This is a genomic window from Rhizobium tumorigenes (assembly GCF_003240565.2).
In the GTDB taxonomy this organism is placed as follows: domain Bacteria; phylum Pseudomonadota; class Alphaproteobacteria; order Rhizobiales; family Rhizobiaceae; genus Rhizobium; species Rhizobium tumorigenes.
Map to the genome: position 1 here is coordinate 288358 of NZ_CP117257.1, position 114550 is coordinate 402907.

A 114550-nucleotide genomic window follows, 5' to 3' on the forward strand; every position below is an offset into this window, starting at 1 on the left:
CCACTTGCTTTAGCCGTTCGGTAAGCCGTGAGGATGCGTTCTGTCTTGATGCTGGCGACACTCACCCGCCGGTGTGTACGTTCATGATGTGATTTGGGCGTGCTTATCATTAGCGTCCTCTTCCAAGGACACGGCAGCAGAAATCCGCTCGCCAAATGGCGCCGATGCTTGACAACAATAGGGTTTTTGGAGATGATCTCGTCATTCTTGCGGGTGATCAACCCCGTATCCAAGCATTGAGCTTTGACGGATCGACCTTGAAAGCGGCAACTTTCGAGGTCGTTTTCGTTTTGCCGTGCGCTATCCTTTCACCTGATTAATCGATTCGCCAAGGGACCGGCTGATCTCATAAATCGTTGATATTGAAGCCTTTCAATTTAAGCGGCTTAGGCAACCCGCTTAAATGAGCAATATAACAAACGATGCGGTGAATACAAGCGCGTGACGTCTCTCCCACAGTCGATGGGTAAGCACAGCGATCTTGAAAAATATTCTCAGGGAGGCGTGATGTCGTCGATCGCTTGTCCCGTCACCTCGACGTGAGCGGCGTGCAAGGCTTTAAGTGCGTCCTGACGGATACTGAAGATCTTCGCAGCCTTGCCTTTTCGAACCGACGAGGCACTCCTAACGTCAATGACGCCCCTCTCCTTCATCGTCTTCGCAAGTCCAGTAATCTGCGAGACGTGGTTATCCGAGCAATTGGCAATCGAACTGGCGGTAGGCTTTCGGCCGGCGGCAATCTCTGCCGCTACCGCTGCCAGGAAGCCGACCTGTCGCAAACGCGTAGATCCTGTATCACCAGGGAAACGCGATGCCAGCACGACATAAAATAGCTTGTGAAGATTGTCGGCTGAGACGGCCTCGACGCTGCTCACGGTTTCAGCAGACTCAGCCCGCGGTTGGTCGGAAACGGCGGGTTTGTCCTGCGCCCGTCCCTCAGACGCCGCAATCTGCGCGACAACCAGCTTCCCCAGGACGAGAGGCATTCGCTCCTCAACCTCCGCCGCGAAGCGCATAACCCATTCGTGGGCGTCCCGGGGAAGGAATACTCGAGATTCGGTCAGGTGTTCACCGAGCGATTTAGCCCACCAGGCCCGACGATAGGCGTTGTATTTTTCGCGTGATGTCATGCTGATCTTGAAGCCAGGAGCCAAGCCAATTGGAAGGGAGGGAGCGAATATTCGCTCCTCGAATCATATAGGTTGACCATGCGGGCCGCAAGACAACAGCTTTCGCGAGAAATCGCGGGGCCGAACCATGCCAACTGACCTGCTCAAGCCCATCTACCTAATCACCAGTATCTTTATCCATTGGACTGTAGAAGCTCGGGTCTATCGAATACGTCTTGGTTCTGCACGGAGCGGCGTGGCCCTATCTGTGTGGCTTTTCTACGGAAACCAACTCGAAAAGCTATTGCGAGCAGAACGATCCCGCATCCAAGTCCCAGAAGTACAGCAGCGAATGTTTCCACGACATTGCCCTTTGTCAGTTGGACGATGACTGATGCTGCACGTCAGCAAGTAGTTTCCGACGAGGCATGACCGCGCTGCTGAAAGCCCCTATCATCCTAAGTCGACGACTGCTTTAACACGGCGTCGCCACGTTCTCCACTGAGGTGGCTTTGAAGCGACGACTGAAAACGCGAAAGGTCCCCGTAAGTTACAGAAAACTCGGCGCTGAATTTATTCCGCTCTTGCTCAATCTGCATGGTTTCCCGTGCGGATGTAGCCAAGAGGACCTTCACACTCAACAATCCTCTCAGGCCAATCGGAACGATTTGGAGGCTGAGATGTACATGATCAATCGAGTCATCTTCGAAGAAGCCTCCCTCTAATAACGCTGGGGCGTCGCCTTGGCCTATTGGATATGCCCCAGGGGACATCTCGAATTTACGAAGTTCGGCAAGGCTAAACCATGCAGCGCTTTTTCCGGAGAAGTCTCCGCTTTGGACGACAGCGGTCAATTCACCATGATGATCGTCGTCTGGTTTGTATTGGACTGTGATCTTCTGCACGGCACCCCCAAAAACGGTCTATCACCTGAACGATAGACTTTTTGACACGACTGGCGGGCCGAGTGTCTATGGCCGCTTCGGCCCGAAATCGGACATAAGACTTTGACAACATCGCGCCAGAAGTGGTCATTGAGGTCAATATAATCGGAACGTCTCATTAAAACTATTCATGGAAGCGATGAAGCCAGAAGGCTGGATTTGGCCGCTTGGCAGCGATATCGTTGATCGGCTCAGCTTGTCCATCGCGCCGAGACCTCCCCGTTGCGCGGCAATCGGCCCTTCGAAAAGGTTCTCCATGTCGCTACTTGATGCGGACGCAATCCACCCAATCACTCTGCCTGACGGCAGAGTCTACTCAGACACGGTTTACCTGAGGAACGTCATTGACCACCCGCGTATTGAGGTCGGCAACTTCAGCTATTTCACGCATTCTGGAAAACCGGAAGAAACGGCACAGATACTGGCACCCTATCTCGGTCACGCATGTCGCGAGCGGCTGGTGATTGGCAAATTTGTGCAGATTGCTCGGGGCAGCTATTGCATAACCAGTTCGGCCAATCATCCAATGACTGGTTTCACGACATATCCATTTCGGGTCTTCAAGCCCGAGACATTTGGCTACAAGGACCTGCCTGTCAGAGATACGGTCGTCGGCCATGACGTATGGATTGGCCACGACGCAGCAATCATGCCCGGCGTGAGCATTGGTGCGGGCGCAATCGTGGCCGCAAGCTCGGTCGTTACTCGCGACGTGCCGCCGTATGCAATGGTCGGTGGCAATCCGGCCGCCGTCATTAAAATGCGTTATCCGGCGGACGTTATAAGCGACCTCCTCGAAATTGCCTGGTGGGATTGGCCGATCGAGAAGATTGAAGTGAATTTGACATCCTTGAGCAATGGTGACCTAGCCGCTCTCAAGATCGCTTAGCGCCGGGCCGCGTCCGCTTTGGGCTGACACCGCGCTTGGCAGAAGCGCCAAGAGCGGCCATTCAAAGTAGCCGAAGCTCTTCGTGAACCACGACTGGCGGGAATCGCACAAAATCCGCCAAATCGAACTCGACTGTGAACGCGAGCCTCCGGGTCTTTGCCCACTCAATAGCGGCCGGTTTGGCAGACAGCGGTACTTTGGTTGCGAGGGAGCAGTGGGGAACCCATTGGCCGACGCGATAGTGTTCGTGACAAGTAAGCGGGTCTAAATGGTCGTGCAACCTCTCGTGAAGGCGCGATAACACTTGGTCCGGGCGCGGTTTTGCCCATAGAACCATAGGGTCGTTATCGAAATATTTCACGGCGTCTAAGGTAATTGACAACTTTTCTTGCGTTGAAAACACCGCCGTCATGATCGTGCTTATATCGACAGGCCATTGAGTTAGAACTGCAAACGTCAGATGGGGCGGGTACCCTAATTCCTGCATGGTGCGTATTCCGATGATGCCGGCCATCTATTCCGACGCGAAGCCGGCCACCCATTCCGAATTCATTCCGGCCACGATTCCGGCGTGAAGCCGGTCATCTCAAGCTGAACTCTGGGTCTTTGCAATGAATGGATCCTGATTGTCGCGCCGTCATGCCTGGGTTGTTTCCGCGGCGGTAACGGAGCGTTGCTTTCGCATGCTCTCCCCGGACAACTCGATGCGGTATGCATTGTGCACGAGGCGGTCCAGGACGGCATCGGCGATGGTCGGATTGCCAATCATGTCGTACCAGTGTTCGACGGGGACTTGGCTGGTGACGATGGTGGAACGCTTCTCATATCTGTCCTCGACGATCTCCAAGAGGTCGCGCCTTTGCTCGTCATTGAGCTTCTCCGGCCCCCAGTCATCGAGTAATGTGTAGCACAACATTACTTGATTAACGTTCACTGCGCAGAGATGTGGAGTTGATACCGCATGAGCCCGCAACTGCGCACCATTCCAACGATACCACTCCACATAACTGAATCATCGTCCGCCTAGATTGACCGCTCCCCAAACCCAACAGGAGAGCGCCATGCTAAAGGTTTTATTCCCGAAGTCTTGCCATTACCAATATTCGCGCTTCGGCGCGGAGCTTGAATTGTTTGCCCGGTGGTTGCTCGCAGTAGGGTATCTCCCTGGTGCTGCGGCACGCCGTCATGTCCGCCGATTGAAGCGCATCCTCGAGGCCACAGCGGCCCTTGAGTGTGGCCAGTTTATACGCGAAGCCGAATTGGAAGAAGCGTTAGCCCTCGTTCCTGGCGCTCTGCGCGACGCTTCCACTGAGCGGGCATATCGCCGCTTCCTAGAGGCAGAAAGACGGCTTGAAGAAACAAAGCCGAAAGGGCCTCTGGAGCACTTGCTGCTACGATATCGAGAATATCTTCGAGACGTAAGGGGGTTAGCACCAGCGACGATTGGCCAGCATCTGGCAACGATCGAGGTTTTTCTGTCCTTGTCGGCTGGACCAGCACAGGACCTTTCCGCACTGACATCAGAGCACGTCGAAAACTTCATCCATACCTTGAGCCGCAGAGTGCTGCGCCAAACGCTCCAGCATAAAGTCGCCCATCTGCGCGCTTTTTTGCGCTTTTGCGGCGATCGTGGTGAGACTGCGCGAGGGCTTGAGCGCATCGATACGCCCAGAACCTATCGTGGAGAATTGCCGCCTCGTGCCCTTGGTTGGGAGGTGATCGAAAAATTGCTGGCCTCGGTCGCCAGGACTGATTATCTCGGCCGACGTGACCATGCGATCCTCCACCTCATGGCCTATTACGGTCTGCGGCCTTCTGAGATTGCAGCGCTGACGCTAGACGCGGTCAATTGGAAGGGACGTACTCTGCGCGTAGAACAGCGCAAGACTCGTTCCACCCTGGTTCTTCCTTTGGCTGACCAGACCCTTGAAATCCTCGACAGATATCTTGCCGAAGGGCGTCCCTGCGGTACGGTGACGGACGTCCTGTTCCCGAAAGCGCGTAGTCCTGTGGGAGCCCTGACGAGCTGGGGGATATGCGACATCTTCACTAAACGGGCACGGCAAAGCGGCCTACCGCTCGATGGTGTCTCATCATATGCATTGCGACATTCGTTTGCCATGCGATTGCTAGGCCGAGGCGTCGGGGTAAAAACGATCGGTGACCTGCTCGGGCACCACAGCCTTGAGAGCACTTGTGTTTATCTTCGCATCGAGACGGACATGCTGCGTACGGTGGCTCTGCCAGTACCTGGCACTGCTGCTCATTGAGGAGAATGGCAATGTTCACAACCATCTCTCCGACACCCCTCGATCAGCCGATTGTGGCATGGCTTGCCCATCAGCGTGCTCTTGGCCGCCGCTATTACCCGGAGGAAAGGGTTCTAGTGACCTTGCGTGAATTTATCAGCCGCACCCCGGGACAGGATCTTGACCGTGCAAGCTTTGATCGATGGTGTGCCGCATTCCCTCATCTGGCAAGCAATACCTTGCGTTATCGCCAACGCGTTGTCCGCATGTTCTGCCTTTATCGGCGGCGCAAGGAGCCGGGCTGCTTTGTCCCCGATCCCTTGTACTTCGCGCGGCCCCGGCCGTACCGGCGTCCCGTTATTGTGGAGCCCGGGCAAATAGCCAGAATGCTGACCGCCGCTAACAATATGCCCGTCGCTTCTGGATCGCCGCTGCGGCCTGCGGTTTATAGGATGGCCGTCATTCTGCTGTACACGACCGGGATGCGTCGCGGCGAATTGTTGCGCCTTACGCTGGCAGACTGTGAGCCTGAAAGTGGAGTGTTACGGGTTCGGGAGTCCAAGTTCCACAAATCAAGAATATTGCCGCTGTCGCCCGACGCACATACCGAATTGTGTAGCTACCTTCGAAAACGTCTCGCCCCGCCGTTCAGCAGGGATCCCGACACGCCACTTCTTATCAACACGGAAGGCGGTCTTCGTTCCTATACTGGCACTGGGATCAGTGGCGGAATCCATGCCCTGTTCAAGGCCGCAAATGTTGAGGATAGCGAGGGCCGACGGCCCCGCATTCACGATCTGCGTCACAGCTTTGCAGTCGGGGCGCTCATCCGTTGGTATCTGGACGGCGCCGATGTGCAATCGAATTTGCCGAAGCTGGCTCTCTACATGGGTCACGTTAGCATCGCGTCGACGGCATGTTATCTGCACTTCCTTCCGAAGCTGAGGGCGATCGCCAGCGACCGCTTTGAAGAGGCTTTCGGCGGTCTCGTCAGCGAGGTCGTGGCATGAAGAAGCATCAATCCACGGCATTGGGACGAAGCATGGCACGCTTCTTTCAAGAATATCTTCCCGCTCTCCGCGGCATGAGCCATCATACGATCCGGAGCTATCGCGACACGATGGTCCTGTTCCTGCGATTTGCAGCTGCAGAGACCAAGGGATCCGTCGAAAGCATCGACGTCTCCGACATCAATGCCGACAGGATCGGTAGCTTTCTCACGTCGCTTGAGGTCGAGCGTGGCAACAGCATTGCGACCCGCAATGCAAGGCTGGCGGCGATGCATACCTTTGCGCGGTTCCTGATCTCAGAGCATCCCGAACATATGGATAACCTGCAAATGGTGTTGACACTTCCCTTCAAAAGGGGCGCGCGGGTGGCACCTGTCGAATATCTCGAAGAGCCAGAAATCAAGAGCGTCCTGGCGTGTATCGACCGCCGCACGCCTTCAGGACGGCGGGATTACGCACTGTTCTCGCTGATGTTCAATACGGGTGCACGAGTTCAGGAAATTCTGAACCTTCGCATTTGTGACCTTCGTCTGGTATCGCCCTGCCAGGTGCGCCTGCATGGCAAAGGCAACAAGGTTCGCCTCTGCCCGATCTGGCGAAACACGGCCCAGCTTCTTCAGGAATTGATCAACACGCAGCATCCGCCCTCGGATAATCCCGCCGAGCAACGAGTCTTTCTCAACGACCGCGGCACACCGCTGACCCGGTTCGGTGTTCGATACTTGCTGCGCAAATATGTTGATATGGCCGCGCGGGAAGAGTCCACTCTGGCCGAAAAAAGCATCCATCCCCACTCGCTGCGGCACACAACGGCCATCCACCTTCTCAAGGCGGGCGTTGACATTGCCACCATCAGCCAGTGGCTCGGCCACTCGGGCCTGAACGTAACGATGCGCTACGCGCGAGCCGATATCGATATGAAGCGGCAAGCGCTCGAACAGGTCTTTCCGGACGTGATGTCATCTACAAAAAATCAGACGATCATTGCTTATGATGGCGGGATGTTAGGCTGGCTGCGCCGCTTATAGCAGCTCAGTTATGTGGAGTGGTATCGTCGGAAAGGTGCGCAGTTGCGGGCTCATGCGGTATCAACTCCACATCTCTGCGCAGTGCACATTAATCAAGAATGAGCAGGTCGGTTCTCGCCAAAGCCTTTAAAACCTTTGGATATCGGCCGTCAGCACGCGCCAAAGCCAGGGTCGCGAAGAGCCTCGGAAGCCTATGATAGGCGACAGCGAAGTCCTCGCGGCATGCCTTGTGCCCAAGAGCGCAAGACAACCAGCTCTTGCCGACGCCCGCAGGTCCGATCATCAGTATGCTATGGCGCTGCCGGATCCAGTCGCATCCGGCGAGCTTCAGGAAGAGATTGCGATCGAGGCCACGGGTGGCGCGAAAGTCGATGTTCTCAAGCTGGGCATCATGGCGGAGGTTTGCGGCCCGAGCCCTTGCCTCGAAGCGCTTCTGGCGGCGTGCGGTGGTCTCTCGCTCAAGAAGAAGCGCGAGCCACTCTCCGTGCTCGAGGTGCCTGACTTCCGGCTGCGTGTCGAGTTCTTGATAGGCGCTTGCCATGCCGGAAAGGCCGAGATCGCGCAGCATGTCGATGGTGGGATTGGTCAGCATGATGGAATGTCTCCTCAATGAAAGTAACCGGGACCGCGCAAATTGGCGTGTTCCATAACGGCGGCAGGTTCGGTGGAAGGCTTTTTGCCCTTGTAGGTGGCGATGAGTGAGGCGATGGTCTTGCTGTTCAAGCCGCCGATATCGACAGCGCGTGCTGAAACGGCCTCGGCGCGGTCATGACCGATATCGCGATAGAGGCGCAGAATCCCCAAGCATGTTCTAAAGCCCTGTTCCGGATGCGGACGGCTGGCGAGAATGGCGATGATAAGTCCTTCCGTCTGCGGCCCAATGGATGCGCCCCATCGTCGGAAGCGCTCCGGTGTCCATTCCGCATATCGGCGGTGCGAACTCGGCATATGCGCCGGGTCTGTTCCGTAGCGCGGACCACCATAGCGGCGCTGATGCACAGCGACGCGTTTGCCTCGGTGGAAGATCTCGATCATCCGTGCGGTGGCGCGGATATCGACTTGGCTCCGGATGAGGCCGTGCGGGACCGAATAGAAGTAGCTCTGGAACTCAACGTGATAATCCGTCGACACCCGCGCCAAGCGCCATTCTGCGAACTCGTAGTGCTCGGCAGGTAGACCAGCGAGTGCTGCCCGTTCGACCGTCTCAAAGAGGTTCCGACGACTGACGCCCAACCGGCGCATAACGTGATTGTTGATGCGCTCCAGCATCTGAGCAATCGCGGCATTGGCTTCAGTGAGCGAGAAGAATGTCTGTTTGCGAAGGCGGCCGAGAATACAACTCTGGGCGAACTTTACGCCATTCTCGACCTTGGCTTTGTCCTTCGGGCGTCGCGGACGTGCTGGCAGGACGCCAACACCATAATGAGCAGCCATCACCCCGTAGCTGCGGTTGATCTCCGGATCGTAGAAGCTGGCGCGGTTGACGCCGGACTTCAGATTATCGGGCACGATCAGCCGGGGCACACCGTCGAAGAAGGTGAACATGCGGACGTGTGACCCAATCCAGTCCGGCAGGGTCTGTGTCCATGTTGCCTCGGCGTAGGTGTAGCTCGACGCGCCGAGCACGCCGAGGAACAGTTCCGCCTCGCGGATCTCACCCGTCTTGCGATCAACGATCGGCACCTTCTTGCCGGAATAATCCACGAAGACTTTGTCGCCGGCAACGTGTTCCTGGCGCATCGTCGGTGAAAGGCACTTCTCAAAGCCACGGAACAGCTCGCAAAAACGGCTAATATGTTTCGCATAACATATTAGCCGTTATGTTGCGGCCAAATTTATGTAGTGGAAGGCCTCTCTTGCTCAAGCGCCTCGGTGTCGTGGGGGGCTTGACGCAACATAACTCGATGACTGGGTAGCAAGCTTTCCAATGGAGGTTTGCTATGGATCATACGACTGATGCCGGCCGCTCGGCGGCCCACTATCATGATGACGCGCCGTTTGCCGAAGAGCGGAACCGTTATCTTCGCCACTGCGCGGAACGCGGTGCCACTCACGCTTCTCTCAAAATCAAACGCAACGAGCTGTTGTGGATTGCCCCGCGCCTCGGTCCGAATGCTCCTTCGGAGGGCATCGACATCGAGGTCCTCCGACAGATTGCGATTGAGAGGCAACAGGCGCACGGAGCGCTCACGGCCGCCCGAAGAGTGGTCGATATCGGACGTCCTTGGCTTCGATTTCTTGGTTGGTGGCGAGAACCGAGTACCGGATTCGAGTATCAGGGGCAACTCGAAGAGTATGTGAGATGGATGCGCGATGAGCGCGGCTTCACACCATCGACGCTTGAGCAATGGATCCGTGTGATCGGCAGGTTCCTGCGCTGGTGCGATCAGACGAACCGGCAACTCGGAGATCTTCAGGCGGTCGACATCGACGCTTATTTTGTGTCCCAGGCAACGGGACGATGGTCCCGTGTGTCGGTCGCCACCACTGCTTCTGCTCTGCGGGTATTTCTGCGCTATGCCGGAAAGCGGGGATTATGCGCAAACAACCTGGCCGGATCGATCGATCGTCCCCGGCTTTACCGAGAGGAGTCGCTGCCGTACGCCCCGAACTGGTCAGACGTGCAGCGCATGTTGGCCGATGCCGACACCGACAAGCCGCGGGACATTCGCGATCGTGCAATCCTGCTGCTGCTTGCGGTCTATGGAATGCGGAGCGGCGAGATAGTTGCATTGCGCCTCGATCGGATCGACTGGGCCGGTGGGACCCTAGGGCTTTTCCGTCTGAAGCGCCGCCAGCCGCAGATCTATCCTCTCGTTTCGTCTGTTGCTGAGGCGCTTGCCCGCTACATCGACACGGTTCGGCCGTCGTCGTCGCACCCGGAAGTCTTCCTATGCATGCAAGCGCCCCGTCGGCCGTTGAAGGCGGGAAGCATCTATGATGTCGCGAACCGCAGATTTGTCGCGCTTGGAATCGAAGCGGCCCATCGCGGGGGGCACGCACTGCGGCATGCCTGCGCCTCTCGGCTTCTTGCCGAAGGTCTGTCGATAAAGGAGATCGGGGACCATCTGGGGCACCGCAGCGCGGCGACGACCAGTATCTACGCCAAGGTGAACTTGGCAGCCCTTCGCGAGGTTGGTGCATTCGACTTGGGAGCGCTGCAATGATGCTGTCCAATGTTGTCGACGCGTATCTGGCCAAGCAGCGGTCATTGGGCATGCGTTTCGAGTCCGCCGAGGTGCTGTTGCGCAGATTCTGCCGCGTGATGGGCAATCCCGAGATCAGCGAGATTACCCCGGAGGCGGTAGCCGCGTTTCTCCAAGGCAGCGGATCGCTCAGCGCCACCTGGATGCTGCGTTACAGGGTGTTGAGCGGTCTTTACCGCTTCGCCGTCAGCCGCGACTATCCGGCGTTCTCGCCACTGCCGACATCATTGCCGAAGCTGCCGCCGCAACAGACGCCGTACGTCTATTCGACGGAAGAGCTGCGCCGGCTGCTGGACGCGACCTCTATCCTGAAGCTTGGGCACAGTCCTCAGGTGCCGGCAATGTATCGCACCCTTCTCCTGCTGCTTTACGGTAGCGGTATGCGCATCGGCGAGGCGCTTCGCTTGGTCTTGCAAGACGTGGACCTGACCGAGCAGATCATCACTGTCCGCGACACGAAGTTCTTCAAAACGCGTCTCGTGCCGATCGGACCAAAGCTCAACTACGAGCTGTCTGCGCATATCGAACGCCGGCGCCTTCTCCCTTTGCCGCGTGGGGAACAATCACCGTTGTTCACTACGCGCGATGGCCGGCCGTGGCACTACGTGCGGGTTATTTCCTGGTTCCAGCATGTCCGTCGAGCCGCCGGAATCAGTTGCCCTATCGGGGAGCTTCGGCCGCCACGACTGCACGATATTCGTCACACCGCCGCCGTGCACCGGGTGGTCGCCTGGTATCGCTCCGGTCAAGACGTGCAAAGGTTGCTTCCGCAACTCGCAACCTACCTTGGCCATATCGATATACGTTCGACCCAGCGCTATTTGCACATGACGCCCGATCTCCTCGATGCAGCCAGCCAGCGCTTTGCGCAATATGCAATGGGGGCCGACCATGAAGGATGAGAACCTCCTTGGTCCGTGGATCCGTCGTTTCCTGTTGGAGCATCTGGTCGCCGAACGCAATCTTTCCCGCAACACCCAAGCCAGCTACCGCGACACACTTAAACTGCTGTTGCCGTTTGCGAGTGAGAAAGGAAGTTGCGCCATCGAACGTATGACAGTGGAGGAGTTGACGCCGGCAGTCGTCCGCAAATTCCTGGACCATCTAGAACGTGATCGCCGATGCAGCGAGGCAACCCGTAACCAACGGCTGGCGACCATTCATTCGCTGGCACGCTTCGTCGGCATGCGATCACCGGTTCATCTGGCGTGGTGTTCCGAGATAAGGGCAATACCATTCAAAAAGACAGCGAAGGCCGCAATCGGGTATCTCGAGAAGGCCGAGATGGATGCGCTTCTCGGTCAACCTGACAGGCGTACGCCTATCGGCGCGCGTGATCATGCTCTGTTGCTATTCCTGTACAACAGCGGTGCTCGCGCGGATGAGGCCGCAAAATTGACGATTGGCAATCTTCAGTTGGGCACGTCTCCGTCAGTCCGCCTTCACGGCAAAGGAAACAAGACACGAATTTGCCCATTGTGGCCAGCGACGGCGATATCGCTGGCTCGACTCATTGCCGATCGGGATAGGAGCGATGCGGTCTTTCTGGGTCGGACGAAGGAGCCTCTGACGAGGTTCGGAAATCACCGCGTCGTGACGCAATACGCTGCCACGGCGAGCAAAACCGTGCCGACATTGGCCACGAAGCGCATCAGCCCCCATACGATCCGGCACACGACAGCTGTCCATCTCCTGCGAGCAGGCGTCGATATCAACACGATCCGCGCTTGGCTGGGCCATGTGTCGTTGGATACCACGCACATCTACGCCGAGGTGGATCTCGAGATGAAGGCCAAGGCGTTGGAAAAGGTTGATATCAGCGGCTTGAGAAGCACCCCACGGCAGCGATCCCTGCCGTCATTGATGGCATTCCTGAAAGCATTGTAGGCAACTATCTTATGTGACGGCTTGGGCCAAGGAATCACCGAAATCCTTGGCTCATTCCCTGCTGCCGCAACATAAATTTGGCCGCAACATAACGGCTATATCCATACCCATCTGGATGAATGCTGCGGTATTCTTCCCAAAGGATAAGCAGCGTAACGCCTGGCTTCTTCAGCTCTATTGAAAGCGGGCCCCAATCGGGCTCTTGGCGCAATCGCTGGCCCTGCTTGACGCCGGGGTGGACGAAAAGCTTGGCCTCAAGGACATCGTCTGTCAGGTCGCTGGCGAGCGGCCAACTCAGCCCTGCCATCGCAGCCCGCTTCAAATTGTCCTGCACGGTGCTGCGAGCAATGCCAAGTATGACCGCGATCTCGCGGCTACTCGTCCCGCTACCCGCAAGCCGCAGCATTTATCGAATGTGTCGCACGGTCAGCTTTCTTTTTGCAGGCATTAAATCCCCTCGTGGATATCGAGGGGACACATGCCAAGGTTGCTGACCCAGGGGAACTTGAGTGCCGAAAACTGGCCGGTTATTGATTGGAATGGTGGCCGGCTTCAAATCAGAGTGGCGGCTGGTCAATGATTGGAATGGCGGCCGGCTTCAGAGCGGAATCCGCAGCTTCTGTCATGGTGACGCCGGCTGAAGGGTGTCCAGGCCATTCGATCTCTCCGTATTTGTCGCAAAATACAAAGAATCTGATTGTCGCCCTTCACTCAACCCCGAGCACGCACGCCATTCTTGAACAGACACTTAGGGTTGGGGTGTTGCTGCAAACAATCCAGGATTCATCTTCCATAACCTTCGCGCGAACGGGGTTCTAGCGCCCTCATATGCGGCTGTCTCCGACCATCCTTGTCACTCCAGTTCAAGGCAACTTCCATTGCGGGGTGTCCAGCCACGTTGGCCATCGGTCCCTGGCTGCCGCTGGCGCTGGGCTTCACATCCCCAACCGGCGTTGACATAACGGGTCTACCAAGATCGTCACGCCTTTTCGCAGCAACAAGATTACCTGACCCGTCAGAAGCACTTGCGAGATCATTTCTTGCGCTTGAACTGTCCATAGTCGGCACCGGATGAGTGCTTTCTACCAACTTGTTATAAATATGCTCGGCTCCCTGAAACGACAAAGAAACGGTATGATCGACATCGGAGACAGCCGGGGTGACTAATGGGTGGCCAACCGACGGGGCAGAAGAGTTACCGAAACCGGATCGTGTATGAATTCCAGGCGCGACTTGTTGCTGACCATTTTGAACAGCAGTGATTGCGGCCCGCGCCGAGTGTTCGACGCGCAACCATTGGGCCTCCGTTAAATCGGGGAAGTCTTCGAGACGTGGCTGTAATGAGGACCGCACCTTCGGTGGATGCTCGTTAAACGGTCTGGTGGGTATCGTGCTACACATCTTTCTCTCTATGCATTCGACAGCGGCTCGCGGCACCCGTAAGGATTTATCCCAGTGAGATTTGATGATTGCATCGATTTCCTCCAAGGCGGCGGTGGTTAGCCAAGAGTCGTCATCGAATTCTGCTCCCGAGGAGCTCGGCGCTTGCTGTGGGTGGCCACCAGACTTACCAATGAGTGGCTCCTGGTTAGCGGGCATCATGTCATTCCTCTCAGACACATCCACTTTCTGGAAAGCGTCGCCAAATCTGGGCTTGTGCAGATCCATGACAATAGTCTCCACCGCTGAGGGCTTCTTGGAAAGCGATTCGCACGCGGCATCGATCTCTGCCAGGACCGTGTCGGTGAACTCAGGGAAATCGGGGAAATCGTCGGGGCTCGTTTGTGGCAAAATGTTCGCATGCGGTGCGAGGTCATGAGAAAATCTGACGGCCGCACCGCCATCGCCACCCCTCCCCTGTTCGTCCGAGCGGGCACTGCTGAGACCGTCGAGAATTTCAATGTATGGGCTATGAGAACTTGCCTCAGCACCCGAAACAGCAGTGGTTACATGCGCGGAAAGACCCTGAGCTTCGTGGCCAAAGCGCAGGTTGACCGCTGAATCTTCGAGCTCCTCTAGCCTTTGGGTCGACGCCGAGATGATGTCACCCGAATTTCTATCAGTCTCGTAACCGGTATCTCTCCCGAACCATTCTGCGGGTGGGCCCGAATAGAAAGTGGACACAGAGGTAGCATCTGGAGACGCCGAGCTTTCCTGCGATGCTCTGTCTGCCGATGTCTGAACATCGTTCATGCCCGCCTCGGGCAGACCTTGTCTGCTAGCCAAATGCGCGAGCCTCGTCTCGCCGTTTACGGGCGAAGACGGCGAGATAGTATTGAACTCTAGGTCTAAGCTTCCCTGCCGCTGAGTGACCGATCCGCTTGCCTCGGAGGGGTGCTGACTTTCGCGCGGTCGCGTTGTTCCTAGTGTCGCTAAATCCGACAAGAGACCAGGTTCCCCGCTGCGCCTGTCGGGGTTTTCACCTGGAAGCTCACGTAAGTACCGCGTAGCGATGCGGAAATCGCCGTTATTACGTCGCGAAATCACGGGTGCATTCGCTCTGGCTTCGGAAGGTCCTAACGACACCGCAACGGTCTCACGAGGCAGGTTTGAAGATCTATCTGGATCACGCGCCATTTGATTGTTTAGTTCAATAGGCCTGTGAAAATGGTTTTTGACCTCAACAAGAAATTTAGGACGTTTTTGGTTGACAGATGGTGGTCGCTGGTCATGGCTTTCGAAGCCGTCAGCAATTTGCGTAATACTTTTTTTGTCAGGGGTGGTTTGCAGCCGCTTGGTGGTAGAGCTCTCGGCTAGCGCATCCCCTCTAAATCCCGAACCGTCCCAGATACGGGCTTTTTTGACTTCATTAGATTTTGCGATCACACCTTGAAACTCCGTGGTGATCGCGTGCTGAAGAGAACGATGGACAGATGCCATCCTCTCGGAAAACGCCTCTTCAAAAGTTTCTTTCTGGAATTCACCTCGCTTACTTTTGTGGCTACCTATAAGGGCAATGTCGCGCTGTAAATTCATTGAAAACTTTCTAGAAAACTCTCGCAGAAAGTCGTCTTTTGTTTTGTGTGAGCTCAAGTCGCTTTGCTCTGCAAGCCTTAGCGCTACGCCGCGTTGAAAAGAAGTAACTGGAAGATCAGCAGAATCTGGATGTTGGGCAAACGCAGCGCTTCGACAGAGACGACTCCAAACGCTCCCAACCCAGTGCTGCTGTCTCTCTTCCAGCGGACGATTGCGAACATTCATCAGCGCACGTAAAGCGTCTGGTTTTCGCTCCCAAGTGGACGCTCCGCTATTTCCTGCGACTTGCTCATTCTCGAAAACCGTCGCGCCGTCGCGGGTTACAATTGCAATTTTGTCAAACGTCTTATTGTTTTCGACGTCGAAAGCTACACGTGGCCACATTGAGTAGTAGTGATCATGCGTGTCAGCGTCCGTTAATACACTTGACGCTATGTATCTTTTTTCTATTGCTTTCTCAAAACGATCGTGAATAGCTGTGAAACTAGTTATTCTATCCGTCGCGACAATATTCAATTCTGTTTTATAACCACATAGGCGAGCTTTCTTTAGAAGAGACCTATATTGATGTGGAGAGTAGCATGACTCCAGTATTATGTTTGCTTTATTTTCTATACCGCGATCAAATAGTTTGTGATACCATTCGGTGATAGCAGACGAATTCTGTCGCTCTACCAAATGCGAGCCATTCATGAGGGCAGTGTTGTTGCCAGGAATGTATGCGTTGAGATCGTCCGGTATTATCAGTTGGGTACTTTCACTTCCGAATCTGCTTCTGATTTGGCGAACCATAGTGCTCTTACCTGCACCGGGTTGACCGCTCACTACCGCAAAAGTAGGCTTTGCAACAGGTGGTCCAAACGCTCCGATTGCTGGAATTATTTGGTTTTCGAATATCTCCTGTCGGTCTGGCGGGGACAGAGACACCGATCTATCAACTCTGAGGTCATCCTTCATTGTCGCGTGGCTCCTCAAAATTCGTGAGCCACGGATCAACAAATATTTTGACGAAATGGTTCAATTCCTCGGTCTGCCGTGCTGCCTCTACAGCGCTACCGTTGAGACCTTCCAATTGACGGGAAAATTCGATACGTTTTGCGTCAGCTAAGGCATATCGGGATGCGAGGTCCACGAAGCGTTCGTGGCCTCCGTACTTAAAGGTGATGAGCCTTGAGGTGAGTGCTCCCAACAGATCGTGAGCATCGTTAATAATCTCAAATGCCAATTTGTCGCGGTAGCACTTTGAAAGCCCAAGTTCACCACCCAGTCGGCAATCCACTTTTGGAATCATGGTAACACTCCAGGTTAAATTGATTTAGTAAAATACACCATCCAGTAATACTTTCTGATTACAAACAAGGCCTTCGTTGTTACATATGAAATTTGGAAACAATCCCAACGACGCCTGCGCTTGCCTGCCGCTTTTGCCGTCTGATGCAGGGTGAAGCGCATTCAGATCGACGTTGCGGATTTCGCTAAATCGGGACAGGGATTTCAGTAAGATCCCATGGGAGTGATCGGCCTCTATGTTGACCCGCCAGCCCACGCCGTCGTGTTGTCGGTCGATGAGAAAAGCCAAATCCAGGCGCTCGACCGCACCCAGCCGGGCCTGCCGATGAAGAAGGGCCGGCTCGGCACCATGACCCACGACTATAAGCGGCACGGCACAACCACGCTGTTTGCCGCCCTCAACGTTCTCGACGGTACGGTCACCGGCCGCAACATGCCAACATGCAGCGTCATCAGGAGTTTATTCGCTTCCTCAACGCCATTAACGCCCAGGTGCCGGACGACAAGGCTGTCCACGTCATTCTCGACAACTATGCTGCCCACAAGCATCCTAAGGCGAGAGCCTGGCTCGACCGTCACGAGCGTTTCACCTTCCACTTCACTTTGACCTTAAGCTCATGGCTCAACGCGGTGGAGGGTTTCTTCGCCAGGCTGTCGAAGCGGCGTCTGAATCGCGGCGTTTTCCATTCCGTCGTCGATCTTCAGGCCGCCATCAACCGGTTCCTCGTTGAGCACAACAAAAAGCCAAACCCTTCACTTGGACCGCCGATCCCGACAAAATAATCGCCGCCTTTAAACGCGGGCACCAAGCGTTAGTTTCCATCCACTAGCGTGCCTTCCGATCCGCGTGAAGTGGATTGCGCTGCGACCTTGTTCGCGAAAGGAATCGAGTAAGCCCTTAGACTCAGCCCGCGACGAGTTTCGTTTCGAGGAATTCCTCCATGCCCCAACGCCCGCCTTCGCGCCCATTGCCGGACTGCTTGTAGCCGCCGAAGGGTGTGCCAGGCGCGCGCGCGGAACCGTTGAGCTGTACCATGCCGGCTCGGACATTCCTGGCCACACGCTTGCCCTTCGCGGCGTCTTCCGTGTGAATGTATGCCGAAAGGCCATACACGGTGTCGTTTGCTAGCTCTATCGCCTCCTCTTCGCTATCGAACGGTGTGATCGCGAGAACAGGTCCGAACACTTCATCGCGGAACAGAGAATGTTCGGGCGAAACGCCCGCGAACACGGTCGGGCTGACAAAGTATCCGTGCTGATGATGCTCGGGCCGGCCGCGCCCTCCGGTGACAAGGTTTACGCCTTCACCGACAGCCTGATCGATGCAACTCAGGACCTTGTCGTACTGCACCTTCGATGAAAGCGGCCCGATGTGGGTGCCAGGGAGATCGGCTCGTTCTACGACAATTCCTTCTGCCACTTCCGTGGCAATATTAACCGCACGATCATAGACGCTGCGCTCGACCAGCATGCGGGTCGATGCATTGCACGATTGCCCGGTGTTGTTAAAGCAGAAGTTCGCGGTCCAACGCACAGCCTTTTCGACGTCCGCATCAGCGAAAACGATACTAGGCGACTTTCCGCCCAGTTCGAGTGAAACGCGCTTGATGCTTGGTGCGGCAGCTTGCGAAATCGCAATGCCGGCACGTGTCGAACCGGTAAAGGAGATAACGTCGACGTCCGGATGTGAGACCATGGCAGCTCCCGTCACAGCGCCAGTGCCTTGCACAAGGTTGAAAACACCCTTTGGCAAATTGGCAGCCTCGACGATTTCGGCGAAGATCTGACCGGACACTGGCGATACTTCCGAAGGCTTTAGTACCACGGTGCAACCTGCAGCCAAAGCCGCGCCAACTTTCAGGGTAATCTGGTTGAGCGGCCAGTTCCATGGAGTGATAAGTGCTGCGACGCCAACCGCTTCACGCAGGATTTCTTGGTTTTCGATCCCGACGAGAGCCGGCTCGGCAAAATGGAATTCCTGCAGGGCTTTGATGAACGCGCGCAAATGGTTTGCTCCAGCGCCGACCTGGCTTGTACGAGCGAAGTCGATCGGAGCACCCATTTCCGCTGCGAGCGCACTCGCCAGATCTTCGGTCCGGGCTACATAGGCATCCAGAAGCCGGTTCAGGGCATCGACACGAACGCTCGTTTCGGAGGTGCTCCAAGCCGGCAGAGCCTTTTTCGCGGCCTTAACAGCGCTATCAACGTCGTCTGCGGATGCGATGTGAAACTCAGCGAATGCTTCCTCGGTGGACGGATTCACAGCCCAGAAGGTTCGCCCGCCTGTCGTTGGCTGCCAGATGTTGTCGATATAAATGCTCGGGCGAGGTGCCATTGCAGTACCCTTTCGTTGGTTGTTGTTGACGGGCCGTCTCCAATTCGAAGATCATGCCGCTCGACTTGGAAACGTGGACTTCTTGCCTACCGACCTGACTTCTGTCCGATTGAAAGGCCAGGCCGAAAATAAACCAAGAGACAGAATGTTGCGGCCCGTCGGTGGTGTTGTAGGCTTGTGCGTCAGTTGATCAGAACGATCCGACCATCGACCCGACCCTGCTCAAGGCGTAACATCGCTTCATTGACTTCGGACATCTCCATCGGCTTCAGGACCCCTTCCTCCGCAAGTCAGTTCACATCCTTGAGGTCCTCTGTTGTCCCGGTGATGCTGCCGATGATCGAAAGCCCGGTCACTGCCAAGGTGTAGAGAGGAACGACTAGTTCACCGCCATAAAGCCCGACCTGGATAGTTCGCCCGCCCTTTCGTAAAATACTGAAGGCCAGCCCGGAGGTTTCCCGATTATTGACGAAATCCAGTACGGCGCTAACCTTGCCGCCTTTGACCTCGATCACCTTTGCCGCGGTGTCATCGCCCGCGAGAGCCAAGAAGTGGTCTGCGCCTTCGCCCAAAGCGAGATTGCGTTTGGCATCTGATTTATCAATGACCAAGATCTTGTTTTCTGTCAGCGCTCTCAGGATGGCGACGGCCTGAAGACCGAGACCGCCTACCCCGATGACAACTACCAGCTGTTCCGGCGCGACTGGCATGATCTTGCGGATGGCGGACCGAACTGTAACGCCAGAGCAAGCGTATGTTGCCGCCAAAACCGGATCGATAGTGCCGGTCGCAGCAAGGTATCGCGAATGTGGCACGATCACATCGGCGAAACCGCCGTGTTGCATGAAGCCAAGGCTGCGACTTCCGACAGCGCAAACATTGTCGCGATCGTTAAGGCAATCGTCGCATTTCCCGCAGCCGAGCCACGGGTAGACAATGACCTGGTCGCCCATCTTTACGCCCTCAGCGTCCGGACCAAGGGCTGATACCTTGCCGACAATCTCGTGGCCCATGGCGATCGGATTTTCCGGCTGGGGCCGTTGCAACACACCACGGCTTCCGAAGTCAGTCACGCCCTGCCAGGTATGCAGATCCGAGTGGCAGACTGCGCAGTATGTTACATTAACGATAACCTGCGTTCCAGTCGCCCCAGGCGTTGCGATCTCGACAGCTTCCAACTTGCTATGATGTGTCCTGTTCAGCCAAGCCTTCATCTTTTCCTCCAAAGTTTCATAGAATGGGCGCGGCACGCGCGGGGTGGCACCAGACCTATCCGTGCTCGGACAGAACCATCGCTCGCGCAGGCCCTTGCGCCGGTTACCAGAATGGTTGCAGCGACCCCCGTCGCAAGCCGCTCCTGTCTCATTAATCCTCAAAACACGTCGCCTCGGTCACCGGCGCACCGACGTTCAGTCCAGTGTTTGCTGCAATGCTCGGCTGGACGCAAACAACAGGTACGCAAGAGGTAGCGCTAGCAAGGTGTTGGCTAGTAGTTTAGCTTCGACATTCACTCGAGTTCCCTCATACCCTCCGGGTCAAGTGGAGTGGAAGGTTCCGCAAGGGTGTCGAACAATGGCTTGAAGCCGCTGACAGGCAAGTTATCGAGTGCTGCCAGAATCCGGGCGCGGCGCTCTTCTTTCAGCACCTGCGCACCGAGCAGTTGAAATTTCTCTTTTACTTGCTCGTAAGACATTGGATTGGCCACATCCCCGAGTGGATAAAGAACCGTCAGGACTTCTTCGCCCTCACCCTGATCCATGATCACCCGGCAAGGCGTTCCCTTTGGAAAGCTCGCGGCGAAATCCATGTGGGCCAGCAAGACGGTACGCGCCGAGAGTTCGAGAACGAGTGGATCCTTGAGGTGACTAGGATCGACTGGCTGCAAGGCTCGACTACCGTAGATGGCTGCAAGCGCACAGCTGAAGTGATAGCTGTATTGTGCACCTTCCAGCGTTGCAGGGTTACGCTCGTTCGACAGTTTAAGCCCCTCGGCAAATGTCTCGATGCGAAGGCTAACGATCGGAACACCTGGTCGGCGTAGTTCAAGTATGGCGTCGATAGCCGCGTGCATGTAGCGGCAGCACGCATACGGCTTCAGATAACAATCTTCGAGCCACCAATGAATGCCGAGATCGCCGGTAAGAACCGCGCGCGTGTAGCGCTTCCCATCGTCCAGGAGGTCAAGCGGACCGGTCGCTCCAGCCTGAGCGCGGAAGGCCGCCGTCAGCCCTGTCACGACAGCTGGCGGAATGCATTCCTTGACGGTGTTGCCGTCGGCCTTAGAGACCGCTTCGTTGATACCTATCGGGCCTTCGGCGCCGGCGATCCCGATTGCATTGGCCATCTGAAAAGTGGTCAGTTTCAGGAGACGCCCTGCGCCTGCCGCAACACCGAAGTTTACCCAGCGACCGCTGATATAGGTGTCGATCGTTTCCGTCGGGCGAGCAGTGGCAACGCGCAATGCGATGTCATAGCCAACCGCAATTGCCTCAAAGATCTCCTCGTCGCTCGCGCCTATTTGTTGTGCGACGGCCAGAACAGCCGGAATAATTCCAGCACCAGGATGCCCGGCTGCGCCACGGTGACCGTCATCGAGATCGAGAGCACTCGCGGCTGCGGAATTCGCCATAGCCGCACCGACGATAGAGAGGCTCCGATCGGTCAACCAGACATCGACCGGACCTTGACCATAGGCGGCATAGGCGGCCTTTCTGGCCGCGATAGCCAAGTCGGAGTTGAATCCCGCCGCACTCGCCGCGAGAAGGTCTGTGATGAGTACCGCGCAAGCTTGCCGTGCGGAGTGTGGAAGGCTACCAGCCGGATGGGTAGCCGCGAAATTCGCAAGTTCCTGAATAGCGTGCATGACTGGCATCACCTAGAGCTGAGCGATGGCGCGGGGCGGCGAATGAAATGGCCGGCGCTCTTAATATTCCAGAGCGCTGGTTCCGGCACGAAACCGATGGGCTTCATCGGGCTGATTGGTGGTGGCGCCTGTCGCCTTGCCGCCGGTCGAACCAGCCGTTGACCCGGATGGGTAATCGGAATGGCGGAAAGCAAGCGCTGGGTATAGTCATGACCAGGGCGCCCGATTACGTCATCCCTGCTGCCGATCTCAACCAGTTCACCAAAGTACATAACGGCAACCCGATCACAGATTTTCTCGACGGCCGCCATGTCGTGGCTGATGAACAGATACGAAATATCGAATTCCTTTTGTAGGCTCATCATCAGTTCGATAATCTGGGCCTTTACTGCAACGTCCAGAGCAGAAACGGCTTCGTCGGCTATAATGAGCTTCGGCGCCATTGCCAAAGCACGCGCGATGCAGATGCGCTGGCGTTGGCCGCCGGAGAATTCATGGGGCAGGCTATTGGCGCGGTTGGTGGGGATCCCGACCTTGTCGAGCAGCCACTCCATTTTCTCGGTCAGTGCTTTGCCGGATGCAATCCCGTGTACTTTCATTGGCTCGATGATCGCTGAGCCGATAGTCTGGCGACTATCGAGCGACCCAAATGGATCCTGGAAGATCATCTGAACATCACGGCGCATCCGCGCCAGACTTTTATGATCGGAGTAGTCAATCAAATTACCATCGACCGTGATCGTGCCGCCATGCCGCGATACGAGATCGATGATGGCCTTGCCAATCGTTGACTTACCGGAGCCCGACTCCCCGACAAGGCCGAGCGTCTCCCCCTTACCGATCGCGAATGAGACACCTTCCACAGCATGGACATGGCCCAGTCTGCGGCCGAACAACCCGCCGGTATGAACAAATCTAACCGAGAGATCACGCACCTCAAGAAGGGGCTTGTCACCTTTGCAGTTGAGCGGAAGGACGTCGAGTTCTGACGCTGCCGCATTTTCGATATCGATTTTACCGGCAATCGAGGGTGCTGCTTCGATCAGGATCCGGGTATAATCGCTTTCCGGCTCGCTGAAGATTTTGTTGACCGAACCTGCTTCGATCTGCTGACCGCTTCGCATTACCAGGACATGATCGGCGACCTCGGCGACAACACCCATATCATGCGTGATGAACAAGACGGCTGTCTTCGTGTCCTGCTGTAGATCTTTGAGAAGTCGAAGGATCTGCGCCTGAACGGTAACGTCAAGTGCGGTGGTCGGCTCGTCGGCTATGATCAGTGCGGGGTTGCAAGCGAGAGCCATGGCTATCACAACGCGCTGACGCATGCCGCCCGAGAACATGTGCGGGTAGTTGTCGATCCGCCGTTCCGGGTCGGGGATACCGACTTTCTTAAGCATTTCGAGAACCGCGTCGCGAAGAGCCCGGCCCTTCAATCCTCGGTGAATCCGGATGGCTTCGGCGATCTGATCTCCGACGCGCTGAACGGGATTGAGTGACGTCATCGGCTCCTGGAAGATCATGCTGATCTTGCCACCCCTGATCTGGCGCATCTCTGCTTCAGGCAGGTCGAGCAATTCTTTGCCATTAAGGCGGATCGACCCGCTCCCCTTGGCGGATCCTTCGGGGAGAAGGCCCATAATCGCCAGTGAGGTGACGCTCTTTCCCGATCCGGATTCACCGACGACCGCCAAGGTTGAGCCTGCGGCAATAACGAAGCTGAGATCGTGGACGATCGGCTTGCTGCCGAATGAGATCTTGAGATTTTTGACTGAAAGTACAGCGTGCTCGGACATCAGGAAGCATCCTTCAAACGAGGATCGATAATATCGCGAAGACCATCGCCCATGAGGTTAAAAGCCAGGACGAGGAGAAGGATGCCAAGGCTAGGAAACAGAGCAAGGTGCGGCGAGCTGAGAATGTTTTCAAAGCCGTCGCGAACCATTCCACCCCATGTCGGAGCCGGCGGAGCTATTCCAAGACCGACAAAGGCCAAGGAGGCTTCCGTTCTAACCGCGCTTGCCATCCAGAGTGACGCCATAACCATGATTTCGGGAAGAATGGCTGGCAAGATATGCCGATAGAGGGTTCGGTTTGAAGAAAAGCCCATCGCGCGGCAGGCTTGCACATATTCTCGGTCGCGTTGGGTAATCACGGCAGCGCGGGTGACCCGGGCAAAGGCCGGGATAGAGGTAAAAGCAATCGCGGCAACGATATTGGTCGTCGTCGCTCCCATCAGGGCAACGAGTGCGATGCCCAAAATGAGCGAAGGGAAAGCTAAAACGACGTCCATGATCTGCATCAAGACGATGTCGAGACGGCCGCCCCTGAAACCTGCAATCATTCCGATGAACGTACCAATGGCCATGGCAACCACAACGGCCAAGAAGCCGATGATCAGTGAGTAGCGCGCTCCATAGAGCATGCGGGTCCAGATGTCTCGGCCGAATTGGTCAGTACCAAAGATGTGGGCAGTACTCGGCGAAGCGAGCTGGTCCACGATGTTCTGTTTGGCTGGCGGATAAGGAGACAGCTGGGGAGCGAATATCGCACCTACAACGAGGAGTACGATGATGAGCAAACCTGCCCACGTGGAGAAATTGATCCGGCGAATGACGGCCTGGCTCTTTTCAAGCCGGCTCTCGGAGCGCTTTAGCGTTACTTCGGAGCTTGTCATTTGTATTGAACCCTAGGATCGAGGAAGCCATACGCAAGGTCGGTCGCGAGGTTCACGACAACCACGATGAAGGTATAGACAACGATCATCCCCTGCAGCAGCGTATAGTCGCGCTGGCTCAAAGCCGTCAGGATGAGTTTTCCAAGACCTGGCCGGGAGAAGACGATTTCGGTCAGAACCGAGTTACCGATCAGAATGCCGAGATAAAGGCCGACAATTGTTGTGATCGGAACAAGGCAGTTACCGAGACCATGGCGCCATATGACGGCGCTGTGGTGCACCCCCTTGGCTCGGGCAGTTCTCACGAAGTCCTGACTCAATACTTCCAGCATCGCCGAGCGCGTAACGCGGGTGACGTAGGCCATCATGATCAAAGCAAGAGAGACGGCAGGCAGCACCATCTGCCAGAGACGGTCGCCGATTCCTTCTCCCGTCCCTGCACTGATGACAGGGAACCACCGAAGTTTAATTGAAAATGCGATCAGCAGAACGATGGCCGATACGAACCCAGGAAGTGACAGGCCAAGCAGCGAAACAAAGCGGAGAATGTAATCCACGGCTCTGTTGCGATATACGGCTGCCCATACGCCTGCGGGAACACCGAAGACGACGCCAAGCAGCAATCCAGCAAATGTCAGCTCCAGTGTATACGGCAAGACCGACATAACCTCTTCAGTCACGGGGCGTCCTGAGACCATCGATGTGCCAAGGTCACCCTTGAGCGCATTGAGCAGGAAATGGCCGTACTGAACGAGTACCGGTTGATCGAGCCCAAGTCGCGTGCGCATCGCGTCGATGCTCTCGGGACTGGCCTGATCGCCGAGGATCATCTGGACCGGATCGCCGGGCAGCACTCGGACCATGAGAAAGACGAGCGTCAAAACGCTAATCAACGTGATAACGGCAAAGCAAATTCGCTTTGCTAGATATAATAACATTTAGACCTGCTCCCCTGACACGCTTTAGGCAATTGGCCTATGCGAGTTCTGATACGCATCTAGCTATAGCTACTGCGAGCAAGACCAGAATTAACGAGATTCAATTCGCTGTCAACAAATTCTCTTATTTAATATTTTTTGATCATAATAATTACGATATTTAGAATTTATGGTTGAGGAGTTGTCTCTAATCAATAACATGAGGGGAGCGCGGTGCGGGACCTGAGTCTCAACTTCGAACGATCTTCTCGATGCTGTCCACCTCGGCTTTCAACAATTCGATGATGTGGGCCCTGCGCGAGGCGGTCAGGAGGTCGGTTGGCAGGTTCACACTCAATGCTGTTGTGGAAAGGCCGTTGAAGTTTCTTACAGGAATGGAAAGAGCGGAGAGACCGGCAATCAGAGTTGACTGAGTCTCGGCGTAACCACGCTCTTTTGCCTCAGACACTGTGGCCGCGATCAAGGCTCGCGTGAGGTCGTAACGCTCGTAGGAAGGTTCGTTCGCGCATGTGAGCGCTTCAACGTTGCTTTGCTCCAGTATGGACATGATTGCGATAGAGGCCGCGCCCACCCCCATGGGCACCATGCTCCCGACGTTATCTGTAAGTGTGGGGAAATTCTGGCCGGCCCACACGCGATCAACCACGATGACATGATGATCGTTGCGGCACATCAGGAAGACGGTAGCACCCACCTCCTCGCTGATGCGAACCAGCGCAGGTCGGGCAATAGACCGAATGCCTGCGGCGTCTGCAGCTTTGACGCCGAGCGCAAAGAGTTCAATGCCGAGTCTGAGACTCATCTTATGATCGAGCCGCTCGAGCCATCCGTTTTTCTCGAATGCTCTCGCGAGGCGGTAGATCGTCGGCACGCTCATGTTCAAGGCGGCCGCGATGTCTTTCACCTTGGCGCCGTCTGACCCTGCCGCTGAAATGAACTTCAGCAATGCGATCGACTTGCCGATAACCTGTGCGCCCTCGACGCTTTTCTCACTCACAAATCATCTCCCCAGCCCTAAACTCGCCAAATTATCACAATATGATACGCTTTTTATTTTCTAAATCATATTGTAATTATATTTTTCAATGATAGCTTCACTTTCAAGAAAGAAAACTAATCTCTGTCCCAGGGGACGAACTGTTCGACACAGCTTCCGGCGATGATTCGTTGCGAGATGATCAAGCTCCGTGGGCAGTTCACAGAGTGCCTTTGGAGAGTATTCGACAGTCAGTTCCAGGATCGAGCAGACCAACCTCAAGTCGCTGCACCGTCAATTCTCTTTATTAACCTCAGCATTCCTTGTGTTCCTGCTCGAACGCGTCATGGGGCTCGCTAGCGCACCAGATTGTGCCTGTCGAAGGTATACAAATAAAGGATCCGCGGTGCTCGAGTGTTCCTCACCTCGCACAGACTAAGAAGCCTCCGGAAAATGGCTCGAACACCTCTTATGGTCAGTGCTTTAAAACAAACGGTGTCCTCAATATTATGCATGCAATCGAACGACTTGCCACCTTTGCCGCCACCCATTCTGCCGGTAGCCTCCCGCAAGCGACCAAAGATATTTGCTCAATCCTGATCACGGATCTTCTTGCCGCGACGGCCGCAGGCCTGCACTCGGACCTTGCAGTCGCTGCGCGCCGTGCTGCCATTGCGAGCTACGGAAAAGGCCGGTCTACGGTTTGGATGACTGATCACTCTCTTTCGATCGGTGGCGCGGCAATGGCGAATGCGGCGGCCGCGAGCGCCCTCGACATTGACGACGGCCATCGGGGCGCCGCTGGCCATCCAGGTGCAGGCATCATCCCGGCAGCCATCGCGGTCGGTCAGGCAATCGGGTCGTCCGACGAAGACATCTTTGAAGCGATCGCGATCGGTTACGATGTAGCCCTGCGTGTTGCGACCGCCCGCCCAACGGAGACCATCGACAGCTATGCGAGCGGCCGCTGGGTTAACTTTGGCGTCGCTGCAGCCGCAGGTAGGCTTTTGAAGCTCTCGCCTTTCCAGATGGCGAACGCAATCGGCATCGCAGGCGCGGAAGGTCCGATCGGATACAAGAAGGGTACTTCGCGCTATCAGGGGAGCACCGTCAAGGAACTCATTCCGCCAGCGGTCGTCGCTGGATTGACCGCAGCGTTCCGTGCCCAGGCTGGGGCAACAGGGCCTCTCGATCTGCTCGACAACGAGACGCTCTATACCCGTTCTGTTTTGACGGGCGAACTCGGCGGACATTGGTGGATTGGTGACTGCTATCTGAAGCCGTACGCCTGCTGCCGTTACATGCATGGTGCTGTCGACGCGATCCTCAAAATGCGCCGGCCAGAAGCACCGATCAAGAGTCTTCGGATTGAGACCTTCCAGCGCGGAACCGAGCTCTCAAACGAACGCGAGCCACGTTCCCTCGAGGGCGCGCAATACAGCTATTATTTCAGCTGCGCCCTGGCGGCGTTACGGGGACGTCAGGCTCTTCAGCCAATGGACCCTGCGAGCCTGCGGGACCCGGAAATTCTCGAACTGTCCTCTCGCATCGACATGGTCGCACACACGGATTTCGATGACAGCTTTCCAAAAGGCACACCGTCCCGGGTCATCATTGACCAGGGCATCGGGCCGGAGAGCCACACGGTATTCTTTCCGCTCGGCGATGTCGCGAATCCGATGAACGCCGAACAGGTCATGGAGAAGTTCCGCTTGATCGGTGCGGCAAGCCTCACCGAAGACGGGCAGAACACCATTCTCGCCGCGATCTCAACGCTGACGATAGATGGTTTCGCCCCATTGCTTTCCGCCCTTGCGGACCGAGTCGGCCAGATCTCAAGCCCAGCAGTAGTTGAGGTCGCCTAAAGTCCGAAGCCATCTGAAAACTGAGGCAGAGCAAGCGCGGGACAGGGCAAAAATTCGCATCGCGTTTCGCCCTGAACGAATATCGGCTCACGCCACACCGGAGACTTTTGAAATGCTTATGAATGTCAAATCTGGGGTCTACACGCGTATCGACCCAACTGCGGCTGCCGCACCTGTCCTGTTCGAGACGCCGAGAAGCGGCGGAAAGTATCCTCACGATTTTCGCACGATTGCTCTCCTGAAGGATCTGCAACGTTCGATCTCGATGTACGTCGAAGAATGCTACCTGGATGTCGTCGACAGCGGCGCCACCTGGCTCTTCGCGGAATTCCCAAACATCTACATCGATCTCAACAGGAATGAACTCGATATCGACCCGAGTCAGCTGACCGGCAAATGGCCTGTGGCTCTTCAGCCAGGCCCTAAGACGAAGACGGGAATTGGTCTCATCCCCACGGTCTGCGCTGGAACAAAGCCTGTCTACGATGCGCCTCTCTCGGTCACCGAGGTCGCAAACCGTATCGACAACTACTACTGGCCCTACCACAACGAGGTGACCCGCCTTCTGAAGAAGTTTAAAGCCGAGCACGGTGGCGCTTATCATCTGAGCTGCCATTCGATGCCTGCCTTGCCCTCGCCGAGCGCTCCGGACGCAGGCCAGCACCGATCGGACTTCGATCTGGGAGATCGCAACGGCCAGACCAGCGGCAAGGATCTTCTTGAACTCGCAACCGAAGTCTTACGGGGCTTCGGGTATCGGGTGACGCATAACGCGCATTTCATCGGAGCAGAAGCTGTCCGCAAGCACGGCAACCCAGCCGAAAACATTCATAGCCTGCAGATCGAGATGAACCGCAGTCTCTACATGAACGAAGCAACATCTTTGCGCAGCGAAAATCTGCCCGAGGTCGGACAACATCTCAAGACGCTGGCTGCACGTATCGCCGACCACGCGCGCGCGAAGGGTTGATCTAATGGTCGATCTATCACGCGATATCCCATTCAAACTCGTACGGGTGGACAGCAATGACAGGCTGCCGGAGCAAGCCGATGTCGTCGTGATCGGCGGCGGCATCGCCGGCATTTCGGCGGCATATTATATTGCCAGGAAGGGACACAGCGTCGCCGTCGTCGAAAAGGGCGTTGTTGCGGCCGAACAATCCAGCAGAAACTGGGGTTGGGTACGGCAGCAGAACCGCGACGAGCGCGAACTACCCTTGGCAAAGTGGTCGCTCGCGGCATGGCAGGAATTGTCAGACGAAATCGGTCCGGACCTAAGCTTCGTCCGCAAGGGACTGATGTATGTCACAAGCAGCGAGAAGGAGCTCACCGCCTGGGAAAAATGGGTGAAGATGGCGGGCGGCTATGGGGTTCCAAGCGGCATGGTATCAAGTGCTGGAATCAAGGCTGCGGCTACCGGCTCCACTACGCAATGGATCGGCGGCGTTCATTCTCCGACCGACGGATTTGCCGAACCGACAATGGCGTGCTCGGCCATCGCGAAGGCGGCCCAGGGGCATGGAGCAACGATCCACCAGAATTGCGCCGCCAGAGGCATCGAAACCCAGGCAGGCCAGATACACAGCGTCGTAACCGAAAAGGGCAGCATCCGCACATCAAGGGTCTTGTGCGCCGCCGGTGCCTGGACATCAATGTTCTTCCGCTGGCATGGGATCAGCTTCCCGCAGGTCGGTGTGAGGGCCACTGCTTTCGCGACCATGCCCGGAGCGAAGGTCATCGAGGGTGGTTTTTCAACACCATCGTTCACATTCAGACCGCGCGCTGAGGGCGGATATACCGTCTCTATCCGCGGACGAGCAAAGGTCGAATTGACGCCTCAGGCCTTCCGGTATGCCCAGCAATTCATGCCCATGTTCAAGGCACGATGGTCGACGAGCCTATCACTTGGGATCAGCCGTTTCGCGATAATCGGGCCGGAGGCCTTGGCACGGTGGACTCTAAATAGCGTTTCGCCTTTCGAGAAAATGCGGGTGCTCAATCCAGCACCGGACGCGAAGACCGTTGAGCTGGCCATGAAGGCGTTGATGGAAAGCTTCCCAGAGCTGTCAGGGATCGGCGTTTCCCACGCTTGGGGAAGCTGGATCGACTCGACGCCGGATGCGGTCGCAACGATCGGTCCGGTTCCGCAATTGCCCGGTCTATACGTCGCGTCGGGTTTTAGCGGGCATGGATTTGGTGTTGGACCGGGTGCAGGCCGGCTCGCAGCAGATCTGATCGCCAACGACGATCCGATCGTTGATCCTACCCCATTGCGGTTCACCCGCTTCTCTGAGCATGACGTGGGCGCTCCGGCGGCCATGTAAGTACACCTCCCACGCCTTCGGGCCGTGAATTCCAAGCCCATCCCATATCGTGGCGACTGCATCGCGACGCGACTCGCGTGATGCCTGCCGCGAATGAGATGGGCATTTTGCGTATTTGGATATAAATTGAACGCGCACGATCCCGGTACAGGCACTGCGATTCCTCGATCCACATCTTATGTGCTGTTTCGTCAACCGCAATTTCGGGCAAACAGGGATCTGAACCATTCTAGCGTTTGACAGAATTGTGCGTTTGGACGAAGTATTAGAACTCGCCCGCGCAAATTCTGATAGTTGTCACGATCGAGCGAAAATCGTTCTCTTAACTGGAATCTTTTGATCGATGAAATTTTCTGCGTCATCTTCGAATGCCGAACGCGCTCTCGACATACTGCTTCTGCTCGGAGAGGTGGGGCCAGAGGGTTACAGCCTTGCCGAGATCGCGAGCCGCATAGGCACTGCAAAACCCGCAGCACATCGCACATTGGCAGCTATGGTGTCGAAGGGTTTTGCTGAACCAACCGAGCGTTACGGCCACTATCGACTGGGCACTGCGGTCCCGATGCTTGCGCGCCGGCAGGAAAGACTGGAGCCTCTTGTCCAGAGATATCGTCCCGGGATGACAGAATTTGCTCGCAGGACCGGGTTTAATGTCTATCTCATCGTTCAGTCTGGTATCGACGCGATCTGTGCTGAGATGATCAGCCGCTCCTCACGACATCAGTTTGCCATGGGCCTTGGTGCCCGAGTTCCAATGGGCGTGGGAGCCGGCAGCCTAGCCTTGATGTCGCTGCTTTCGGAAAATGTCGTTGAGCAGATCCTCGACGCAAATGCCGAGCGATATCAGGCACATCCTTCGATCCGTCCCGTGGATCGTGACATTATTCGCAATCAGGTTATTGAAGCCAAGCATCGCGGATACGCAGTAAATCAGGGCTTTTTCTTTTTCGGAGAAGGCGGCGTAGGCCTGCCGCGGATGGCTTCAGGCATGTACGAGATCAATATGGCCTTCTCCTTCAATGCACCGCTCGACATGATGAATGAAGCTTGGGTCGAAGATCAGGTCGGTCAATTGCGCGAATGCCTGCCGTAACGTAACGCGACCCGACTGATCGGTCCGCCACTGCGACACGCTGACAAAATCGTGCCTCTTACACATAGAGAGGCCGGACAGCGGCTAGCTGTCCGGCCCCAAGGCCCTTGAGCCTTTGAATGTTAGAACGCTTACAGCGCTCTAGTCTTCGAAATGGGTTGCTTCAGTCACCATCGGGCCGAGAGACATCGAGCCTTTGAGGTCAAAGCCCCAGTTGAGCTTCTGAGTGTGGACCCAAACCTGGCTTGTTTCAGTGATTGGGATCGCACATACGTTTTTTAGGATCAGTCTTTGAGCCTCTTGCCACAGGGCAATTTGCTTGGCTGGATCGATCTCCGTTCTCGCTTCTCTGATCTGCTTGTCCGCGACATTGCAATGGCTGAAGTTGGTGATGCCACCCGGCTGCCCGACAATCGAGGCAGAGTCGTAGAATTGGGTGAGGAAGATGTCCGCGATGGGGAAGCGTGCCGCTCCGTAGAGAACGACCGGGCTCAGGTCCTTGCGGATCATCTGATGCCAGCTCGCATGCTCGACGGGCTGTAACTGGATATGAATATCGCTATCTTCGGCCTGCCCCTGCAGAACCTGAGCAGTCGTTTCGTATTCCGGTAACTGGCTTGAAAGCATCGTGAACGTCAATCCGTTCGCAAAGCCGGCTTCCTTGAGAAGCGCTTTTGCTTTTTCTGGGTCGTTCGGGAAGACGCCAGCGTCCTTCAGGTAACCCAGATTGTTCGATGGGACCACGGACGTTGGGCGAATCGTGAAACGCGCACCCTTGAATTCCGCGACTGCTTCCGGGTTGACCGCATAGGCGAGCGCCTGTCGAACACGGATATCATCGAAGGGCGGCATCGTTATGTTGATATGGAGCAAACTAACTTCAGCCGGATAGAACACGTCGATAACTGCGCCGGGTAGAGGTTCGGTCCGCTGCAGCCAGTTCTTGTTGGCGAGACCTGCGGCAGCCTCGATCTCACCAGCGACGAAAGCTAGGTCACGCGACGCATTGTTATTGATGAAGCGGTAATTCAGTGCGCTCAGCTTGGGGGCACCGCGGAAATAGTCCTTGTTTGCGGCGAAGTTGACGTTCTGCCCTGAGACGATTGACTTGACCTCGAATGGGCCAAACCCGACCGGAGCGCGAGCAAAACCGTCCTCTCGCTCTTCGAGAGCCTTCTTTGAGATGATGAAGCCGCCGGCATAGTTCGTTACAAGGCCCAGCAAGTTCGGCACGCGCCGCGCAAGTGTGATGCGGACGGTGTGAGGATCGACCGCTTCGACCTTGTCGAAAGCCGCGAAATCGGCAGAAAATGCGGACCGCTTCGGATCGCGAGCCTTGTCGAGGCTAAACACGACGTCATCCGCGGTGACTTCGCCATAGCCAGCCTGCCATTTGACACCGGAACGCAACTTGAATGTCCATACGAGCTTGTCGTCGCTAGATTGCCAGCTCTCTGCCAAATCGGGTTCGAGCGTTGCCGGATCGGTTGATCCCGGAGCAAACCGGACGAGTGCGCCGTAAATCCATGCGACCAGAGTTCTGTCGGATGTACTCGTTGCGTAGTGCGGATCGAGTGTGCCGACATCATTTGCCGCCGCACCCAATGTCAGTGTTGTCTTGGCGGCAAATGCGGGCGAAGGCCCTATTACAGCGCCAGCAAATAGGCTGGCTAGAACCAGCGCGCCGAAACCAATTTTCGCATTTTTCATGAGTTCCCTCTCCATTGAACGAAAGTGCATGCAAAAGCCCGGCCGAAACCACAGCCAACCGTCCGTAGCTCACGACCTAAACCTCTTCAGGTTGTTAAGTTTTTCGAGGGTAAGACCCGAGCGCGCTCCAGCTACACCTCTCACCCTAGAACGACTGGTTCATAGCCAGGCGCTTAGGGGCAGTTCCCACTTTTCTTTTCGTTGCCTGAAACTCACCAGAGATTTCGGTATGTGTCAACGCAATTCTTTTATTCGATATTCTAGATCTCAGTCGTTCTATTATTTAGAATTTATTAGAAGTGACGCGTAATGTCCGTGTTCCGAGTGCAGTGTAGGGAGGTCAGTGTTCAATGCTCAAGCAGAGATATTTGATTTCGACATAGTCATCGATTCCGTATTTAGAACCCTCTCTGCCCTATCCCGACTGTTTGATGCCGCCGAAGGGCGCCACCTCCGTGGAAATCAGCCCTGTGTTGATCCCCACCATTCCGTATTCCAGAGCCTCCGCGACGCGGAATACCCGCGACAGATCTTTGGCATAAAAATAAGATGCCAGACCGAACTGCGTATCGTTGGCCATTTCGACAACGTCGTCTTCAGTCTCAAATCGGAATAGTGGCGCCACGGGACCGAAGGTCTCCTCCTTCGCCACTTTCATCGCGGAGGTTGCGCCTGTCAGAACGGTTGGCTGGAAAAACAGACCGCCACGCGCATCTCTCAACCCGCCAACTGATATCTCGCCCCCTTTTTCGAGTGCATCGGCAATGTGCTCCTCGACTTTGGCTACAGCCTTTTCAGTAATGAGCGGTCCAACCATGACGCCCTCCTCGAAGCCATCACCAACCTTCATTGTCGAAACACGAGCCGCGAGCTTCTCCGCGAACGCCTCATACACACCGGCCTGCACATAGAGCCGATTGGCACAAACGCAGGTCTGGCCATTGTTGCGGTATTTGGCGATCATCGCCCCCTCCACGGCCGCATCGAGATCGGCATCGTCGAAGACAATAAATGGCGCGTTGCCGCCAAGCTCCAGCCCGAGCTTCATGATCTGCTCAGCGCCTTGACGCATTAGGATCTTGCCGACATCTGTTGAGCCGGTGAAGGTCAGCTTCCTGACCTTGTCGTTTTCGGTGAATTCTCGACCAATATCGGCCGATTTTGTCGATGTCACGACGTTGAACAAGCCAGTCGGCAGCCCGGCCCGCTCTGAAAGAATTGCGACGGCAAGAGCTGATAGAGGCGTTTCCGACGCCGGCTTCGACACGATAGAGCAGCCAGCCGCGATGGCTGGGGCGAACTTTCGCGCCAGCATGGCATTAGGGAAGTTCCAGGGTGTAATCGAGGCAACAACGCCGATCGGCTGCTTCAGTACGCAGATGCGCTTGTCCTGCTGATGACCGGGAATCGTGTCACCGTAAATGCGCTTTGCCTCTTCGCCGAACCATTCCACATAGGAGGCACCATACAGGATTTCGCCTTTAGCCTCGGGGAGTGGCTTCCCCATTTCCGTGGTCAGAATGGCAGCTAGATCATCCGCATTCGCGATTATCAGATCATACAGCCTTCGCAGGACGCCTGCTCGCTCTTTCCCTGTTTTTTTCGCCCAAAGCTTCTGCGCCTTAAAAGCTGATTCAATGGCACGAGCGGCGTCCACGCGGCTCATATCGGGCAAAACGGCGATTACGTCGCCGGTCGACGGATTGGTAACCTCGAAACTAGCACCCTTCTCACCCGTTGCTTGCCACCGGCCAGCAATGAGTGCCTTATCTGTCGCAAGCGTGGGGTCCTTGAGTTTAGATTGAAGCGAATTGGAAATAGCCATAAATCGAACTTTTATTGCATGAGCATGTAAGCGCTCATGGCCGAGTCTGTTGTCGGAGATGCCGGTATAATCCCACACCGAGCCCGCCTCCAACGCTGCCGTCTAGAGCGTCGGGCGGTTTTTGTGAATCCGGCGATTGAACTAAGCCGCTGATCGCGGCGATTTGCGGCGGGCTTTGACGAGAGCGCCCTGACTGAGAGGATGGTTGTGTTGCAACCCACCCTTCAGACAGGAGGCCCCGATGGCTGAGATAAGCCCTCTTCGCCGCCGGATGATTGAGGACATGACGATCCGCAATTTGTCCCCGGCAACCCAAAGATCCTACATCAGTGCAGTCCGGAAGTTCAGCCGCTATTTCTCCCGATCACCTGATCGGCTTAATCTCGACGACATTCGCACGTTCCAGGTTCACCTTGTCTCGACGGGGATATCGTGGGCATCGTTAAATCAGATCGTGTGTGCTCTCCGATTTTTCTATGGCATTACCTTGGCCCAAGACGATGTCCCTGAGCGGATTCCATACGCGCGCAAACCCCGCAAGATCCCCGTTGTTCTGTCGGCGGACGAGGTGGCCCAATTTCTTGAGGCCGTCTCCAGTCTCAAGGCGCGTGTAGCGCTGACCACAGCTTATGCCGCTGGCCTCAGGGTCGGCGAGGTCTGTGGTCTGAAGATCGAGGATATCGACAGTTCCCGGATGGTGATCCATGTTCGTCATGGCAAAGGCGCCAAAGCCCGATACGTCATGCTGTCAAACGAGCTGCTGGGCATTTTACGCAGTTATTGGCGTCTATCGCGACCCACCGGGTTCCTTTTTCCAGGGCGCGATGCCGACAGGCCGATCGAACCGACCGTTTTGAACGCCGCCTGTCGTTCAGCGGTTGCCGCTACTGGCCTTTCAAAGCGGGTCACCGTCCATACGTTGCGGCATTCCTTTGCAACGCACCTTCTGGAGAACGGCACCGATATCCGGATCATCCAGGTCTTGCTTGGCCATGCCTATCTATCCAGCACTGCGCATTATGCACAGGTGTCCACCGACACCATCAGGTCGACCGCCAGTCCCCTTGACCGTTTGCGATTGGAGGTGACCCCGCCGGAAGCGTAGCAGGTTGCGTCCCGCCTTCGAAGTCGCCGACATCTTTCGGTGGCATGGTGGCCCTTACAGACGCGAGAACGCCGGTCATCTTGGCCGCAGCGAACGACGCGTCATGGGAGCAATAGAAGCCTGCCGGACACCCAGGCTCGGGGGTCATGTCGATGCTTGCGATCAGTGCGGCAGAACCCGCATCTCCTATAACTCATGTCGTAATCGCCACTGCCCAAAGTGTCAGGGAGCCGCTCGCAAGGATTGGGTCGACGCACGCATCGCCGATCTCTTGCCGGTCCCCTATTTCCATGTGGTCTTCACGCTACCACGTGATGTCGCTGACATCGCCTTCCAGAACAAGGCGGTCGTCTATGCATTGTTGATGCAGATCTCGGCCGAGACCCTGCAGACCATCGCAGCTAACCCCAAGTGGCTAGGCGCAGAGATCGGCGTCACCGGCGTACTTCACACCTGGGGCCAGGCGATGACCCACCATCCCCATGTCCACTGCGTCGTACCGGGCGGAGGCCTCTCACCAGACAGAACAAGGTGGATCAATTGCCGATCGGGCTTCTTTCTACCCGTGCGCGTGCTGTCACGTCTGTTTCGCCGACGCTTCCTGACAGCTCTCGCTGAAGCCTTTGCCAAAAACGAACTCCAATTCTTCAACGAACTCGCTCATCTCAACGATAGCAAGACATTCGCCCGCCATCTTGCCCGCGCTCGCAGCATCGAATGGGTGGTCTACTCAAAGCCCCCATTCGGCGGTCCAGATCAGGTACTTGCCTATCTTGGCCGCTACACCCATCGTGTTGCCATCGCAAACAGCCGCATCGTCCATGTCGATGACGACCATGTCGCCTTCAGATGGAAGGATTATCGTGGAGACGGTCGCGACCGTGAGAAGATCATGCGTCTTCATCCCCACGAGTTCATCCGGCGCTTTCTCCTTCATGTGCTTCCGGATGGCTTCCACCGCATGCGCCACTTTGGCTTCCTCGCCAATTGTCATCGGCGCGATCGTATCGCTCTCTGCAGAAGCCTCCTCGGCCAACCATCACCGACAGGCGAGCGATCCCATTCGACAAAATCTCAGCAGGCCCATTCCTTCGAATGCCCCGATTGTCAGCGTCCCATGCGTCGAACTGGCGTCACCGTTGCCCCTGTACCACCGCCTCGGCCATCATCCTTCTGGTGCGATACTTCATGATGTCAGACAACCGCAAACATCACAGCATATTCCCACTCGTCCAGCGCTGTGCCGGCGATCGATATCGCTCGACCCCCGCAAGATCGAACCGCTTCAGATCCCGGTACATTTGGCCCACAGGTTGCAAGGTCTCCGGCAAAACGCTCCCGAATGTCCATTCTCAGGATCAGCGACACCCTCGGAGCAATCGGGACGGCATGGTTCCGGCTCCGCCGACATAGGGCCGCTTCTCAATTCCCCATAGCAGCGTCCAACAACCCGCGTCTTAGTTCAATCCGGCTTACATGAGGCCGCCCGAACCCGCCGCGCTGTCCCATGCGACCTCAAATAACCCTCCAGATTCCCTTGGCTTCGATTTTGTGATTCAACATGGCAGGAGGACTTGCCATGTCTCGCGCCTATTCTTCGGACCTTCGCCAGCGGATTGTTGATGCGATAACGCAGGGCGAAACGCGTCGAGCGGCGGCAGCTGCTTTCAAAGTTTCGCCCGCCACGGCGGTCCGGCTCAAACAGCGGGCGGATCGAACAGGCTCGGTCGAGCCGTCCCGGCGAGGACGGCCGAGCGGTGGCGGCAAATTAGGCCCTTACCAAGATGCCATTGTCGCCAGGGTAGAGGCACAGCCGGATATCACCATGCCCGATCTGGCGACGTGGCTGGAAGACAAACATGGTGTGAAGGCTGATCCCTCGAACCTGTCAAAGCTGCTCTGCCGGGCGGGCTTCACGTATAAAAAAAACACTGCTGGCATCGGAACGCGAACGCGCCGACGTGCGCCGGGAACGCTATGAGTGGCGCGAACGTCGTCAGCCCGCCATGCAAATGAGCCCCGGACGTCTCGTTTTCGTCGACGAGACCTCGGTCAAGACCAACATGACACCGCTGCGTGGCAGGAGCAGGAGGGGCAAGCGCCTGCAGGCGGATGCCCCATTCGGCAAATGGCATACCCAGACCTTTATTGCCGGTCTGCGCTGCGATGCGCTCACCGCCCCCTTTGTCGTCGATGGAGCCATGGATGGAGACAAGTTCGACACCTACGTGCGAACCCAACTTGCTCCGACGCTTCAGCCGGGCGACGTGGTGATCTGGGACAACCTCAACGTCCACAAAAGCCCCCGAGCGGCGGCTGCCATCGCCGAAAGGAAGGCATGGATACTCTTCCTTCCGCGATATTCGCCAGACAACAATCCGATTGAAATGGCCTTTTCAAAGCTAAAAACACTCTTGCGAAAAATGAAAGCCAGGACTTACGACGATCTCTGGAAAGCCGTCGGAAAAGTCTGCGACCTATTCACGCCACGGGAGTGCTGGAATTATTTCCGCCAAACTGGATGCGTTGCACATTAATCGCCCGACGCTCTAGCACAAAAACGTTCACCTTCTGCGCTTGTCACAAAGAAGATGTATCGCTGATTCCGGACAAAACATATTGAACGTCTGGCCGGCACACAGCACAAGTTAGGCTAGTGTATTAAAAACGCGCGCGGCTATTGCCGCGCCTCCGTTGAAACGAATAGTGTATAGACGGTCGGCTCCGATAGAGACGTCAGTCTCGACCTGACCAGTAAAGACGTCGTCGGTATCCGTACGCACGAACGTCAAGGCTTCCGGCCTTATCGCGACGGTGCAATCTGCACTCCCGACCGCTCCAGCGGCACATTTCAGTGAATCGGGTTTCTGCACGACTGGAGCCCATTGCCCGCGAGATTGAACGGTTTTGTGCGATTTAACCGCGAGCTGGCAAGTTCCGGCTCGCGGTTAAGGCGCTGCCATTCGATTACAAGCTGGACAAGCCCTTATCCATCGCATCGACGATCTCATCGATCTGCGACGCCTCTATGGTCAACGGCGGCGATAGGATGATCATGTTACCACCTTGGCGCACCAACACACCATTCTCTGCCGTTGCCTTAACAAAGCGCTTCATCATCTCGCCCCCGAGCGGCGTCTTGGCGGACCGATCGGAAACGAGTTCGACCGCTGCCATTAGACCCCGACCGCGCACGTCACCAACCAGCTCGTGCTTGTCCTTCATGCGCTGAAGTCCCGCCATGAGGCGCTCACCGAGACGGCCAGCATTTTCGACCACGCCAAGCTCGCGTGTGAGCTTCAGGGTAGCAAGACCTGCCGCACATCCGGCAGGATGACCGGAGTTCGTGTATCCGTGGCCAACATTCGCGACCGGGCCCTTGGCGTTCTCGAAAGCCTGAGCAACCTTTTCGCCAATCATCGTCGCACCGAAAGGGAAGTATCCGGAAGTGATCGCCTTTGCGAGAATCATCATATCCGGCTTCACGCCCCAGCCTCTTACGCCGGAATCGAAGCCGGTACGACCGAAACCGGTCACGACCTCGTCGGCGATTAGAAGCACGCCATACTTGTCGCAAACCTCACGCACCATCGGCCAGAAGCTGTCGTGCGGGACGATGATGCCACCAGCACCCTGAACCGGTTCAGCGATAAACGCCGCCACTGTCTCGGGACCCTGAAAGATAATTTCCTCCTCGAGCAGACGCACGCAAATCTGCGCGAGACGTTCCGGAGAAGTTTCGTCAAAAGCGTTACGGTAGGTAATCGGCGCGGGAATGTGGAAGCAACCCGGCATCAATGGCTCGTAGTTGCGGCGCAGATGAGCGCCGCCGCTAACGGAGGAGCCGCCGAAATGCGTGCCATGATACGAGCGCTTGAGGGAGATGAACTTGTAGCGGTCGTTCTGCCCCAGGATTTTCCAATACTGACGTGCAAGACGTAGAGCGGTTTCGACAGAGTCAGACCCGCCGGACGTGAAAAATACTCTTGTCATTCCGTCGGCACCGAACCAGTCGTCGACGAGAGTCTGGGCAAGCTCTTCCGCAACGCCGGTGGTGTTGCCTTTGAACACTGATGTATAGGCCAGTTGTTCGAGCTGCTTCGTGATCGCCTGAGTGATCGACGGCTGGCTGTAGCCGAGATTAACGTTCCATAGCCCACCGACAGCATCCAGCAGTCGACCGTTGTCGTCGGTGACATAGACGCCGTCTCCGAAGGCGACGCGGCGCGGTGGGTCCATCAACGTTTCTGATGGCGTATCGAAGGGACGCCAAAAGGATTGGACAGAATTGCTGTTCGCGGTTTTATTAGCCATCTTTCGTCCTCACTTTGCAAGTGACAGTTATTGGGACCAACGCCATCAAAACATGCGCATCGGCTGTTTCGTTGAATTAGGCGAAAGCAAGCGAATTCGGACCGGCTTCCGCAATTGTGGCTAAAGCCGCGTTTGCGACCGGATTCGGAAGAAGGCGATACCCAGCAGCGGCAGCCCAATCGTGATCGCGACCATCACGGTTCCCAGCGCATTGATCTCAGGGCTCACCGAGTCCCGGAGCATGCTGTAGATTTCAGTGGGGAGCGTTTCGGTGCCGATAGGCCGCCAAAATATCGAGGCGGTGACGTTGTCGAAGGACAGTGTGAATGACAACAGCAGCCCTGCGACAACTGCGGGCATGAGCAGCGGCAGGGTAACTTCACGAAAAACCTGGAACCGGTTGGCACCTAGCGTCGCAGCCGCCTCCTCGAAGGTCCTCTGTATCGTGATGAGGCGCGCATGAACGACTAGAACGACATAGGGCAGCGCCAGCATAATATGTCCCATCAACAGTAAGCTGAAGCTGCGAGGCTGCTTGAACAACTGCATGAACAATAGAAGCCCCACGGCGAGAACGGTCTCGGGAACAAGAAGTGGTGTCAGCAGGAAGACGTTCATGAAGCGCTTGCCTCGAAATTCGTATCGGGCAAGCGCAATGGCGGCCAGCACGCCTACCAAGCCGCAGATTCCGGCTGTCAACACGCCGAGCACGAGCGACGTCTTGAGAGCCCGCATGACACTTTCGTCCTGAAACAGCTCGCCGAACCAGCGGAGCCCAACCCCTTGCATGGGAAAAGCAGCAAAGTCGGCAGTGTTGAACGAGAGCAGGATCACCGCGGCGACGGGTCCGAAGAGGAACATGTAGACCAGTGCCGTTAAGATTTTTAGCGGCCAGCCAACACCGGGTTGGTCAGCGTTCATCGCGTCAATCCTTTCGTGATGGAGCCGATGCCAAGGAAGCGGCTGTAAATGGCGGTGAGGACAAGGAGAAGGAATGTCAATGCGAGCGACAAAACCGCGCCCATCGGCCAATTCAGCTCAAGGCTGATGGTGTCGGCGATGATGTTGCCGAACATGAAATTGTCCGGACCGCCCAACAGGGCTGGCGTGATGTAAGTGCCGGCAGCCAGGACAAGCGACAGGAGGACGCCAGAGCATAGTCCTGGAAAGGACAGCGGGAGGGTTATTTCCAGGAACGCCTGCCATGACGTGCAGCCCAGCGTTCGAGCGGCGTGAAGCAAGTTTCGGTCGATGCCATCAATGCTCACATAGATGTTCAAGATGACGTAGGGCAGCACAAAACTCAGTATGCCAAGTATCACCGAGAATTCCGTGTATAGAAGCTTGAGCGGGGTATCGGTTAGGCCAAGTCCCATCAGCAACGCATTTATGGCGCCTCTCTCTCCCAGAATATTGATCCAGGCAAGGTTTCTGATGATGAAGCTGATCCAGAAGGGAAGCACGATCAAGATCAACAGGAACGGGCGCCAGACGCGGGAGCTGAAGGCGATCGTGTAGGCCACCGGGTAGGCGATAAAGACCGCAATCACTGTTGTCTCAAGAGCGACGCGCATCGTCTTCCAGAGCCCCAAATAATAATAGGAGTCCGAAAAGAACATTTTCCAGTTATCGAGACTGTAGCCTGGTGCGTCCCGGCCACCACCTATATAGGTGTTGAAGCTGTAGCGGATCATGGTCGCTGTCGGCACGACGATCAGCAGAACAAGCAGGACCAGCGCCGGTGTCAAAAGCAGGAGGATCCGCAGCCTGTCATTTTTTTGGGAGTGAGCCGCTGCCATCTCAGATCCTTCCTTCTATCGGAAGATATTGACCGTCAGCGTCGAGAAGGGTGATCCGCGCCGGGTCGAAATTCAGTTCGGCGAGATCCCCGACGTGAAGAGGATGACGATCGTCCCCAGCAGATGCAGCGACGGGTGTCCCTTCAAGATCGATGACATACGCTGTCTTGTCCCCAAGGAACGTCCGCTCGATAACCTTTCCGAGATGAAGCGCAGGGTTCGCCGATTGCTGAGCGACGCTGACCTTAATATGCGCCGAGCGAACAACCGCCTCGATCGTATCGCCGACCTTCGCACCAACATTTCCGGATAGACGGGTTTGCACGCCGCCTATATCGATGAGGAAAGATCTTTCGGCGCTCTCAACGACCTTGGCTTTTAAAAGGTTCGCGTGACCAATGAACTCAGCAACAAAACGGGACCTCGGCGTGCGGTAAATTTCCTCGGGCGTACCTGTCTGAACGATGCATCCGTCCTTCATCACGACCACAAGATCGGCCATTGCCAGAGCCTCTTCCTGATCGTGAGTAACGAATAACGTGGTGATGCCGGTTGCCTGCTGGAGAGCGCGAATCTCGCTGCGCATATCAGCACGCAGATTGGCGTCCAGTGCCGAGAGCGGTTCATCCAGAAGCAGGACGTCCGGTTTGGTGACGATCGCGCGCGCAATGGCGATGCGCTGTTGCTGGCCGCCGGACAGTTGTGAAGGATACCGATTTGCCGTGTGCGGAAGCCGAACCATTTCCAAGGCATCCATAACCTGTTGCTTGATGTCCGCTTTTGGAAAGCCGCGATATTTCAGGCCGAAAGCAATGTTGTCGAAAACGGTTTTGTGCGGGAACAAGGCATAGTTCTGAAACACTAGGCCGACATTTCGCTTATGGACCGGAACGTCCGTTACCGGCCGACCGTTGATCAAAATCTCGCCGGTCGTGTTGCCTGCAAGGCCAGCGACCGAGCGAAGCAAGGTCGTCTTGCCACAGCCAGAGGGTCCAAGCAACGCAACGAAGGCGCCGGTTTCAACGACGAGATTGATGTCCTTCACCGCAACGACTGGGCCGTAGCGGAGCGTGGTAGATCGAAATTCAAGCATGATAGGGTCGTGTTCCTGTGATAGGGTGTGGGAAGAGGTTCGCATTTGGCCGCCTCTGACGCGGCCATCTGTGCGAAAGACTCATGCACCCCTGGCGACACGCTGCCACTGCGGTTCAAGCTTGTCGATCTGTTCTGCCCAGTAAGCTCCGTCGGGGATATTGAAACCCTCAAACGTTCCGCTGGGATCAAAGCCCGGCTGGTTCTTCAACTGATCCGGGAAGTTCGTCTTTCTCGGATCAAGCGCGGAGCCGTTATTTGTGCGCATGCAATATTCGAAGTTGATCTCCGGCTTGAGCATGAGATCAAGGAGCTTTTCGCAAGGCTCCATCGGCGCGCCTTTCAGGACGAACAAGTTCTGGACCCAGGCCTGGCACTGCTCAGGCTCCAGGTACTCGATCGGGTAATTGTCTTTTTTCAGCGCCACGGCACGGGTCGACCAAATCTCGGCGACGACAACCTCTTCCTTTGCAAGAAGGTCCATAACTTCCGAGCCGGACTCCCAGTATTTCTTGACCAGTGGACGCTGCTCCCGAAGCGCGGCAAAGATTGCATTGGTGTCGCTGAATTTGTTCGGATCCTGGCCCGTGTAAAGGGCCGCCGACCAGATACGGTCGAGTGCGTAGTTGCTCAACGCGGTTTTGCCGGAGAAGCGCTTGTCCCACAGCAACTTGTAGCCGAGAATTTTCGCCTCTTCGCGCGAAACATGCTTCGTATTGTAGGCAATCCCGGTCGTCCCGTAGAGATAGGGAATTGCCGAAAGCTTGCCATTCGGCGTCAGCTTACGCATCTGTTCGATCAAAACCGGAGAAACGAGCTTCAGGTTTGGGATCTTGTCCTCATTGAGCTCAGAATTGGCTCCTAGATCGACGTAGCGCTTGTACATGTCGAAACCGGCATTGGAAAAAACGCTAAGATCACCAGCGCCGCCCGACTTCAGACGGGTGATGATTTCGGTTTCGTCGCCAAATGTGCCTTCGACAACCTCAATGCCGGTGGTCTGAGTGAAGGGTGTGAAAACCACTTCATGCATGTTCTTTTTACTCTGGCCACCATAACCGTAGAAAGTTATCTTTTCGCCGGCCGCCCAGCTCGGACCCGCGCGCATTGCTACCAACGCGGCAGCCGATCCCAATCCTAGAAGATTGAAGTCACGGCGACTTATACCCGCTTCCATTTTTCCTTTGTTCCCAGACATGGAATTCCCCTTTTTTTGCTTGTCATATTGATCAACAGCCCAGTTCATAAGAGCCGAGCAGAATTCACTGCTAATTAATGACTTCTAACAATGAGGGATGTTGATATATCGACCCAAATCTGCAATTTTCTTTCACCATATGGAATAAATTATCGCGCAGTAAGGGATTAGCGTCAACTTATGGAAAATCACGAGCCATCTCAATCAAGCTTAGGAAAGGCGGTCCTCCTATTGAAAGCCATTTCCGGATCGGGCGCCGGTGGTGCGCGCCTCAAGGATATCGCCCGTGGCATAGATACCAGTTTGCCAACGGTACATCGTTTGTTGAAGACTTTGATTAGCGAGGGCCTTGTCGTGCAATCAGACAAAAACTACCGGCTCTCATACGAATTCTTCTGTATGGCTGCCAAATCAAGGCAGATGAACAGCATATCAGGAGCCGCCAGACCATCGCTACTGCGTGTATTCGGCATACTGAAAGAAGCCGTCATTTTGATCGAGCGCTCGAAATTTGACGCCATATGCACGGATTGCTTCTGGGGAAGCCATCCTATCAGGACGTTTTACGGCGGCGTCGGAGGGCGCGTCCCACTGGGTGTTGGGCAAGGCGCGTTGGCCATTCTCGCATTTCAGCCTGACGAGGAGCGCGAGCAGATCATCCGTTTCAACATGCCACGGATTACCGCCGAATATCCGATCGATGAACTTGATTTGAGAACGATGATTAATGAGATCAGGGAAATACGAGCGGCGACTATCGACTTCAATATCAATGATGGCATTTCTGCGATTGCTGTCCCGATCTTTGATATGGCGGGGATTGCACTCGCATCACTTAGCGTCGCAGCCCCCCTTGGGAGACTCTCCGGCTCGCGCCAGAAGACCGTAATCGACCTTCTCGCAAAGGAGGCGCGCCTGATTTCCGAGGCTTTGAATCCTCTGGGGCAGATCGAGGAACCCGTTGCCTGGGGCGAAGCAGCGTCAAAACTGGTTTGACGCGACTGCGTGGACGCCAGATGTTCGGGCCACATAAATGGATAGCAGTTGAACGATCAGGGGACCTCAGACATGATAAATGTATGAAGGTGGTGAAGCCGCGTGCCGCGGCTTCGAGTGAGACACTTATGGGCTTGACAGGTCGCGGAAATAGCGCCGATTTTTCCGCCGATCCTGGCTAGACGGCTCGAAGACAGGCCGTGATGAGGCTTTTTCAGCGGCCGTTGTCGGCCCATTTTGTCGTCATCCGCCTGGTTCGGCGGATTCCGGGCGCGATTAGGCTGTCGCCAGCAGCTTTGGCAGCCTCACCAGATTATAAGCGGTGGCTGTCAGTGTGAACATCCAGCCGACGCGATCCTTTCCACGATGGCGGGTCTTACGCATTCCGCCGCTGGTCTTGGCCCAAGCGAACACTTCCTCGATACGCTTGCGAATGCGCTGACTGACAGCGTAGCCAGGGTGATGGGTGGTGCGACCGTCGATGGCCGAGCGTCGGTTCGTCGTGTTTTGGGCGACGTGTGGCGTCACCTTTGCGTCCCACAAGGCAGCAACGAAATCGGCCGTATCGTAGGCTTTGTCTGCAGCCAATGTGATGCGATGACGACCATCCATGCGGCCCACCATATCCAGTGCCGCCTCGCGCTCGGCGGTTCCGGTCGCATGGGTCAGCGTGGCGTCAACAACCAAACCATTGCGGATTTCCATGGTGACGTGGCCCATGTGGCAAAGCCTGGCCGCCTGGCCACGGGCCTTCTTATAAAGCCTGGCGTCCGGGTCGGTGGTCGATGCGTGGGTTGCGTTGCTGCGCTTCTCGCCGTGGAAATCGCGCTCAGAGTTGCGGCCTTTGGCTTCTGGCGGCTGTTTCTCTTCAGCGCCAGAGCCGCTGCCGTCGGTGTCGCCACCATCTGTGTCGTCCTTGGGCTTGAAGCTCTTCATGCTGGCCCAGGCTTCGATCAAGGTGCCGTCCACCGAGAAGTGGTCGTCTGACAGCAATGCTTTCACCCGCGGCTGGCTCAGCAACGCGGCCAGAAACTTGGCGGCGATATCGCCAGCCAAGAGCCGCTCACGGTTCTTGGTGAACACGGTGACGTCCCAGATCGGCGCGTCCATCGACAAGCCGACGAACCAGCGGAACAGCAGATTGTAGTCCATCTGCTCCATGAGCTGACGCTCCGAGCGGATCGTGTAAAAGGCCTGCAACAACAGAGCGCGCAGCAGCTTCTCCGGCGGGATCGACGGACGGCCGATCGCTGAATACATCGCCTCGAAATCCGGCGACAAAACTTCCAGCGCCTCGTCTACAATCGCGCGGATCGCCCGCAGCGGATGGCTTGTCGGAACCCGGGCTTCGCAGCTCACATAAGAAAACAAACCCGCCGTCTGGATATCATTACCGCGCATGTCCTGCTCCTGCCGACCAATCACTCAGGCATGGAATCATGGCAGTCCGTTCACAGCAAGGGCCTTTTTCCGCATCCTGTTAATGGTAGGACCGACCCCAGCACTATTGGCATGGATCAGGCAGTTTCCAGCCAAGAGTGCGTTGCAGTCTAGCGTAGCGACCATCGCCGTGCGCCAGAGCGAGATTGGCAAACAGCCGCGGAACGCGCTGATAGAGAACCGACTGATCGTCCCGGCATGCTTTGTAGCCCAGGGCGCAGGCCAACCAACTTTTGCCAACGCCCGAATGACCGCAGATGGCGAGATTGTCGTGCGCGTCGATCCAGTCTCCAGCGATGAGCTTCATGAATAGCGCCCGATCAAGTCCACGCTCACTGCGGTAGTCGACATCCTCTGGCACGGCATGATGGCGCAACTTGGCAAACCGCAGTCGAGCGGCAAGCTTGCGATCGTGACGAGAGCTCCAGCACACCTGAAAGGACGAACTTCTCACCAGCAGGACATCCCGACAAACACCCCATTCAGGGGGCGACTAATTCTCGGAATTGGGGGGGCGGCATCATTTCGGAACAAGGGGCGACATGCCTCGGAATTTGCAGCATGAACCCGACGCAATATCCATAGGTCGGCATCTCGGAGATGATCGCTTTGATCTCCTCCACAAGGTCATGATCAGCGAGCGGAGGCCGTCCACGCGCTTTTGAAGGAACCAGCTTGACGCGTTCTGTAATATTGGATCGGGCAACACCCAAAGTCTCGCACACCGCCGTCATCGGGAATTTCCCTTCGGCAGCGATAGCGAGAGCAACATATGTTTTTTTGGGCCGGTGGCGATCTCAAGCGCGTCTTTGAGAATCTCGCCTTCCATCGGCTTTTTTCCAAGCAGTCGCTGCAACTCTTTGACCTGGTTCTGAAGGGAACGATATTCGGAGGCCGGGACGACATCTTCTTGCGCAGCAGTTGCCGTTAGAGCCCCTTGGCTGGCCAGCTTACGCTAGGTGAACACCTGGTTCGGCTGAATCCCATAGCGGCGAGCAACAATGCTCACTGTAGCATCCGGCTCATATGTCGTAAGCACACGGTGAGGGCCGTCTTGCGAGGTTGATGCGAACATCGGAAGTCCTAGTGCAAACACTAGCATTACAGTTGCGTATTTTTACAAGTTCTGAATCTATAGGCCTCCATGATTCGGAGGTCATGGATGATGGGTGCATCGATCGAGACAACGTTGGAACTTTGGGCATCGTCGCTGCGTGAAGTTAAGGCGCGTATGCGCGGATTGTTTACGCAGGAGCGCGTTGCAGCATCTGCAAACCTTTTCCTGGACGGCTTGTTAGGTGATGAGCGCCGTAAGACAGGTTGGATGCGCGCTGAGGCGGCTGGCGATCCTGGTCCGTGGCGACAGCAAGCCATCTTGGGTCGTGGACGCTGGGACGCAGACGGACTTCGCGACATTGTGCGCGAGTATGTTGTGGAGCACCTTGCCACAGATGATGCGGTCCTGGTCATTGATGAGACCGGCTTCCTCAAGCAGGGCAAGACATCTTGCGGTGTTTCACGTCAATATACAGGGTCAGCGGGCAAGGTAACGAACTGCCAAATCGGTGTGTTCACCGCCTATGTTTCCGATCGTGGTCATGCCTTTATCGATCGAGCCTTGTACTTGCCAAAGAGTTGGACCAGCGATCCGGCAAGGGTTGCCGCCGCTCATGTTCCTGAAGCTGTAGCCTTCGCTACCAAGCCTGCCCTCGCTGTCGATATGATTCGGCGGGCGCTGACAGCCAAAGTGCCGTTTTCATGGGTGGCAGCAGATGCGGTGTATGGCGTCGGAGACGTCGAAGGAGCGCTGCGCCGAGCCTGCAAAGGTTACGTTCTTGGGGTTAAATCCGACCATCATTTTGGCGCTTGGTCTGGTAAGCCTTTCGTCGCAGGAACCGCTCTTGAGATTGCCCGTGATCTCGATCCGGCTGCATGGCATCGCCTTTCCGCTGGCGATGGCACAAAAGGCGCGCGGCTTCATGACTGGGCCTACTGCGAACTGGCCGATCTCGATGCCGACGAATACAGTGATACGCAAACCGGGCTTTGGACGCGCGGCTTGTTGATCCGGCGCAATATCAGCGATGGCGACCTCGCATTCTTCACGACTTGGTGCCCGGCCGGAACAGGCATTCAGACGCTCGTATCCGTCGAAGGTCACCGTTGGGCAATCGAAGATAGCTTCGAGACAGCCAAGAACGAACTCGGCCTCGATCATAACGAGACCCGCTCGTGGCATGGCTGGCATCGCCATGTGTCGCTCGTCATGCTCGCCTTCGCAATGATGGCTGTGATCCGATATCGCGCCAATAATGCGGCACCCCAAAAAAGACCGAGGATGCCGACCATCACGATCTGATCCGCTGGTCCATCCAAGAGGTCCGACGCATTGCGAATAAGCTTGCCCAGCGGCGTATAAAGCCCGCCCACATCATCGCATGGTCATGTTGGAGACGAGCGCATCAAGCTGCCGCCCAACGCGCTCACCTGAAATCAAAATTGCAACTGTAATGCTAGGCCACGGACTCATTAGTTGAGGCGATCCATATCCTCGTCGCGACAAGCTTGAGGGCGGCCATGTAATTATCAGCGCGCCGGTCGTATCGCGTCGCGAGGCCTCGCATCTGCTTGATACGGTTGAAGAACCGTTCCACGAGATTGCGCTGACGGTAGACCCAGCGGTTGAAGCTGAATGTCTGCTTTCGATTGGCCTTTGCAGGGATATTCGCCCAGCACTTGCGTTGCTTGGCAAAGTTACGAATTGCGTCGGTGTCATATGCCTTGTCGGCGAGGATCGTCGCGCCGGGCCGCAGGTCGCTCAACAGCTTTTCAGCCATCGGTGCATCGGCGGCTTGGCCGGCGGTGAGTTCAAGCCGAACCGGTCTGCCATCTGCATCGACAAGAGCGTGGATCTTTGTCGTCAGGCCGCCGCGCGAACGTCCCATGCAAGGATCGGCAGATCCCCCTTTTTAGCGTTGGCACCATGCTGGTGAACGCGAACACAAGAACTGTCGATCATCACGATGTCTCCATCGTAACGTTTTGAAACGGCGTCCAGAAGACGATCCCAGACGCCCGCCTTGCGCCATCGGGAGAACCGATTGTAAAGCGTCGTGCGCGGGCCATAACGCTCCGGCACATCTCGCCAAGACGAACCAGTCCTGAAACGCCACAGGATGCCGTTGATCACCCGGCGGTCATCGACACGTTCAATTCCACGGCTATTGTTCGGCAAAAGAGGTGCAATGATAGCCCATTCTTCGTCGCTCAATTCATGACGGCGCATGGCAATCTCCTTTCAAGGAGATTGAATCATACACCGTCAATAAGATGAACCCCGTTTATGGGGACACTGCCTAGCATTACAGTTGCGTATTTTTACAAGTTCTGAATCTATAGGCCTCCATGATTCGGAGGTCATGGATGATGGGTGCATCGATCGAGACAACGTTGGAACTTTGGGCATCGTCGCTGCGTGAAGTTAAGGCGCGTATGCGCGGATTGTTTACGCAGGAGCGCGTTGCAGCATCTGCGAACCTTTTCCTGGACGGCTTGTTAGGTGATGAGCGCCGTAAGACAGGTTGGATGCGCGCTGAGGCGGCTGGCGATCCTGGTCCGTGGCGACAGCAAGCCATCTTGGGTCGTGGACGCTGGGACGCAGACGGACTTCGCGACATTGTGCGCGAGTATGTTGTGGAGCACCTTGCCACAGATGATGCGGTCCTGGTCATTGATGAGACCGGCTTCCTCAAGCAGGGCAAGACATCTTGCGGTGTTTCACGTCAATATACAGGGTCAGCGGGCAAGGTAACGAACTGCCAAATCGGTGTGTTCACCGCCTATGTTTCCGATCGTGGTCATGCCTTTATCGATCGAGCCTTGTACTTGCCAAAGAGTTGGACCAGCGATCCGGCAAGGGTTGCCGCCGCTCATGTTCCTGAAGCTGTAGCCTTCGCTACCAAGCCTGCCCTCGCTGTCGATATGATTCGGCGGGCGCTGACAGCCAAAGTGCCGTTTTCATGGGTGGCAGCAGATGCGGTGTATGGCGTCGGAGACGTCGAAGGAGCGCTGCGCCGAGCCTGCAAAGGTTACGTTCTTGGGGTTAAATCCGACCATCATTTTGGCGCTTGGTCTGGTAAGCCTTTCGTCGCAGGAACCGCTCTTGAGATTGCCCGTGATCTCGATCCGGCTGCATGGCATCGCCTTTCCGCTGGCGATGGCACAAAAGGCGCGCGGCTTCATGACTGGGCCTACTGCGAACTGGTCGATCTCGATGCCGACGAATACAGTGATACGCAAACCGGGCTTTGGACGCGCGGCTTGTTGATCCGGCGCAATATCAGCGATGGCGACCTCGCATTCTTCACGACTTGGTGCCCGGCCGGAACAGGCATTCAGACGCTCGTATCCGTCGAAGGTCACCGTTGGGCAATCGAAGATAGCTTCGAGACAGCCAAGAACGAACTCGGCCTCGATCATAACGAGACCCGCTCGTGGCATGGCTGGCATCGCCATGTGTCGCTCGTCATGCTCGCCTTCGCAATGATGGCTGTGATCCGATATCGCGCCAATAATGCGGCACCCCAAAAAAGACTGAGGATGCCGACCATCACGATCTGATCCGCTGGTCCATCCAAGAGGTCCGACGCATTGCGAATAAGCTTGCCCAGCGGCGTATAAAGCCCGCCCACATCATCGCATGGTCATGTTGGAGACGAGCGCATCAAGCTGCCGCACGACGCGCTCATTTGAAACTAAAACTGCAACTGTAATGCTAGGAGTAGTCCTATGACCAAGCATCCAATTGAAGTCATCACGTCCGTGGAGCGCCGGCGGCGCTGGTCTCGCGAGGACAAAGAGCGGCTCGTTGCAGCCTGCCTTGAGCCCGGTGCGGTTCTGTCCGAGATTGCCCGTGCGGCCGGCATCCACGTGAGCCAGCTCTTTCGGTGGCGCAAAGAGCTTTGCCAAATGGAGGAACCGAGGCCCGAGACGGCGAGCACGTTGATGCCCGTGATCGTGTCGGAGGCCGCGCCGGCAATCCAGCCCACCGCCACGGAAACGCCGGCCCCACCGCAACCCCGCCGGAAGCGTAGCGATGTGATGATTGAGCTGGGCCGCGGTCGCCGTGTCCGTGTGGACAGCGACATAGACACGGAGGCGCTTGGCCGCATTCTCGATTGTGTGCTGGGTCGGCGATGATCCCGGTTCCTGCTGGTGTGAAGGTCTGGTTAGCGACCGGCCATACGGACATGCGCAAAGGCTTTCCCGGTCTGTCGCTGATGGTGCAAGAGACGCTGAAGCGCGATCCGATGTGCGGGCATCTGTTCGTCTTCCGCGGTCGTGGCGGTGGCTTGATCAAGGTCATCTGGCATGATGGCCAGGGAGCCTGCCTGTTCACGAACGATCGGCGTTCATACTACACCTCTTTCCTCGCCAGTTGATGTTCTTGGCTCTGTTTGCATTTGTTGATACGCAGCAGCGCGATCTTCGAGTGGATTCCATCGGCTGCATTGCTTTTGCGGCAGGTCTCCATCGGCGATTTCGTACAGGCTATAGTGCCCGTTATAGGCATGTCTGGTGATGAGGCCAAATTTGGCCCATCTGGCGACTGTTTGCTCGCTGATATTGAGATGCGCTGCCGCTTCCTGCCTTGTCAGCATTCCCCGCTGTCGCAGTCGATCATATCGTGATCGCAGCTTATATTCGTGGATGAGATAGGCGACTTTGAGGGGTGTAAAGCGGGCGTCCTGGCAGCCGCGACGTGCGGTTCCACCTGGGCGATGTCCCTGCTCGTTTAGAATCTCGGCGATCTCGGGATAAATGTAATCGTCGAGAAGCCTATCGACCAGCTCAATGATACTGAGCTTTGTCTTGATCTGCTGAGGAGAGGATTTTGGGTTCATGGTGGTAAGCGTCTGGATTTTGCCGCCCTTGAAGCGAACGTGAAGCTTGGTGGTTCCTTCCGCTGGCAACTTTAGGAGAGTAACATCCTCAATGATGTGGGCCAGCAATCGCTTGCGTTCGCGGCATGGGGTATCCGGATCTTTCCAGAGCTGGTTGAAGTCGGCCGTCATCGCGACTAACCGTTCGTGGACAGCTTTATCAAGGATGAATTGATCGTGCTCTCGACCACGTTCGCGTTCTTCGCGGGCACTGGCCAGCGTGCGAAGCTTCTCGTTCCATTCACCTTCGAGCGTGTCGGCGACGAGGCGGTTACTAGGATCGACAAGCATGAAGCGGCGCTGAGCGAGCTCGGCTTCCGTTTGGGCGCGTTCGATTGCGCGACAGCGCAGCCGGTCTGCTTCTTCATGGCGGGCTTGGATCTCCTTGCGGACTTCGAGAGCGAGTTCGACGGCCGCCGGCGTCATCTGCTCGGCAATCAGCATACCGATGGCTTCATCGACGGGAGGCCCGGCGATCGACTGACACATAGGCTCCCCACGATAAATACGGGCACGATTACAAATGTACCAGGCTTCCTGCCGGCCACGCCGCGCCGCATAGCGAACCCTAAGATGGCTGCCGCACTGCCCACACACGGCTCGGCCTTGCAGCAGCGCCGGTCCCTCCCTTGGGATTGAAGCTCGTGCCGCTTCAAATCCACGGCCATTCGCCTTGAGGATCTTCAGATTCTCCTGATGTCGCTCCCAGCTGATATAGCCGGGATGAGCATCGGGAATGCAGGCCGGCCAGTCATCAATGTCGCGCGCACGCAGAGTCTTTTTGCCGTCGATGGTGCGTCGAAACTGTCGTCGGCCATAGGTATAGGCGCCAGCGTAGCGCGGATTGTTCAGGACACGCATCGCCGTCGATGCGGTCAGCGGCCGAAACAGCGTGCCGCCGTTGTGTAGGCGCGATGGAAACAATAGTCCCTCATTGCGAAAGACTTTGACGGTCTGGGAGGCGGACCCGAGGCGAGAGAACATCTCAAAGAAATGAATGATCGTTTCTCTGACTTGCGTGTCTGGATCAAGAGTCACATTGCCGAAATGGTCATAGACCAGCCCGGTCGGCAGGAGGCAACGAAACTCGCCGCGCCGCACCTTATTGAGAATGCCGCGCGTAGCCGGGCTTTGATCACATGCAGCTCGGCCTCACTCATTGTTCCCTTCAGGCCGAGCAGGAGCCGGTCGTTGAAACTTGCCGGATCATAGACGCCGTCCTCGTCGAGGATCAGGGTGTCGGCAAGGGCGCAGATCTCCAACAGACGTTGCCAGTCGGCATTGTTGCGCGCCAGACGGGAGACTTCCAGGCCCATGACGATCCCGGCATGCCCCATGCCGACATCGCTGACCAGCCGCTGAAACCCTTCGCGCCACGCCGCCGATGCACCGGACTCTCCTTGATCGTTGTCGATGACGATAACCTGCTCGTCGCGCCAGCCGAGGGCGACAGCGCGTCCCCGAAGCGCATATTGCCGCCTGGCGCTCTCGACGTTCTCAACGACTTGCCGCATTGAAGACTGGCGGATGTACAGGTAGGCGCCGCGTTCGAGGTGATGAGGCTGGACTTTGAGGTGTACATTCATGGTGATCTCCGATCGTTGATGCTCATGGCGATTGTCGCAAGGACGTGAACAACGGCGCTGTGCCCGCCGTGCAGCGGCCAAGCAATTGACGATGGGTAAAGCTGCTCTCGCGGGGTGCTTGCTGTTGCTGTCAGCGCCTGAGCCCATCCCCACATGCCCCGACGCAGAAAGAGCATCAGACCGCTACGGGCCGAGGCTGTGTGAAAACACCAGCGCAACCCATGGGATTTTCTAATCGAGCTTGGTCTGGTGGGAGTTGGCTGGATTTTGTGTTTATTGGGTGCTGGAATGGGTTGGAGACACGCCTGAAGGTTAGTGTGGCAGCTTTTGCGGCCCAAAATGGCGCTCAGTACCGCCTCAGGCGGTTATTGCTCTTAAAAGCGCTCTTGCACCGATCATGTTGATCATCCGTTTGATATTGTAGGCCAGCACGTGTAGCGCCATCTCCGTTCGGACGTTGTTCAGCCTGCGCATCTGGAAATGGGTTGATCCCATCCATGCTTTGATGGTTCCGAACGGATGCTCGACCGTGCACCGTCGGGTGCGCATGAGGTTCGGATTCTCTTCCATCCGGGAATACATAGCATCGATCAGATGCTCATGTTCCCAGCGCGTGATCCGCCGTTCCTTGCCTGTTGTGCATTGTGCCTTGAGAGGGCATGACGGACAATCGGTGCGCCAGTAACGCCGAAGCATCAGACCCTTTTCCTCCGTTGTATACCTGTATGCCAGTGCCTTCCCGGCAGGGCAGACATACGTATCGGCGCTGCCGTTGTAAGCGAAGTCAGCCTTGACGAACATGCCCTTCTTGCGGTTGTTCGACGTCTCTGGCCTCGGCACTGTTGCAGTGATCCCGGCCTCATGGCAGCTAAGCAGTTCAGCTCCATTGAAATAACCACGGTCGGCGATGGCATCGAGCTTATCGATCTTTAGCGTTTCCATTGCCGCCTTGGCCATGGGGGCCAGTTGCGATCGATCATTGCCGATATTGGTGACCTCGTGCGTGACGATTAGATGCGTCTCGACATCGACCGCCGTCTGCACGTTGTAGCCCACCAGACCCGTGCCTTTGCCATATGTCGCCATGGATCGAGCGTCTGGATCGGTCAGGGAAATCTGGCCGTCTGGTAAATCCTTCAGCGTTTCTGCTATTCCTTCCAACCGACGGACTTCCTGATGAACACGAGCGAGCTTCTCTTTCAGCCGTGTGACCTTGCGCAGCGTTGCCTCGGATTGCTCCAGGGTGTCAGCTCTGCCCATTTCCTCCAAATATCGCGACGCGCTCGCTTCGAGGTGGCTGATCCGCAATTCGATCTTGCCGGAGGTGAAGTTGCGATCTCTGTTGTTAACGGCTTTGAACTTGCTCCCATCGATCGCAACATTGCTACCGCTCAACACGCCGACCTGGCGGCATAGTTCAACAAATCTGGCGCAGGCCTTACGGATTGCCGGACCGTTGTCTTTCCGGAAATCGGCTATGGTTTTGTGATCCGGAACTAGCCTCCCGGTCAGCCACATCGCTTCAACATTGCGCCCGGCTTCACGTTCAAGCCGTCGGCTTGACGGGACGCGGTTCAGGTAGCCGTAGATGAAAAGCTTCAGCAACATCGAAGGGTGGTAAGAGGGGCGTCCGGTCTGCGCAGGTGACATGCGGCAGAAGCCCGCGCCGGCAAGGTCCATAGCGTCGACGAATGCGTCGATCACGCGAACGGGGTGATCCTCGTCGATCCAATCCTCAAGGCGATCTGGAAAAAGCGTAACCTGATCACGACTGATGCCTTCGATATAGCCTGACATTGCCACCTCCGATCGACGAAGATGATTCTACATCAAAACCGGGTTTTCACACAGCCTCGGCCATAAGCGGCAGCGCTGCGCCGAAAGCAGCCTGGCGCAATACCTCGTACTGGGACGCGATGGTCGACGGTTGGATCAGGCATGCCACCGCCGCGGCAGTGTTTACCTGCTGCTTTTTTTTAGAACCCGCTCGATCGATCTGGGATGAAGCTCGATATCGAGTTCCTGGCGGAGCAGCTTGGCCAGTTCCCGGGCGCGAACGGGTTCTCCTGGGCCAAGCTGCGCCTGCAGAAATGCCAGGACTTTGTCGTCGATCTTGTGGGGACGGCGGGGGCCCGGCTTTGTCGGCACCAATCCCGCAATCCCGGCCATGTCGAAGTTCACCTTGGCCTGGTAGTAGGTTGGCCTGGAAACACCGTACTCGTCGGAGGCCTCCGTCACCGAAACCTTGTCGATGGAGACGCGACGCAGCATCTCGTATTTGACCTGCACGGCGTCGTGCGGATCGAAGAACTCGCTGCCCCGAAATTTTGGATCGCGCACCTTCTCGGGGGTGGGATTGAACGTGCCCTCTTCGATGAGGACATCCGTCTTTGTGCGCTTGCTGTCGTACTTCGCAGACATCAATGGCTCCGAGGACACGAAGCGGCGTTAGAGTAATGCTAATTATGACGCATTTTACTACCTCGTCAAGCTGATGCGTATGGTCTATTTGACGAAATGACTCGTAATTGCAGGCATATCCTCTCATAAAAGCGACCTCTTGCGGCATAATCCACTTTACAAATGCGGCATATTTATCCTTACACTTCTGCACGTCAGCGCGGCCCCAATTTGCTCGAAAGGCGCTTCACCAGAGTGGCCAACTCCATTAAGTCGACCACCCGCAAGAGCGATCGTCCGTTGCTCATGACGACCTCAGGATCCAAGCTTACAAGATCAGTCCATTGCGGAGGAACCGACCAAACAGTGGCGTCCTCGGTCTGCAGCAAAAGGCGTTCACCATGCCGGTTGTAGCGCTTGCCGACGCACGGCAATTGTCGTGGGAATAAAGGATGAAACGGATGTGTAACCCGCACTAACTGCGTATCTGCGTTGGCAGTGGCTGCATTCTGTTGTGAGGTACAAGGTCTTGGAGCGCGGACGCTTCATATGGCCGTCGGCGGCCGATGGGACCGTCGTGATTACGCCTGGGCAGCTCGGTTATCTGCTGGAAGGCATCGACTGGCGGATGCCGCAAAGGACCTGGCGACCAACATCGGCTGGATGAGCAAAAACACTGGAATGGCGGGGGCGAATATGATTCCATCTCCCCATGAGCAACCCCGTTGACCAGCTTCCAAATGACCTTGCCAGTGCGCTCGCACTGCTGGCCGAAGAGCGTTCGCGGCGTGTTGTTGCCGAGGTAGAAGCGGCGACTGCCAAGGCAGAAGCCGCCAGCGCAAAGGCGCTCGTGTCACATTCCGAGGCGCTGATCGCGCGGCTGAAGCTGGAGATCGAGAAGGTCCGCCGAGAGCTTTACGGCAGCCGCTCCGAGCGCAAAGCGCGGCTTCTCGAACAGATGGAATTGCAGCTCGAGGAGTTGGAGGCTGATGCAGGCGAAGATGAACTGGCAGCAGAGATCGCAGCCAATGCCTCAACCGTCAGGGCCTTCGAGCGCAAGCGTCCTTCACGCAAGTCGTTTCCCGAGCATCTGCCACGCGAACGTGTCGTCATTGCTGCCCCAACAAACTGCTCCTGCTGCGGCTCGGCCAAGCTGTCGAAGCTCGGTGAGGATATCACAGAGACGCTGGAGGTCATCCCGCGTCAGTGGAAGGTCAATCAGACCGTGCGGGAGAAGTTCACTTGCCGCGAATGCGAGAAGATTACACAGCCGCCAGCACCCTTCCATGCACACCCCGCGGCTTTGCTGGCCCAAACCTTCTGGCGATGATCCTGTTCGAGAAGTTCGCCCAGCACCAGCCGCTCAACCGCCAGAGCGAGCGTTATGCACGTGAAGGCGTCGATCTCAGTCTGTCGACGCTTGCCGATCAAGTCGGCGCTTGTGCCGCAGCCCTGAAGCCAATCCATTCGTTGATCGAGGCCCATGTCCTGGCAGCCGAGCGACTGCATGGCGACGACACGACCGTGCCGATCCTGGCGAAGGGAAAGACCGATACCGGTCGCATCTGGACCTACGTCCGGGATGACAGACCCTTCGGCGGACAGTCACCGCCCGCCGCCCTCTACTATTCCTCTCGGGATCGGCGGCAGGAGCATCCCGAGCGGCATCTGAAGTCCTTCACCGGCATATTGCAGGCGGATGCCTATGGCGGCTACAATCCGCTGTTCAAGGTAGACCGCGATCCCGCGCCTCTGCGCCAAGCACTTTGCTGGGCACATTCACGCCGCAAGTTCTTCGTGCTGGCCGACATCGCCGCGAACGCCAAACGTGGCAGCAAAGCTGCGCCGATCTCGCCAATGGCATTGGAGGCCGTCAAACGGATCGATGCCCTGTTCGATATCGAACGGGAGATCAACGGTCTTGCCGCCGAGCAGCGTCTGGAGCGCCGCCGCAAATACAGCCTGCCACTCGCCGAAGAGCTGCATGATTGGCTCCAAATTGAGCGGGCAAAACTGTCGCGCGGTTCTCCCGTCGCCGAGGCGATAGATTACATGCTCAAGCGATGGGATGGCTTTACGTCATTCCTCGACGACGGCCGGATTTGCCTGACGAACAATGCTGCCGAACGAGCGCTCAGAGGCTTTGCACTCGGCAGGAAGTCATGGCTGTTTGCCGGATCGGATCGTGGTGCTGAACGTGCGGCGTTCATGGCGACACTGATGATGAGCGCCAAGCTCAATGACATCGACCCGCAGGCCTGGCTTGCCGACGTCCTCGCCAACATTGCGGACACGCCGATCAGCAGGCTTGAGCAACTGCTACCGTGGAACTGGACACCACCGAAGTCTTTAAGGGGGCGGGCTGCCTAACCGGGCGACCATAGTCGGCGAGTGTACTGGACCCGGTTCCAACACTCAGGAATGTGCTATCAAAAATCCACTCACGAAGATGCGGCGTGTCGGCTAGCGTCACGTAGGCAGGCCGTTGTTTGCGAGCAAGTCACATACCAGAGGAACCGATTTGAGAAACAACTGGGACAGCGTAAATGAATGATCACGCGCTGAGCAATGTTGTGCGTGAGGCACTCCTCCAGCTCGAAGCCGACGGCCACATTGTGATCGTGTCGACGACAATCGGGCCAATAGTCGATGCCATTGCCAACAAAGTTGCCGACGTTGTTCCGAGGACAGACCTCTCCCTTCGAGAGCTGTCAGCCACTCGGCTGCTAATTAATCAGGCCATCCACGATACTCGATTTTTCGACTGGGAAATGCCGACGCTGACTGGTTTGACTATCGAAGAGTTCAGCATCGTTGCAGGTAAATTACCGCGTGTATAGCCGGTTAAAAATGGCACGCGATATCATGTCCGCGGCCTTCACCGGAGGGGTACCATATGTCTCCTGGATGATAGCCAGCTTCCCTGCCGTCGACCAGCGACGGCGGCGCTCAGGGCCGGACAGGACTTCTATCTTAGGACTATGACTGGTCATAATTGGCACATTACCTCGCACACTTGTTAAGTGGGAGACCGTGTCCGGAAACTTATGGGGCCATTACATCGTATAAAAAGACTGACGAGGATGCCTTTACAGGTGCCGGATTCGAGAACGAGGAGCTTGCTCGGGTTCCGCGAGAGTCATCCCGTCATAGCGAAAAGATAATGCGGAACTTTTATCTTGGTCTGTTGAGTTCCTCCGTTTGCGTTTCAAAGGCTCAACGCGAATATCCTCGACCTTATTGCCGGATTCATACTCTTCGATATTCCCGAAAGAATGGCCGAGTTCCGCCGTGCGTGCGTTAACAACGAGGTCCTCCCACATGGGCTCAGCGTTCTCTTGCCATTCTTCGTAGGCTCGCCGTTCCCCCTCACCCAGTGGAACCTCTTCGTATCTGAAGATCGAGGGGGACTCGTTATCCAAATCGGGGAGCCAAGCGGAACTGTCGATTGCGTCAAGACGCGCCCTGAGTACCAGGTCTTTTCCCGTGGGTCGGTCGAAGCCATCCCAGTACTCGCATGCTTCACGCTCCGCGGCACCAAGCTTTACGCCATCATGGTCAAATGACGCAGATGGATACTCGCTTTGATCGGTGTGGTCCTCAAGCGAGTCATCAGCCCGATGGCTCCGGGGCTCGATTGGATACAGATCAAGGGTAGCTCCGCCGGGAACTTCGGGAAGCGATGCGGTCGAGCCACCAAGGTCGATATTCGGATTGCTTGACGGTCTCATGGCGATACCTGCTCAATCAGCTACCTGGGGAAAAAGCAGCTTCCAGTCATTTCATCGGCTTTGAGGACGCAAGTCGACATCGTTGCTGCAGCGCAATGATTTGTTCCAGCAGGTGCTGTTGTGCAATCAAAGCTGGAGCCATTTCAGCCGGCACATCGGGGTCTGACGTCATGCCACCTGCGTTCGAGCCTGCCTTCACAACATCGATTTCAATCGGGATCTGGCGAACGTCAATTCCAATTGCAACACTGCCCTCATTGTCATTCGTGTCACTGCCTTCTGATTGAGCGGTTTGCCCTTTAAGCATTGCCTTCATCTCGCCTCGGCCTTGCCCCGCGGTGACGACGGCCTGTTCACTGAAGTCTTGCCTATCTTGATGGGCATCTTCAGAAATCATCAAGGATGCGGGCTCAGGAAGGGAGCCGATTTGGCTTTCGAAAAGGCGCTTCAGCACACGATCGGAATAATATTGCACCTTTCGCAGTTTGAGAGGCGGCTGCCCCTTAATGAGCACGATTTCGCTCTTATCGTCGAGCAGACGCACTTGTTCGGGGCGCAAAAGCGGTGCTCCCTGATCGGAAATCTGGATGTTATGATCGAACATGCGGGCTTGACTATAAGAGGTCGAACGCGCCTGGAACGTATATTCGCCGATAGCTTTTGAGATATAGGTGGGAGTTTCGTCGTCAGCGGTGGCCATAAATACTTGCACGCCAGTATTACTGAGAAAGTTTTGTTTGCCTGCCTCATCGTAGGTGCTCGTTAAGGCCGAGAGACTCTGGATAATAAACATGAAGCGACCTTTGTAACCGGCGATGGTCGTGATCGCCGTCTCGATCGCCTCAAGCTTGCCCAGGTGCTTAAATTCGTCGAGGAGAGATAAAACTTCGTGCCTTTCGTCTTTACCTGGCAGTGATCGTTGCAAAATTGACACTGCCTGCTGAAAAAGAAGGCGCATTAACGGCGCCACAACCTCAAGGTCGTTGGGACTGACACAAAGATAAACGCAGGTCCTCTTCCGTCGCAAATCGTAGACAGAAAAATCTGACCTACTTGTAGCGGCTTTAACGAGTGGATCAGCCCATAGATTAAGTCCACCGTCGCCGAGCACTGACGTATAGGAGGTCAAAATTTTCGTGTCGTTGCCCGCCATGTTATCAAAGATACGCTGAGCTTCCTTATTTCGGCTTTCTTCCGCGAGATGCGCAAAAAGCTTATACTTCTCCCCCGGTTGAGCAAAGAGGTCGTAGACTGCACCAATCGTTGGTGTGCCGCGCTCAATACAGGAAAGGATGCCCGCGACGAAAAGATCCCGCGCGCCATCGATGAAGCCCTCCGCTCCCTTGCCTTTGGCCGTGATCAGGTTTGCGGCCAGGCGGCGCGTCTCGGTGAACTGCCGCTCGGGCGGTAAAGCTGCAATATCCAGGACCGGATTGTAACGATGAGTCCGTCGCTCTGGATCCAGAGGTGAGAACTTGAAAACGGCATCGCCGCTCGCTTTGCGTGCTCTGGAAGTCAGCTCAAAAAGTTCGCCTTTGACGTCGAGAGCTATCACCGAACCCTTGAAGGTCAAGAGCGTCGGAATAACGACACCAACGCCTTTGCCGGCACGTGTTGGCGCGACAACAAGACTGTGAGGCTGTTCCCCATTGGTCAGATAGCTGCCAGACCAAAGAGGGCCACAAGTCTTGCCAAAGATCGGCCCTTTGATACGACTATAGCGCTGCAGGTAACCGACGTGTCGCATTTCGCCAAATCCCGCCCAACGAGCCGTGCCATGATGCTCGCGATTGCGAAGCGATATAAAATGTTGGCTTAACAGCACGACAACAGACGTCGACACGACAATGGCTAAACCGCAATAGTAGACGGGGGTCGCATGACCCGTATAGAGGGGGATCTCGTACCAAAAGGCAAAGACGCTAAACGTCATCATTGCTTCGCCATTGAGACCATGGCGAAATGTTACATAGAGGCTTGCTGCGCAAAAACCGGCTGCCAGCGAACATACGATGCTTACAGCTAAGCGTTGGGGCGTAGTCTTGTTCGAATTCATCATTTCACCGCGATTCTTCGATCGATGGGAATTGGCTTTTAATTTAGGTGTTGCTGCGAACGATATAGCCCTTACCGCCCGTAACCTTCACGTGAAGGCGAATCCAATCCTCTCGTATAGGGGAGTCTCCTGCGATCACGGTCATTCTGTTGCCAATTGTCGTCTATTGCCAAATGTTCTGCCCCGTGAGTAGTCAGTCGTGGGCCCGCGCCAGCGCCGGACGCGACGTCGCCAACGCGCGTCAACGCGAGAGTTATACGAAGATTATCATCCCTCAAAGCAGGAGCAGGGGCACCTGGCTTGGTAGCGACGTTTTCGACGTCATTTCGGGCCCCAGAAGGGTCAACGGCCGCCGCCACGTATGTGTTCTCTACCACCTTGTCACGGACTTTTTGTGCCTCGTAGAGACAAGATGGAATGGGTTGGTCGCCATTGGGAACCATCTCTGTAAACGATCGGCGGATAAACTCGGGTGCAGAAGAGTTGCCGAAGCCGGAGCGCGTACCTGACTTGGGCGAGATTTTCCGCTTCCCCTTTTCAACGGCAGTTCGTGTGATCCGCTCCAACTCTTCGATATGTGCCAGATCGGCATCGGTTAAATCGGGGAAGTCCTCAAGGCTCGCTTGCGATGACTTATGTGTCTTGGTTGAACGCTCGCCATCCAGTCCGGTAGGCCTTGCACTATTGATCGGCATATTGTCCGCGCGTTCGACAACGCCGTCCTCCCGGAAGACGTTGTCTATTGCCGCTCCGCGCAAATTCCGCTCTGATAAAGAGCTATTGGAGTGAGATTCGATCAGTGCGTCGATTTTTGCCAATTCGGCCTCGGTGAAATCAGGGAAGTGATCGAGCCCCACTTCTGAGGACCCCATAGATTGCGGTGAATACCCGCCGCCCTGACCAAACGGTGCCTCCCAGTTAGTGGGCACCCTATCCGCCCTATCGGACACACGGCCCATTTGGAAAGCGCCACCCGATCCAGCCCGCGCAAATCTGGTGCGGCGCGCTTCCCGGCCAGGGGCCTCTTCGAGAGTGGTTCGAACATCGCATCGATTTCCGCCAGGGCGGCGTCACTCAGATCGGACGAGACATCGCGGCTCGTTTGTGATGATCTTTGCGTATGCGGTGAATGGTCGCAAGGGAATGCGAGGATTATGCCGACAACGGCACCCCTCCCCTGTTCGCCCGGGCAGGCACTGCTGACATCATCGCGAATTTCATTGTGTCCACCATAAGAACTTCCATCGGCATTCGAAAGAGACGTTGTTACGTTGACTGAACCCTGAGTTTCGTGCCCAAGGTACCGGCTGCCCGCTGAATCGCCGAGCTCCTCCACACCTCGAAGCGGTGACGAGATGGCATCTCCTGAATATTTTGCCATCTCGCTGCTAGTATCCCTCCCCAACCTTTCTGAGGATTGGCCCGAATTTGGAATTGAAACAGGGGTAGCACCCGGCAACATTGAATTTTCCTGCGTGGTTTCCCTCTCTGTTTCTGCCGATTGCTGAACACTATGCAGGCCCGATTCTGACAACCCTTGCCTGTTCGAGAAATGCGCGGCCGTCATGTTGACATCCACGGGCGAAGATAACGCGATGGTATCAATCTCTCCTGGCCAAGCCGATTTGCCGCTTTGTAACTGGTCCGCCTGCGTTGCCGGGATGCTCAATTTCACGCAATCGCTTTATACCTCTCGTTCCTAAATGTGGCAACGCAGTGGCTTTCCCAGCACGCTTATCGAGGACTTGCTTTTCAACCTCAAGCAAGTATTGCATGGCGGTACGAAAATAACCGTTGTTCTTCCACAAAATTGTAGGTAGGCCCGTGCCGGCTTTGGATAACTTTCACGGGATTGCTCCATCCAGTGGCTTGGGCGTTGCCAGCCTTCGGTTGTTCGCCAATGTTTCTTGGATGTCGCGCCGCACACCTGCATGTGCCAGCCGCGACAAATCAGTTGGGACCGAGGTACCACCATTGTCTTCCCGTGCAGCCATCGATTGTGGTAGTAAAGGAAACGGTATGGCTTCGTGGCCTTCGTCGCCCGAATCCACAGGAGCGGGACACGCGAATTTTCGGGTGAACTCTTCATTTGCCATCATTTGGGTCCTTCTCTATCTACTATTTCCCCCATGCCCATCGTAACTGCGGTCATTTCTTGCGCGTTTGCGTTCTGCTTCTTCGTCATTATCTTCATGCAGACGCTTTGAAGGGGCGCTAGTCCGTTTCTGGACGGTAGCTGTAGCAGACAATGGATCGGTCGCAGTGCTGGCCCGCTTCATGTCCTGCAATGAAGAAAACCGAGACATTTTGGCGGCCTGTGCGAACGAATCACTACAATCATCTCGTCCGTTGGCATTCGCCTCAGACTCAACTTCAATGGCGTCCAATCTCGCGTGTTTTGCTCCGCTCGGCCCTCCGTCGTTACCACGGGGACGCTTGGAACGCCGCTGCTGATCGTATGTCGTGCACGTGGCATCAGCAGTTGCTGAGCGAGGAATAACGGAATTGCCGTTCGGGTTACGCCCGCTGTAATCGGAAAGACGCGAAGAGCCGCTCCCTATGCTGTCGGTTTGGGAAACGGATGGTTGAGCAGGGCGCTCAGTCTCCCACGGCATGCCGACGTGGCCGCCGTTTTCGCTGCCGAATCCAGCCAGTTCCTGGAGATGACCTTTTGACCCGTTCTGCCGATTGTTGTGACGTTGCGCACCCTCCGATCCGCCTGCGGTTGCCTCAAGATGGAAGGGTTGACTGAGTTCTGAATGATCTTCTTCCAATGACAACTGTTCCAAATCCGCATCTCGGAAACGGATTTGGCGAGCCTGCTGTCGTTCGAGGCGGCGATATTGGGCATAGGTAATCGGCCGCTCGGTGATACCACGTTCCGCTCTCGAGCTCGGATCAAGGATAATGCCATGGCGAAGGGAAATTTCGGCCATCTTTCTGCGCAAGGCATCATAGTTCAGTTGGGGGTGGCGCCGAGATATCTTCAGCCAGCCGTGTCCCAATAGTTCGCGACGATTGACGACGACATGCAGATGTGGGTGATCGCGGTCGGTGTGAAAGGCGGTAAGGTAGTTGTAGCGCCCCCCCCTTCTCCTGACCCAAACATGTCGGCTGCCCACTCCCGGCTCGCTGCATGAGCTGCCACTTGGCTCGTACCAGCTGGGAAACTCACAACAATATGAGTGGTCAACTCCTGTTGCCTTTCCTCGTCTGGCTGGCTTTCGTCGCAAGTTCCAGTCTCCTGAACCCAGCTTCGGGCAAGCTCGTGGAGTTGGTCCGGCGGGAGGGCAATATCGAGATGCCGGGCTGAGAGCCGAAGTTCCAGTTCGCCCTTTCGGGATAGGTATTCCAATTGATTTATAATCTGCTGAAGGGTCTTGGTCCCGCCTCCCGGCACAATGCGAATGATAACTTGAGCTCCATCCGGCATCCAACATGTTCTCCGGCGGGTGCAGCGTAAGTGCTACAAAGCGTCTTTCAGCAAAGAGCAGCCGTCTATTCGTCGCCGGGACACGGACAAAATGGAACGGAGCAAGCCGTCGAGGTCGGCGAAAGATTTGCCGAAAGCGATACGCTCAGCTCTCAGAGCCTCCAAATCCATTGTCGGATTTTCGGCATAGGCGGATAGTAGCGCCGCAATATTACCTGAGAGCGTCCCTATGGACTGGAGTAAGAGCTCCATCCTGTGACGAGTGTGCGTGTCGATTTCGAGAAAGCCGCCAATACGGCGCACGGCAACCCGTATGGCCATGCTGTCGGACAGCCCGAGCAAGCGTGCTTGCTGAGAAAAACTCTTGTATTCGGCCGAACGCAATCGGGTACTCACGACCTTGAAGCCTGCAACCTTCACGCGTTCGCGCTGCTTGATGACAATGCCAGTTGAGGCGGGCTCACTGCCTTGCGACATAGCTTCCTCCATAGAAGACGGAACGATCTGGACTGCCCGGCGCAGAATTTTCGGTCGGGCCTCACGGAAACCTACCCCTATACGAAATGAAATCAAGAACAAATATGTGCATTTCCCTCTTATGCTGTTACATTTGCAATTATTTTGCAATCTAAATGACATATGGATATGATATTTATTATGTATTCGAGGAATATCTGCGAACTTATTTATGAAAACATAAGAACGCACTTCCGTTCAACAGCATCATCGGATGAGAACATGAAACTTTTGACATTTTGCTCTTTCAAAGGAGGCGCCGGCAAAACCACGGCACTCATGGGTCTTTGTGCTGCCTTTGCAAGGGAGGGTAGAAGAGTGGCTCTCTTCGACGCCGACGAAAACCGACCACTAGCGCGATGGAGAGAAAACGCCATACGCAGCAACACCTGGGATTCTTTTTGCGATGTTTACGCCGCCGAGGAAATGTCGCTCCTGGAGGCAGCTTATGAGGACGCGGAGCTCCGGGGATTTGACTATGCGCTGGCGGATACCCACGGTGGTTCGAGTGAACTCAACAACACAATCATTGCCAGCTCAAACCTGCTTCTGATCCCGACCATGTTGACCCCGCTCGATATCGATGAAGCACTGTCGACCTACCGCTATGTCATCGAGCTGCTGTTGAGCGAGAGCCTGGTAATTCCGGCGGTCGTATTGCGCCAACGTGTCCCGGTCGGTCGATTGACTACATCGCAGCGAGCGATGTCAGACATGCTTTCCAGCCTTCCAGTTGTGCAGTCTCCCATGCACGAGAGAGACGCATTTGCTGCGATGAAAGAACGTGGCATGTTGCATCTCACATTGCTAAACACGAGAACCGATCCGACAATGCGTCTCCTCGAACGGAATCTCAGGGTCGCCATGGAAGAACTCGTTACCCTCTCCAAATTGATTGGCGAAGCGTTGGAGGGGTGAAGATGGGAATTCGAAAACCCACTTTGTCTGTCGGGGAGGCCAGACGGCTTTCAGCCGCTCGACTCGAAATCGTGCATCCTCACTTGCCTGTTGCCCCCCAAAGTTTGGCCCGCGCGCAGCCGCGTGAAAAGCTCGACGAGGAAGATCGACGACCTTCCATTGCTATCGCCAAGCGTCATCACAGGCCTGCTCGACAATCGATACTCACCGTAGATGCCCTCAGTCCGACCACAGCCCCGGAAAAGATGCAGATCTTCCTTTCCGCACGGCCGCCCGCACCTGAGGTATCGGAGATATATGACAACCTGATCCGTCAATATAGCCCTTCCAAATCGCTACAAATGATCTTGCGCCGTGCGCTTGGCGATTTTGAAAACATGCTGGCGGACGGATCGTTTCGCGCGGCTCCGAAGAGTTATCCTATCCCCCAAACTAATTCCGAAAAATCTATCATCGTTCAGACCTCCCGTATGTTCCCGGTACCGCTGCTCGAAGTCGCTCGAAATCATTTTGATCCGTTGGGATTGGAGACTACTCGGGCTTTTGGCCATAAGCTAGCGACCGCCGCGCTTGCATCTTTCTTTGCCGGAGAGAAGACAACTAAACGCTGATCCCTCAAAAGAAAGGGGCCCATCCGAACGCTCCTCGGTGTTAATGCGTTTGGATGAGAGCGAGGAGAGGCAGCTTTTTCAGGCCAAATATCAAACAGCTTACGTCAGGAACAGATCGCTAGTGGCGAAATGTACGGCTGCTTCAGGCCGCCATTACACCCCCATAGGAAACATTAACGTCAGCGTCAAAGAAGTAGCCAGCACCTCTTGCGGTCTTGATCAACTCAGGAGCCGTCGGATCCCCTTCAAGCTTTCGGCGCAGCCGCAAGATGAGGACATCAATGCTTCTATCATACACCTCCTCCTCGCGCACCCGACTGGCGACCAGGAGTTGCTCTCGGGAAAGGACGTCGCGCGGCTTCTCTAGGAAAGCAACCAGAAGGTTAAACTCACCTGCCGTAAGTTTCACCTCATTTCCCTCTTCCGAAATTAAACGGCGTTGCCTCAGATTAAGCGTCCAGTCCGCGAAACAAAATGAACGTCGATCTTTCGTCCGCGCAACATTGGGCCGCGCACGCAATGCCACCCGGATGCGGGCTAGAAATTCGCGGGTTCCAAAAGGCTTGGCAATAAAATCGGTCGCTCCCAGCTCGAGCGCAACAACTTTGTCCGCCTCCTCGAGGCGAGCACCACTTATGATTATGATCGGAAGATCGGACTTTGTCGCTATACTACGAACGATGTCCAGTCCATCTTCGACACCCAAATTAAGATCGACGACCACGACATCGACAGTCTCGGAAGAGAGTACGCGATTGAATTGCTTGCTGTCAGCTACCGCGGTCACCTTCAAGGCATGAATCGTAAGATACTCGACGATAAGATGACGCGTAGTGACATCGTCATCAATGACAAGAACGTGTTTCAAGGGTGCACCTTTCAATCTTGGATCCTAGCCAGCCATTTGCAACTCAACCAAACCAATGCATGCACGGGCTGTCCGCGCGAGACTTTGCTCGTCACTTTTTTCACTTACGGGCAAATCGGCAAATTCGTGCATGACAAAAATGCAAACAAGATGCTTCAATTTGATGACAAAGATTGCTGAGGATTGCTTCAAATGTAATTTTTGCTATGTGGTACGCGATATTTCCGAGCAATTACTACGTTTGGTTGAGGAAGTCGCCTATTGTCTCACCGCGCCGGCGTGCATCGGCTGCAAGCCAGATTTCGCCCACCTCGTAGACGTCATCGTAGGCACGGAAGGGTATGATGACATCGATCGCCGTTGCGAGCATGTCAATCAGTGTGCGATCTTCCAAACCGGCCCCCTGCGCGCTACTTTTCACGAGCGAAAACAGCTTTTTGAAACCTTGAATGGGATTGGCGCCATGTATTGTGGAAATCGATCCTGGATGCCCTGAGACCACTTCGCTCAGATATGCCCAGGCGGCATCGTCGCGCATCTCGCCGAGCAATATTCGGTCAGGTCGCATGCGCAGACTAGCTTGAAGCAGGTCCTCAGCGGTCACCGCGCCCAGCCCAGCCCCATTTTTAGAATAACACAGCCTTACGTGGTTCTCATGTGGAATGACGAGCTCGAGCGTGTCCTCGATGGTGATAAGCCTTTCGTGCGGCGGGATTGCGCTGATCAAGGTCTTGCTCATCGTTGTCTTGCCGCTCCCGGTAGGGCCGCAAAGCAGCATCGTCAACCGCCCAACGACGCATGCGTGGAGAAACTTTTCCAGATCCCCGTTGTCATAGTGGCGAAGGATAGCTTCATCATGATGATCTCGGCGCTTTTTTCGGTTCTGCCACTGATTCCACATCGGAGCATTGTAACGGGACGAGACTTCTCTAAGACCAGAAACACGGGAACTTGGCCGTCTAATCGTCAAACTTACGGTGCCCGACGGTACCGTCGGCGGCAGACAAATTTGCAGCCGCTCACCATCTGGAAGTTCAGTGGCGCAAAGTGGATTGCGTGGTCCAACATCCTGCTTTCTCAGCGCGCCTGCCAAAATAGCGATATCTTCAAGATCGTCATAGGAGACAGGCAAAGGGAACTTCGTGAAGGCGCCCGCTCGGCGCACAAATGCCTCTCCAGGTCGATTTATCGCAATTTCTTCGGTCCTCGGGTCATCGAGCCATTCCCAAATTGGCTTGAGAAGGATGCGTAGTTGTGGATGCACCTCCATTTGTATTGTACCCCATTTGCAAGCGACGCGTTGAATTCGTTATGGGCGGCGATCCCGCCCGTGCGCCGCGCGGCCAGTCATACGAAGTTGGTATATGCCTGAGAAATCGAGGTCCCGTGCGACAAAAATGGAGACCGTATCGCCCTGATTTTTCTTCAGGGTTGGCGGTATGTTGATGGTGGCCTTGAGGGCTGTGTCGGCCGTTTGTTCACCGTTATTCTGGAAGCTGTTGAAGCTCATCCCTCCGCCCGAGCTGCCAGCGTAGGTGCTCGCTGCCTGGAAGGCACCTTGGACGACACTCAAGAGCATGGCCCCGCTAAAGCGCTGCCAGAAGTGATTATCGACCGTGCCCGGCAAACCCGAACGACCGAGCTCGTCAGCGCTTGGTGATGCAAGCGAAATCATGGCATGATCGGGTGTCTCCGCACGATCCCAGAGGACAAAAACGCGCGCATCCCCCTGTTGTAGCCCGCGCTGGATCTCGCCGACGACGGTGGTGCCGCGATCGAGAAGCACAACGTTATTCGTTGTTCCACGAACATCCTGGGGTAACACGCATTTCACATAACCTGCCAAATTGGTGTCGATTGCCGTTTGCAAGATGCACGGGATAATCGTCCCTTCGGTCACCATGAAGTCGGGATGAGGCAAGAGCATAGCTCTGGTCGGCTGCAGCTCGGTGGGTTTCATGCGTATCGACAGATCATTCTCGGCGGACACTTCAACCTTGGGCAAAGGGCCGTCTTCCCCATTGCCTCCGCGTCCTCGATCCATTTCGCCCTGTTGAACGCGCTTGCTGGTTCCTTGATCACCACTGGTGTACGCAAAAATCGGTGTTTCTTCCGGACGCGGTTCATGCCGTTCCGGCTCACTTCGCGCTTGTGGAGTCGGCTGAACAGCTTCCTGGGCAGGCAGAGGATCGGGCGTAACTGCAATCGGAACCGGATGAAATGGCTGGGTGTTCGTGGCGATCATGGTTGACGGCGGTGCGTTCCCGTTTTCCTTCTTTTGACGCCCGCCAAGCCAAATGAGGCTAAGGGATAGCGCGAGAACGACACCTCCTACCATCAACTTTTGAGACCCCGAAAGGCGCCGGCGATGTGTGTCGGAGACCAGCGACCCGGACGCATCGACATCATGCGCCGATTGCTGATTGTCGTCGTTCATCGTCTCGCCTCCTTTAGGATGCGCTTCACATCAGGCCTCACAGTGCCTGTCTCCGGCTTGCGGCCGACGGGATCGTAAGCAGTATTCCAAATGCATAGTACCGTTTGGCCATCCCTCAGACGCCAACCACGGGAAACCGAAGAAATCTCGACATAGCTCCCTTTGACTGAATAGTTGGCGACAGCTTCCTTGCCATCCGGACTGATCGTGTAGATGGACGGCATGCGTACATTGCCTGGGAAGTGAAATACCGTCGTAAATCCATCGTCGAAGATTTCGAGCGGCAACAACGAGCGATCGCCTTGGGCGACATAGTGCCAATTCTTGTCCCCGGCACCAACGGTCGTGGAAGGCTGATCCAACAGATCCTCCGCCCTCCGTTGATATTGTGCGTCCGCACGTAGACGGTCTGCAACAGCCTTCTCTTGTGCCTCCTTCCGGCGAGCCGCCGCGTCATCGGCAGGGTAAGCAAATTGTACGCTGTAGTAGAGATCGGCCTGCTCTTTATCGAGGTGCGGCAGCGTCTTGGATGAGATGCTGAAAACGTAGCGTCGCATACCGGCGTCGCTCGCGGTTAGCACGACCACTGGCTGGGGCGGAAGAACCTGGCTAGCCTTGAAGAATAGATAATTTCCGCGCGGAAGGGCCGCGAGATCTTTGCTATTGGAAACGGCAACTGCGGTCACCGTTTCGTTAGCCCCGAATGTAACAACCAAAGTTGCTCCAACCGCCGTCGAAAGGCGCACCACTTGATCGGGATTGTAAGCCAGATAACGCATGCGCGGATCAAGTCTGCCCGCGGTTGGCGCGTCTTCAGCCTTTGCGCCAATCGCTGCGAGGAGTATGCATGCCAAAGTGAGAAATGCTTTTTTCGTCATGGTTCGCCGTGGCCTACGTTCAAAACGGTATCTTCCGATGTCTGGTAGGAGGTGACAACCAAGCCTCCCGGATTGGTCAACCTCAATCTACCGGGCAAGCTGGTCACCTTTTCATAGCGAACTGTGGCAGTCCAAGTACTCACGACCGGCATTTTGCCGTCAACGACGAGGGTTCGTTTATACCGGATTTGCTGCACACCCGGGGTGACATCATTTGAAGCGATGTGTTCGACCGCCAGCCTACCGCGTTTCCCGAGGATGACCTGAGGGGAACTTGGGTTAGGATAGTTGAAGAATTGCTGATAATCTTGGCGCACTGTCGGGGCGCTGAAGTTCGATACCAGGTCATAGGCGTACTGAACGCTATCGGCATCATAACTCTCGCGCAACCGAACATATTCCCACAGTGAGGCGTTAACGACGGCCTCCTCTTGTGTTGCCGGCAGTCGGGAGACGGATACCTCGCTGTCGACTGTTCCGTCCGGCCGTACCCATAGGTATACCGGCACGAGCCTGATCAGCGGCACCATGGTAGCAATGGTGAACGCCTGGGCAACATTCCCCAAGATAGCTACGGTTGCGACAGCTGCAATGACCTTGGAGAGACGCCGCGCTGATTTGGCACGCGCAGTTTGAAAGGATTCCACTTCCTTATAGTGCTCAGCCAGGGTTTCCCGCCCTACCAGCAAGGCGTATTCAGACCCCTTCATGGCGTCCACCCGCGTTGCTGCGCTGAAGATCTGACGGCAGAGGCTGCCAACGCCCCACATTTAGCGGGAATATTGGGCCTTTGCAGCTCGCCAATTTGTCGTTTGTCTGGCAGCCAGTTAAAGCGAGTGCCAGACACAGCAGGCAATATTTCATAAAGTTTCTCCATTGACGCGATTTTTTCGCGCGACCTAGCGTCGCTCTACGTGAGCGAAGCGGCGGTACACACTGTTGGCAGATTGGGTCGCGCCGCTCCAATAGCTGCCTCCAATGTTGCCGGCGATCGCCGGCAAAGCGACAATGAGCGCGTCACCGGTGAGAAAGAACATGTCGAGTTCGTAAAGACCAATGATCTTAGCCGCGGTCGTCCCGGCAAGAGTAATGACACCGAGCATAAGGGTGAGCGCAGTCGCTTCGGTTAGAATGACTATCGTCGCAACGAGGTTTAGCAGGAGGAGCAGGAGACCATAGGTGACAAGTTGCCCGATCCACTTGGCCGCAATGTCGCGAGTGCGATCAAAGATATATCCTATAAGGATCAGCGGACCGATCGCCAAAAGCACTTTCGTCAGAATTCCGACAGCGTCATAGATTCCAAACGCAGACCAGAGTGTGCCGTAAAAGACCCACTGAGCCCCCTGAAAAGCAAGGATGTCCTGATCGTTCATCGGCCCAATTTCAGATGCAATTTTCTGAAATGCGGCTTGGGTTAGGGCAAACATTGTATCCAGCTGAGTGGGTATCGTCTGCAGTGGAAGGCCGCTGCCACTAAACTTCTGAACAAAGTTCGGAATAGTCTCTTCAAAGACTGAAACAACGTAATCGTGGTAGTTTGCCTGCCCGACTATAAGGGCAACAACGACAGTGACCGTGATCACGCGTGTGATGCCGCCCCGCACCTCGATTTCGCCACGCATGACTAGAATACCTTGGACCATAATCCAAAGGGTGACACAAGCGATCAATGGCGCGCTTACCGCCTCCTGAATCGTCCCCAGCATCGTGTCCAGGCTTGTTGTAAAGGCTAAATCGAAGATCGTATGAATGGATGTGAACGGCGCCGGAATCGTGAAGTTCATCGTTTGGACCTGATCTTGACTGGCTTCGCTGAATGAACACGCACCCTGAAATGCCCAGATGGGAGGCACGAATAAATTGCCTGTCTCAGGGGACCACCCCAAAAATGGTAGCGGTCTTTTGATGCTCTTTGCGTTGAGCGGCCGCCTCTTCCGCCTCATGAAGGCCAGCCTGCGCGGTGGTCATCGTTAACAAGCTGGTCGCCTGGATATTTTGAATCATTGCGTCGTGAATCTGCTTGAGAAGCAGACCGTTGGTGACAGTTGCCTGCATGATGTTGTGAGAACGAGAAAGCTGTGCTGTGGTCTCGGCATTCGCCGTCAAGCGCTTGTCCATCGCCTCCAGGTTGTCAGCTGCAATACCGGTACTATTCGCAGAACCTGTTATCTGCGACCGCAAAAGCTCCCCTTCTGCATCGCCACCAACTACAGCACGATCTGCATCATCGGTGATCGTATGAGCCGTGGTCGACATAGGCATCCGCGCCGAAAACATCTCCTTGTCCAGCTCTCTGGTTGAGGGATACTGATTTTTCTGGTTGAGCGAAGTTAGCAGGCCGGTGACGCCATATGCCGACGTTAACATTGCCACCATCGTTATGGTCTGTTCAAGATTAGCCGCAGTCTCGAGCGCCGTCGCCAGCGTCTCAGCTTCCGTCGCCGGATCACTAACAACGAACTGCGCTCGCGCAGGTCCTACCGAAAGAAGGCTGACGGCCAGGGCCGCAGCAGCGAATTGCGTGGCCTTCATAGCTTTCCACCTTTCATCAATCTCTTGCCTCGTGGTAACGGGCCATGAATTCGCTGAGCCACGCGGACGGGTCGTCCCCCTGCACTTCGCGAAGCTGATCTGCAAATCGCAACGTGTTGGCGCGTCCCGAAAGAACGGCGACATATTCGCGCATTTCCCGCAGATCGAATTCGCAGATGACGCTTCCGCTCTCTCGTTTAAGCAAAAACTTCCGATTACCTACTGCCATGTCTTCGCGGATCGCCTGAAATTCCTTTTCAGTACACTTCAGTCCGTCGATATAAGCCGATCGATCTGCCGTCGGTGAAGGATAGAAGATCTTCGTCATGCATTGCGCGACGAGACTGGCGCCTAGTTGCGATTCCAGAACATGCTCAGGCTGCTGTGTTGCCAGTATCAGCATCCCATTGTTCTTGCGAACGGTAAGCAGAAACTTGTCGATGACCGCTGAAAATTTAGGGTTTAGCAAATAGGCGCGAAACTCATCGCAACTCATCACAAAGCGACGGCCGTCGACCATGGCGCCAATGCGGTGCAAAAGATATGCCGCGGCGGGCGCGCATACTTCCTCATATTCGAGAAGATGCGTCATATCGAAGCCTGTAATCGAGGGATCCAACTTTACTTCGTCGAGCTCGCCGTCGAAGGCCCAGCCCAGTGCGTTGCCACGGCACCACCGTTGGAGTCGCGCTCCCGCACCTTCGGCGGGTCCATGCAACAGAAATTCGCGTAACCCGGCGATTGAGCGCATATGTGGATCAAACGAGAGCTGTCGATGGATGCCCCGCACCAGACGGCGATTCTCCTCGGGGGATATTCCTCCGCGGCCATCGCTCTCAATGAGCGCCACGATCCATTCGCGCAGAAAATCATGAGAGGTCGCTGTATTTTCCAGGCCACGCAATGGCGCCAATCCGCTCGGCATTCCTCTGCGGAGTGCCAAATATGTTCCTCCAGTCGCGCGAACCAGCAGCTCACCGCCGCGGTCCTTATCGAAGAAGACAATCGTACCAGCGCGGTCGACCATGCTCTGCTCGAGCATGGCGAGGATAAAGGTCATGAGCGTTGTCTTACCCCTCCCGATGGGACCGAATATTGCCGTCATGCCAACATCGTGCTCATGCGGGATGTAGTCAAAAGGCGTTCCACCATTGGTGCGAAAGCGTGCAATCGCCTCGCCCCAATGACCTGACCCAGAACCCTCGGGAAAATTCTCGAATGAGACCAAACCTGCGAAGTTGCGCGAAGTGATCGCTCCCGGACGCGTACGCCACTTATAGTTGCCTGGTAGCTGCGACCAATAAGCCGCCTCCATGCCGATGCCCTCTTGGACAACAACGGCTCCGGCATCCGCCAATCGCGTCCGGGCCCGCGCACCTCTATCGGCCAGACTATTGAGATCATTTGCATATAGGCAAAGACTCAAATGATGCGACCCCATAACGAATTCGTTGCTCGCCAGGGCGTCCTCCGCCTCAGATAATTTGCTGATTTGGGTGACGGCTTTGTCGCCAGAACTCAACATCTGGCTGGACTTGAGGCTGAGCTTCGCGTGGGCTTGAGCGCGAGTCAGGAACGAGAAGCTCTGTGTCAGAACAAGCGGAAAATCGAGTGACAGTAGCGCGTTGAGCATACCCGGTCGCGTCCGCGCAGGGTATTCGCGAAACGAGTAAATAGATCCAACGTAACTGTCTCTCGGGGTTCGGATCTCGAGTCCTCGCTTGCCGCAAATAACTCGGTCGGTATAAATCGAGGCGCCGAGCGAACCGCTAACGACCGGAACCGGCGCGAATCGACCAGTCATTATTAGCCGCAGGGCTTCTCCAACTTCCGTGAAAAGCACATCTTGCTTCTCACGAATACCGAGACGGCGCAGGCCGTACGCTTCGAGAGCGCCAGCGACAACATGCCAGAGATCTTCCAGATTCCTGATTTGACTTGCGAGATCGTTTTCCTTTTTCCTATAGAGTTTACCGAACCTCTTCCTCACTTTGCCAAGCATGGCCTGGGGGAGCACGATCAGCGTAAGGAAATGGTCATTGCGAAGTAGTTTTCCGGAGAGAACTCGCTCCTCAAAAGCTTCGTTCAGACTTGCGGAAAAATCGCTGCGGAAATGTCGCGCAGGTGATGGCGGCACATCGTCATGACGTACGAGGTGAGCATATATTGACACATGATCATCAGCGATATTGCGCAGAAGGGTATTAAATGCACGGCAACGTGCATTTCTCAGTTCGGCATCTTCGAGTTCGAAGGCCACGCCCCTAACATGCGCCATCGTCATGATCGATCCATCTTCTAGAAGGACAACATGGTCGCTGAGGTGCCCGACATAGGGTAGATAAACCTCACCAGACCTTTCGGTCGTGCCACTTGCGCCGAGCATTACGTCATTCCCCTCCCTCGCGCGGGAACCTTGATCGGATTTGGGCTAACGCTTGCGCCGCCCCAAATCAGACCATCAATGCTCCTTCCCGCGGTTTGCAAAAACAGTAGAACGACGCTGGCCGCATTATAGTCTCTTTCCACAACAAGCCGCGCTCCGAACCACAATGGCACGACAACGACTTCGTACAGCGGGTTCTGAACGATAACGATGACAAAGCCCGCAAACATCATGAATAGCCCTGCCAATGTCAGTGGCACCCCAAGAAACAATGCGGGCCGTGTCGCCGCCAGGTAAAGGGTCGCTTCTTCTAGCCGATCATTCATCAGCCACCGCCAGTCAGCGTTTTGCCGAGGAAGCTAGCTCCAAACATGATGACAATGCCGCCGACAACACCGGCAACGAGACCGAGCGAAGCGCGCCCAAACATCCAGGAAATTCCGATGGCCACGATGCCAAGAACAGCGAGTGACTGACCGAACGGACCAAGGATAAACGTGCATATGTTATTGACCATTGTGGCTGGGTCAGTGCCGCCACCTGCAGCTTGAGCTGCGGCCGGTCCAGAGGAGAAAATACTCCACCCCATTGCACCACCCACGCTCGGCGCATAGCCAGATACCATGCGCGTCACCGCGTTCGATACGGAGAGGCGATTCAAATGTACAAAGTATCTTTCATAGCATCTCATTATTGCTGACCTCCTTCATTTAAGTCGAACAAAAATTGGTTGTCGTCTTGCGATTTGCGGTTGTCCTGGTCTGGCGGCGGCGGCGGAACGGATGGACCGCCAGCCCCACCCTCCGGATAGCGACGCTTGTACGAACCCCAAACATCCCATGTTTCGGATCTTGGCTTCTCACGATCGTCTTTTTGACGCTCCGTTAACGGAGGGACGAGCTGTTTTGCGGCCGCTTCAACTTTTTGCACGTACCCGTTCGCAAAGCCGTGCTTGAAGTCACCGGTGTTATAGGCAGAGATTGCCCGACGAAGCGCCAATTGCTCCTCTTCAGCCGTGTGACCTCCAGCGTAGCGGCTCCCAAGCAAATTCGCGGCGGCAGATAATGACGAGCACGGTTGAAGGGCTTCGCCAGGTGTCAGTCCGAGAACGGAAAAATTCCGGGAGTTGATCTGCATTAGCCCAACATCCAGCGAATGCTGTGCATTGAGACGGTCCATCACGACTTGCCTTGCTTGGAGCCTGTTCTGCCAGTGAAGTGTTTCACCGGTGGTGTTGTCATGCACGGCAAGCGGATCAAAGCGACTTTCAACCTGAGCGACCGCTGCAAGCGTAGATGGAGCAACTGACGGGGCGCATTCGCGCGCAAAATAATTGAACTCAGCAAATGAGAGTGGCGCCGCGCCGCTCGAGGAGCACATAGAGGCCAACAAGACGATCGACAGCGGTCCTGTTGCCTCCCACATTGCCGATCTCCCCAAGCTCATAACCACTACAGCCCCTTCGTTCGGAAAAATGCCGTCATCTGATGTTCACGACTATCGGGACGGTCGGTTACTCCAGGATTTTAGTTTTCTTCTTTTTGATTTCATTTGAAGCGAAAACCGCTTTTCAAGCACTCGAAGCGCCGCCGGCGAAGATGGCCCTCCAAGACGACAGCGGGGATATATTGATCCCGCACGGTATAATTTTTGTTTTTGAACGCGTGTAGCGCGACATCACTGACGAAGGGTTAGGCGACATCGAAGTTGACGACTTCAACGGCCACGATAGAGGTTGTGACTCATCCTTGCTTTATGATCAAGAGCGACGCCGCTGGCTGACGCTGCTGGATAGCGGTGCGTCGTCGAAAGCTCTCGACGTTCATTTCGAAGATGGTCCGCAAAACGAGTCTTCTGATTCAAATGACTCGATAATTTGTAACAAGAAACTGACCAGCGGCGGAATGCGCAAGACCCGCCATCGCGGAAAGGATCGCGTCGGCTGGATGTTCACCCTGACAGCGACGGCTTACAATCTGGTGAGGCTGCCAAAGCTGCTGGCGACAGCATAGTCGCGCCCGTAATCCGCCGAAAGAAGGCGGATTACCACCAAGTCGCCCCACAGCAGCACGGAAGACCTGCAGCAATTGCAGTGCGGGCGCCACACGTGACCAGAGGGTTGGCGATCTGAAAGGGCGGGCACGACGTATCGCGATCGTCGCGATGGCACGCAAGCTTCTGATTGCGCTCTGGCGCTATACCGAAAAAGGCGAGATCCCGGCCGGAGCCGTTCTCCGAGCAGCATAGAAATCGCAGCCAGTATTTGCTGGCTGTGCGATGAGGATGACCGTCTTCCTCAATGGTCAACCAAGAACCGCGTTCCAGGTTGGTCGTGCTCATTGGGGCTTGCCTCGTGCATGAGGCATTGTGGTTATGGGCTCTTCGTCGACCCGACTGCATGTAAGGTTACGTAGCAAAGGCTGCCACACAGCGCTGCCCAACCTCGCAATGGTTTCCGGAATTGGAAAGAGAAGAATATGGCACGATGACGTTGACACATGAACCCTCATATAAGACGAGGCCAAGCATTTGGCGGAAATCGCCCGTCATTTTGACGAGGATGCGCACGCCATCCTCATCATGGGTTATGCGGGCTGGCACAAGTCCAATCATCTTGTCGTGCCCGAAAACATCACCATCCTACAAGTCCCGCCGAAATCGCCGGAGCTAAGCTAATCTCGCGGGGCAAGGTCATATCGACGGCGGCCTTCACCACCAACAAACCACGTCTATAGTTCGCGAGCATCATCCATGATTTGGTGCCCACCTTTTCGGCGGACATATAATACCTGAGAGCACCGCGCTTCAGAAGGCGCATAAAAAGCGCGCTTACTAAGAAATTATCGCGATAATCCAGAGGGATTTCTGTCACGGGAAGAAGCATCTAGCTCAGTTCGCGTGCGTGCGTATGCATCATTGATATTTTTCGCAAAGCTTCCGCTACCTGTTAAGAGCCCGGCATCATTCGGACCCCGTCTTGCTATCGAAGCGCTATATCTTTCAATTGTCTCGATTACTGTGTCTATAGGTCTGACCTCAGGCTCCGTCGCTTCCCTATATCTTATAGGATTTGCGTCCATGTCTTTTTGAACCTCAAAATCGGCGTAAGCTCGGCGAAACAGGGGAGACAGTCCCGGACGACTGTTCCTCTCTTGTTTGATGCGGGCCCGTTGATCTCCATTCAGGTACTTTTCGCCTTCGACCAACACATCGGCCGCAGGGCATTTCTGACCCATATTCCAAGTCAAAGGGGGATCTAGCCGCAAAATCTCGATGGAGCGTTCCATGAGGCTCGTCTTGTTTGCTTCACCAAGATCATCCAAGTGCTTTATGACGCTGAGAATTGCGTCGCATTGAGCAGATTCTGGTAAACTGAGGATGTGGTTCACAAATTTCGCTTTTCCCCCTTCAGTCTGGAACTTAAGAATTGGGCCAACGGCCTTCGTTCTCGCCGTCGGAGAAGGTCGATTCGTCGCCTCCTCGGGTAATTGATTTCCGGGAATAACGGTATCGAACACGGTTCTGGCGGAAGTGCAAATTCGCTTCATTCGCGCGTGGTATTTTCCGACGGGATCGCTTGTAACGGCTTCACGACCCGGACGTCCGGTACGTTCCAGGCTTCCGAGATTCCTTGCCGTTTCTACCGGGTCCTGGTTAGGAATATAAGTCGCTACCTTTGCCAAGAGCTCGGAAGGCATATCCATATTTGTCACTGTGGAATTGGCTTCCCTACGGGAAGCTCCGGAATCATCATTTAAGATTTGCTGGCTAGGCTCCATAGTGCATGCTCCATCTTCTCTCAATCACTTGGAGCCTACTTTGGTGGTGAGAGAGCCTCAACCTTTATTGTATTACTTTTGCAATTGACAGACATTGGTTCAATGGTTGTGTCGACAGAGCGGAATTTCGAAATCGTCATTTTTCAACGGTATAGGTCCCGGCGTAACGTGAATTGTGCAGCACGCGCATCGCCGTTGAAGGCGTCAGTGGCCGGAAAACCGTCTGGCTGTCATGGAAGCGGGAGCGAAAGAGAATGCCATCCTGACGAAAGGCTTTGACAGTCTGAGAGGCGGATTCGACGCGAGAGAAAGTCTCGAAGAAATGGGCGATCGTCTCTCTGACCTGGAAGTCTGGATCAATGGTTCACATTGCCGGAATGATCGTAGACCATGCCGGTTGGCAGTGGGCAACGAAACTCGCCACGCCGGGCCTTATTGAGGATGCCGCCGCGCAGCCATGCCTTAATCACGTGGAGTTCGGCCTCACTCATTGTTCCCTTCAGGCCGAGCAGGAGCCGGTCGTTGAAATTTGCCGCGTCATATCAGCAAGGCCGCAGCTCTCGAGCAGGCGCTGCCAGTCAGCACTGTGGCGCGTCAGACGGGAGACCTCCAGGCCCATGCCGACATCGCTGACCAGCCGCTGAAATCCTTCGCGTCAGACCGCCGATGCGCCGGATCCACCCTGATCGTTATCGTTGACGATAATCAGCTCCTCGCGCCAACCTAGGGCGATAGCGCGCCCGCGAAGCGCATATTGCCGCATGGCGCTCTCGGTATTGTCGATGACTTGCCGCATCGAAGATTGGCGGACGTAGAGGTACGCGCCGCGTTCACGGTGTTGATGGCTGCCCAAAAGCGCGCATAGAAGGGCATGCTCCTGAAAGCCGAAGTCCACTCGGCAGGAATTCAGTATCGCGACGGAGCGGCACTTGGTTTTCAACAGGCTCGCCAACCGGTTTCCATTCATCGAGAAAATCTGCGGCGATGGCGGCTATCAGGGCCCCAAGGTCGAAGAGGCAAGTCCGCGCCCGATGCAAATTGTCAAACGTAACCAGGTCGGTTTCCGGGTGCTCCCAAAGCGATGGATCGTCGAGCGAACGCTGGCGTGGCTCGGCATAAACCGCAGAATGGCAAAGGATTTTGAACGTTTCTCAGCCACAAGCCTCGCCTTCATCCAAACTGCAATGATAAAGCTCATGACCAGAAGGCTCGCTCGCTACCTGCTTTCTTGAATGGACTCTATGGGCTGTTTTGCGCGATGATCGCGGCTGGAACGGATCCGATCCGGCAGGCGTGGTCGTCAACTACCGGCCTGGGCGTAAAGGGGAATATGCCGCAGAGATCCTCGACGGCTTCAACGGTACGATCAAGTTGATGCCTATGGTGGCTACTCGCACCTGGCCACGCCAGATCGCACGGGCGGCGATCCGCTGAAGCTGGCCTTCTGTTGAGCACACGGTCGCAGAAAACTGATTAAGGCCAAGCCGAAAAAGGGCTAGCATTACAGTTGCGTATTTTTACAAGTTCTGAATCTATAGGCCTCCATGATTCGGAGGTCATGGATGATGGGTGCATCGATCGAGACAACGTTGGAACTTTGGGCATCGTCGCTGCGTGAAGTTAAGGCGCGTATGCGCGGATTGTTTACGCAGGAGCGCGTTGCAGCATCTGCAAACCTTTTCCTGGACGGCTTGTTAGGTGATGAGCGCCGTAAGACAGGTTGGATGCGCGCTGAGGCGGCTGGCGATCCTGGTCCGTGGCGACAGCAAGCCATCTTGGGTCGTGGACGCTGGGACGCAGACGGACTTCGCGACATTGTGCGCGAGTATGTTGTGGAGCACCTTGCCACAGATGATGCGGTCCTGGTCATTGATGAGACCGGCTTCCTCAAGCAGGGCAAGACATCTTGCGGTGTTTCACGTCAATATACAGGGTCAGCGGGCAAGGTAACGAACTGCCAAATCGGTGTGTTCACCGCCTATGTTTCCGATCGTGGTCATGCCTTTATCGATCGAGCCTTGTACTTGCCAAAGAGTTGGACCAGCGATCCGGCAAGGGTTGCCGCCGCTCATGTTCCTGAAGCTGTAGCCTTCGCTACCAAGCCTGCCCTCGCTGTCGATATGATTCGGCGGGCGCTGACAGCCAAAGTGCCGTTTTCATGGGTGGCAGCAGATGCGGTGTATGGCGTCGGAGACGTCGAAGGAGCGCTGCGCCGAGCCTGCAAAGGTTACGTTCTTGGGGTTAAATCCGACCATCATTTTGGCGCTTGGTCTGGTAAGCCTTTCGTCGCAGGAACCGCTCTTGAGATTGCCCGTGATCTCGATCCGGCTGCATGGCATCGCCTTTCCGCTGGCGATGGCACAAAAGGCGCGCGGCTTCATGACTGGGCCTACTGCGAACTGGCCGATCTCGATGCCGACGAATACAGTGATACGCAAACCGGGCTTTGGACGCGCGGCTTGTTGATCCGGCGCAATATCAGCGATGGCGACCTCGCATTCTTCACGACTTGGTGCCCGGCCGGAACAGGCATTCAGACGCTCGTATCCGTCGAAGGTCACCGTTGGGCAATCGAAGATAGCTTCGAGACAGCCAAGAACGAACTCGGCCTCGATCATAACGAGACCCGCTCGTGGCATGGCTGGCATCGCCATGTCTCGCTCGTCATGCTCGCCTTCGCAATGATGGCTGTGATCCGATATCGCGCCAATAATGCGGCACCCCAAAAAAGACCGAGGATGCCGACCATCACGATCTGATCCGCTGGTCCATCCAAGAGGTCCGACGCATTGCGAATAAGCTTGCCCAGCGGCGTATAAAGCCCGCCCACATCATCGCATGGTCATGTTGGAGACGAGCGCATCAAGCTGCCGCCCAACGCGCTCACCTGAAATCAAAATTGCAACTGTAATGCTAGGCCATCGTCGACGAGGCGTTGTTGCGGATCGCCGCTCTTTATAAGATTGAAGACGGCATCCGAGGCCACGATCCGGAACATCGCCGGGCAGTCCGCCAACACCTGTCCCGCCCATTGGTGGACGAGTTCTTCACCTGGCTGACCGCTCAGGCAGTGCGTATCTCTCGCAAGACCGATCTCGGCAAGGCCATGGCTTATATCCTCAAACGACAGGATGGCTTCCGGCTGTTCCTTGACGACGGCCGCGTCGACATCGACTCAAACCTGGTCGAAAACGCAATACGCAGCCCGGCCATGAACCGCCGCAACGCGCTCTTTGCGGGCCACGACGAAGGCGGACGAAATTGGGCCCGCTTTGCGAGTCTGATCGCAAGCTGCAAAATGAATGGTGTCGAGCCATATGCTTATCTGCGCGATCTCTTCATCAGCCATTGCAAATGGCCATCTCGCCAAAGACATCGACGCCCTTATGCCATGGGCCTATGCACAACGGCCAAGCTCCTCATAATGAGCACGTCCGGGACTCCCCGACGTGCTCATTGAGCTTGCTGCAAGCCCGCAAATTGAGCGGCCCAACTGCATAATCAATGGGGTGGAGCCGCCGCTTACGGAAAAACAGGCATGGGATGACTCCTTCTTGGCTTAAAAACAGCCGCCACCTTCACTGAGGGAAAGGGAGCGGTCCATACCATCAAGTGGGCCGTCCAATGATCCAGATATGTGACACTGGAAACTATCACCCGCATCAGCGATGATCCGCTCATCAGCCTACCAGCCGTGGCACGCTGATATCCCCTCCAGCCGACACCAGGAGGCACCGTGGATGTCAAAAGCTACACCACGCTACGGGACACGATCATCGGTCAGCGTCCCCAGGCTCTACTGGTTCGTTTGCGCACAACGATGACATGCAAAAAAATGGCTTTCGGTACGGATCGACCTTCAAACCATCGCAACTTCCCGTGTCATCCTGACACGACTTTATCGGACATCCCACCCTCGCTGACGCCATTCTGATCGCCTCGTTCACAACGCACAACGCATCGATCTATCTGGCGATAGCTTGCGAATGAATCCAGTCGCGAAAATCTTGACTCCCAACCGAGATCGACTGAAAACAATCGAGACCAGCAGGCCCCCAGCCTCAAGGAGGCGAGATCATCCCGGGATTCGGGGGGCGCAATCATCTCGGAACAAGGGGCGGCTTCATCGGAAGCGGTATTGGCACGAGGAAGTAAGTACGGATGAATGGAAGGTATTCACCGAATCGGCAAGATTTCAAGACAGGTGCTAAGGCTTGGTCTATCCTGGCCATGGTAGTTGGTGCAATGATTTTTGCCTTGGCGACAATTGCGTCTTGGCAGGACAATGAGACCAATCGGGCGATCCTGACCCAATTGCGAGCAATTAACATCGACAGTGCCTCGCTGCAGCGGGATGTACTCCGCGCGGAAGCTGGTATGGTGGCGAACTACCACCCAATTATCGCCAGGTTTGGAGCTTTGCGGAAGAACCTGGCATATTTGAAGCTACTATTTAAACAATCTCATCTTGTGAGCGGTAACGATCTCTCTCGACTGCTAGACCAGCTAAAGGTATCTGTGGATAGGACTGACGCCGCCGTTGCAGTCTTCGGAGCGCAGAACGTGCTCCTGCAAGATTCAATTGCCAGCTTCACCCGCGCGCTGAGTAATCTTCCCAAAATGCCGTCAACGGATCAGACGGTCGAAACCCCGATCGAATTGGGCAGCCTGATGCTGCAGTTCATGCGTCAGCCAAACCCAGCACTCTCGTTGGAAATCAGTCACGAACTCGATGTGCGCCAAAAAGCGAACGGTGGGCATGAAGCTCCCATCCGCATACTAACACGCGAGGGTCGCGTCATCTTGTCGGTTTTGCCCCAGGTGAATGATAACGTAAACATCATTCAGGCCTCCGACACTGCGGAAATTGCCGAAAGACTGCAGCGCAAGTGTCTGGAAGCTTATAGCTTACGAAGCGTGAGGGAGCAGCGGGCACGGATCTTCTTGGGTTCCGTTTTGGTGGGCCTTTGCGTCTATATCATCTCACTGGTATATAGGCTGCGCCGGAAGACGGATTGGTTAACGCGGCGTTTGGATTACGAAGAGGTGATCAAAGAGATTGGGGTTTGTTTCGAGGGGGCAAGGCCGACAGCGTCGTCCCTCAATTCGTCCGCGCAAGCTGCGCTTGGAATTATTCAACGCTTCTTCAATGCTAAATCGTGTGCGCTAGCACTGGTGGATCATGGTGACAGGTGGGCTGTTGAAACTTTCGCAGCGAATTCGCCTGGTGCCGTCTGGGAGGACCTCGCGCTACGCGAGATGGTTTCTCTTGCCAAAGCAGATGGTCGTGCGTCAGTATTCCGCATTATGTCGACGCGCAAGGTTATCTGCTTTCCTCCGGAGAGTCAGGGCGTTTCTATGCTGCTGGCACACAAATCTACGGATCACCTGATAGCGATTTGTTCCCTCGTTTATGAGGGCTATCGTCGGCAATCTTGTCCAGGTGAAATTCAGCTTCTTGAACTCGCCACCGCCTGCCTCTGCCACTATATTGATGTTCGGCGTAAGCAGACCGAATGTGCTATTCTGGAGAGGCGATTGGAGCATGCTGAACGTCTTCAGGCAGTCGGTACACTTGCTGGTGGAATAGCGCATGAGTTCAATAACATTTTGGGAGCAATCCTCGGGTACGCTGAGATGGCGCAAAATACGCAGCGTCGGTCATCTGCCACCCGAAGGCATATTGATCAGATTATTTCATCGGGTCACAGAGCCAGGCTCATCATCGATCAAATATTGACTTTAAGCCGAAAAGTAGAACGCGTAACAAAGCCGTTCAGTGTATCCGAACTCGTAATGGAAATTGCTCCCCTATTGCGAGTAGCATTGCAGAGCAACATCGAGCTGAATTTTGAGTTTGATGACAAGAAGAGCGTAGTCGAAGGAAGCCCACTTGAGGTGCAGCAGATGCTGATGAATCTTTGCAAGAATGCTTCCCAAGCCTTTACCGCCGATGGTAAAATCGACATCATCGTTCGCCGAACTTTCGTATCTAGACAGAAAATACTGGCGCATGGTGTTATGCCAGCTGGTGACTATGTTCTTCTTTCTGTCAGCGACAACGGCGAAGGCATTGCCGAAACGGTGCTGCCCCACATTTTTGAGCCTTTCTTTACAACACGCTCTCGCAGCGGCGGTACGGGTTTAGGTCTTGCCGCCGTGCACGGTCATGTCAGCGCGCTTGCAGGATATATTGACGTTACATCAGCCGTTCGGCGAGGGACGCGCTTCGACATCTTTCTACCACCTTCTTCGAAGAAGCCCGTCAGCCCGGACACGTTTTTCGGCCGCTGTAAAACACCGCGTGGCAACGGAGAGATTGTGGCATTGGTTGAACCGGATTCCGTATTGCGGGAGGTGTATGAGGACAAGATCGCCGCTCTGGGCTATGAGCCAGTGGGCTTTAAGACATATGCAGAATATGGCAATTGGATATCAAAAGGCAAACAAGCCGATTTGGTTCTAGTTGACCAATCGTCTCTTCCCGACAATCAGGGTGCTACTGGCTTGCATGCAGCCTTCAAGACAGCGTCCATCATCATCGGAGGAAGTGACCTTAAAATGTCACTTTCCAGCGATGACATGACGTCCGCGCTTTTTCTGCCCAAACCTATATCCTCCAGGACCATGGCCCACGCGATTCGGACCAAGATTAAAACCTAGCAGTGTACGGAAAAGGCCCTTGCTGTGAACGGACTGCCGTGACTCCATGCCTGAGTGATTGGTCGGCAGGAGCAGGACATGCGTGGCAGTGATATGCAGACGGCGGGTCTGTTTTCTTATGTGAGCTGCGAAGCCCGCGTTCCGACAAGCCATCCGCTGCGGGCGATCCGCGCCATTGTGGACGAGGCGCTGGAAGTTCTGTCGTATGCGGCGTCCACGCCCCATTGATTTTTCAGTTGCAGCGGCTTGATGGTATTGCCTTTGGGGCCGGATGTGAGCTCACCGACGAGTATCTGACGAGCTCATTGTGAGGACTTGATGCGGGCGGCATAGGCCCAAGGCATTAGGGCATCGATGTCTTTGGCGAGGTGGCCGTTTGCGAGGCGGGTGAAGAGGTCGCACAGATAGGCGTAAGGCTCAATTCCATTCATTTTACATGTGCCGATCAAGCTGGCAAACCGGGCCCAATTTCGGCCCCCTTCATCGTGGCCTGCGGATTCCGCTCTGAAGCCGGCCGCCATTCCAATCATTGACCGGCCACCGTTCCGATTTGAAGCCGGCCACCATTCCAATCAATAACCGGCCAGTTACCGGCACTCAAGTTCCCCTGGGTCAGAGTCGGACTCGAAAAGGCTTCAATGATATCGATACCTTGCGAGCCGCCGGGTTATCAGGCGAATGTGGGCGATCATAATCCATGCCTCTGAGGAGGCGATGGATTTTTCGACGTCCTTTGCTAGCCTGCGGCATCTGCCAAGCCACGCGAAGGTCCGCTCGACGACCCAGCGTCGTGGCAGAACTTCAAAGCCTTTCGCTTTGTCCGAGCGCTTGATGATCTCGACCGTCCAGCGTCCGATCTTCTTCAATCGCCGCTTCAACTTATCGCCTGCATAGCCGCCATCAGCGAAGACATGCAGCAACCATGGCCACCTGTGGCGGATGGATTTCAGAAGATCAGGAGCACCATCGCGATCCTGGATGTCGGCGCTGTGCACCATGAGACCGACCATCAGGCCAAGCGTATCGACGATGATATGGCGCTTTCTCCCTTTCGTCTTCTTACCTGCATCATAGCCTCGTATGCCACCGCTTTCCGTAGTTTTCACGCTCTGACTATCGATCACACCAGCCGTCGGACTTGCCTCTCTGCCCTCCAACTCGCGTGCCTCCATCACGAGATGATGGTTGATGCGTGTCCAAAGTCCCAGTGCCCGCCATTCATAAAAATAGCGCTGGACCGTTGAACAGGGCGGAAAATCCTTCGGCAGCATCCGCCACTGGCAACCGGTGGTGGCGATGTAAAGCAGAGCATTTACGACCTCGCGCAAATCAGTGGTGCGAGGTCGACCCAAGCGGCGGGGCATCGGCAAAAAAGGCGCAACCAGTTCCCATTCCCGATCCGTCATGTCACTTGCATAGCGAGCCGTTCGCCGGGCATATTGCCGACGGGTGATTTCAGTCCAGGCCATCGTGAACTCCATCGAATCTTTGCAAATCCGAAGGAATCATAACCTGTTGAAATCACCCACCTCTTTTTGAGGCAGCCAATCAGCAACCTTGGCATGTGTCCCCTCGATATCCACGAGGGGAATTTAATGCCTGCAAAAAGAAAGCTGACCATGCGACACATTCGACAAATGCTGCGGCTTGCGGGTAGCGGAACGAGTAGCCGCGAGATCGCGGTGATACTTGGCATTGCTCGGAGCACCGTGCAGGACAATTTGAAGCGGGCTGCGATGGCAGGGCTGAGTTGGCCGCTCGCCAGCGACCTGACAGACGATGTCCTTGAGGCCAAGCTTTTCGTCCACCCCGGCGTCAAGCAGGGCCAGCGATTGCGCCAAGAGCCCGATTGGGGCCCGCTTTCAATAGAGCTGAAGAAGCCAGGCGTTACGCTGCTTATCCTTTGGGAAGAATACCGCAGCATTCATCCAGATGGGTATGGATATAGCCGTTATGTTGCGGCCAAATTTATGTAGTGGAAGGCCTCTCTTGCTCAAGCGCCTCGGTGTCGTGGGGGGCTTGACGCAACATAACTCGATGACTGGGTAGCAAGCTTTCCAATGGAGGTTTGCTATGGATCATACGACTGATGCCGGCCGCTCGGCGGCCCACTATCATGATGATGACGCGCCGTTTGCCGAAGAGCGGAACCGTTATCTTCGCCACTGCGCGGAACGCGGTGCCACTCACGCTTCTCTCAAAATCAAACGCAACGAGCTGTTGTGGATTGCCCCGCGCCTCGGTCCGAATGCTCCTTCGGAGGGCATCGACATCGAGGTCCTCCGACAGATTGCGATTGAGAGGCAACAGGCGCACGGAGCGCTCACGGCCGCCCGAAGAGTGGTCGATATCGGACGTCCTTGGCTTCGATTTCTTGGTTGGTGGCGAGAACCGAGTACCGGATTCGAGTATCAGGGGCAACTCGAAGAGTATGTGAGATGGATGCGCGATGAGCGCGGCTTCACACCATCGACGCTTGAGCAACGGATCCGTGTGATCGGCAGGTTCCTGCGCTGGTGCGATCAGACGAACCGGCAACTCGGAGATCTTCAGGCGGTCGACATCGACGCTTATTTTGTGTCCCAGGCAACGGGACGATGGTCCCGTGTGTCGGTCGCCACCACTGCTTCTGCTCTGCGGGTATTTCTGCGCTATGCCGGAAAGCGGGGATTATGCGCAAACAACCTGGCCGGATCGATCGATCGTCCCCGGCTTTACCGAGAGGAGTCGCTGCCGTACGCCCCGAACTGGTCAGACGTGCAGCGCATGTTGGCCGATGCCGACACCGACAAGCCGCGGGACATTCGCGATCGTGCAATCCTGCTGCTGCTTGCGGTCTATGGAATGCGGAGCGGCGAGATAGTTGCATTGCGCCTCGATCGGATCGACTGGGCCGGTGGGACCCTAGGGCTTTTCCGTCTGAAGCGCCGCCAGCCGCAGATCTATCCTCTCGTTTCGTCTGTTGCTGAGGCGCTTGCCCGCTACATCGACACGGTTCGGCCGTCGTCGTCGCACCCGGAAGTCTTCCTATGCATGCAAGCGCCCCGTCGGCCGTTGAAGGCGGGAAGCATCTATGATGTCGCGAACCGCAGATTTGTCGCGCTTGGAATCGAAGCGGCCCATCGCGGGGGGCACGCACTGCGGCATGCCTGCGCCTCTCGGCTTCTTGCCGAAGGTCTGTCGATAAAGGAGATCGGGGACCATCTGGGGCACCGCAGCGCGGCGACGACCAGTATCTACGCCAAGGTGAACTTGGCAGCCCTTCGCGAGGTTGGTGCATTCGACTTGGGAGCGCTGCAATGATGCTGTCCAATGTTGTCGACGCGTATCTGGCCAAGCAGCGGTCATTGGGCATGCGTTTCGAGTCCGCCGAGGTGCTGTTGCGCAGATTCTGCCGCGTGATGGGCAATCCCGAGATCAGCGAGATTACCCCGGAGGCGGTAGCCGCGTTTCTCCAAGGCAGCGGATCGCTCAGCGCCACCTGGATGCTGCGTTACAGGGTGTTGAGCGGTCTTTACCGCTTCGCCGTCAGCCGCGACTATCCGGCGTTCTCGCCACTGCCGACATCATTGCCGAAGCTGCCGCCGCAACAGACGCCGTACGTCTATTCGACGGAAGAGCTGCGCCGGCTGCTGGACGCGACCTCTATCCTGAAGCTTGGGCACAGTCCTCAGGTGCCGGCAATGTATCGCACCCTTCTCCTGCTGCTTTACGGTAGCGGTATGCGCATCGGCGAGGCGCTTCGCTTGGTCTTGCAAGACGTGGACCTGACCGAGCAGATCATCACTGTCCGCGACACGAAGTTCTTCAAAACGCGTCTCGTGCCGATCGGACCAAAGCTCAACTACGAGCTGTCTGCGCATATCGAACGCCGGCGCCTTCTCCCTTTGCCGCGTGGGGAACAATCACCGTTGTTCACTACGCGCGATGGCCGGCCGTGGCACTACGTGCGGGTTATTTCCTGGTTCCAGCATGTCCGTCGAGCCGCCGGAATCAGTTGCCCTATCGGGGAGCTTCGGCCGCCACGACTGCACGATATTCGTCACACCGCCGCCGTGCACCGGGTGGTCGCCTGGTATCGCTCCGGTCAAGACGTGCAAAGGTTGCTTCCGCAACTCGCAACCTACCTTGGCCATATCGATATACGTTCGACCCAGCGCTATTTGCACATGACGCCCGATCTCCTCGATGCAGCCAGCCAGCGCTTTGCGCAATATGCAATGGGGGCCGACCATGAAGGATGAGAACCTCCTTGGTCCGTGGATCCGTCGTTTCCTGTTGGAGCATCTGGTCGCCGAACGCAATCTTTCCCGCAACACCCAAGCCAGCTACCGCGACACACTTAAACTGCTGTTGCCGTTTGCGAGTGAGAAAGGAAGTTGCGCCATCGAACGTATGACAGTGGAGGAGTTGACGCCGGCAGTCGTCCGCAAATTCCTGGACCATCTAGAACGTGATCGCCGATGCAGCGAGGCAACCCGTAACCAACGGCTGGCGACCATTCATTCGCTGGCACGCTTCGTCGGCATGCGATCACCGGTTCATCTGGCGTGGTGTTCCGAGATAAGGGCAATACCATTCAAAAAGACAGCGAAGGCCGCAATCGGGTATCTCGAGAAGGCCGAGATGGATGCGCTTCTCGGTCAACCTGACAGGCGTACGCCTATCGGCGCGCGTGATCATGCTCTGTTGCTATTCCTGTACAACAGCGGTGCTCGCGCGGATGAGGCCGCAAAATTGACGATTGGCAATCTTCAGTTGGGCACGTCTCCGTCAGTCCGCCTTCACGGCAAAGGAAACAAGACACGAATTTGCCCATTGTGGCCAGCGACGGCGATATCGCTGGCTCGACTCATTGCCGATCGGGATAGGAGCGATGCGGTCTTTCTGGGTCGGACGAAGGAGCCTCTGACGAGGTTCGGAAATCACCGCGTCGTGACGCAATACGCTGCCACGGCGAGCAAAACCGTGCCGACATTGGCCACGAAGCGCATCAGCCCCCATACGATCCGGCACACGACAGCTGTCCATCTCCTGCGAGCAGGCGTCGATATCAACACGATCCGCGCTTGGCTGGGCCATGTGTCGTTGGATACCACGCACATCTACGCCGAGGTGGATCTCGAGATGAAGGCCAAGGCGTTGGAAAAGGTTGATATCAGCGGCTTGAGAAGCACCCCACGGCAGCGATCCCTGCCGTCATTGATGGCATTCCTGAAAGCATTGTAGGCAACTATCTTATGTGACGGCTTGGGCCAAGGAATCACCGAAATCCTTGGCTCATTCCCTGCTGCCGCAACATAAATTTGGCCGCAACATAACGGCTATATCCATACCCATCTGGATGAATGCTGCGGTATTCTTCCCAAAGGATAAGCAGCGTAACGCCTGGCTTCTTCAGCTCTATTGAAAGCGGGCCCCAATCGGGCTCTTGGCGCAATCGCTGGCCCTGCTTGACGCCGGGGTGGACGAAAAGCTTGGCCTCAAGGACATCGTCTGTCAGGTCGCTGGCGAGCGGCCAACTCAGCCCTGCCATCGCAGCCCGCTTCAAATTGTCCTGCACGGTGCTGCGAGCAATGCCAAGTATGACCGCGATCTCGCGGCTACTCGTCCCGCTACCCGCAAGCCGCAGCATTTATCGAATGTGTCGCACGGTCAGCTTTCTTTTTGCAGGCATTAAATTCCCCTCGTGGATATCGAGGGGACACATGCCAAGGTTGCTGACCCAGGGGAACTTGAGTGCCGGTAACTGGCCGGTTATTGATTGGAATGGTGGCCGGCTTCAAATCGGAACGGTGGCCGGTCAATGATTGGAATGGCGGCCGGCTTCAGAGCGGAATCCGCATGCATGGAGGCGGAAGGCTCGAAGATGCTCGCTTCCTCCCATAGCTTCCTGATTTCAACCGCCGTGGCGTTGCAGCTTTTAACACTGACTCCGTAGGCCATCCGTTACGTCCGTTGTAGGTTGTTGTTCGACCTTATCGCAACTGAGGGCGCTGGGTCGAGTGGCGCTTCAGGCCGACAGCCGCCCAACATGTTGGCAGCTCTGCGCCAATTGCGGTCATTCAAGGGGTGTTATGATTTCGGGGCTGTCGACAACATTGGCGAAATCGGATTTGAGATGGGCCATGGAGACATCAAAAATCACGCGAGCAGACAGATTTTCATCGGGAAGGTCGAAGCCCACGACGGCATCACGGACCACGATCATACTGAACCCAAGATCCGAGCCAACTCGAACGGTCGTGTTAACACAGTAACCTGCAACGGCACCCGTGACGACAAGAGTGTCGATGCGATTGTCCCGGAGATAGTTTTCCATGTCGGTCGATGCAAAGGGCGATGATGTGCTTTTGACAAAAACCGGTTCCCCAAGAAGGGGTTCGAGGCCCGGTATCATCCGTTGTGCTGGTGCGCCTGGGTGCATAGGCGATGCCGGATTGAGGTCGCCATGATGAACATGGATTACCGTATCACCGTTCTCACGAAATTTTGCAGCCAAAGCGGCGATCTTGACGGCAGCACGCCATTGACATGATCCCGCCCGCGATCGAGGCGGTCTTGCGCGTACATCTGCATATCAATGACAACCAGAGCTTTTTTCAAAATGCGTGATCCTGTGGAGCTGCAAAAGCAATAATCGCGCCTATCATGTACTCAGATGTCGGCAAAGGGAAGACAGCGGAAGCAGTTCAAGATCTGATAGCCGACATTCATGAGCCGTTAATCTCGCATATGGACTCTGAATGAGGTAGCATTTTTCGAGGGCTGCTTGCATGAGCACTTTTTTGAGCAACGCTGAGTTAGTTGCTTCGTTCAAATTCCGGCCATCAAAGATCAAATCGCTGGTTAGGGAAGGCCGCATGGCGATGGTGTGGCTAGCAATCACGGCTCTGACGACTGGGTTCCTCGTTCCCCATATTTATCGCAGAAGCGTTGACCGCCACTTTCACGATCTGCTTCGAGCTGAGCTCTATCGAATTTATCTGATACTTGCAGGCTTCGGTGTTGGTCGCCTGATCAACCTCGGTCTCAGCCGCCGAATCCGCTAGGAAGGTTCTATCAGACGGACGGCCGCTACCGGCCCCACTGCAGTTCAGAAAACAGGCAGCCGGTTTTCTTCCTCAAATTCCGTCATCGAATGGTCCAATGCGCCTTTGAAACTGGTCAGCGCGACCGCAAGCGCGTTCGGATCGTTCACCTGCTTGCTGCTAGTGGCGGCCTCCGCAATGCCCGCAACCTGGGCGACGACCTCTTGGGCCGATGAAAACCCCACCTGCAGACGGTTGGCCTCGTCCTCTCCCTCGTCGACCTCGATGTCACTCGCCTCAGACGAATTGCCGCCGGGCGTAAAAAACAAGCCATGCTCCGCCGTTTCGGAAAGTCGGGCTGCGATGACAGCCCAGCGCGCCTCAGAGATCGCATTGCGCAGTGGCCAGACCGACGCCAGTGCCTGCTTCCTCATGCGTCTGTCCTGACCGCCCAAGCGCCCTCTCCCACCCTTGAGTTTTCCGATCGTATGAGGTGCTGTTCTCAGCCAAAACAAGAGATCGGCCGCCGGCTGGTCGTCCAGGGCCGATACCGCCGATCGAAAGACATGCATGAGCAGCGCGGGTTCGACGAATACGGCGCTCGCGTGCTCCAGCACGACCATCTCGTGGTCAACCCCCACGGGTTCCCGCTGCTCGGCGTTTGCAGCAGGTAATTCCACGACCTGCGCCGGCGGCTGAGGCGTAAACAGCGGCCACTCTGCGTGGATCCTGATCTCTGGGATCACAAGCTTGCTCTTCCATCCTGCGACGTCCCGCCGTCGCGCGACGAACCGCACATCGCTGTAAAAGTTGAGCTTGTTGAGAATGGCGCCATAGCCGCTGCGCACCTGCAAGATCGTATGGTCATCATCCAGCCGCTGAACCGAGCCGGGATCCATCAGCGGCACCAATTCAAACCGGCCGCTTGAAGCCTGCTTTCCGAACAGAAGCCCTGTCTGCCTTCCCCAGCCTTCACGTTCCACATATTTGCGGCCAAGGTTGTCGGAGACGATCTTGGCGGTAGCGTCGTCGCCAACAGCGATACTGAGCTTCACGTCCATGTTGCCGAGCAGCGCATTTCGGGTCTGCTGTCCGTAACGCTCATCGATTTGTGGAATGTTCTGGGCGACGAGGGCGATCGTTAGTCCGTAGCCCGCAACCAGGGGAGCGCGTTTGACGATCTCCGGCAACCGCTCGAACTGGTAAAACTCGTCAAGCATCATCAGGATCTTATGCGGTTCATCGGGTGCCGGGAGCGATCGCAGCATCACATCGTGGATTTGCTGGATCAAAAGCCGGATGATCGGCTCGACCGTCGCGAAGTCCGACACAGGGGCCGCAATGAACAGCGAGAACGGCTTGCGACGCAGGCCGCGGATGTCGAAATCGCTTGCTGAACAGGCCTCGGCCATCAAAAGGTTGTTGAAGGCGGCCAGTGCCGTTGTCACGTGACTCTCGAACGAGGGCCGTTGTTCCTCGTCACGCGAAAGGTGCTGGCGAAAACTGCCGAGAATAAACTGATCGAGCTTCGGTTCTTTGTCGATGATATCTTTCAGCACGTCCGAGAACGGACGGCCGGTCGAGAAGAGCCGCAGCACGGAGCGTAAGTTTCGCCTGCCCTCCATTGTGCGGGACTCCAGCACATAGCCGAGAGCGCCTGCGAGCAGTCCTCGTGCGGTCTGTTTCCAATAGGCCTCCTCCCTGTCGCCGATCGGCAAGAGGCTGGCCGCCAGATTGACCAGATCCGTCGAGCGCTCAGGCCATCCACGGACGAAGTCCAGCGGGTTCCAGCGATGCGAACGAGTCGATCCCGGCGCAAAAACAAAGCACTGTTGTCCCATGGCCAGACGCGCCGGTCCGGTCAGCGTGTAGTTCTCGAGCTTGACGTCGAGCACTACGACCGATCCCTCGTATTCGAGCAGGTTCGGCATGACGAAGCCGCGGCCCTTGCCAGAGCGAGAGGGCCCGTTGACGAAGAAGTGGCTTTCGCCGCTATAGCGGACGTCCACCGCCAAGCTACCCTTGCCGAAGGTGCCGAGCAGGACGGACCTGCCAGGCACGCCGCCCACTAGCCCCGCGCGCTCCAGATCATTCAGCGTTGCAAAGCGGGAGCCGTCGGCGGGTGGCCGGACTTGCCAGGGTCGCTTGATTGCGAGCGTTATCCCGACAGTGACGACCGCACTCAAGGCTAGCGTCGACATCGTCGCGAATGACATCAGCTTGGTGACAACAGGATTGCCAAAATAGACCCAGGCTTGTCTTATCGGCATCAGCACGTCGCCGCCGGCAAAGCTCTTCCACATTGCCGAGCTTCTCAGGGAGAAATACGAGGCTGCGGCGTAGCTGGCAGACCAGGCGTAGAAGGCGGCCCCGACACCCACGACCGGACCTGCGACGAGCACTACCGCCTTCTCGAAGCGTCTCATCGACCGCTCCATTTGCTGAAGTAAATCTCGCGAACGCCGCGCTTCATAGTGATGGGATCGCGAGCCACCTGGATGACGATCGGCACGACGAAGCGTACGAACTCCATCAGCTCCACCTTGGTCAGGGCAAGGCCTGCCTGCATGGTCGCCATCGCCAGGCGCTCATAGGCGCCACGCGGATTGTCGGCATGCAGCGTCGAGATGGAGCCTGGATGCCCGGTGTTGACGGCCTGCAGGAAGCTGAAGGCCTCGGCGCCGCGGATCTCGCCCATGAAGATGCGGTCAGGCCGCAGGCGAAGTGCCGCCTCGAGGCACTCCTGGATGGTGGTGCGGGCCCTGCCCTGTCCACCCTTTGAGGTCACCAGCGCCAGATAGTTCGGCTGGGAGGGTTTGAGCTCGCGCGTATCCTCGATCGATATCAGCCGCTCCCACGCCGGCACGTCCTTCAACAGCCCGTTGAAAAATGTGGTCTTGCCGCTCGAGGTACCCCCGGAAATCAACATCGTGACGCGATTTTCGACAGCGAAACGGAGCCACTCACGCCGTGCTGGCGGCGACGGGTCCACCAGGCGCGCGACCAACTCGTGTTCGAGATCGCTCAAACCCTCGGCATCAGGTACTCCGACCCCGCTCACCTGGATACTATCGAGACCGCCAAGCGCGAGATAGTCGTCGAGCGTCATGTCGCGGATCACCTGTTTGCGGATGGCAAAGGCTCCGCCCATGACGGCCACGGGAGAAAGCACTGCCTGGAAGCGCTCGCCATGGGGCATGGCAGCTGACAGAAGCGGGGTCCCCTCGTTGACGCTTTGCTGTGTCGTTCCTGCAATCATCTGCGCCAGCGCGGTAATCGCCTTCGCATCGAGCGCAGGCACGTCGTGTCGGCTCATATGACGGCTGTCGAGGCTCTCGATCCAGATTTCTCCTGGGCGATTGCACATGATTTCGATCACGGCTGGATCCTCCAGCCAGCGGCGAATGGGTTGAGCAGTCTGCCTGACATAAATGGGCAAGCTGTCCCACAAGGACTTCGAGCGTTCGCCCTGCGGCGGTTGAGGCTCTATCACGTCACGGGCCGGGCTTTGCGACCAAATGCCGTATCTGCGCGCGGCGAAGGTCATTGACGGCTTGCCGGACCGGATCGGGATAGAGCGAGGAGAAATCGAGATCCTTGCGCACGAACACCATGATCTCGGTTCCCTGGTCGACATAGATCGTCGGCGGTATGCTGATTGAATCCTTCAGCGCCATGTTGGCCATCTCTGCCATGGTCTGGGACAGGGTTTGTTGCGCCTGGCTCTGCGCGTTTGAGCCTGATGAGGAAGAGGCGGAACTGCTGGACCCGTCGCTGTTCAGGCCTGCAACAAAGGAGGAGACGCCTCCGACCATGCTAAGCACGGCTGCCGCACCAAAGCGCTCGAGGTAGTGCTTGTCGACGAAGCCCGCGAGCCCCGAACGTCCAAGGTCGTCCGTTCCATAGGACCCGAGTGCAACGGACGTTCCGTCACTGCGCAGCGCCCGCGTCCAGACGACCAGCACCCGCGTCTGGCCGCGCGCCATACCGCTTCTATATTCGCCCGTCAGCATGGTTCCCTTCGGCAGCAGGATCCGCCGGCCATCGAAGGAATAGACATCGGTCGAGATAACGGCTCTGACCATGCCGGGAAGGTCGGACTGGATTGCCGTTTCGAGCACCCCACGGATCAATGTTCCCTGCGGGATCAAAGCGTCGATGCGATCATTGCTTGAGGCTGTCACTGTCGCGACGTCTTCGGACCCGACCGCCTGCGCGAACCTGCGGTTCGGGTCCTCGTCGGCACTTGCGCTGTTACCGCCGCTTTGCGCAGATGAGATGCCAGCAGCAGACGTGCCACTATCTCCCCTGGTAGATTGGTCGACGACCAGCATGTTCGAGCGCAGCCGCGCCTGGCGCAACTCCTCTTGTTTCTTTGCCCGCTCGGCCTCATCAGCGGCTCGCCGTGCCGCCGCCTCGTCTATAACCGGCGGCGCGACGATAGGGGCGGCAATAGGAGGTGGCTGGACGACCGCAGGTGCGGGTGGCGGTGGTGGCGCAAGGACCAGCCTGTTGTCGGTGGGTGCTGGTGGCGAATTCTCCGTGTCGAAGTTGAGATGCGCGGCGTGGCTCGCCGTCTTGAATGCCTCGTTGGTATCCGTCTTCTTCGCTCTATCTGGCTTGATGATGCTAACATAGCCGGCATAGGCAAGGACTACCAGGGCAACGGAGGCGAGAAGCACCGGCATCAGCCTGCCTCTCCTCGCATCGGGGGACCGCGCAACAGTCTCGGTAATGCGCGCCTCTTCTTCGAAATCAATGGCCATGGCTGATCTCCTGCGGCTGACCGTCTGACCATTTGCTTTCTTGCGGTGGCGGCGTGCCGATCGGGGGCTGCAGGTTGAACACACAGGTCGCGACACTGCCTGATCGCAGGGTCCATTGGCGCGCCACCTTGTCGATGACGATGTAGTCGCCCTCGCGTCGGTAGTTCACAAGAGACTCCCTGCCATCGGACTTGACGGCAAAGAACGCCGGGACTTCACCACTGAATTGGAAAAACGTCTTCGTGCCATCGTCAAAAATTGACGTCGGCCTGGCATCGACAGCACCTTTATATCCATAATCATAATTTATGCGGCCAGGGTTTGCCAAAGCCGCCCGAATGTTGGGCATGGCGGCATTCTGTCGGGCGGCGGCCAAGAGGTTGGCGTCCATGGTGTCGTCCGGATAGGAAAAACGCAGCTTAATGACCGCAGCTTTGGTGTTGCCGGGTTTGGCGCCGTTGAGGAAGAAGGTGTAGACCCGCTTCGACGTCACGACGTTCATGTTGGTCTGTGCGTCGGGCTGAAGCGGCTTGATGAACAGGAAGCGCTTGGATTGATCCGGGACGGCCTGCCAGGCCAGGCTATCGCCCATGGCGACCGTTGCGATCTGTTCGTCGTCATTAAAGACGATCATCGTCGACACACCCATCATGCCGGCGAGATAGACGACGTTGTCCTTCTGGAAAGGCACGGTACGAATGCGTGCGTCTGCCCTGACGGATTGCGGCTGCACTTCCGCCAAAACGACAGGTGGGCGCGCGAGCATGGTGATCGCAGCGATACTGCCGATAAGAAGATGCCGTGTCCTCACTGGGCCTCCTCCCCCACAGTGACTGTCTCCTGGTCGCGCCTATACTCGGTCACCTGGAAACCGAGGGGATTGTCGAAGCGCCAGTCGTTGCGCATCGGCTCGGACGTATATTTGAAGCGGACATTGGCGACCCAATGGTCCGTGACAGTAGGCCCTGACGTGCCGGAGCGTGTCGTCGAAAAGCGGACGGCGGCCGTGTTGTCGTTGAGGAAGATGACACTTTTGACGAACACGGTGATTTCGGTGTTGGGTCCGTAGACTTTGACAGGGTTGTTGAGGTTCGCGCTGGAATAGGTATTTGCGAGATCGGCGGATGCTTTTCCGGTCGAATAGAGCGATGCTAGGTCGAAATTGTCCCGCAATCCCTTTGGATCGTAGGTTTCGCGAGCGCGGATGAAGCGTACGATATTGGCCCGCGTTACCGCTTCGTTTTGCGTAAGATCACCACGCTCCTGCAGCGGTCGGCTGACTTCCACATAGCCCGTTGTCTTGTCGACCTCGAGGACGACGACATCGAAGGTTTTGAGCGGCAGCAGCATCCAGAGCAGACCGATCGACGTTGCCAAGGCTATACCGAGCAGCACCGCGACTGTCCTCCAGACACCGCGAGACATTGCGACTGACCGATAGACCGAGCGCTCCCATCGTTCTCCCTCGCTATAATAGCGGGGATCAATCCCTCCCTCTGACGCGTCTAGCGCCCCCACCCCATTGTCGTTTTTACCCATTCATGTCTCTCCAGGATGCTTATTTGCGGGCGTTGGCGGCGGCAGCTCGCACCTGGGCTGCTGCGGGATCACCATCGCCGATCGTCGCCGGCGCACCGGGCCGCTGGTTGAACAGATATCCGCCAGCCTTTGCGATGCCTTGTCCGGACATGGCAGCCGCTCTCCAACCGAGCCTCACGGTCGTTGCCGCCGCCGCCGCACCGAGGGCGTCAATTCTGGGTCCCCCGCCGGCAATCGCCAGCGCGATCGAGATCGCATGGGTCAAGAGGAAGGCCGTTACGATCGACATCAGCATGAAGGGAGCCAGCGTTGTCATGTTGGCCGCACTGGCATCGGCAGTCAGCGCATCCACCCTGGCCTTCAGCAGCGTCAACATAAATCCGAGGATCACATAGACGATGATTGGCAGAAGCGCGTAACCCGCAAGACTGGCAATCCAGCCATCCACCACCCGCGACGTCAGATTGAACAGCGCGCAACACAGAACGATTGGCCCGATCGCCAGCAGGATGAACATGGTCATCTTCCCGATCATCAGCAGCGTGACGGCGATCGCGCATAAAATACAAACGACCGCAAGCACGACGATGGCAAGGATGTACATGCCAACGGCCGTGATACCACCGGCATCCACCATGGTCTTGACGACGGCAATCCCGCTGTTCCAGATGTCGGTCAGACCCTGCGTCACAGACGATCCCGAACTGCCGTCCCCGCCGCAATCGCTGCCGCCGGTCGACTGGCAAACAATCGTCGCCATCCCATCCGGCGCTTCCAGCAAGGGCTTGACGATCAGCGGCTGATAGGTGGCCCATGACACGATCAGGCTGTAGCAGATGAACGCCCGACCAAATCGCCAGACGAACGTGCCGGCGGTCATCTGGGCGCGACCGAACAGCATCTCATAGCCCCACCAGACGACATAGACGGTAAGCCCGGCCAGGAACAATGGCCCGAGATAGCCGGCAAGCGTCGTGTACATGGACTGCACGGCGCTGACGCCCATGCTGTCGATCTTGCCGAACAGAATGTCGAACGGGTTCATGCTCTCGCGCCGCTCAAAGCATGGTCACACCGCTGCGATCATCGTTTCCGACGACGCCGCGCTGACGAACCATCGGCCCGCAATGATCGTCGATGCCGCCGGCATAAGCCTGCGAGAATAGGATGGAGCCTATCCCCGCCGAGCACGGCGCCTTGAGTTCCTTATGGCCAGCACATCCGGGCAATGCGGTAAAGGTCGCAACCACGAGCGCAAGGCAAACGGTTTGGCCCACCCGCGTTATCATCTCATCTTCACTGCCCAACGAAGGAGACCTCATTCGGGTGGTAGGTCATGAATGCAGATGTTGCCGCCTCCGCTGCCAGCTGGCGCATCTGTTCGGCATTCAGAGCAGCGTTTCCGGCGTTGACAGCTCCGACGAGCTCGTTGACGGTTTGTGCGGTTTGGGTCTGCACTTGCGAGTTTTGATCGATGGAGCCCTTGATGTCGGGTGCCGATCCGATTTGTCCCTGGACAGCCTGAAACGCGGACGATCGCTGTTGTGCACTGGTCTGCGTTCCGGCAATCGACGCCGTCAGCGCTGTCGCCGTGTTCACCAACCCCTGATAGACCTTGTCGCCGCGCGTCAAATTTGCGCTTGCCATCTCGCCCGACAAGGACCTGACGAGATTGAGACCGTTCAGGATCGTTGCGGCCGTATTGCCGAAGGAACCAAGATTGCCCCAGGACATCTGACCGCTGAGCAATGAGGAAAAATCGGGCGCATTGCCGATCGAAAACCCGGAGCCAAGGGCCGCACCGGCGATCTCGCTGGTCGACCGGTTTCCGGTGACCGCCGCAAGTGTCCTGTTTACGGTCTGCAGGATGTCGCTGTTCGACGACATGATCTGCGCGGTGTTCGACGCGGTCTTCGTTGCCTGGGACAGGGTCGCCTCGTCGATGACGGGGACCTGCGCAAAAACACTGCCGCAGGGAACCACCGCCATGAGCAGGGACAGGGCATGTCTGGGCAACATCTTCAATGGCTTCATCGTCTGAACTCTCCTACTCATTGCCGTTGATGAACGATACGGAGCCCGGATCGTAGGTCATGACTTTCGATGCAGCGCTTTCCGCTGCTGCCTGGTCGACCAGTCGCTGGTTTCGCAATCGAACCGTTGTCGTCGCCGACTGGATCGCCTGGTTCCAGATCTGGGCGCCCGACAGGCGCGCGGTGGTGTTCTGGTCGAAGGCGCCCTGCAGGGAGTTGGCATTGCCGATTGTCGCTGCCTGGTTTTGAAGTGTCGAGGTATTGGCGCTGATCGCGGCAGCCGTTGCGGCGAGCGCGCTCACCACCTGGCCGATATTCCTGGTTTTCAGGGCCTGGACGCTTGAACCGGTGGCCAGAAGGATCGACAGGTCGCTAGTGCCAATTGCAGTCCCGGAAAGCGGTGACCCGGAGATGGCCGCACCTGAGATCGGTGGGATGCCGGCAAGATCCCCCTTCGCCGTGACACTCGACGTGACACCTCGCGACGGTGCCACGGAAGACTGTTTGAAGGTCCGTGCGCGTTGCACGCAGACGGCCGTCTTCGTCTCTTCGGTCGTTCGCGCGGCGTCGTTGACCGGCACCTGTGCCATCGTCGGCGAGATCCCCGACATCGCCACCAGTACCACCAGGCACATAGAAGCGCTGAGATTTCGGTTCCGGACGCTCATCTCATATCACCTCTTGCGTCCGGAGGATTGTCAGGCTCCTGGCTCCAGCCACAGTAATAGGGCAGCCAGAGCTCCGGGGCGTCGCCGTAGCGACGACGCAGACGCTCGCATTCGGCGACCGTTTCAGCCCTGCCGGACAGCACCTTGATGAAGTCCGGGAGTGCGGAGAGATCAAGCCGCGCGATAAGGCTGTCGTGGTCGTGCTTGACCAGGAACTGACGGCTTGTCGACGCGGTCGACCTCACCCACTCAAATTCGGTTTCCGAAAGTCCAAAACCTTTGACATAGCTCTCCCCATCCGCCTTCGGGTTGGGGAAGAAGATGGTCGTCGGGCTTTGCTCGAGCAGCGTATGGGCGATCCGCGATGTGGTGATATCGCGTGGAGATTGCGTGCCAATTCCGACAATACCGTTCTTCTTGCGGATGGTCTTCAGCTGGTCGTTGATGAAGGCGCCTGCCCGGTCGTCGCTCAGGAGTTTCCAGCCTTCGTCAACGAAGAGCATCATCGGCCGCTCGCCATCCAGCATCTGGCCGATGCGAAAGAAGATATAGCCGAGCGCCACTGTGCGGACTTCCGGATCATTGAGGACGGCGGTCAGATCAAAGCCGAAGATGCCGCGCTCGCCATCCCAAAGATCCACCGTGTTGTTGAACAACCATCCTCGGGTATCGCACCAGGCCTCGAAACGCGACGCCAGATCGTCGGGCCCGGCGGCCTCGCCCCCTCGCAGCAGATGGACGACGTCCGAGAACAGGCGCTCCCGGACCGGCACGCTGAATATCTGCTCGACCGCTCGGTAGAGGATTTTCTCCTGCTCGGCCGACAGCTTTTCGGCATCATCCTTTGGGCGAACGAGATAGCTGAGGAGGTCATAGACGAACGCCCTGTTATCAGGAATGTCTGGAAGTTGCAGCGGATTGAAACCGGTTGGAACGCCGGGTTGCAGCACCTCGTACTGACCACCGCAGGCACGAATGAAGACCTCCCCACCACGATCCTTGTCGAAAAAGGCGCATCGAGGTTGGGGTCTTGCCCGCATTGCCTGCGACAGCAAAAACAGGAGCGCCACGGTCTTTCCCGAACCCGTCGGGCCGGTGACGATGAAATTGCCGACCTCACCCTTGTGGAAGTTGAAGAAATAGGGGGTCATCGACGTCGTCTGCAGCAAGGAAACAGCCGGTCCCCAGTGATTTCCACGGGGTTTTCCAAGAGCAAAATTATGAAACGACGCCAGTCCACAAAAATTGCGCGACGAAATCAGCGCGCGACGTGCGATATAGGAGAAGTTGCCCGGTAGCTGGGCGTAAAAGACCGGCTCGCTGTTCAGATCCTCGCGCACGACCACCATACCGGCATTCTGCAATTCCTTGGTGATGGCCTGGGCGCCGGCCTCGGTCTCCTTGATCGAAGCCCCTAACGCCATCACCGACAGATGGTGATAGCCCATGACGGCGCGGCCGTTGACCAACTCATCCCTGGCAATCGAGATAGCACTTCCAAGGCTCGTGCCACGCTCATCCGAAACACTGATCTGACGCTCTATCCGATCCATCTCCGACAGGACTGGCGCACGATCTTGCAAGGCGAAACTTTGCGACAGGATGAACTCGCCCGGGACCTTCAGCAGCCCGTCGATCATGCCAGCCGCGGTGTAGGGTGGGTATTCGCGGATCGACAACATTGCGCCGAACCGGGTTTCGATGTCGCTGGCGCCGCGCATTTCGAAGACACGGCGGCCGAAGGTGATACGGCGGGTCGGCAGATATTGGTCGAGAGGCATGCGCGGCAAGGCCATGGCGACTGGCTCGCCGCCGTTAAGCAGCATCGCCAGGAACTCGAGCGGCTCGGACGCCACGTGCCGCTCCCGCGCCACCACCTTCAGGACCCGGGCGCCGTAATGTTCCATTCCCTTGACGATGTTGGCGACATGCTCGCGCAGCTCCTGGCGGGCCTCCAGATCCATCGCCCGCTCGGATACACCGGACGCCTTGCGCAAGCGCGATAAGATCTCGTCCGCCAGTCCGACCTTGCCCTGGAAGCCCCGCCGGATGATCGTCAGGTAGAGCTCGTTCAAATACATGCTGTTGTCTTTTAGGCTCAGCATGTAACGATCATTGAGAGCCCTGCAGAATGGGATATCGAACGTACCACCGAGTTGAGGGGGAATACGACGCCGCACGATGTGGGCGTAGGCTGCAAAACGGCTGTCTGCGAGGGCCCGAACCAGCGTGTTGCGCGCGGTCGCCTCGACATCGATGATTTGCTGATCGGCGGTCTGGTGACAGAAGCCATCGATCTTGATGATCGTCAGCAGCATTCCGTCCTTGGTTCGCAGTGTTTCCTCGTCGACATGCCTGAGGTAGGGGACATGCGCCGAGATCGGCTTTTCCCGGGCGCTTTCGGCTCCAAACCGAAGATCCTTGCGGATGGACTTTTGCATCGCTGCCTCCATCAGGTTGGCTCCCAAGAATTACGGTTCATAGGAATTGCCGCCCCAGAAGTGACGGTTCTTCGTCCAGGGGCATTTGGCGATCCGCACGAGAGCGACGTTCGCCAGGTGCGGATCGCGCACCGTGATCACGTAAGCCGCGGCATGCAGGGGCAGGAAGAGAAGAAACATCGCAAGGTTCTTCGTATTGAGGAACGTCATGACGACAATCATCAGTTCGCCGACGAAGACGCCGATCGGCACGCCCCAGAACATTCTCGGCCGTGTGAGACCGAGAACAAGCGGCGCCACTTCCGCCCTTACCTCAGCCTCGCTCATCAGCCGCCCAATCCGGAAGACATGGACTGCACGAGCTGCGAGCCGCCAAAGATGAAGGCGATGCCAACGATGATGGAAAAGCACCAACTCCAGGGGATACGGCTCGTCAACGCCATGTAGCCAACGGCAGCACAGGCGATGGTCGCCGCTGTCGTCGCGAACGTTCCGGTCATGAAATTGAGGAGTGTCGTGAACACCGAATTGATCGGCTGGAAGATATCGCCGGCGGCATAGGCTAGTTCGACATTGCCCATCATCACAGCGCCGGCGACCCCTGCCAGCACCAAGATGTTTCCGTTGATCCGTCCGGTCGACATCACCGATCGGGCGAGATTGTATAGCCTTGTCTTCATCTGGGGCTCCTTTCTTTCCTGACTACTGCACGTACAGAACCGAGCCGCCGATCCAGTCGTGATCGCCGGCTTGCGGTCTGGTTTGATGGATGGGGGTTGGCTGCTCGGAGGCTGGCGTTTGCGCCAGCAGGTCCACGCCGGCAGCAGCAACGGCTCGACTGCCCGCAGCGGCGGCCTTGGCGGCCCGCTTGCCGCCCTTCAGGTAGTTGTCAAAGCCGTAATAGGCGTTGGTAACCAGTGCCGTGTAGGAGACGGTCTCGGCAATATCCGGCACGCCCCCTGCGGCAACGACACGACCCTCTCCGGCATTATAGGCCGCAACCACGAGCATAATGTTGCCTCCAAAGGCAGCCGTCAGATCCTTGAGGTAGCTGACGCCGCCCCGAATATTCTCGGCCGCGTCGCAAATATCCGTCACCTGATAGCGCGCGGCGGTCCTTGGCATGAGCTGCATGGGACCGCGCGCTCCCGCGGTCGAATTGACGTGGGCGCCGAAGCCGGACTCCTGATCGGCAATTGCCAGTGCCAACCTGGCGTCGACCCCCTGGCGCGACGTTTCCCTGGTGATGAGCTGGCGAATGGTCTTTGCATCCACCGCACCGTCAGCGCAGTCGGAAGAGACATTGACTGTGAACGCGCCCGAACTGGGCGATGCATCGTTGGCCAAAGCCAGACAGGGAAAGACGAGGTTCACGACAACGATCGCAGTGCGCATGGGGGCTATGGACATTTGCGTTTCCCGAGTTATAAGTGCATATATATAAAAACATGATAACAACGCAAGTGCCTTTGTAAAATGCCAGGAGCGCAGATGTCATCGATCGCCAGATGCGGCATTTTTGCCTCATCCGTTCTTGCCGTCTGGCTTTCCCAGAACGTCGCGGCTGACGCCGCGGAGGCGGATTGGGGCTGTCAGATCGTCCTTTGCGTGGCAGCGCAGACGCCGAGCTGGCATGGTATCTCCTACTGTGTATCGCCAATGGAAAAGCTGATTGCCGCAATGGCGTTGCCCGGCTTTTCCTGGCCGGCCTGCAAGGCAGCCGGTACCGGCGCGCCTGGCTTTGAGGCATTCGAGGATTGCCCGAGTGGCTATGTCGAGGCAGACGACCAATCCGGCCATGGCGGTGACTTGGCAAGCTATTGCGCCAAGTACACGATCGAGCGTGGCGAGCGGACCGAGATCGATCGTCAGCCACGGCCGCGAAGGGCCAGACCCTGGTATTTCGACATCAGGCAAAAAGACGGCACGTCCACACGCGCATGGTTTGATTTGCAGAAGTGACAGTCAGGGCGCGCCTGCTTCGCCGGAGTTGTTTTGAAAGGAGTACGCCGATGGGCAAGGAGATCTGGTTTTTTCATCGCCTGGGGCCAATCGAGATCGTCGCTACCACGATTGCAATCAGCGGCACGGCGACGATCGCCGGGATATGGGTCACAACGGCTCCGAAATCCGTCTACGCCCACCCGATGGACAACCTCGCATACACGTTTTTGGTCCTGGCTCTTTATCTGCTCTTCAATGCAGTGCTCGTCGGGCTCTGCTGCGCGGCGGCGCTCTGTATCCTCAAAGCTCTGTACGCCGCGGCCAGCACAAGTCTTCGTCTTATCCGCACGGCTCTGATCCAGCCAATCCTCCTGGTGCGCGCTCTTACAGCGTTCGTCGACGCGATGTTCGACAAGTCCGTAGCGTTCCGCCGGCGTCTCACGCGCTAAACATCCTCTTGAGGCTCCCAGATGAAACGCACCCTTGCTGTCCTCGCTCCGCTCCTGATCCTCGCCCTTACCTTCACCGACCGCGCCGCGGCACAGGGTGGACACACGCTGGCGCTTAAACTCACAACCAGGGATGCCAAGCATGATCCTGATGGCATCTGGACCGACGACGATCTTGCGAGCATTCGCCAGCTCACTGGACAGGCCAAAATCTACACCGCGCGTATCACCACGCCCTCGGGCATCTGGCTATTGTCCCAGACAAACGGCGATTGCAACTTGCAAGGCATGTGCACGGCCCTTCTGGTGTTGATCAGACCCGATACGCAAGCAGCGCAATCGCCGCGACCGGTGCGACCGGAGCGGATGGCAAATCCGCAAATGCCGCTCGGTGGCACCGCTATCCTGTCGCCTGATGCCGCCACACTCACAACCGCGGAAATTGGCGAGGACGGCAAGGCGTTTATCGGCATATATCAGGTTGGGCCAATTCGATGATATCTGTTGCCCCCTCCCCGGCTGCCGACAACTGGCAGCCGAACAGACAGGATCTCCTGGCAAATCTTGGGCTGTCGCTCGGTTTTGCAGCATCACTGGCATTTGCCGGCGAAAGCGCTCTCAGTCTCTTGAACGCCGGAATGCCGGCCGGATGTGCCGAATACGCGTCCAACGTCAGTCATAGCGAAGGGAATTTCAACAGTGTTTCCCCCGTCGTCAACGGGACGCGCTGCTATGGTGCATTTCAGTTCTGCGATAGCGGGACGTTGCAAGCCTATTGGGACGGTTCGCGCGAGGATTTTCTAAACAGCCCTTCAGCGCAGGTCGCTGCCTGGGAGCGTTATCAACGCGGCCAATGGAATGCCGCCCAGAAAAACGGCATGACGAGCCTGATCGGGCAACAGGTCTGCTATCAGGGCACTTGTGCCACTATCTCGCAGTCCTCGATCCTCAAGGCCTGTCAGTTCGGCTGCGGTACTGGCGGCAAGCTCTATAATCTTGCAAAATCCGGTCTCGACTGCAACGCGGCCGGGACGCGCGACGGCGCCGGGACCAGCGTCTGCGCCTACCTCATCTCCGGTGCTGGCTACAATGTCAGCTGTATCACCAACTCCAATGACGGCGTGGACTGCGCGCCGATTTCGGCAAAGGAGGTGCAGGAATGACAAGGCCGAGACCGGTAGCGAAGATACTGCTGGTTGCCCTGAGCATCTCGATGGCGATACCGAGTTCCATATTGACCGCCGAGGCGGCCCAACCATCATCCCATGTGTTTGCAGTTCCGCAGACCGGCGTCACCTTTCTGACCGGGGATAGTTGGCAACAGGCGGGCCAGACGATGCGCCTCTACGGCGTTCAGGCGTGCATCCGTGGAACCACCTATACCGACAATTTTGGCCAGAAGCAGGACTGTGGCGCCGTCTCGCTGGCGATGCTGGCAGCTATCTTCAAGGATACTAAACCAACCTGTGCTCCGCTCGCCCAAGTAGCAACCGCTGCCTCCACCCAGCCCTCGACCGTACTCGTCATCTGCTCGGCGCATGTCGGCAGCAACGCGCTCGACGTCGGAACCATGCTGATCACGCAGGGGTTTGCTTTTGCCGCGCTCACAACCAGCGGCAAGGCAGTCTATATGCCCTACGGCATTGAGGAAGGGATTGCGCAGCACTCGCGTGCCGGGCTCTGGGCTTACCCCGACATCCCGTATCCCAATCATGTGCTGTTCTCGAATCCCGCCAGACGTGAGTGACGGGAGCACAGCCCTTGCCCACTATCCGCATCTATTCAATCCAAACAAAGAGGGAGATCCCAAATGCCTGCGAACGTATCAGAAATGACGAATTACGTTGAGTTTGCCAACGATGGAAAAATCCTGCGAGGCAACATCGCTTCGATCGCCTATGACATCGATATTGCCGGCGAACCCTACAAAAGCGAACATCCGAAAGCGCCGGTTTATCGCTTGTTCTCTACAAGCCCGCGTGGTCGACGGGTCGAGATTGGTGGTATCTGGAAGAAGCAGAACCAAAACGGCGGCGACTACTTCACCCTCACCGTCAACACCGGCTATGGCAAGCTCAATGCCAATCTCGGCCGATATCCCGGCCAGGATGACGAAAGCCTCATGGCGATCATTCCGTGGGACTGATCGGTTAAACAGGTTTGCCACGCAATGCCAGTCACCGTAGCCGCGATGCTGGAGGGCCCTGATTTTGAGGTCGGCGTGCGGAACCGACGCCGCGATGGCGGTTGTCAGCCATAAGGAGTAGGATGGCGGGCGGCACTGTAAACTTAAGCCGTGACACCGTTCTATGGGCCTGAGGGTCTGACTTATGCGGCGTCGGGCACGCGATTTGGCGCCATGTTTGCATGGCTACTGATCGCAGTTCGCGGTGGTGCGCAAATGGAATATCATAGCGGGGAACGTTAAATAGATTGCTATTCGAGTCGTGGATGGAAACGAAACGGGAAGCTGGCACGCTGACTTGGAGCGCTTCATGATCCTCTCCTGTAAGGATTATGGCCTGTCTAAATACGTTGTCGACCGCTGCCCGAAGACCTCGGGCAAACGGATCGTCAAGCCTCGCTCTTTGTCCTTTCCGATCCTGATGTCGCCGACAAGAACACCCTTGATACCGATTACGCCTTGGCAATCAAATGCAGGCTCGCATCACTCGGCGTTGATGACCACGCTCCCAATGAAGACGAAGAAAGTCAAAAAGGCATGGCAAGCGCGACGGCTGACATCTTGATGTAACGGAAGTCGGCTATCGATAGCGAACGAGATAGTTACCTCCCGTTCCCCGCTATCTCGAGTTCCTTACTGACCCGCCCTCGCGCGGGTCTTTTCTTTTTTGGGCAAGGGACCAGGCAACCGGTCGGATCACGGACGCCTCAAACCAGCGAAACCGTCTTCGCCTGGAAGCATACGACGCAGTTCGGCAAGCAGATTGATTAGTGGGTGCGTGGAGACAAGGTCGACAGCGGCTGTGATCGCCCTGCGTCCATGCGCGCTATCGATGCGCGCGCCGCATTCGTCGCAATAGGCGGTCACAGCCGCGATAACGGCCTCAATTTCATGGTTTTCAAGACTGATAAGAGACTGGAGCATTTCGAATGCCCTCCGCAACAAAACGCTGGAATATGTTCGGTTCTGACAGTTGAAAAGTAGGTCCCGTTCGGCTCAGGGGAATGGCCCGTCCGTGAAGTTTTTGCGATGTTGACACGCGCCTGAGAGTGGAGACTGACGTGACGCGCTTCGCGCTTCAGCCAGCTTTCACGAGCGCGCCCTTTGGAGTTGGCGCGCTCTGCCTGATGTGCGGTGCAGGTTTCACAAAGTCCCGGACAAGGATTTCCGTAAGATCCCATGGGGAGTGAAGAGCGGCCGTGACTCTGGCAAAGTGAGGCTGCGATATCGCACTCACCTGATAGGGGACGCTGTTATGGAAGCTGTCGCTTCCCAACCGCAAATGCCAGCCGTTATCCCACTGATCGTGGCGCGATTTTCATCTCATTTGGAAATCAGCAGCGCGACCTGGCTGGTTACATCTTTGTCGCCAGGCAATGGAGAGAAGATGTCAAAGCACTCGGTAGATGGTGGTGATGGGCCCGCATTGGCATGTCATTAGAGCGGTTCATCGGTCGATCAACCGCGGTGCAAGACTGCAAAATTGGCTCTGTGTGTGTCCACTCACGGCCGACGATACATGTCATGCGCCTCTCCTGACCATAGGGAGACTGCGCCGAAAATACCGTCAGAGATAGGGGGCGGATCTTGACACGCGCAAGCAGGTCTTCTGCGTCACGCAGATTCCTGCGGTTCGCGGGGTACTGGCTCACCATGGTCCGTTATCAAGGTCCCATTGAGATGATCGATCTCGTGCTGAAGACATGTGGCAAGGAGGCCTTCGGCTTCGAGAGTCTCCTTGCCGCCACCCAGCGTGTCGTATTCGACGGTAATCCTCGCTGGCCTGACGACGTCGACCATGGTGCCAGGAAGCGAAAGGCAGCCTTCCCTGAAAGTCGAACATTCCGTGGACGTATCGACAATCACTGGATTGATGAGAACCCGGGCATCCCGACGCGCCTCCTGGACGACCCCGACGTCGACGACTACAACGCGTTTCAGAATGCCGATCTGCACAGCCGCCAGCCCCACACCAAATGCGTTGTACATGGTTTCCAGCATGTCATCGATTAAAACGGCCGTCTCTGCGGCCTGGGGGTCAACCGCATCCGAAATCTGACGTAGTGCTGGGTCAGGTATTGTGATTATTGTTCTTGTAGTCATTTGAATCTCCAATCGTCATCGATCAAAGTGTGTGTTAAAATTAGGAGATGGAGAGGGTAAATTTCTTGTGGGTTTAAGATATGCTCCTTGTCCCGGTTTAGTTGTCACAAGACAGACTGACCCGGCATCCGTTCGTTTTAGGCGCTGTATGCGCCAGATTTTAGGTCACAATGTTCAAACCAGCGCCGGAAGTATTAGACAAAGCGGCGGGGATTCGACTCTTTTACAAAAATGATTTTTTGACCATGTAGTACGAGGATAACCTCACCACTTGAGATGGAAGGCACATTCATGATCGAATGATCTATTTCCGCTCGCTAGCCCTTCTTCAGCGCTGCCTTTACAGGGTTTGCCATCAAGAAATCCGAGATCTCGCTTTCGCTCATCGGGAAGCTGATCAGGAAGCAACTTGCTGTACTTGAACTTCGTGCTTTTTTGGCTCCCCGAGCCAGACATCAGTCGTCTTACGCCAATGGCGAATAAACCCCAATTTTGTCGCATATTTCACCCATGCTACTGTATTGCGCTGCAACATACCAAATCTTATCACGAATTCGTGAATTGGCAAATGAAGATTCTATGAAGCTTTATGTATCTGATTTCGTTGAATTTGTCCGTTCAATGGGTGGAATTTTCTCACGGAAGACTACATGTTTCCCGAATTTTTAGCCCGCATTCAGCTACCTGGCCTTTGGCCAGTCCGACGACGTTTCCAAAATGTGGATAGCTCGGCAGCGAGCGGCACTTCAGAAATATCGCTGTCGAGAACGAGCGAGCCGCAGACAAGCTGCCCAACCGGCTAATGAATGGTCAACGCCAAGCCAAGTTGTGCATAGATAGACGGCCATCCGTCAGTTCGCGGAGGGTCCCTTTTGCGAATACCTGAAGGCATCTCCCCCGGGACCACTCGACTACCGCTGACGCGGCTTGTGCGAATGTCTTTGCGTTTCCTTCTGCATCTTAGCGATGGCGTCCTTCTCTGCCAGAAGTTCTTGCTGGGCTTGCCGTTGGCGCTCGATTTCAGGCGACTGGGTTACGTCGGCTGGAATGGGAGTCGTCGGGTTCTGGTCGATAGCCTGTTTGGCCCGCGCAGCGGCATTTGCTTCGGCCTGCGTTCTATATGCGCGGTCGTCTCCGCCACCGTCGATCGGCCGCTCGTTGGTGGCGGCAGTGCTTGCGGCTTGGCGCACCTCCCGCTCGGCCTCGACATCGGTGCGCTCGCGTATTGTCTGAAGGGCGATCGCGATTTCTACGTCCGTCTTTTGACCTGGCCCCTGGACGCTGGAGCTCTCGGCAAGGGCAAGTCGACTTTCTTCGCTAATCTTCTCTTGTCGTCGGCGTTCCTCCGCTTTTTCCCGCGCGGCCCTCAATTTGTCCTGTAGCTCGGGATTGCCAATTTTGAAGCCATGTTCAGCCGCAAGCTCGACAGCGAGGGCCTTCTCGCGCTCGGATCCATTGACCGTGATCTTGTCCCACCTTCTTGCCGCCTCGCGCATCGCCGACAGCATCGA

At 56.4% G+C, this 114550-nt stretch carries 106 protein-coding genes and 16 pseudogenes (2 of these 122 running past the window's edge); 46 read left to right on the plus strand and 76 right to left on the minus strand.

What is annotated here, in order from left to right; translation table 11 throughout:
* From repC to PR017_RS22890, 3 genes are all read right to left on the minus strand, one after another.
* A protein-coding gene (gene repC / locus PR017_RS22880; RefSeq protein ID WP_240539178.1) for a plasmid replication protein RepC crosses the window boundary here: on the minus strand, positions 1 to 221 show its 5' portion. Its footprint begins 1195 nt before the window's first position; only the first 221 of its 1416 coding nucleotides appear in the window; the start codon lies at positions 219 to 221; its stop codon lies beyond the left edge, outside the window.
* A gap of 273 nt (positions 222 to 494) precedes the next feature.
* Positions 495 to 1130, minus strand: coding sequence for a hypothetical protein (locus PR017_RS22885; protein ID WP_111223092.1), 636 nt, complete (start codon positions 1128 to 1130; stop codon positions 495 to 497).
* 437 nt (positions 1131 to 1567) lie between these two features.
* Entirely contained in the window at positions 1568 to 2014 is a 447-nt protein-coding gene (locus PR017_RS22890; protein ID WP_111223078.1) for a hypothetical protein, read from the minus strand.
* Positions 2015 to 2309: 295 nt separating this feature from the next.
* Here PR017_RS22890 and PR017_RS22895 point away from each other — a divergent pair, with 295 nt between their 5' ends.
* Positions 2310 to 2942, plus strand: a complete 633-nt coding sequence (locus tag PR017_RS22895) for a CatB-related O-acetyltransferase (protein ID WP_111223091.1) — start codon at positions 2310 to 2312, stop codon at positions 2940 to 2942.
* 61 nt (positions 2943 to 3003) lie between these two features.
* Here the strand turns inward: PR017_RS22895 and PR017_RS28590 are convergent, their stop codons facing one another.
* Entirely contained in the window at positions 3004 to 3456 is a 453-nt protein-coding gene (locus PR017_RS28590) for a 2'-5' RNA ligase family protein (RefSeq protein WP_111223077.1), read from the minus strand.
* A 123-nt stretch (positions 3457 to 3579) separates the two neighbouring features.
* Positions 3580 to 3843, minus strand: a pseudogene (locus PR017_RS22900) (ATP-binding protein); the annotation flags it as partial.
* A 160-nt stretch (positions 3844 to 4003) separates the two neighbouring features.
* Between PR017_RS22900 and PR017_RS22905 the strand changes: the two are divergent.
* The 3 genes from PR017_RS22905 to PR017_RS22915 are packed head-to-tail and all read left to right on the plus strand — an operon-like array spanning position 4004 to position 7229.
* The gene (locus PR017_RS22905) at positions 4004 to 5212 is read left to right on the plus strand and encodes a tyrosine-type recombinase/integrase (RefSeq protein WP_111223095.1); all 1209 of its coding nucleotides are present in this window, start codon (positions 4004 to 4006) and stop codon (positions 5210 to 5212) included.
* 11 nt (positions 5213 to 5223) lie between these two features.
* The gene (locus tag PR017_RS22910) at positions 5224 to 6201 is read left to right on the plus strand and encodes a tyrosine-type recombinase/integrase (protein WP_111223096.1); all 978 of its coding nucleotides are present in this window, start codon (positions 5224 to 5226) and stop codon (positions 6199 to 6201) included.
* Positions 6198 to 7229 (plus strand): tyrosine-type recombinase/integrase, encoded by a 1032-nt coding sequence (locus tag PR017_RS22915; RefSeq protein ID WP_111223097.1) that lies wholly within the window; start codon positions 6198 to 6200, stop codon positions 7227 to 7229. The genes PR017_RS22910 and PR017_RS22915 overlap by 4 nt, the downstream gene beginning before the upstream one ends.
* Before the next feature lie 91 nt (positions 7230 to 7320).
* Here the strand turns inward: PR017_RS22915 and PR017_RS22920 are convergent.
* Positions 7321 to 7821, minus strand: a pseudogene (locus PR017_RS22920) (ATP-binding protein); the annotation flags it as partial.
* A gap of 14 nt (positions 7822 to 7835) precedes the next feature.
* Positions 7836 to 9020, minus strand: a pseudogene (gene istA / locus PR017_RS22925) (IS21 family transposase); the annotation flags it as partial.
* 413 nt (positions 9021 to 9433) lie between these two features.
* On the opposite strand from istA, the gene PR017_RS22930 reads away from it, so the two are divergent.
* The 3 genes from PR017_RS22930 to PR017_RS22940 are packed head-to-tail and all read left to right on the plus strand — an operon-like array spanning position 9434 to position 12322.
* Entirely contained in the window at positions 9434 to 10396 is a 963-nt protein-coding gene (locus PR017_RS22930; protein WP_278333129.1) for a tyrosine-type recombinase/integrase, read from the plus strand.
* Positions 10393 to 11337: a tyrosine-type recombinase/integrase gene (locus tag PR017_RS22935; RefSeq protein ID WP_111218329.1), complete on the plus strand. Its 945-nt coding sequence runs from the start codon at positions 10393 to 10395 to the stop codon at positions 11335 to 11337. The genes PR017_RS22930 and PR017_RS22935 overlap by 4 nt, the downstream gene beginning before the upstream one ends.
* The gene (locus PR017_RS22940; protein WP_111218327.1) at positions 11327 to 12322 is read left to right on the plus strand and encodes a tyrosine-type recombinase/integrase; all 996 of its coding nucleotides are present in this window, start codon (positions 11327 to 11329) and stop codon (positions 12320 to 12322) included. Before PR017_RS22935 ends, PR017_RS22940 begins: the two co-directional genes overlap by 11 nt.
* A gap of 34 nt (positions 12323 to 12356) precedes the next feature.
* Here the strand turns inward: PR017_RS22940 and PR017_RS22945 are convergent, their stop codons facing one another.
* From PR017_RS22945 to PR017_RS22955, 3 genes are all read right to left on the minus strand, one after another.
* Positions 12357 to 12728 carry a hypothetical protein gene (locus tag PR017_RS22945; RefSeq protein ID WP_206423133.1) on the minus strand — a complete coding sequence of 124 codons (372 nt, stop codon included), beginning with the start codon at positions 12726 to 12728 and terminating at the stop codon, positions 12357 to 12359.
* Between the two features lie 377 nt (positions 12729 to 13105).
* The gene (locus PR017_RS22950) at positions 13106 to 16255 is read right to left on the minus strand and encodes a zeta toxin family protein (RefSeq protein WP_111221651.1); all 3150 of its coding nucleotides are present in this window, start codon (positions 16253 to 16255) and stop codon (positions 13106 to 13108) included.
* Positions 16245 to 16589, minus strand: coding sequence for a hypothetical protein (locus tag PR017_RS22955; RefSeq protein WP_111221650.1), 345 nt, complete (start codon positions 16587 to 16589; stop codon positions 16245 to 16247). Before PR017_RS22955 ends, PR017_RS22950 begins: the two co-directional genes overlap by 11 nt.
* Before the next feature lie 222 nt (positions 16590 to 16811).
* Between PR017_RS22955 and PR017_RS22960 the strand changes: the two are divergent.
* Positions 16812 to 17418, plus strand: a pseudogene (locus PR017_RS22960) (IS630 family transposase); the annotation flags it as partial.
* A 74-nt stretch (positions 17419 to 17492) separates the two neighbouring features.
* On the opposite strand, the gene PR017_RS22965 reads toward PR017_RS22960, so the two are convergent.
* From PR017_RS22965 to PR017_RS22995, 7 genes are all read right to left on the minus strand, one after another.
* Positions 17493 to 18923, minus strand: a complete 1431-nt coding sequence (locus PR017_RS22965) for an aldehyde dehydrogenase family protein (protein WP_240539094.1) — start codon at positions 18921 to 18923, stop codon at positions 17493 to 17495.
* A gap of 290 nt (positions 18924 to 19213) precedes the next feature.
* The gene (locus PR017_RS22970; protein ID WP_111221649.1) at positions 19214 to 20137 is read right to left on the minus strand and encodes an alcohol dehydrogenase catalytic domain-containing protein; all 924 of its coding nucleotides are present in this window, start codon (positions 20135 to 20137) and stop codon (positions 19214 to 19216) included.
* 293 nt (positions 20138 to 20430) lie between these two features.
* The gene (locus PR017_RS22975; protein WP_111221653.1) at positions 20431 to 21786 is read right to left on the minus strand and encodes an MmgE/PrpD family protein; all 1356 of its coding nucleotides are present in this window, start codon (positions 21784 to 21786) and stop codon (positions 20431 to 20433) included.
* A gap of 8 nt (positions 21787 to 21794) precedes the next feature.
* A complete protein-coding gene (locus PR017_RS22980; RefSeq protein WP_111221648.1) occupies positions 21795 to 23585 on the minus strand; it encodes an ABC transporter ATP-binding protein in 1791 nt (596 codons plus the stop codon).
* Positions 23585 to 24466: an ABC transporter permease gene (locus tag PR017_RS22985; protein WP_111221647.1), complete on the minus strand. Its 882-nt coding sequence runs from the start codon at positions 24464 to 24466 to the stop codon at positions 23585 to 23587. The genes PR017_RS22980 and PR017_RS22985 overlap by 1 nt, the downstream gene beginning before the upstream one ends.
* Entirely contained in the window at positions 24463 to 25404 is a 942-nt protein-coding gene (locus tag PR017_RS22990; protein ID WP_111221646.1) for an ABC transporter permease, read from the minus strand. The genes PR017_RS22985 and PR017_RS22990 overlap by 4 nt, the downstream gene beginning before the upstream one ends.
* A 229-nt stretch (positions 25405 to 25633) precedes the next feature.
* On the minus strand, positions 25634 to 26401 hold the full coding sequence (locus PR017_RS22995; RefSeq protein WP_111221645.1) for an IclR family transcriptional regulator: 768 nt from the start codon (positions 26399 to 26401) through the stop codon (positions 25634 to 25636).
* Between the two features lie 488 nt (positions 26402 to 26889).
* Between PR017_RS22995 and PR017_RS23000 the strand changes: the two genes are divergently transcribed.
* The 4 genes from PR017_RS23000 (at position 26890) to PR017_RS23015 (ending at position 31662) form a co-directional block, all read left to right on the plus strand.
* Positions 26890 to 28245 (plus strand): MmgE/PrpD family protein, encoded by a 1356-nt coding sequence (locus tag PR017_RS23000; protein ID WP_111221644.1) that lies wholly within the window; start codon positions 26890 to 26892, stop codon positions 28243 to 28245.
* A 112-nt stretch (positions 28246 to 28357) separates the two neighbouring features.
* A complete protein-coding gene (locus PR017_RS23005) occupies positions 28358 to 29215 on the plus strand; it encodes an N-formylglutamate amidohydrolase (protein WP_111221643.1) in 858 nt (285 codons plus the stop codon).
* Positions 29216 to 29240: 25 nt separating this feature from the next.
* Positions 29241 to 30569, plus strand: a complete 1329-nt coding sequence (locus PR017_RS23010; protein WP_111221652.1) for an NAD(P)/FAD-dependent oxidoreductase — start codon at positions 29241 to 29243, stop codon at positions 30567 to 30569.
* Between the two features lie 343 nt (positions 30570 to 30912).
* Positions 30913 to 31662: an IclR family transcriptional regulator gene (locus PR017_RS23015; protein ID WP_111221642.1), complete on the plus strand. Its 750-nt coding sequence runs from the start codon at positions 30913 to 30915 to the stop codon at positions 31660 to 31662.
* Positions 31663 to 31803: 141 nt separating this feature from the next.
* Here the strand turns inward: PR017_RS23015 and PR017_RS23020 are convergent, their stop codons facing one another.
* Both PR017_RS23020 and PR017_RS23025 read right to left on the minus strand, forming a co-directional pair.
* Positions 31804 to 33372 (minus strand): ABC transporter substrate-binding protein, encoded by a 1569-nt coding sequence (locus tag PR017_RS23020; RefSeq protein ID WP_111221641.1) that lies wholly within the window; start codon positions 33370 to 33372, stop codon positions 31804 to 31806.
* Positions 33373 to 33712: 340 nt separating this feature from the next.
* A pseudogene (locus PR017_RS23025) lies at positions 33713 to 35197 on the minus strand (NAD-dependent succinate-semialdehyde dehydrogenase).
* A 241-nt stretch (positions 35198 to 35438) separates the two neighbouring features.
* Between PR017_RS23025 and PR017_RS23030 the strand changes: the two are divergent.
* From PR017_RS23030 to PR017_RS23040, 3 genes are all read left to right on the plus strand, one after another.
* On the plus strand, positions 35439 to 36302 hold the full coding sequence (locus PR017_RS23030) for a tyrosine-type recombinase/integrase (protein WP_111220930.1): 864 nt from the start codon (positions 35439 to 35441) through the stop codon (positions 36300 to 36302).
* Positions 36303 to 36306: 4 nt separating this feature from the next.
* A complete protein-coding gene (locus PR017_RS23035; RefSeq protein ID WP_111220929.1) occupies positions 36307 to 37494 on the plus strand; it encodes an IS91 family transposase in 1188 nt (395 codons plus the stop codon).
* Between the two features lie 387 nt (positions 37495 to 37881).
* Positions 37882 to 38839 (plus strand): IS630 family transposase gene (locus PR017_RS23040; protein ID WP_111218028.1). Its coding sequence is split into 2 segments (ribosomal slippage): positions 37882 to 38223 and positions 38225 to 38839, totalling 957 coding nucleotides; the frame shifts between segments, so codons are not numbered across the junction.
* Positions 38840 to 38950: 111 nt separating this feature from the next.
* On the opposite strand, the gene PR017_RS28595 is transcribed toward PR017_RS23040, so the two are convergent.
* The 6 genes from PR017_RS28595 to PR017_RS23065 form a co-directional block, all read right to left on the minus strand.
* A complete protein-coding gene (locus tag PR017_RS28595; RefSeq protein WP_111218030.1) occupies positions 38951 to 39175 on the minus strand; it encodes a TOBE domain-containing protein in 225 nt (74 codons plus the stop codon).
* Between the two features lie 94 nt (positions 39176 to 39269).
* Positions 39270 to 40616 carry an aspartate aminotransferase family protein gene (locus tag PR017_RS23045; protein WP_111218032.1) on the minus strand — a complete coding sequence of 449 codons (1347 nt, stop codon included), beginning with the start codon at positions 40614 to 40616 and terminating at the stop codon, positions 39270 to 39272.
* Between the two features lie 120 nt (positions 40617 to 40736).
* Positions 40737 to 41537 (minus strand): ABC transporter permease, encoded by an 801-nt coding sequence (locus PR017_RS23050; protein WP_111218034.1) that lies wholly within the window; start codon positions 41535 to 41537, stop codon positions 40737 to 40739.
* On the minus strand, positions 41534 to 42415 hold the full coding sequence (locus PR017_RS23055; RefSeq protein WP_111218037.1) for an ABC transporter permease: 882 nt from the start codon (positions 42413 to 42415) through the stop codon (positions 41534 to 41536). The genes PR017_RS23050 and PR017_RS23055 overlap by 4 nt, the downstream gene beginning before the upstream one ends.
* Position 42416: 1 nt before the next feature.
* On the minus strand, positions 42417 to 43508 hold the full coding sequence (locus PR017_RS23060) for an ABC transporter ATP-binding protein (protein WP_111218039.1): 1092 nt from the start codon (positions 43506 to 43508) through the stop codon (positions 42417 to 42419).
* Positions 43509 to 43589: 81 nt separating this feature from the next.
* A complete protein-coding gene (locus PR017_RS23065; RefSeq protein WP_240538902.1) occupies positions 43590 to 44753 on the minus strand; it encodes an extracellular solute-binding protein in 1164 nt (387 codons plus the stop codon).
* Between the two features lie 183 nt (positions 44754 to 44936).
* Here PR017_RS23065 and PR017_RS23070 point away from each other — a divergent pair, with 183 nt between their 5' ends.
* Complete coding sequence (locus PR017_RS23070) at positions 44937 to 45701, plus strand: IclR family transcriptional regulator (RefSeq protein ID WP_240538903.1); 765 nt, start codon at positions 44937 to 44939, stop codon at positions 45699 to 45701.
* Between the two features lie 276 nt (positions 45702 to 45977).
* Here PR017_RS23070 and PR017_RS23075 read toward each other — a convergent pair whose 3' ends face one another.
* From PR017_RS23075 to PR017_RS23085, 3 genes and pseudogenes are all read right to left on the minus strand, one after another.
* Complete coding sequence (locus PR017_RS23075) at positions 45978 to 47102, minus strand: IS5 family transposase (protein WP_111218043.1); 1125 nt, start codon at positions 47100 to 47102, stop codon at positions 45978 to 45980.
* A 130-nt stretch (positions 47103 to 47232) separates the two neighbouring features.
* Positions 47233 to 47568, minus strand: a pseudogene (gene istB, locus PR017_RS23080) (IS21-like element ISRel16 family helper ATPase IstB); the annotation flags it as partial.
* Between the two features lie 95 nt (positions 47569 to 47663).
* Positions 47664 to 48171: pseudogene (locus tag PR017_RS23085) on the minus strand (transposase); the annotation flags it as partial.
* Positions 48172 to 48285: 114 nt separating this feature from the next.
* Between PR017_RS23085 and PR017_RS23090 the strand changes: the two are divergent.
* On the plus strand, positions 48286 to 49500 hold the full coding sequence (locus PR017_RS23090) for an IS701 family transposase (RefSeq protein ID WP_111219090.1): 1215 nt from the start codon (positions 48286 to 48288) through the stop codon (positions 49498 to 49500).
* A gap of 154 nt (positions 49501 to 49654) precedes the next feature.
* Here the strand turns inward: PR017_RS23090 and PR017_RS23095 are convergent.
* A protein-coding gene (locus PR017_RS23095) for an IS5 family transposase (protein ID WP_425070025.1) occupies positions 49655 to 50433 on the minus strand; the annotation gives its coding sequence in 2 pieces (ribosomal slippage) (positions 49655 to 50091 and positions 50091 to 50433; 780 coding nt in all).
* A 113-nt stretch (positions 50434 to 50546) separates the two neighbouring features.
* On the opposite strand from PR017_RS23095, the gene PR017_RS23100 reads away from it, so the two are divergent.
* From PR017_RS23100 to tnpB (PR017_RS23110), 3 genes and pseudogenes are all read left to right on the plus strand, one after another.
* Positions 50547 to 51761 (plus strand): IS701 family transposase, encoded by a 1215-nt coding sequence (locus PR017_RS23100; protein ID WP_278332856.1) that lies wholly within the window; start codon positions 50547 to 50549, stop codon positions 51759 to 51761.
* Between the two features lie 168 nt (positions 51762 to 51929).
* A complete protein-coding gene (gene tnpA / locus PR017_RS23105) occupies positions 51930 to 52340 on the plus strand; it encodes an IS66-like element accessory protein TnpA (RefSeq protein ID WP_111222200.1) in 411 nt (136 codons plus the stop codon).
* Positions 52337 to 52540, plus strand: a pseudogene (gene tnpB, locus PR017_RS23110) (IS66 family insertion sequence element accessory protein TnpB); the annotation flags it as partial. The gene tnpA and the pseudogene tnpB (PR017_RS23110), both read left to right, overlap by 4 nt.
* A 12-nt stretch (positions 52541 to 52552) precedes the next feature.
* Here the strand turns inward: tnpB (PR017_RS23110) and PR017_RS23115 are convergent.
* From PR017_RS23115 to PR017_RS28600, 5 genes are all read right to left on the minus strand, one after another.
* On the minus strand, positions 52553 to 54184 hold the full coding sequence (locus PR017_RS23115; protein ID WP_240539131.1) for a recombinase family protein: 1632 nt from the start codon (positions 54182 to 54184) through the stop codon (positions 52553 to 52555).
* Positions 54118 to 54669 (minus strand): recombinase family protein, encoded by a 552-nt coding sequence (locus PR017_RS23120; RefSeq protein ID WP_240539130.1) that lies wholly within the window; start codon positions 54667 to 54669, stop codon positions 54118 to 54120. The genes PR017_RS23115 and PR017_RS23120 overlap by 67 nt, the downstream gene beginning before the upstream one ends.
* 357 nt (positions 54670 to 55026) lie before the next feature.
* Positions 55027 to 56466: an IS1182 family transposase gene (locus tag PR017_RS23125; protein ID WP_111222198.1), complete on the minus strand. Its 1440-nt coding sequence runs from the start codon at positions 56464 to 56466 to the stop codon at positions 55027 to 55029.
* Positions 56467 to 56628: 162 nt separating this feature from the next.
* Positions 56629 to 57090, minus strand: coding sequence for a helix-turn-helix domain-containing protein (locus PR017_RS23130; RefSeq protein ID WP_111222197.1), 462 nt, complete (start codon positions 57088 to 57090; stop codon positions 56629 to 56631).
* 194 nt (positions 57091 to 57284) lie between these two features.
* Positions 57285 to 57545 (minus strand): DUF5372 family protein, encoded by a 261-nt coding sequence (locus PR017_RS28600; protein ID WP_161959378.1) that lies wholly within the window; start codon positions 57543 to 57545, stop codon positions 57285 to 57287.
* A 47-nt stretch (positions 57546 to 57592) separates the two neighbouring features.
* On the opposite strand from PR017_RS28600, the pseudogene tnpB (PR017_RS23135) reads away from it, so the two are divergent.
* The 3 genes and pseudogenes from tnpB (PR017_RS23135) to PR017_RS23145 all read left to right on the plus strand — a co-directional run.
* Positions 57593 to 57736, plus strand: a pseudogene (gene tnpB / locus PR017_RS23135) (IS66 family insertion sequence element accessory protein TnpB); the annotation flags it as partial.
* Between the two features lie 45 nt (positions 57737 to 57781).
* Positions 57782 to 59439, plus strand: a protein-coding gene (gene tnpC, locus PR017_RS23140; RefSeq protein ID WP_240539129.1) for an IS66 family transposase whose coding sequence is annotated in 2 segments (ribosomal slippage) — positions 57782 to 58358 and positions 58358 to 59439 — 1659 coding nt in all. Because the reading frame shifts where the segments join, the coding sequence is not laid out codon by codon here.
* A 176-nt stretch (positions 59440 to 59615) separates the two neighbouring features.
* Positions 59616 to 59909 carry a hypothetical protein gene (locus PR017_RS23145; RefSeq protein ID WP_003521946.1) on the plus strand — a complete coding sequence of 98 codons (294 nt, stop codon included), beginning with the start codon at positions 59616 to 59618 and terminating at the stop codon, positions 59907 to 59909.
* Positions 59910 to 60158: 249 nt separating this feature from the next.
* Here the strand turns inward: PR017_RS23145 and PR017_RS23150 are convergent, their stop codons facing one another.
* From PR017_RS23150 to PR017_RS23170, 5 genes are all read right to left on the minus strand, one after another.
* Positions 60159 to 60800 (minus strand): hypothetical protein, encoded by a 642-nt coding sequence (locus PR017_RS23150; RefSeq protein ID WP_111222195.1) that lies wholly within the window; start codon positions 60798 to 60800, stop codon positions 60159 to 60161.
* Positions 60801 to 60846: 46 nt separating this feature from the next.
* Positions 60847 to 62856, minus strand: coding sequence for a type IV secretion system ATPase VirD4 (gene virD4, locus PR017_RS23155; protein WP_111222203.1), 2010 nt, complete (start codon positions 62854 to 62856; stop codon positions 60847 to 60849).
* Positions 62857 to 62927: 71 nt separating this feature from the next.
* Complete coding sequence (locus tag PR017_RS23160) at positions 62928 to 63713, minus strand: hypothetical protein (RefSeq protein WP_240539128.1); 786 nt, start codon at positions 63711 to 63713, stop codon at positions 62928 to 62930.
* A 987-nt stretch (positions 63714 to 64700) separates the two neighbouring features.
* Positions 64701 to 64955: a hypothetical protein gene (locus PR017_RS23165; protein ID WP_240539127.1), complete on the minus strand. Its 255-nt coding sequence runs from the start codon at positions 64953 to 64955 to the stop codon at positions 64701 to 64703.
* Between the two features lie 12 nt (positions 64956 to 64967).
* Positions 64968 to 65978: a relaxase/mobilization nuclease domain-containing protein gene (locus PR017_RS23170; RefSeq protein WP_240539126.1), complete on the minus strand. Its 1011-nt coding sequence runs from the start codon at positions 65976 to 65978 to the stop codon at positions 64968 to 64970.
* A 59-nt stretch (positions 65979 to 66037) separates the two neighbouring features.
* Between PR017_RS23170 and PR017_RS23175 the strand changes: the two genes are divergently transcribed.
* Positions 66038 to 66169, plus strand: coding sequence for a hypothetical protein (locus PR017_RS23175; RefSeq protein WP_257623501.1), 132 nt, complete (start codon positions 66038 to 66040; stop codon positions 66167 to 66169).
* A 153-nt stretch (positions 66170 to 66322) separates the two neighbouring features.
* Here the strand turns inward: PR017_RS23175 and virD1 are convergent, their stop codons facing one another.
* Positions 66323 to 66766: a T-DNA border endonuclease subunit VirD1 gene (virD1, locus tag PR017_RS23180; protein WP_111222202.1), complete on the minus strand. Its 444-nt coding sequence runs from the start codon at positions 66764 to 66766 to the stop codon at positions 66323 to 66325.
* A gap of 261 nt (positions 66767 to 67027) precedes the next feature.
* Between virD1 and PR017_RS23185 the strand changes: the two genes are divergently transcribed.
* Positions 67028 to 67723 (plus strand): conjugal transfer ATPase VirC1, encoded by a 696-nt coding sequence (locus PR017_RS23185; RefSeq protein ID WP_111222201.1) that lies wholly within the window; start codon positions 67028 to 67030, stop codon positions 67721 to 67723.
* A gap of 2 nt (positions 67724 to 67725) precedes the next feature.
* Positions 67726 to 68334 carry a conjugal transfer protein VirC2 gene (locus PR017_RS23190; protein WP_111222194.1) on the plus strand — a complete coding sequence of 203 codons (609 nt, stop codon included), beginning with the start codon at positions 67726 to 67728 and terminating at the stop codon, positions 68332 to 68334.
* Between the two features lie 142 nt (positions 68335 to 68476).
* Here the strand turns inward: PR017_RS23190 and virG are convergent, their stop codons facing one another.
* The 12 genes from virG to PR017_RS23250 form a co-directional block, all read right to left on the minus strand.
* Positions 68477 to 69202 carry a two-component system response regulator VirG gene (gene virG, locus PR017_RS23195; RefSeq protein WP_111222193.1) on the minus strand — a complete coding sequence of 242 codons (726 nt, stop codon included), beginning with the start codon at positions 69200 to 69202 and terminating at the stop codon, positions 68477 to 68479.
* A 235-nt stretch (positions 69203 to 69437) separates the two neighbouring features.
* A complete protein-coding gene (gene virB11, locus PR017_RS23200) occupies positions 69438 to 70472 on the minus strand; it encodes a P-type DNA transfer ATPase VirB11 (protein WP_111222192.1) in 1035 nt (344 codons plus the stop codon).
* Between the two features lie 39 nt (positions 70473 to 70511).
* Complete coding sequence (gene virB10 / locus PR017_RS23205) at positions 70512 to 71639, minus strand: type IV secretion system protein VirB10 (protein ID WP_219271087.1); 1128 nt, start codon at positions 71637 to 71639, stop codon at positions 70512 to 70514.
* A complete protein-coding gene (virB9, locus tag PR017_RS23210; protein WP_111222007.1) occupies positions 71636 to 72517 on the minus strand; it encodes a P-type conjugative transfer protein VirB9 in 882 nt (293 codons plus the stop codon). Before virB9 ends, virB10 (PR017_RS23205) begins: the two co-directional genes overlap by 4 nt.
* The gene (locus PR017_RS23215; RefSeq protein ID WP_111222008.1) at positions 72514 to 73227 is read right to left on the minus strand and encodes a type IV secretion system protein VirB8; all 714 of its coding nucleotides are present in this window, start codon (positions 73225 to 73227) and stop codon (positions 72514 to 72516) included. Before PR017_RS23215 ends, virB9 begins: the two co-directional genes overlap by 4 nt.
* The gene (locus tag PR017_RS23220) at positions 73214 to 73381 is read right to left on the minus strand and encodes a type IV secretion system lipoprotein VirB7 (protein ID WP_111222009.1); all 168 of its coding nucleotides are present in this window, start codon (positions 73379 to 73381) and stop codon (positions 73214 to 73216) included. Before PR017_RS23220 ends, PR017_RS23215 begins: the two co-directional genes overlap by 14 nt.
* 35 nt (positions 73382 to 73416) lie before the next feature.
* Positions 73417 to 74304: a type IV secretion system protein gene (locus PR017_RS23225; protein ID WP_111222012.1), complete on the minus strand. Its 888-nt coding sequence runs from the start codon at positions 74302 to 74304 to the stop codon at positions 73417 to 73419.
* A gap of 85 nt (positions 74305 to 74389) precedes the next feature.
* Positions 74390 to 75052, minus strand: a complete 663-nt coding sequence (gene virB5, locus PR017_RS23230; RefSeq protein ID WP_111222010.1) for a pilin minor subunit VirB5 — start codon at positions 75050 to 75052, stop codon at positions 74390 to 74392.
* Between the two features lie 16 nt (positions 75053 to 75068).
* The gene (virB4, locus tag PR017_RS23235) at positions 75069 to 77438 is read right to left on the minus strand and encodes a type IV secretion/conjugal transfer ATPase VirB4 (RefSeq protein WP_219259397.1); all 2370 of its coding nucleotides are present in this window, start codon (positions 77436 to 77438) and stop codon (positions 75069 to 75071) included.
* Positions 77438 to 77764 carry a type IV secretion system protein VirB3 gene (locus tag PR017_RS23240; RefSeq protein WP_279619560.1) on the minus strand — a complete coding sequence of 109 codons (327 nt, stop codon included), beginning with the start codon at positions 77762 to 77764 and terminating at the stop codon, positions 77438 to 77440. The genes virB4 and PR017_RS23240 overlap by 1 nt, the downstream gene beginning before the upstream one ends.
* A complete protein-coding gene (gene virB2 / locus PR017_RS23245; protein WP_111221697.1) occupies positions 77764 to 78129 on the minus strand; it encodes a pilin major subunit VirB2 in 366 nt (121 codons plus the stop codon). The genes PR017_RS23240 and virB2 overlap by 1 nt, the downstream gene beginning before the upstream one ends.
* A complete protein-coding gene (locus tag PR017_RS23250; RefSeq protein WP_111221698.1) occupies positions 78129 to 78863 on the minus strand; it encodes a type IV secretion system lytic transglycosylase VirB1 in 735 nt (244 codons plus the stop codon). The genes virB2 and PR017_RS23250 overlap by 1 nt, the downstream gene beginning before the upstream one ends.
* Before the next feature lie 467 nt (positions 78864 to 79330).
* Between PR017_RS23250 and PR017_RS23255 the strand changes: the two are divergent.
* From PR017_RS23255 to PR017_RS23265, 3 genes and pseudogenes are all read left to right on the plus strand, one after another.
* Positions 79331 to 79450: pseudogene (locus PR017_RS23255) on the plus strand (IS5/IS1182 family transposase); the annotation flags it as partial.
* A 100-nt stretch (positions 79451 to 79550) separates the two neighbouring features.
* A pseudogene (locus tag PR017_RS23260) lies at positions 79551 to 79685 on the plus strand (IS110 family transposase); the annotation flags it as partial.
* 282 nt (positions 79686 to 79967) lie between these two features.
* Positions 79968 to 80114 (plus strand): hypothetical protein, encoded by a 147-nt coding sequence (locus PR017_RS23265; protein WP_154677478.1) that lies wholly within the window; start codon positions 79968 to 79970, stop codon positions 80112 to 80114.
* Between the two features lie 164 nt (positions 80115 to 80278).
* Here the strand turns inward: PR017_RS23265 and PR017_RS23270 are convergent, their stop codons facing one another.
* The 4 genes from PR017_RS23270 to PR017_RS28615 all read right to left on the minus strand — a co-directional run bounded on the left by PR017_RS23270 (position 80279) and on the right by PR017_RS28615 (position 82157).
* On the minus strand, positions 80279 to 81217 hold the full coding sequence (locus tag PR017_RS23270; protein WP_111221700.1) for a hypothetical protein: 939 nt from the start codon (positions 81215 to 81217) through the stop codon (positions 80279 to 80281).
* 136 nt (positions 81218 to 81353) lie between these two features.
* Positions 81354 to 81578, minus strand: coding sequence for a recombinase family protein (locus PR017_RS28605; protein ID WP_423228439.1), 225 nt, complete (start codon positions 81576 to 81578; stop codon positions 81354 to 81356).
* Complete coding sequence (locus tag PR017_RS28610) at positions 81574 to 81708, minus strand: hypothetical protein (RefSeq protein WP_275113040.1); 135 nt, start codon at positions 81706 to 81708, stop codon at positions 81574 to 81576. Before PR017_RS28610 ends, PR017_RS28605 begins: the two co-directional genes overlap by 5 nt.
* A gap of 164 nt (positions 81709 to 81872) precedes the next feature.
* On the minus strand, positions 81873 to 82157 hold the full coding sequence (locus PR017_RS28615) for a hypothetical protein (RefSeq protein ID WP_240539096.1): 285 nt from the start codon (positions 82155 to 82157) through the stop codon (positions 81873 to 81875).
* Here PR017_RS28615 and PR017_RS23280 point away from each other — a divergent pair.
* From PR017_RS23280 to PR017_RS23305, 6 genes and pseudogenes are all read left to right on the plus strand, one after another.
* A complete protein-coding gene (locus PR017_RS23280; RefSeq protein ID WP_111221701.1) occupies positions 82147 to 82449 on the plus strand; it encodes a transposase in 303 nt (100 codons plus the stop codon). The two genes, PR017_RS28615 and PR017_RS23280, sit on opposite strands and share 11 nt — an antisense overlap.
* A gap of 7 nt (positions 82450 to 82456) precedes the next feature.
* A pseudogene (locus tag PR017_RS23285) lies at positions 82457 to 82665 on the plus strand (IS66 family transposase); the annotation flags it as partial.
* A 96-nt stretch (positions 82666 to 82761) separates the two neighbouring features.
* Entirely contained in the window at positions 82762 to 83976 is a 1215-nt protein-coding gene (locus PR017_RS23290; RefSeq protein WP_111219090.1) for an IS701 family transposase, read from the plus strand.
* Positions 83977 to 84137: 161 nt separating this feature from the next.
* Positions 84138 to 84642: pseudogene (locus tag PR017_RS23295) on the plus strand (IS66 family transposase); the annotation flags it as partial.
* A gap of 736 nt (positions 84643 to 85378) precedes the next feature.
* Positions 85379 to 87880 (plus strand): two-component system sensor kinase VirA, encoded by a 2502-nt coding sequence (gene virA, locus PR017_RS23300; protein WP_111221703.1) that lies wholly within the window; start codon positions 85379 to 85381, stop codon positions 87878 to 87880.
* A 78-nt stretch (positions 87881 to 87958) separates the two neighbouring features.
* Positions 87959 to 88090: pseudogene (locus PR017_RS23305) on the plus strand (IS5/IS1182 family transposase); the annotation flags it as partial.
* 92 nt (positions 88091 to 88182) lie between these two features.
* Here PR017_RS23305 and PR017_RS23310 read toward each other — a convergent pair.
* Positions 88183 to 88374: pseudogene (locus PR017_RS23310) on the minus strand (transposase domain-containing protein); the annotation flags it as partial.
* A 141-nt stretch (positions 88375 to 88515) separates the two neighbouring features.
* The gene (locus PR017_RS23315) at positions 88516 to 89349 is read right to left on the minus strand and encodes an IS5 family transposase (protein ID WP_111218080.1); all 834 of its coding nucleotides are present in this window, start codon (positions 89347 to 89349) and stop codon (positions 88516 to 88518) included.
* A 126-nt stretch (positions 89350 to 89475) separates the two neighbouring features.
* On the opposite strand from PR017_RS23315, the gene PR017_RS23320 reads away from it, so the two are divergent.
* From PR017_RS23320 to PR017_RS23335, 4 genes are all read left to right on the plus strand, one after another.
* Positions 89476 to 89856: a helix-turn-helix domain-containing protein gene (locus tag PR017_RS23320; RefSeq protein ID WP_209188320.1), complete on the plus strand. Its 381-nt coding sequence runs from the start codon at positions 89476 to 89478 to the stop codon at positions 89854 to 89856.
* 97 nt (positions 89857 to 89953) lie between these two features.
* A complete protein-coding gene (locus PR017_RS23325; RefSeq protein ID WP_278333133.1) occupies positions 89954 to 91183 on the plus strand; it encodes a tyrosine-type recombinase/integrase in 1230 nt (409 codons plus the stop codon).
* Positions 91180 to 92124, plus strand: coding sequence for a tyrosine-type recombinase/integrase (locus PR017_RS23330; RefSeq protein ID WP_111218329.1), 945 nt, complete (start codon positions 91180 to 91182; stop codon positions 92122 to 92124). The genes PR017_RS23325 and PR017_RS23330 overlap by 4 nt, the downstream gene beginning before the upstream one ends.
* Positions 92114 to 93109 (plus strand): tyrosine-type recombinase/integrase, encoded by a 996-nt coding sequence (locus PR017_RS23335; protein ID WP_111218327.1) that lies wholly within the window; start codon positions 92114 to 92116, stop codon positions 93107 to 93109. The genes PR017_RS23330 and PR017_RS23335 overlap by 11 nt, the downstream gene beginning before the upstream one ends.
* 34 nt (positions 93110 to 93143) lie before the next feature.
* Here PR017_RS23335 and PR017_RS23340 read toward each other — a convergent pair whose 3' ends face one another.
* Together PR017_RS23340 and PR017_RS23345 are read right to left on the minus strand one after the other, a co-directional pair.
* Positions 93144 to 93515: a hypothetical protein gene (locus tag PR017_RS23340; protein ID WP_206423133.1), complete on the minus strand. Its 372-nt coding sequence runs from the start codon at positions 93513 to 93515 to the stop codon at positions 93144 to 93146.
* Between the two features lie 426 nt (positions 93516 to 93941).
* A complete protein-coding gene (locus PR017_RS23345; RefSeq protein ID WP_240538801.1) occupies positions 93942 to 94382 on the minus strand; it encodes an isochorismatase family protein in 441 nt (146 codons plus the stop codon).
* Positions 94383 to 94656: 274 nt separating this feature from the next.
* Here PR017_RS23345 and PR017_RS23350 point away from each other — a divergent pair, with 274 nt between their 5' ends.
* On the plus strand, positions 94657 to 94932 hold the full coding sequence (locus PR017_RS23350; protein WP_133255528.1) for a hypothetical protein: 276 nt from the start codon (positions 94657 to 94659) through the stop codon (positions 94930 to 94932).
* A gap of 44 nt (positions 94933 to 94976) precedes the next feature.
* Here the strand turns inward: PR017_RS23350 and PR017_RS23355 are convergent, their stop codons facing one another.
* The 13 genes from PR017_RS23355 to PR017_RS23415 all read right to left on the minus strand — a co-directional run bounded on the left by PR017_RS23355 (position 94977) and on the right by PR017_RS23415 (position 107768).
* Positions 94977 to 97337, minus strand: coding sequence for a type IV secretory system conjugative DNA transfer family protein (locus PR017_RS23355; protein WP_111215426.1), 2361 nt, complete (start codon positions 97335 to 97337; stop codon positions 94977 to 94979).
* The gene (virB11, locus tag PR017_RS23360) at positions 97334 to 98290 is read right to left on the minus strand and encodes a P-type DNA transfer ATPase VirB11 (protein WP_240538800.1); all 957 of its coding nucleotides are present in this window, start codon (positions 98288 to 98290) and stop codon (positions 97334 to 97336) included. The genes PR017_RS23355 and virB11 (PR017_RS23360) overlap by 4 nt, the downstream gene beginning before the upstream one ends.
* 115 nt (positions 98291 to 98405) lie before the next feature.
* A complete protein-coding gene (gene virB10, locus PR017_RS23365) occupies positions 98406 to 99677 on the minus strand; it encodes a type IV secretion system protein VirB10 (protein ID WP_111215408.1) in 1272 nt (423 codons plus the stop codon).
* Positions 99667 to 100326, minus strand: coding sequence for a TrbG/VirB9 family P-type conjugative transfer protein (locus PR017_RS23370; protein ID WP_240538802.1), 660 nt, complete (start codon positions 100324 to 100326; stop codon positions 99667 to 99669). The genes virB10 (PR017_RS23365) and PR017_RS23370 overlap by 11 nt, the downstream gene beginning before the upstream one ends.
* A 158-nt stretch (positions 100327 to 100484) precedes the next feature.
* The gene (locus tag PR017_RS23375; RefSeq protein WP_111215406.1) at positions 100485 to 101216 is read right to left on the minus strand and encodes a VirB8 family type IV secretion system protein; all 732 of its coding nucleotides are present in this window, start codon (positions 101214 to 101216) and stop codon (positions 100485 to 100487) included.
* A 19-nt stretch (positions 101217 to 101235) separates the two neighbouring features.
* Complete coding sequence (locus PR017_RS23380) at positions 101236 to 102261, minus strand: TrbL/VirB6 family protein (protein ID WP_240538799.1); 1026 nt, start codon at positions 102259 to 102261, stop codon at positions 101236 to 101238.
* Between the two features lie 13 nt (positions 102262 to 102274).
* Entirely contained in the window at positions 102275 to 102493 is a 219-nt protein-coding gene (locus PR017_RS23385; RefSeq protein ID WP_224140398.1) for a hypothetical protein, read from the minus strand.
* Positions 102494 to 102512: 19 nt separating this feature from the next.
* Positions 102513 to 103250: a type IV secretion system protein gene (locus PR017_RS23390; protein ID WP_240538798.1), complete on the minus strand. Its 738-nt coding sequence runs from the start codon at positions 103248 to 103250 to the stop codon at positions 102513 to 102515.
* A gap of 13 nt (positions 103251 to 103263) precedes the next feature.
* Positions 103264 to 103917, minus strand: a complete 654-nt coding sequence (locus tag PR017_RS23395; RefSeq protein WP_240538797.1) for a hypothetical protein — start codon at positions 103915 to 103917, stop codon at positions 103264 to 103266.
* On the minus strand, positions 103914 to 106358 hold the full coding sequence (locus PR017_RS23400; RefSeq protein ID WP_111215416.1) for a VirB4 family type IV secretion/conjugal transfer ATPase: 2445 nt from the start codon (positions 106356 to 106358) through the stop codon (positions 103914 to 103916). The genes PR017_RS23395 and PR017_RS23400 overlap by 4 nt, the downstream gene beginning before the upstream one ends.
* 30 nt (positions 106359 to 106388) lie before the next feature.
* The gene (locus PR017_RS23405) at positions 106389 to 106685 is read right to left on the minus strand and encodes a VirB3 family type IV secretion system protein (protein WP_111215403.1); all 297 of its coding nucleotides are present in this window, start codon (positions 106683 to 106685) and stop codon (positions 106389 to 106391) included.
* Positions 106685 to 107038 (minus strand): TrbC/VirB2 family protein, encoded by a 354-nt coding sequence (locus PR017_RS23410; RefSeq protein WP_111215401.1) that lies wholly within the window; start codon positions 107036 to 107038, stop codon positions 106685 to 106687. The genes PR017_RS23405 and PR017_RS23410 overlap by 1 nt, the downstream gene beginning before the upstream one ends.
* A gap of 22 nt (positions 107039 to 107060) precedes the next feature.
* Positions 107061 to 107768, minus strand: a complete 708-nt coding sequence (locus PR017_RS23415) for a lytic transglycosylase domain-containing protein (RefSeq protein ID WP_111215399.1) — start codon at positions 107766 to 107768, stop codon at positions 107061 to 107063.
* An 81-nt stretch (positions 107769 to 107849) separates the two neighbouring features.
* Here PR017_RS23415 and PR017_RS23420 point away from each other — a divergent pair, with 81 nt between their 5' ends.
* The 6 genes from PR017_RS23420 (at position 107850) to PR017_RS23445 (ending at position 110897) form a co-directional block, all read left to right on the plus strand.
* Positions 107850 to 108320: a hypothetical protein gene (locus PR017_RS23420; RefSeq protein WP_111215397.1), complete on the plus strand. Its 471-nt coding sequence runs from the start codon at positions 107850 to 107852 to the stop codon at positions 108318 to 108320.
* 50 nt (positions 108321 to 108370) lie between these two features.
* Positions 108371 to 108751, plus strand: coding sequence for a hypothetical protein (locus PR017_RS23425; protein WP_240538796.1), 381 nt, complete (start codon positions 108371 to 108373; stop codon positions 108749 to 108751).
* Between the two features lie 21 nt (positions 108752 to 108772).
* The gene (locus PR017_RS23430) at positions 108773 to 109249 is read left to right on the plus strand and encodes a hypothetical protein (RefSeq protein ID WP_111215393.1); all 477 of its coding nucleotides are present in this window, start codon (positions 108773 to 108775) and stop codon (positions 109247 to 109249) included.
* Positions 109246 to 109914: an acyltransferase gene (locus PR017_RS23435; protein ID WP_111215391.1), complete on the plus strand. Its 669-nt coding sequence runs from the start codon at positions 109246 to 109248 to the stop codon at positions 109912 to 109914. The genes PR017_RS23430 and PR017_RS23435 overlap by 4 nt, the downstream gene beginning before the upstream one ends.
* A complete protein-coding gene (locus tag PR017_RS23440; protein WP_111215389.1) occupies positions 109911 to 110498 on the plus strand; it encodes a thermonuclease family protein in 588 nt (195 codons plus the stop codon). The genes PR017_RS23435 and PR017_RS23440 overlap by 4 nt, the downstream gene beginning before the upstream one ends.
* Positions 110499 to 110561: 63 nt before the next feature.
* Entirely contained in the window at positions 110562 to 110897 is a 336-nt protein-coding gene (locus PR017_RS23445; RefSeq protein ID WP_111215387.1) for a DUF736 family protein, read from the plus strand.
* Between the two features lie 199 nt (positions 110898 to 111096).
* Here the strand turns inward: PR017_RS23445 and PR017_RS23450 are convergent.
* The 3 genes and pseudogenes from PR017_RS23450 to PR017_RS23465 form a co-directional block, all read right to left on the minus strand.
* Positions 111097 to 111260 (minus strand): annotated as a pseudogene (locus PR017_RS23450) (IS6 family transposase); the annotation flags it as partial.
* A gap of 1290 nt (positions 111261 to 112550) precedes the next feature.
* On the minus strand, positions 112551 to 113039 hold the full coding sequence (def, locus tag PR017_RS23460; RefSeq protein WP_111215381.1) for a peptide deformylase: 489 nt from the start codon (positions 113037 to 113039) through the stop codon (positions 112551 to 112553).
* Positions 113040 to 113950: 911 nt separating this feature from the next.
* Positions 113951 to 114550, minus strand: partial view of an LPD7 domain-containing protein gene (locus PR017_RS23465; protein WP_257623499.1) — the 3' portion only. 2007 nt of this gene lie beyond the right edge of the window; only the last 600 of its 2607 coding nucleotides appear in the window; its start codon lies beyond the right edge, outside the window; its stop codon occupies positions 113951 to 113953.

Excerpts from the sequence above, each read along its gene's own strand:
- PR017_RS22935 (WP_111218329.1), top strand. The coding sequence starts at position 10,393 with ATGATGCTGTCCAATGTTGTCGACGCGTATCTGGCCAAGCAGCGGTCA.
- PR017_RS23445 (WP_111215387.1), top strand. The coding sequence starts at position 110,562 with ATGCCTGCGAACGTATCAGAAATGACGAATTACGTTGAGTTTGCCAAC.
- PR017_RS22970 (WP_111221649.1), bottom strand. The coding sequence starts at position 20,137 with ATGAAGGCTTGGCTGAACAGGACACATCATAGCAAGTTGGAAGCTGTC.
- PR017_RS23225 (WP_111222012.1), bottom strand. The coding sequence starts at position 74,304 with ATGAACTTCACGATTCCGGCGCCGTTCACATCCATTCATACGATCTTC.
- virB10 (WP_219271087.1), bottom strand. The coding sequence starts at position 71,639 with ATGAACGACGACAATCAGCAATCGGCGCATGATGTCGATGCGTCCGGG.
- PR017_RS23220 (WP_111222009.1), bottom strand. The coding sequence starts at position 73,381 with ATGAAATATTGCCTGCTGTGTCTGGCACTCGCTTTAACTGGCTGCCAG.
- PR017_RS23185 (WP_111222201.1), top strand. The coding sequence starts at position 67,028 with ATGAAACTTTTGACATTTTGCTCTTTCAAAGGAGGCGCCGGCAAAACC.
- PR017_RS23240 (WP_279619560.1), bottom strand. The coding sequence starts at position 77,764 with ATGAATGATCGGCTAGAAGAAGCGACCCTTTACCTGGCGGCGACACGG.
- PR017_RS23000 (WP_111221644.1), top strand. The coding sequence starts at position 26,890 with ATGCATGCAATCGAACGACTTGCCACCTTTGCCGCCACCCATTCTGCC.
- PR017_RS22895 (WP_111223091.1), top strand. The coding sequence starts at position 2,310 with ATGTCGCTACTTGATGCGGACGCAATCCACCCAATCACTCTGCCTGAC.
- PR017_RS23090 (WP_111219090.1), top strand. The coding sequence starts at position 48,286 with ATGATTCGGAGGTCATGGATGATGGGTGCATCGATCGAGACAACGTTG.
- PR017_RS23315 (WP_111218080.1), bottom strand. The coding sequence starts at position 89,349 with ATGGCCTGGACTGAAATCACCCGTCGGCAATATGCCCGGCGAACGGCT.
- PR017_RS23420 (WP_111215397.1), top strand. The coding sequence starts at position 107,850 with ATGTCATCGATCGCCAGATGCGGCATTTTTGCCTCATCCGTTCTTGCC.
- PR017_RS23290 (WP_111219090.1), top strand. The coding sequence starts at position 82,762 with ATGATTCGGAGGTCATGGATGATGGGTGCATCGATCGAGACAACGTTG.
- PR017_RS23060 (WP_111218039.1), bottom strand. The coding sequence starts at position 43,508 with ATGCTTGAATTTCGATCTACCACGCTCCGCTACGGCCCAGTCGTTGCG.
- PR017_RS23355 (WP_111215426.1), bottom strand. The coding sequence starts at position 97,337 with ATGAGACGCTTCGAGAAGGCGGTAGTGCTCGTCGCAGGTCCGGTCGTG.
- PR017_RS23015 (WP_111221642.1), top strand. The coding sequence starts at position 30,913 with ATGAAATTTTCTGCGTCATCTTCGAATGCCGAACGCGCTCTCGACATA.
- virB9 (WP_111222007.1), bottom strand. The coding sequence starts at position 72,517 with ATGACGAAAAAAGCATTTCTCACTTTGGCATGCATACTCCTCGCAGCG.
- PR017_RS22955 (WP_111221650.1), bottom strand. The coding sequence starts at position 16,589 with ATGATTCCAAAAGTGGATTGCCGACTGGGTGGTGAACTTGGGCTTTCA.
- PR017_RS23030 (WP_111220930.1), top strand. The coding sequence starts at position 35,439 with ATGGCTGAGATAAGCCCTCTTCGCCGCCGGATGATTGAGGACATGACG.
- virB10 (WP_111215408.1), bottom strand. The coding sequence starts at position 99,677 with ATGGCCATTGATTTCGAAGAAGAGGCGCGCATTACCGAGACTGTTGCG.
- PR017_RS23005 (WP_111221643.1), top strand. The coding sequence starts at position 28,358 with ATGCTTATGAATGTCAAATCTGGGGTCTACACGCGTATCGACCCAACT.
- virB5 (WP_111222010.1), bottom strand. The coding sequence starts at position 75,052 with ATGAAGGCCACGCAATTCGCTGCTGCGGCCCTGGCCGTCAGCCTTCTT.
- tnpA (WP_111222200.1), top strand. The coding sequence starts at position 51,930 with ATGACCAAGCATCCAATTGAAGTCATCACGTCCGTGGAGCGCCGGCGG.
- PR017_RS22940 (WP_111218327.1), top strand. The coding sequence starts at position 11,327 with ATGAAGGATGAGAACCTCCTTGGTCCGTGGATCCGTCGTTTCCTGTTG.
- def (WP_111215381.1), bottom strand. The coding sequence starts at position 113,039 with ATGACTACAAGAACAATAATCACAATACCTGACCCAGCACTACGTCAG.
- PR017_RS22945 (WP_206423133.1), bottom strand. The coding sequence starts at position 12,728 with ATGCTGCGGCTTGCGGGTAGCGGGACGAGTAGCCGCGAGATCGCGGTC.
- virB2 (WP_111221697.1), bottom strand. The coding sequence starts at position 78,129 with ATGAGATGCTATGAAAGATACTTTGTACATTTGAATCGCCTCTCCGTA.
- PR017_RS23350 (WP_133255528.1), top strand. The coding sequence starts at position 94,657 with ATGAGCACTTTTTTGAGCAACGCTGAGTTAGTTGCTTCGTTCAAATTC.
- PR017_RS23340 (WP_206423133.1), bottom strand. The coding sequence starts at position 93,515 with ATGCTGCGGCTTGCGGGTAGCGGGACGAGTAGCCGCGAGATCGCGGTC.
- PR017_RS23130 (WP_111222197.1), bottom strand. The coding sequence starts at position 57,090 with ATGTCTGCGAAGTACGACAGCAAGCGCACAAAGACGGATGTCCTCATC.
- PR017_RS23415 (WP_111215399.1), bottom strand. The coding sequence starts at position 107,768 with ATGTCCATAGCCCCCATGCGCACTGCGATCGTTGTCGTGAACCTCGTC.
- virA (WP_111221703.1), top strand. The coding sequence starts at position 85,379 with ATGAATGGAAGGTATTCACCGAATCGGCAAGATTTCAAGACAGGTGCT.
- PR017_RS23395 (WP_240538797.1), bottom strand. The coding sequence starts at position 103,917 with ATGAGCGTCCGGAACCGAAATCTCAGCGCTTCTATGTGCCTGGTGGTA.
- PR017_RS23120 (WP_240539130.1), bottom strand. The coding sequence starts at position 54,669 with ATGAATGTACACCTCAAAGTCCAGCCTCATCACCTCGAACGCGGCGCC.
- PR017_RS23325 (WP_278333133.1), top strand. The coding sequence starts at position 89,954 with ATGGATCATACGACTGATGCCGGCCGCTCGGCGGCCCACTATCATGAT.
- PR017_RS22985 (WP_111221647.1), bottom strand. The coding sequence starts at position 24,466 with ATGACAAGCTCCGAAGTAACGCTAAAGCGCTCCGAGAGCCGGCTTGAA.
- PR017_RS23375 (WP_111215406.1), bottom strand. The coding sequence starts at position 101,216 with ATGGGTAAAAACGACAATGGGGTGGGGGCGCTAGACGCGTCAGAGGGA.
- PR017_RS22905 (WP_111223095.1), top strand. The coding sequence starts at position 4,004 with ATGCTAAAGGTTTTATTCCCGAAGTCTTGCCATTACCAATATTCGCGC.
- PR017_RS23125 (WP_111222198.1), bottom strand. The coding sequence starts at position 56,466 with ATGTCAGGCTATATCGAAGGCATCAGTCGTGATCAGGTTACGCTTTTT.
- virB4 (WP_219259397.1), bottom strand. The coding sequence starts at position 77,438 with ATGCTCGGCGCAAGTGGCACGACCGAAAGGTCTGGTGAGGTTTATCTA.
- virD1 (WP_111222202.1), bottom strand. The coding sequence starts at position 66,766 with ATGTCGCAAGGCAGTGAGCCCGCCTCAACTGGCATTGTCATCAAGCAG.
- PR017_RS23055 (WP_111218037.1), bottom strand. The coding sequence starts at position 42,415 with ATGGCAGCGGCTCACTCCCAAAAAAATGACAGGCTGCGGATCCTCCTG.
- PR017_RS23370 (WP_240538802.1), bottom strand. The coding sequence starts at position 100,326 with ATGGGTGTGTCGACGATGATCGTCTTTAATGACGACGAACAGATCGCA.
- PR017_RS22910 (WP_111223096.1), top strand. The coding sequence starts at position 5,224 with ATGTTCACAACCATCTCTCCGACACCCCTCGATCAGCCGATTGTGGCA.
- PR017_RS23175 (WP_257623501.1), top strand. The coding sequence starts at position 66,038 with ATGAGTGGTCAACTCCTGTTGCCTTTCCTCGTCTGGCTGGCTTTCGTC.
- PR017_RS23430 (WP_111215393.1), top strand. The coding sequence starts at position 108,773 with ATGAAACGCACCCTTGCTGTCCTCGCTCCGCTCCTGATCCTCGCCCTT.
- PR017_RS23190 (WP_111222194.1), top strand. The coding sequence starts at position 67,726 with ATGGGAATTCGAAAACCCACTTTGTCTGTCGGGGAGGCCAGACGGCTT.
- PR017_RS23440 (WP_111215389.1), top strand. The coding sequence starts at position 109,911 with ATGACAAGGCCGAGACCGGTAGCGAAGATACTGCTGGTTGCCCTGAGC.
- virB11 (WP_111222192.1), bottom strand. The coding sequence starts at position 70,472 with ATGGAGGTGCATCCACAACTACGCATCCTTCTCAAGCCAATTTGGGAA.
- PR017_RS22885 (WP_111223092.1), bottom strand. The coding sequence starts at position 1,130 with ATGACATCACGCGAAAAATACAACGCCTATCGTCGGGCCTGGTGGGCT.
- PR017_RS23045 (WP_111218032.1), bottom strand. The coding sequence starts at position 40,616 with ATGGCTAATAAAACCGCGAACAGCAATTCTGTCCAATCCTTTTGGCGT.
- PR017_RS23425 (WP_240538796.1), top strand. The coding sequence starts at position 108,371 with ATGGGCAAGGAGATCTGGTTTTTTCATCGCCTGGGGCCAATCGAGATC.
- PR017_RS23165 (WP_240539127.1), bottom strand. The coding sequence starts at position 64,955 with ATGATGGCAAATGAAGAGTTCACCCGAAAATTCGCGTGTCCCGCTCCT.
- PR017_RS23270 (WP_111221700.1), bottom strand. The coding sequence starts at position 81,217 with ATGGAGCCTAGCCAGCAAATCTTAAATGATGATTCCGGAGCTTCCCGT.
- PR017_RS23150 (WP_111222195.1), bottom strand. The coding sequence starts at position 60,800 with ATGAGACCGTCAAGCAATCCGAATATCGACCTTGGTGGCTCGACCGCA.
- PR017_RS23405 (WP_111215403.1), bottom strand. The coding sequence starts at position 106,685 with ATGAGCGAGGCTGAGGTAAGGGCGGAAGTGGCGCCGCTTGTTCTCGGT.
- PR017_RS23145 (WP_003521946.1), top strand. The coding sequence starts at position 59,616 with ATGAATGATCACGCGCTGAGCAATGTTGTGCGTGAGGCACTCCTCCAG.
- PR017_RS23380 (WP_240538799.1), bottom strand. The coding sequence starts at position 102,261 with ATGAACCCGTTCGACATTCTGTTCGGCAAGATCGACAGCATGGGCGTC.
- PR017_RS22950 (WP_111221651.1), bottom strand. The coding sequence starts at position 16,255 with ATGAAGGATGACCTCAGAGTTGATAGATCGGTGTCTCTGTCCCCGCCA.
- PR017_RS22990 (WP_111221646.1), bottom strand. The coding sequence starts at position 25,404 with ATGTTATTATATCTAGCAAAGCGAATTTGCTTTGCCGTTATCACGTTG.
- PR017_RS23050 (WP_111218034.1), bottom strand. The coding sequence starts at position 41,537 with ATGAACGCTGACCAACCCGGTGTTGGCTGGCCGCTAAAAATCTTAACG.
- PR017_RS23335 (WP_111218327.1), top strand. The coding sequence starts at position 92,114 with ATGAAGGATGAGAACCTCCTTGGTCCGTGGATCCGTCGTTTCCTGTTG.
- PR017_RS23320 (WP_209188320.1), top strand. The coding sequence starts at position 89,476 with ATGCCTGCAAAAAGAAAGCTGACCATGCGACACATTCGACAAATGCTG.
- PR017_RS23390 (WP_240538798.1), bottom strand. The coding sequence starts at position 103,250 with ATGAAGCCATTGAAGATGTTGCCCAGACATGCCCTGTCCCTGCTCATG.
- PR017_RS23250 (WP_111221698.1), bottom strand. The coding sequence starts at position 78,863 with ATGTGGGAGGCAACAGGACCGCTGTCGATCGTCTTGTTGGCCTCTATG.
- PR017_RS22965 (WP_240539094.1), bottom strand. The coding sequence starts at position 18,923 with ATGGCACCTCGCCCGAGCATTTATATCGACAACATCTGGCAGCCAACG.
- PR017_RS23075 (WP_111218043.1), bottom strand. The coding sequence starts at position 47,102 with ATGCGCGGTAATGATATCCAGACGGCGGGTTTGTTTTCTTATGTGAGC.
- PR017_RS28590 (WP_111223077.1), bottom strand. The coding sequence starts at position 3,456 with ATGGCCGGCATCATCGGAATACGCACCATGCAGGAATTAGGGTACCCG.
- PR017_RS23400 (WP_111215416.1), bottom strand. The coding sequence starts at position 106,358 with ATGCAAAAGTCCATCCGCAAGGATCTTCGGTTTGGAGCCGAAAGCGCC.
- PR017_RS28610 (WP_275113040.1), bottom strand. The coding sequence starts at position 81,708 with ATGAGTGAGGCCGAACTCCACGTGATTAAGGCATGGCTGCGCGGCGGC.
- PR017_RS23410 (WP_111215401.1), bottom strand. The coding sequence starts at position 107,038 with ATGAAGACAAGGCTATACAATCTCGCCCGATCGGTGATGTCGACCGGA.
- PR017_RS23100 (WP_278332856.1), top strand. The coding sequence starts at position 50,547 with ATGATTCGGAGGTCATGGATGATGGGTGCATCGATCGAGACAACGTTG.
- PR017_RS22975 (WP_111221653.1), bottom strand. The coding sequence starts at position 21,786 with ATGCACGCTATTCAGGAACTTGCGAATTTCGCGGCTACCCATCCGGCT.
- virD4 (WP_111222203.1), bottom strand. The coding sequence starts at position 62,856 with ATGAATTCGAACAAGACTACGCCCCAACGCTTAGCTGTAAGCATCGTA.
- PR017_RS23065 (WP_240538902.1), bottom strand. The coding sequence starts at position 44,753 with ATGAACTGGGCTGTTGATCAATATGACAAGCAAAAAAAGGGGAATTCC.
- PR017_RS22915 (WP_111223097.1), top strand. The coding sequence starts at position 6,198 with ATGAAGAAGCATCAATCCACGGCATTGGGACGAAGCATGGCACGCTTC.
- PR017_RS22980 (WP_111221648.1), bottom strand. The coding sequence starts at position 23,585 with ATGTCCGAGCACGCTGTACTTTCAGTCAAAAATCTCAAGATCTCATTC.
- PR017_RS23020 (WP_111221641.1), bottom strand. The coding sequence starts at position 33,372 with ATGAAAAATGCGAAAATTGGTTTCGGCGCGCTGGTTCTAGCCAGCCTA.
- PR017_RS23330 (WP_111218329.1), top strand. The coding sequence starts at position 91,180 with ATGATGCTGTCCAATGTTGTCGACGCGTATCTGGCCAAGCAGCGGTCA.
- PR017_RS23215 (WP_111222008.1), bottom strand. The coding sequence starts at position 73,227 with ATGAAGGGGTCTGAATACGCCTTGCTGGTAGGGCGGGAAACCCTGGCT.
- PR017_RS23435 (WP_111215391.1), top strand. The coding sequence starts at position 109,246 with ATGATATCTGTTGCCCCCTCCCCGGCTGCCGACAACTGGCAGCCGAAC.